The sequence below is a fragment of the Kitasatospora sp. NPDC058478 genome (assembly GCF_042720345.1).
Lineage (GTDB): Bacteria > Actinomycetota > Actinomycetes > Streptomycetales > Streptomycetaceae > Kitasatospora.
Genome location: NZ_JBHXML010000017.1, coordinates 1 through 112,092 on the forward strand (window position 1 = coordinate 1; position 112,092 = coordinate 112,092).

Genomic DNA, 112,092 nt, shown 5'->3' on the forward strand with positions numbered 1-112,092 from the left:
AGCTTCCGCGGCCCCTGAGCCGTCCGGTCCTTGCGGATCTTGAAGTCCATCGCATCCCCTGAACTGGGGTGTTGCGACAACCACTAGAACCTAAGTCCAGGTCACCGGGGCTCCGGCATGCGGTGGCGCTGCGCGTTACGCGGGCACCGAGGCCACGCCGGGGGCGAGGAAGCGCTTGCCGTTCACCCGCTCCGAGACGCCCTCGCGGTCCAGGTACGGGGTGATCCCGCCCAGGTGGAAGGGCCAGCCGGCGCCGGTGATCATGCAGAGGTCGATGTCCTGCGCCTCGGCGACGACACCCTCCTCCAGCATCAGGCCGATCTCCTGGGCCACGGCCTCCAGGGAGCGGTTCAGGACCTGCTCCTCGGTCAGCACGGTATCGCCGAAGGACAGCAGCTCCAGCACCTCGGGGTCGAGGACCTGCTTGCCGTCCACCCAGGTGTAGAAGCCGCGCTTGCCGGCCTTGACCACCTTGCCGAGGTTCTCGGAGACGGCGAACCGCTCCGGGAACGCGCCGTGCAGGGTCTCCGAGACGTGCAGCGCGATGGCCGGGCCGACCAGCTCCAGCAGCACGATCGGGGACATCGGCAGGCCGAGCGGCTCGACGCCCTTCTCGACGGTGGCGATCGGGGTGCCCTCGTCGATGATGGTCTGGATCTCGCCCATGAAGCGGGTCAGGATCCGGTTCACCACGAACGCCGGGGCGTCCTTGACCAGCACCGAGGTCTTCTTCAGCTTCTTCGAGACGCCGAAGGCGGTGGCCAGCGAGGCGTCGTCGGTCTGCTCGCCGCGGACGATCTCCAGCAGCGGCAGGATCGCGACCGGGTTGAAGAAGTGGAAGCCGACGACCCGCTCGGGGTGCTTCAGCTTCGAGGCCATCTCGGTGACCGACAGCGAGGAGGTGTTGGTCGCCAGCACGCAGGTCGGCGAGACCACGTTCTCCAGGTCCGCGAAGACGGTCTGCTTGACGCCCATCTCCTCGAACACGGCCTCGATCACGAAGTCCGCGTCGCCGAAGGCGGCGGCCTTGTCGAGCGAGCCGCTGACCAGGCCCTTGAGACGGTTGGCCTTGTCCTGGCCGATCCGGCCCTTGCCGAGCAGCTTGTCGATCTCGGCGTGGACGTAGCCGACGCCCTTGTCGACGCGCTCCTGGTCGATGTCGGTGAGGACCACCGGCACCTCCAGACGGCGGGCGAACAGCAGCGCCAGCTGCGAGGCCATCAGACCGGCGCCGACGACGCCGACCTTGTTGACCTGGCGGGCCAGCGACTTGTCCGGCGCGCCGACCGGGCGCTTGGCCCGGCGCTGCACCAGGTTGAAGGCGTAGATGCCGCTGCGCAGCTCGCCGCTCATGATGAGGTCGGCCAGGGCCGCGTCCTCGGCGTCGAAGCCGGCCTGGAGGTCGGAGTCCTTGACCTGCTGGATGATGTCCAGCGCCTTGTAGGCGGCCGGCGCGGCGCCGTGCACCTTGGCGTCGGCGACCAGGCGGCCCCAGGCGACGGCGTCGTCCCAGGCCTTGCCGCGGTCGATCTCCTCGCGCTCGACGACGACGTCGCCCTTGAGGACCTTGGCGGCCCACAGCAGCGACTGCTCCAGGAAGTCGGCCGGCTCGAAGATCGCGTCGGCGATCCCCAGCTCGAACACGTCCTTGCCCTTGAGCTGCTTGTTCTGGTTCATCGAGTTCTCGATGATGACCTTGATCGCCTTCGAGGGGCCGATCAGGTTCGGCAGCAGGGTGCAGCCGCCCCAGCCGGGGACGAGGCCCAGGAAGACCTCCGGCAGCGAGAACGCCGGGACGCCCGCGCTGACCGTGCGGTAGGTGGCGTGCAGGCCGACCTCGACGCCGCCGCCCATCGCCGCGCCGTTGTAGAAGGCGAAGGAGGGGACGGGCAGCGCGGCGATCCGCTTGAAGACCTCGTGGCCGCCCTTGCCGATGGCCAGCGCGTCCGCGTGCTCCTTGAGCAGCTCGACGCCCTTGAGGTCGGCGCCGACCGCGAAGATGAACGGCTTGCCGGTGACCGCGACGGCGACGACCTTGCCCTCGGCGGCCTCGGCCTCGACCTGGTCCAGCGCGGCGGACAGCTTCAGCAGCGAGCCCGGGCCGAAGGTGGTCGGCTTGGTGTGGTCGAAGCCGTTGTCCAGGGTGATCAGGGCCAGCTTGCCGGCCTGCAGCGGCAGGTCCAGGTGGCGCACGTGCGCGGTCGTGACGACCTCGCCCGGGAACAGCTCGGCGCCGTGCTGCAGCAGCTCAGTGGTGCTCGTCATGTTCACTTACCACCCTCGAGCTCGGACGACTTTTCCGCTCCGCTCCAGTGCGGGTTCTCCCAGATGACGGTCCCGCCCATGCCGAACCCGATGCACATCGTGGTGAGGCCGTAGCGGACGTCCGGGCGCTGCTCGAAGCGGCGGGCCAGCTGGTTCATCAGGCGCACGCCGGAGGAGGCCAGCGGGTGGCCGAAGGCGATCGCACCGCCGTACGGGTTGACGCGCTCGTCGTCGTCCGCGATGCCGTAGTGGTCGAGGAAGGACAGCACCTGGACGGCGAAGGCCTCGTTGACCTCGAAGGCCTGGATGTCGTCGATGGTCAGACCGGCCTTGGCCAGCGCCTTCTCGGTGGCCGGCACCGGGCCGATGCCCATGACCTCGGGCTCCACGCCCGCGAAGGCGTAGGAGACCAGGCGCATCTTGACCGGGAGGCCGAGCTCCTCGGCGACGTCCTCGGCGGCCAGCAGCGAGGCGGTGGCGCCGTCGTTGAGGCCGGCCGAGTTGCCCGCGGTGATGTTGCCGTGCGGGCGGAAGGGGGTCTTCAGGCCGGCCAGGCTCTCCATCGTGGTGCCCGGGCGCATCGGCTCGTCCACGGTGGCCAGGCCCCAGCCGGTCTCGCCGACCTCGGGGTTGGTGTTGCGGATCGAGATCGGCACCAGGTCGGGCTGGATGTCGCCGTTGGCGTACGCCTTGGCGGCCTTCTCCTGCGAGCGCACGGCGTAGGCGTCGCAGCGCTCCTTGGTCAGGTGCGGGAACCGGTCGTGCAGGTTCTCCGCGGTCATGCCCATGAACAGGGCGGACTCGTCGACCAGCTTCTCGGAGACGAAGCGCGGGTTCGGGTCGACGCCCTCGCCCATCGGGTGGCGGCCCATGTGCTCGACGCCGCCGGCCACGACCACGTCGTACGCGCCGAAGGCGATGCCGCCGGCGGTGGCGGTCACGGCCGTGAGCGCACCGGCGCACATGCGGTCGATCGAGTAGCCGGGGACGGACTTGGGCAGGCCGGACAGCAGGGCGGCGGTGCGCCCGATGGTCAGACCCTGGTCGCCGATCTGCGTGGTGGCCGCGATGGCGACCTCGTCGATGCGCTCGACGGGCAGGTTCGGGTTACGGCGCACGAGCTCCCGGATGCACTTGACGACCAGGTCGTCGGCGCGCGTCTCGTGGTAGATGCCCTTCGGGCCGGCCTTGCCGAACGGGGTGCGGACGCCATCGACGAAGACGACGTCCCTCGCGGTACGAGGCACGGGGGCTCTCCTCCCAGGGACCAACATTTGAGGTGGGCAGGCTGCCGCCGGTGAAGACCCGAGCGGCGCCGCTCCACCGCCATGCTACCGGTCGGTAACCAACCTGCCCAGGCCTCACGGAGGGTTCACCCCGTGTGTCCCGCGACACGTCCGACCGGCGGGGTTCGAAAGACGGACCCCGGATACGCCGAAGGGGGCGCCGTCACAAGGACGGCGCCCCCTTCGGAGGCGCTCCGGGTCAGTCCTGGGCGGCCGCGGCCTCGGCGAACGCGGCGGCCATCACCGGCGCCACCAGGTCGACCTGCCACTGCCGGGCGCCGAGCCGGCGCAGTGCGGCGGCCACGCCCGCGGCGGCCGGATCGGCCGGCGGCTCCCAGGAGACCCGGCGCACCAGGTCCGGGGTGATCAGGTTCTCGGCCGGCAGGTTGTGCCGCTCGGCGAGGTCCGCGACCGCGGCGCGCGCCCCGGACAGCCGGGCGGCGGCCACCGGGTCCTTCTCGGCCCAGGCCCGCGGCGGCGGCGGCCCGTCGTGCGGCGCGGAGGCCGGCGGCAGCTGGTTCTCCGGGACTTCCCGGCCCCGCTGGACGGCCGCCAGCCACTGCTCCAGCTGGCGCCGGTGGACCCGCGGCCCGAAGCCCTGGACGCCCTGCAGCGCGGCGATGTTCAGCGGCATGGCCAGCGCGGCGTTGACGATCGCGGCGTCCGAGAGCACCCGGCCCGGCGAGACGTCGCGCTCCTGCGCCAGCCGGTCCCGGGCCAGCCACAGCTCGCGCACCACGGCCAGCTGGCGGCGCCGGCGGACCTTGTGCAGCTGCGAGGTGCGGCGCCACGGGTCGGTGCGCGGTGCCGGGCGCGGTGCGGCGGCGATCGCCGCGAACTCCTCCAGCGCCCAGCCGAGCTTGCCCTGGGCGTCCAGCTCCTGTTCGAGTGCGTCGCGCAGCTCGACCAGCACCTCGACGTCCAGAGCGGCGTAGCGCAGCCACGGCTCGGGCAGCGGGCGGGTGGACCAGTCGACCGCGGAGTGCTCCTTGGCCAGGCTCAGCCCGAGCACGCTCTCGGTCATCGGCCCGAGGCCGACCCGGGCGAAGCCGGCGATCCGCCCGGCCAGCTCGGTGTCGAACAGCTGCCGGGGTCTCATGCCGACCTCGGCCAGGCAGGGCAGGTCCTGGGTGGCCGCGTGCACCACCCATTCGGTGTCGGCGAGGGCATCGCCCAGGCCGCTGAGGTCGGGGCAGGCGATCGGGTCGATCAGCGCGCTGCCGGCGCCCACGCGGCGCAGCTGGATGAGGTACGCGCGCTGCCCGTAGCGGTAGCCGGAGGCCCGCTCGGCGTCGACGGCGACCGGTCCGGTGCCCCCGGCGAAGGCGGCGACGGTGGCGGCCAGCGCCTGCTCGTCCGCCACGACGGGCGGGATCCCCTCCTTCGGTTCGAGGAGCGGGACCGGGGCTGCTTCTTCTGGGATGGCTGCTACGGCGTCGGTCACCCACCAAGGGTACGACGGTCCTCGCGGCCGGGAGTGTTGTCGGACTGGTCAGACCGGGTCCGTGACTATGCCACGGGGCCCGGGCGGTGGCCGAGGGGCACGGCTACGGCGGCCGAGGAGGAAACGTTCCTCCTCGGCCGCCGTGGCGGGTCCGTCCGAGGACTCAGTGGATGATGCCGGTGCGCAGCGCGACCGCGACCATCCCGGCGCGGTCGCCGGTGCCCAGCTTGCGGGCGATCCGGGCGAGGTGGCTCTTGACGGTGAGTGCCGACAGGCCCATCGCCACCCCGATCGCCTTGTTCGACTGCCCTTCGGCGACCAGCCGCAGCACCTCGACCTCACGGCCCGACAGCTCGCGGTAGGCGGACTGCTGCGTGCCCGGCGCACCGGGCGCACCGGGGGCTCCGTGGGTTCCGTGGGCGCCCGGCGCACCCACGGCGCCCGGCATGCCCGGCATGCCGGGGCGGCGCATCCGCCCGGCCAGCCCGGCGGCGCCGAGCGGCAGGCCCGGGCGGCCGGGCATCGCCACGTTGGTGCGGGTGCCCGTGACGACGTATCCCTTGACGCCGCCGGCCAGCGCGCTGCGCACGGCGCCGATGTCGTCGGCGGCGGACAGGGCCAGGCCGTTGGGCCAGCCCGCGGCGCGTGTCTCGGCCAGGATGGTCAGGCCGGAGCCGTCCGGAAGGTGTACGTCGGCGACGCAGATGTCGCGCGGGGTGGAGACCCGGGGGCGGGCCTCGGCGATCGAGGACACTTCGATCACGTCCCGGACGCCGAGCGCCCACAGATGGCGGGTGACGGTGTTTCGGACACGGGGATCGGCGATGACCACCATGGCGGTGGGCTTGGTCGGCCGGTAGGCGACCACGTTTGCGGGGTGCTCAAGAAGGACCGACACCAGGCCTCCTGCGGGGAGTGGCGGACGGAACCCCGAGGGGGCGGTCGGAGTGTTCCGCGTTCGGAAAGGGTCACAGTCTGCTTCGGCAGCTACCGTGCCCGGCTTTAGCGAAAGATCACGATCTAGTGAGTAACAATACGGACAAATCGCGCATATGAGTGATGCGACCCGTCCTGAATTCGCACAAAATCGATCAGATCTGGTGCTGATCGGTCGGTTTCAACCGGTTAATTGACCCAGAGCGGGATCGAAGTCACACTCCGTCAGCCCTGGGGGTGGCATCGGGGCCGCCGGGGCCGTCCGGCCCGGGGCGCCACTCCTCAGTGCGAACGAGGACGCCGCCGCGCGGGCATCGGGACCACCCCACCGAGTGACGGCACATCGGCCGGCGCCTGCGGGGCCGGCGCGGCCGGCGGCAGGCCGGCGCTGATGCACAGCAGGTCCCCCCAGGCCGCCAGGTGCCGCTCGAACCGGCCGTCGGCCGGCGTCCAGGAGGCCCGGATCTCGATCTCGGTCGAGGACGGGCGGTCCGCCAGCCCGCCGAAGTACTGCGAGGCGCAGTGGCTCACCGTGCCGGACGGCTCCGCGTACCCGGCCCCGTGCGCCTGCAGCGAGTCCAGCAGCCAGGCCCAGCCGACCTCCGAGAGCATCGGGTCGCCGGCCATTTCTGGCTCCAGCTCCGCCCGGGTCATCGTCACCACCCGGAACTCCCCGTTCCAGGCCTCCTGCCCGGCCGGGTCGTACAGCAGCACCAGCCGGCCGTCCGCCAGCTCCTCGCCGTCCACCTCCACCGAGGCGGTCACCGCGAACGCGTACGGGGCCAGCCGGCGCGGGGCCGGCGCGGGGGAGAGCTGGATCTCGGGCCGCAGCCGGGCGCCGTCGAGGGCCTCCACGGCGGCCCGGAACTCGCTCGGAGCCCCCTCCCGACCTGTTCCGCCACCTGCTCCGCCACCCTGCGCGGGGTGCCCGCCGACCGCTGCCATGACCCGAAGACTAGGTCGAAAACCGCGGTTAAGGCCGCAACTTCCGTCCGAGCGGCGTGCCGGAACGGCAAACCCGGCCAGATCTTGGAGGAACCGACGAGACCGGCCGGGAAGAGCGCCCCGAGGCGCATGCGAAGATTTGGACCGTGAGCGAGACTACGGCAGACACCACGGCGGCCACCCCCGACGGCCGGCCCACCCCCGCGCGCCGCGGCGCCGCGCACGACTCCGCGTTCCTGCGCGCCTGCCGGCACGAGCCCGTGCCGCACACCCCGGTGTGGTTCATGCGCCAGGCCGGCCGCTCGCTGCCGGAGTACCTGAAGGTCCGCGAGGGCATCCCCATGCTGGAGTCCTGCATGCGGCCCGAGCTGGTCAAGGAGATCACCCTCCAGCCGGTCCGCCGGCACAAGGTGGACGCGGCGATCTTCTTCAGCGACATCGTGGTGCCGCTCAAGGCCGTCGGCATCGACGTCGAGATCAAGCCCAACGTCGGCCCGGTCATCGCCGACCCGATCCGCACCGCCGAGGACCTCAAGCGGCTGCGCCCGCTGGAGCCCGACGACGTCCCCTACATCACCGAGGCCGTCGGCCTGCTGGTGGACGAACTCGGCGAGACCCCGCTGATCGGCTTCGCCGGCGCCCCCTACACGCTGGCCAGCTACCTGGTCGAGGGCGGCCCGTCCAAGAACCACGAGCACACCAAGGCCATGATGTACGGGCAGCCCGAGCTGTGGGCCGCCCTGGTCGACCGGCTCGCCGACATCACCTCCACCTTCCTGAAGGTGCAGATCGAGGCCGGCGCCTCGGCCGTCCAGCTCTTCGACTCCTGGGTCGGCTCGCTCGCCCCCGACGACTACCGCCGCTCGGTCATGCCGTCCAGCACCAAGGTCTTCGACGCCGTCGCCTCCTACGGCGTGCCGCGGATCCACTTCGGCGTCGGCACCGGCGAGCTCCTCGGCCTGATGGGCCAGGCCGGCGCGGACATCGTCGGCGTCGACTGGCGGGTGCCGCTGAACGTCGCGGCCGAGCGGGTCGGCCCCGGCAAGGGTCTCCAGGGCAACCTCGACCCGGCCGTGCTGTTCGCCCCCACCAAGGTCGTCGAGACCAAGGCCCGCGAGGTGCTGCACGCCGCCCAGGCCCTCGGCACCAGCGGCCACATCTTCAACCTCGGCCACGGCGTCCTGCCGTCCATGGACCCGGACGCCCTCTCCCGTCTCGTCGCCTTCGTCCACGAGGCCAGCGCCCGCTGACCCCGGCGGCGGGCTCCCTCCCGGCCGGGAGGGAGCCCGCCGTGTTCAGTCCTCGCTCAGTCCTCGTTCAGTCCTCCGCGGGCTCTTCCTGCGGGCCGGACTCCGGGGGCGGCGCGGCCGCCGGGCGGCGCCGGCGCCACAGCCGGTACAGCAGCGCCCCCGGGACGCCCAGCACCAGCAGGAACGGCGCCACCGCCGCGAGCCCCACCGCCAGGGCGCGCGCGATCGCCACCAGTACGTGCCAGCCGCCGCCCAGCGCGGAGCCGACCGACGCCCCGAAGCCCTCGCCGCCACCCTTCGGCGGTCCCGGGGTGGGCGTCGGCGAGGCGGCCGCACGGCGCACGTCCAGCGTGACGGTCGAGAGCGAGGTCTTGCCGGCCAGCTCCTTCTGCTGCTTCTGCAGCGACTCCAGATCGGCCTCCCGGCGGCTCAACTCGGCCTCCAGCGTGGTCACCTCGCTCAGCGACTTCGCCTGCCCCATCAGCGCCCGCACCCGCTCCACGCTCGCCTGCTGGGTCTGCACCCGGCTCGCCACGTCCGCGACCTGCTGGGTCAGGTCGTCCGCCTGGCTCCTGCGGGACACCACCTGGCCCAGCGCGGCCAGCTGGTCCAGCGTCTGCTGGTACGCGGCGGAGGGGATCCTCAGCGTCAGCTGGCCGCCCGCCTCGCCCCCCGCCGTGCTCCCCGGCCCGCCCTCCACCGCACCGGAGACCGACTCGGCGGCGACGTAGCCGCCCGCGGCCGCCGTCAACTCCCGGGCCTTCGCCAGCACCTGGGCGACGTCCCCGGTCCGCAGCGTCAACTGCGCGGTGTACGCGATCAGCCGGTTGTCCGCGACCGGCTGGGCACTCGCCCCCGCCGCCGGCGCCGTCCCGGCGGCGCTCGGCGCGGCCGCCGGTGCCGCAGGTGCCGCCGGGGCGACGGCGTCCGCCTTCGCCGCCTCCCCCGCCCGGCCCGCACCGCCTGCGCTACACGCCCCGACCAGCAGCACGCCCGCGGTCGCTACCGCCAGCGCCCCCGCCCCTGCCCGTCTCCCCATTCCGAAGCCCTCCCCAAGTCCGTTGTGAGATCTCCCCATTGGACGAAGGAACGCCCCGGGCGGACCCCGCCGGAAGGTCGCGACTCGATCACAGCTCGGCAGCGGACCGGACAACCTCGATGCCCGCCCGCCGCAGCAGCGCCGCCGTCACCCCGTCCCCGGGGCGCAGCTCCCCGGTGAACGTCCCGTCGTACACCCGCCCGCAGCCACAGGACGGGCTGCGCGCCATCAGCACCGCCCGCCGCGCCCCCGCGGCCTCGGCCGCCGCCAGCGCCGCCCGGGCCCCGGCCACGAACTCCGCCGTACAGTCCGCGCCCGTCGCGTCCACCACCCGGGCCCGCCCGTCCAGCACGTCCGCCCCGTCCCCGCCCAGGATCTCCGCCGGCGGGCGCGGGGTCGGCAGCCCGCCCGCCCCCTCCGGGCACACCACCACCGCCCGCCCCGCCTCGACCAGCCCCACCACGTCCGGCGAGGTCTTCGCCCGCCCGTCGTACCGGCACGGCACCCCGGCCAGACACGCACTCACCACGATCGGTTCCATGGACCGACCTTACGGGGTGTGCCCGATCCGCTACGTTGGGGCCATGGATGAGCTGCCGGAGTGGATGTACGCACCCCGAGTCGAAGGCTGGTTCGCCGAGGACCTCGACCACCTGCCCGATGCGCCCAAGCACACCGAACTCATCGACGGCGCCCTGGTGTTCCGCAGCAGGCCCCAGTCGTTCTGGCACAGCCATGTCGGGTCGCAGCTGACCGCAGCACTGGACGGGCTGGTGCCGGCCGGGCAGCGGGCGACCGGGGGCATGACGATCACGCTGGACCGGCGCAGCCGCCTGGAGTCGGATGTGCTGGTCACCGACGCGGACTTCGACCCCGATCGGACCTGGTTCGCGCCCGGCGAGGTCCCGCTCGTGGTCGAGGTCGTCTCCCCGGAGTCCGCGCACCGCGACCGTACGGTCAAGGTCCGCAAGTACGCCGAGGCCGGGATCCCGCACTACTGGATCGTCGAGGAGGAGGACGGCCTGCCGGTCGCGCACGTCTTCGAGCTGGAGTCGGCGACGTCCTCCTACGTCCCGGCCGGGATCTTCCGCGGCAAACTCGAACGCCGGGTGCCGTTCCCGATCGCGATCGATCTGGACGGGCTGGTGCCGAGCGGGCGGCGTGCAGCGGATTGAGGGCCCGGTGTAAAGACCTGCGAGACTGCGAGGCATGTCGGATGCACAGGTCGTCGTCGTCGGTGGTGGGATCGCGGGGCTGGCTGCGGCCGCTTTTCTGAGCGGGGCCGCCGGGGGGCCGGTGCGGGCGCGGGTGACGCTGCTGGAGGCGTCGGAGCGGGTCGGCGGGAAGCTGCGGGGCGGCGAGGTCGGCGGGGTCCGGGTGGACCTGGGGGCCGAGTCGATGCTCGCGCGGCGGCCGGAGGCGGTGGAGCTGGCCCGGGCGGTCGGGCTGGGCGAGGAGTTGGAGCCGCCGACCACCGCGAAGGCCTCGATCTGGACGCGGGGCGCGCTGCGCCCGCTGCCGGGCGGGCAGGTGATGGGCGTCCCGGGCGATCTGGACGCGCTGGCGGCCTCCGGGGTGCTCACCGCCGAGGGGCTGGAGCGGGCCCGGCACGAGGGCGCCACCGAGGTCGGGGACGACGTGGCGATCGGCCGCTACGTCGCCGACCGGCTGGGCCAGGAGGTGGTGGACCGGCTGGTCGAGCCGCTGCTGGGCGGCGTCTACGCCGGGCGGGCCGAGGAGATCTCGCTGCGCGCCGCCGTGCCGCAGCTGCTGGCGATCGCGCGGGGCGGCGGCTCGCTGGTCGACGGGGTGCACGAGCTGGCCTCGCGGCCGAAGGTGGTCGGCACCCCGGTGTTCCAGGGCCTGCGCGGCGGGCTCGGCACCCTGCCGGAGGCCGTCGCCGCCGCCTGCCGGAAGGCGGGCGTGGACCTGCGCACCGGCACGTCGGTGGACGGGCTGCACCGCACCCCCGGGGGCTGGCGGGTGGTGACCGGGGGCGGCGAGGTGCTGCACGCGGACGCCGTGGTGCTGGCCGTCCCGGCGCCGGCCGCGGCCCGGCTGCTGCGCGCGGACGCGCCGGCGGCGGCCGCCGAGCTGGACGCCGTCGAGTACGCGGGCATGGCGCTGGTGACCCTGGCGTTCCGCCGGGCCGACCTGGCGGAGCCGCCGGCCGGCAGCGGGTTCCTGGTGCCGCCGGTGGACGGGCGGCGGATCAAGGCGTCGACCTTCTCCTCCAACAAGTGGGGCTGGCTGGAGCGTTCCGCCCCGGACGCGTTCCTGCTGCGCACCTCGCTGGGCCGCTACCGGGAGGAGGAGACGCTGGAGCTGCCGGACGAGGAGCTGGTGGCCCGCTCGCTGGCGGACCTCGGGGAGGCGATCGGCCTGACCGCCCGGCCGTACGACACCGCCGTCTCGCGCTTCCGGGCGGGCCTGCCGCAGTACCCGGTGGGCCACCTGGACCGGGTGGCCCGGGTCCGGGCGGCGGCCGCCGGCGTGGGGGGACTGGCGCTGTGCGGCGCCGCGTACGACGGGGTCGGCATTCCGGCGTGCATCGGCTCGGCGGCCGCCGCGGTGGCGGCCCTCGACAAACTGTTGACCCCGGCAACCGGGGAAGGTTCCACGGAGAGGACAATGGGCGCATGACTGAGACCGTTGAGCGGCAGCCGGAGCAGCAGCCCGAGAAGAAGAAGGCGCGCGACCTGAACCAGGTCATCCGCTACACCATGTGGTCGGTGTTCAAGCTCAAGGGCACGCTGCCCGAGGACCGCACGGCGCTGGCCGCCGAGGTGGACGAGCTGTTCGCCCAGCTGGCCGCGAAGGACGTGACGGTGCGCGGCACGTACGACGTGTCCGGTCTGCGCGCGGACGCCGACCTCATGGTCTGGTGGCACGCCGAGGACTCGGACGACTTGCAGGAGGCGTACAACCGCTTCCGCCGCACGGGCCTCGGCCGCCAGCTGGAGCCGGTCTGGTCCAACATGGCGCTGCACCGTCCCGCCGAGTTCAACAAGTCGCACATCCCGGCGTTCCTCGCCGACGAGCGCGCGCGCGACTACGTCTGCGTGTACCCGTTCGTCCGCTCCTACGAGTGGTACCTGCTGCCGGACGCCGAGCGGCGCGCGATGCTCGCCGAACACGGCCAGATGGCCCGCGGCTACCCGGACGTGCGGGCCAACACGGTGGCCTCGTTCGCGCTCGGCGACTACGAGTGGCTGCTCGCCTTCGAGGCGGACGAACTGCACCGCATCGTCGACCTGATGCGCGACCTGCGCCCCTCCCGGGCACGGCTGCACGTCCGCGAGGAGGTGCCGTTCTTCACCGGCCGCCGCAAGCCGGTCAGCGAGCTGCTCAACGGCCTGGCCTGAGTTCCGCGGGATCGGTGAACGGGGTCCGCTTCGGCGGGCCCCGTTTCGCGTGTCACGTCCGGTGGGGGCGGAGGGCGGCGCGCAGGCGGGGGTCGGGGAGGACAGCGGGGCCGTTCATGGCGACGGCGGTGAGCAGTTCGCGCTCCTCGTCGTCGGCGAGGCCGTGCTGGCGGGCCGGGCGGACCTCGCGCAGCACCTCCTGGCCGACCGGGGACGCCCAGCGGGTGTAGGGGTAGACGTCGACCCGGGCCATCAGCAGGGTGCCCGAGGTGAGCACCAGCGGCAGCGAGAACCAGGCGAGCGGGGCGACGGTGTCACCGCCGGTGAAGCCGGTGAGGGCCAGCGCGGCGGCCAGCAGGAGGAGCGTCAGCAGCAGTGCGTGCCGCACCTGCCGGACCACCAGGACGGTGCTGCGCTGGACCAGGGCCGGGGTGGCGAGGCCGGCCAGCGAGAGCCGGGCGCCGATCTCCAGGACGGTCGGGTGCTCGGCCATCGCCTGGCGCAGCCCGTCGGTGCGGCACTGGCCGTCGGGGCCGACGGTGACGATGACCGCGCGTTCCAGGCGGCTGCGGCCCCGGGGGTCGACCACCGTCGTCCAGCCGGTGTGCGCCAGGTGCAGCCGGCCCCGGCCGGCCATCAGGACGAGGGCGAGTTCGACCACCCGGTCCGGGCCGCCGGCCAGGTAGGCCGTCTCGTACAGCCCGATCCCGACGGCCTCGGGCGGGCGCAGGCCGTCCGCCTCGGCCAGGGCGTCGGCGGTGGCGGTCGTCCGGACCAGCCGGAGACACGAGAGGACCGCCGCGACGCACGCCGGTATCAGGAACAGCAACCACATGGGCTTGTTGTATGCCTGGGCCGACGGCGCGGGGAACGGCTTCCCGGACCGCGATACCGAACTGTGACGTCAGGAGCCGCAGCCGCCGCCGCCACCGCAGCTCGACGAGGACGACCCGCAACTGGACGAGGACGACCCGCAGCTCGACGAGGAGGAGCCGCAACTGCTGGAGCCGGAGCCGCAGCTGGAGGACGAGGATCCGCAGCTGCTGCTGCTTCCCCCGCAGCCGGAGGAGCCGGAGTGGGAGGAGCCGCACCAGGCCGTGGAGCCCCCGCAGGAGGACCCGGACGAGCTGCACGAGCTGGGGGGAAAGCTGCTGGAGGAGCCCGTCGAGGAGGAGGCGGCGTAGGAGCTCGCGGCGGCCGACTTCATCGCCTCGTCCTGGGCGGCCGCGGCCAGCATCGCGGACTGCAGCTCGTCGTCCTCCAGCCCGGCGGCGGCCAGCCCGCCGAGCGCGAGGGCGCCCAGCAGCACGCCGCCGGTCGTCTTCGGCGACAGGCCGGCGCTCGGCGTCCACGGCGTGCCGACCTTCATCAGGGAGAGCTGGCGCCGCCCGGCCGGGGTGATCCGGCCCTTGACCGGCCAGGTGACGAGCAGGCTCATCCCGCCGAAGACCAGGAGCACCACCGGGACCCACGGCGCGGGGCGGTCGGAGCCGGCGCCGCCGTCGTCCAGCACGTGGGCGAGGACGGTCGAGACGGCGACGCCGAGCAGCGCGAGCCAGAGCAGCCGCCGGGCGGTGCGGGCCCGCCGCAGCCGCTCGGGGCGGCGCATCAGGCCGCGGTCGGCGAGCCGGTTGCCGATCTCCTGCACGGCGGCGGAGCGCATCACGGCCCGGCGCAGCGGGGCGAGTTCGCGGCTGCCGCCCGGGCCGACGGCGTCCAGGACGGCCTGGTCGACGGCGTCGTACGGCTTGTGCCCGGTGAGGGTGACCAGGCCGGCGCGGCTGATCACGGCCCGCTCGGAGAGGTGCATCCGGATCAGGGCGGTGTCGAAGACCCGGCCGGGGCCGCCGGACAGGAAGGCGGTGTCCATCAGCGGCAGGCCGCGGCCCGGCAGGCCCCGGACGTGTGTGACGTGGCCGACCCGATGCTTGGCCCGGGACGCGTACAGCGAGGCCGCCACCAGCAGGACGGCGGGGATGACGAAGTAGGTGTTGTGCCACATGGGCGGGTTCCCCCCGAAGGTGTGCGGTGAAGACGGGTGCTCAGCGCCTGCTCAGCGCCTGCTCAGTGCCGCAGGGCTCGGCGCAGGCGGGCGAACGCGCCGGGCGGCCGCTCGGCGGCCGGGTGGAGCCACTGCTCCAGGGCCCGGCGGTGGTCGGCGGCGAGCGGGCCGCTGTCGGTGAGTGCCCAGGCGGCGAAGGCCCGGGCGTCGGTGCGGTAGCCGCCGGTCTGCGGGTGCCGGCGGGCGTAGTCGAGGAACAGCGGCCCGTACGGCCGGCCGAGCAGGCGGGGCAGTTCGGGGGCCACCTTGGCGACGGTGTCCCGCCGTTTGGTGGCCAGACCGGTGGACTGGGCGCGGACCTGGTCCGGGTCGAAGCCGGGCGGGACGGGCCCGCCGGCCACCAGGGCGGCGAGCAGGTCCTCCTGGCGCCGCGCCAGCCGGGCGCGGGTGCCGCTCGGGCACGCGCCCGCCGCGGTCTCCCGGGGCTCGGTGCGGGGGGCCGGTGGGGCCGTCCGCGGGGTGCTCCCCTCCAGCACCCGGCGGATGGCGTCCAGTTCGCCGGCCAGCTCGCTGGGCGGCGGGAAGGCGGCGTCCCGTTCCAGCAGGACGCCGGGTGGTGCGACCCGTGCGCAGAGTTCGGCCAGGACCTCCAGCACCCGTTCGGTGACGGGGTGGGCGTGGGTGTCGTGCCAGACGCCGTCGACCAGGGTGCCGCCGGCGACGTGGACGTAGGCGAGCGCCTCCAGCGGCAGGCGGTCCAGTTCGGCGGCCGGGTCGATGCCGAGGTTGACCCGGTTGGTGTGCAGGTTGGCGACGTCGATCAGCAGCCGGACGCCGGTCCGCTCGACCAGTTCGGCGAGGAACTGCCCCTCGGTCAGCTCGTCGTCGGGCCAGGCCAGCTGGGCGGCGATGTTCTCCAGCGCGAGCGGCACCGGGAGTTGGTCCTGGGCGATCCGGACGTTCTCGGCGATCACCCGCAGCGAGTCCCGGGTGCGGGGGACGGGCAGCAGGTGGCCGGCCTCCAGGCCGCCGGCCCGGACGAACGCCAGGTGCTCGGTGACCAGCGGGGAGCCGAGGGCGAGCGCCGCCCCGGCGAGCTTGGCGAGCCGGGCGGGGTCGGGCAGGTCGGCGCCGCCGAGGCCGAGCGCCACGCCGTGCGGGATGACGGTGACGCCGCGGGCGCGCAGGACCGTCAGGGACTCGGGCAGATGTTCTCGGCGACCACCTCGACCCAGTCCAGGCCGGGTTGGCGTTCGACGACGGTGTCGATCTCGCTGCGCCAGCCGAGGCCGACGCCGAGGCGGGGTGCGCCGCCCCGCGCCGGGGTGGCGGAGCCGGGCAGGTCCAGGGCAGGGGAGGTCATCGGTTCGCCCCCTTTCGGAGGGCCGGGTGGGGAGGCCGTCGGGTGGTGCGGGCTTCGTCGCCAGGACCGCGCGGCCGTGTTGCTGAGGATGTCCCCGGGTGGGGCGGCTGCCAAGCCCCGCCCGGTCTTCTCAGAGCATTATTTGAGCTTGCCGCCGCGGGGGTGAGGGACTTTGGTCCCGAGCCGGGGCCGTTGCCGCAGGTGAGGCGCACCGGCGAGGGAAAATTCGCAGGCGCCGGACGGGCGGGCGGGGCTAGCGTGGGAACCCATGACTTCTTTGACGATCCGTGACTTCCGCCCCGACGACGCCGAGGCCGTGGCCGCCGCCCACCGGGCCGGGCGCGAGCACCTGGTGATGACCTCCGAGGCCCTGCTCTGGATGAACGGCCGGCAGAGCCCGGGCGAGCACTTCCGCACCTTCGTCGCCGAGCTGGACGGCCGGGTGGTCGGCGCGGTGCGCTGTGCGGCGGTGCTCGGGACGACGACCGCCGGCGTCGGGTACGCCAACGGCAGCGTGCTGCCGCGGTTCCGGCGGCGCGGCGCGGCCACCGCGCTGCTGGCCGCGGCCGAACGGCACCTGGCCGGGCACGGGGTGAGCGAGCTGCACACCTGGCTGGACGACGAGCCCGCCTCGCTGGCCTTCGCCACCGCCCGGGGCTACGAGCTCGGGCGCGCGGCGCAGTTCGGCGGACGGGACTTGGCGCTGCCGCTGCCGCAGGCGCCCGTACGGCCGGCCGGCGTCGAGCTGCGCCCGGCCGCCGACTGGGCGGCCGACCCGCGCCCGCTGTTCCTGGTCGAGGCGGACGCCGTCCGGGACGAGCCCGGCGAGGTGCCGATGGACGCCCTGGAGTACGAGGACTGGCTGCGGGGCGACTGGGCCCGGCCGGACCTGGACCGGGCACTGACCGTCGTCGCCGTGGTGGACGGCGAACCGGCCGCGTTCAGCATGGCGCAGACCGACGGGGTGGACCGCTACTGGTCCGCGTTCACCGCCTGCCGCCGGGAGTTCCGCGGGCGCGGGCTGAGCAAGCTGGCCAAGCTGGAGTCGCTGCGCCTGGCGGCCGCGGCGGGCTACCGGCGCGCGTACACCTCCAACGACGAGACCAATGCGCCGATGCTCGCGATCAACGCGTGGCTGGGGTACGAGCGGTGCGCCGGGGAGCGCAAGGGGATCAAGCGCTTGAAGTGACGCCGGGTGCGGCAATCCTGACGGTCGGAATTGCCGCGAGGGGGGTATTTCCGGCCACGGAGGGGACTTAACCAGGGCACACAGTTCGTGGTCGAGTCTTTCTCCGTGGGGATGATATGGAGATCCTGCTCCAGGTGTTCATCGCATCGGTTCCGGCCGTGATCGGCTTCCTCGCGGCCCGCTCCCTCGCCCGGACCAGACTGTTCCTGCGCTACGGCTTCCTGCGGGCGCTGCTGGCGCCGTACAGCCGGGTGCAGATCATCACGCCGAGCATCGAGGTCGCGGAGTTCGCCTTCACCACGGACGGCTGCCAACTGACCAGCCGCGGGCCGAAGAACGTGCTGTTCATGCCGATGGCCGAGGCCAGGGCGATAGCGGGGCTCACCGACCTGCTGCGGAAGGTCAACCGGAAGGCGACGATCGAACTGGTGGTGGCCGGCGCGCAGGATCCGCGGATGCCGACGTTCTCGATCGGGGGCCCGAGCGTCAACTCCTATTCCGGCGGCGTGCTGGACGCGGTGTTCCCGGATTTCGCCATCGAGTACCCGGACGAGGCCCGCGCCCGGTGGGGCGCAATGACCTTCGAGGCGCTGTACAACCCGGCCGGGGAGCTGATCCGCGACCACGGTTTCATCTTCGTGACCCGCACGCCCCGGCAGGCGCCCTGCGTTGTGCTCTGCGGGGTGTTCGCCTTCGGTTCCGCGATGGCGGTGGAGGCGTTGACCGCGGCGAGCCGCAACTCCCCGCTGGCGGCGCTCTTCCGCTCGGGGGAGAAAGGATTCGTCGCGGTGGAGGGGCGGGTGATAGGCCTGGACACCGTCGACGTCACGGTCGAGGTCTGTCGTACCCTGCCCGCGCCCCGGTCCGACGTCCCGTCGGGATTCCGGGGCGAGGTGTCCACGGGTCGTCCCGACGGTTGAGACGATTGGTCTCGACCACAGGGGGCGAAACCGGACAGCTCGGGAGAGTCTGGGGCAGTAACTCCTGGCGGCCGTACAGGTTTTGCCCCGCCCCTGACACACTTTGGGCATAATCGCGCACATGACGATCAACCGTGCGAACGTGAGCGCGATTGCCGAGGACCTGTACGTGTGGCTCCCCCCGAAGCGGGGCTGGGGCCTGGCCAACTGCGGACTGCTGGCCTCGGCGAAGACCGCGCTCTGGATCGACACCCCCTACGACCCCACCCTGGCCGGGGAGTTCCTCGCCGCCAGCCGCCGCCTGCTGCCGGCCGGGGTCGAGGTCGACCGGGTGATCGTCACCCACGCCAACGGCGACCACCTGTGGGGCGCCGGAGTCGTCCCGGACGCCGAGGTGATCTCCACCCGCGAGGCGCTGGAGCACATCCACTACGAGCCCACCCCGCAGCAGCAGCACGCCCTCGTCGTCGGCGGCGACCCGGACTCCCCGCTCGGCGGCTACCTCAGAGAGCACTTCGGACGGTTCGACTGGTCCGCCACCGACCCCGTGCACCCGGACACCGTCTTCACCGGCGAGCTGGAACTGCGGGTGGGGGAGTACCCGGTGCAGGTGACCGGCCTGCCCGCCGCCCACACCGGCGGCGACCTGATCGTCCACCTCCCGTACCAGCGCGCCGTCTTCACCGGCGACGTGATCTTCGGCTCGACCCCCGAGTACCCCGGCGACCACCCGGTGCACTGGGCCGGCCCGCTGGAGAACGTGATCACCGCCTGCGAGCGGATCCTGGCCACCGGCGCCGAGATCTTCGTCCCCGGCCACGGCCCCGTGCTCGACCGCGACGGCGTCCGCCACCACATCGCCTACCTGACGTACGTCCGGGAGCGCGCGCACGCCCTGCACACCGCCGGGATCCCCGCGCTGGACGCCGCCCGGCGGGTGATCGCCGAGCAGCGCCACCCCGAACTCGGCCTGCCCGAGCGGCTGGTGCTCACCGTCGCCGCCGAGTACCGGCACCTGGACGGCACCGAGGTGCCGAACGTCCTGGAGGCCATGGGCCAGGTCGCCCAGGTGGCCCGCGAACTCTCCGAGGACGCCGCCCGCAGCCCGCGCCCGCGCGCCGCCGCCCGGGACTGACCGCCCGGGACTGACCGCCCGCCGCGCCCCGGCCGGACCACCACCGGCCCCCGGCCCGGCAGCAGCCGACCAGCCAGGACCCCCAGAGGACTCCCGAGGACTTCGATGACGCAGATCGCGCAGATTGCGCTGATCGCCCTGGCGCTGGTCGCCGCCGCGACGGCGGGCGTGCTCGCCCGCGGCCGGGCCCGGGCCCTCACCCGGGCGGTCGCCGCCGAGACCGCCCGCGGCCACGGCGAGGAACGCGCCCGCGCCGCCGAAGGCCGGCTGGCCCGCGCCGAGCAGCAACTGCGCGAGGCGCAGGAGGCCGCCCGGCGCGCCACCGAGGAGACCCACCACGCCGAGAGCCGCTACCGGGCCGCCGAGGAGCGCACCCGGGAGGCCGAGAGCCGAGCCCGCACCGCCGAGGACACCACCCGGGAGACCGACCAGCGGGCCGCCGCCGCGAGCACCCGGGCCGGGGAGGCCGAACGGCGGCTCACCGTCGCCGAGGAGCGCACCGCCGCCCTGCTCGCCGAGATCGGCCACCTCGCCCAGGAACGGGTGGCCGCCACCGCCGTCCGGCTCAGCCACGCCAACGCCCCGCTGGTCGGCCCGCTGGACCCGCAGGCCGTCGGCCCCGAGGCCGTCCGGGCGCTGCAGTCCGTCCTGGACGCCGCCTCCGCCGCCCTCACCGACGAACGCGAACGCGTCGACGCCGCCGCCCGCGCCGCCATGCGCGGCGCCACCTCCCGGATCCAGACGCTGCTCTACCAGATCCAGAGCCTGGTCCAGCAGCTCCAGCACGACAACGACGACCCCCGGCTGCTGGAGGTCGACTTCCGCAACGAGGTCGCGCTGCGCCGGATCCAGACCGTCGCCGTGCTCTGCGAAGCCTGGCCCGGCCTGGCCCGCACCGACTCGCCGCTCGCCGAAGTGGTGGTCGGCGCGCTCTCTCGGGTGCCCGGCTACGCCCGGATCAAGGTCGCCAACCACCTGCGCGAGCAGCGGCTCGCCGTGGTCGCCCGGGCCGCCGAGCCGCTGGCCATCACCGTCGCCGAACTCCTCGCCAACGCCTCCGCCTACTCGCACCCGGAGACCGACATCCCGGTCACCGTCCAGCAGGGCGGCCGCGGCGCGCTGGTGATCATCGACGACAGCGGCATCGGCATGGACGACGACCAGCTGCGCCGGGCCCGCCGACTGCTGGCCGGCCCGCCCGACGTCCTGCTCACCGAACTCGGCAACCCGCCCAAGACCGGCTTCGCGGTGATCGGCAAACTGGCCCGCCAGTACGGCTTCTCCTGCCACATCGAGCCCTCGCCGTACGGCGGGATGCGCACCATCCTGCGCATCCCGGCCGCGCTGGTGACCGTCGTCGACGACGAGCAGCCGCTGTCGGTGCTCACCCCGCTGCCGCTGCGGGCCGGCGCCGGCCCGGCCCCCGCGCCCACCGTCCAGGCCGTCCCGCCGATGCGCGACGCCGACGAGGGCGACGGGCCGCCCCCGCTCGCCGACCGGCACAACCAGCCGGGCCCGCACCCCGCGCCCGCCATCCACGCGGTGCCCGACGCGCCGGCCGGCCCCGCCGACCCGGTCGACGACGGCACCGGCCTGCCCAGCCGGCGACGCCGCCGACCGGTCACCGCCGACGGCCCCGGCGCCCCCGAGCCCGCCGCCAGGCCGTCCGCCGCACCGGCCGAGCCGCCCGCCCGGGCCCCCGAGCGGACGCCCGAGCGCGCCGCCGCCCACTGGCAGGCGCTCCAGGAGGGCACCGACTCCGGCCGCGCCGCCGTGGCACAGGCCGCCCGCGGGACCAGCACGACCGGCGAGTCCAGCACGACCGCCGGGACCAGCCCGGCCGCCGGGACCAACACGACCGGCGAATCCAGCCCGACCGGCGGGAGCGGCCCGACCGCGGCCGCCCGCGACACCGGTGCCCGCACCACCGTCCGTCCGCCCGCCCCGACCCCCGAAGGAGCCGAGCAGTGACCAGCACGCCCAGCCCGACCACCACCGACGAGATCTCGTGGGTGCTGACCCCGCTGCTGGAGCTGCCGGGGGTGCTGCACGCGGTCATCGCCACCGGTGACGGCCTCGTCGAGGGAGCCTCCGACGGGCTCGACCGCGCCTCCGCCGAGCGGGTCGCCGCGATGACCGCCACCGTGCACGCCGCCGCCCGAGCGTTCACCAGCGCCTTCACCGACACCGAACGGCCCCGGCTGGCCCAGACCGTCGTCGAGTCCGACCTCGGCTACGCCGTCGTCGTCCCGGCCGGGGAGAACACCTCGCTCGCCGTGTTCACCTCCCCGGAGGCCCAACTCGGCAACGTGGCCTACCAGATGCAGGTGCAGGTCGCCGCCCTGGGTCGTGCCCTCGCGAGTCCGAGCCGGCAGCAGGACACCACCGTCCGATCATGACCGCCGTACCCCGCAGGCGGATGGTGCCCGCCTACCTGGCCACCGGCGGCCGCAGCCGCCCCGGCACCGCCGGCTTCGACCGGCTCACCGTGCTGTTCGCGGACCGCACCGAACCGCCCCGCGAGCTGGAACCCGAACACCAGCGGCTCTGGGAACTGCTGCGCCCCGGCGCGCTGACCGTGGTGGAAGCCGCCGCGCACCTGTGCCTGCCGGTCAGCGCCACCGTCTTCCTCGCGGCCGATCTGGTCGAGGCGGGCTGCCTGCGCGCCCGCGCGCCGATCCCGCGCGCCCAGCAGACCGACCGCTCCATCGTCGAGAGGCTCCTCGTTGGACTCCGTGCGCTCCGGTAGCCCGGCCGACCGGCCGAGCCGGGTGGGCTACCTGCCCGACCGGGACCAGACGCTGATGAAGCTGGTGGTGGCCGGCCCGTTCGGGGTCGGCAAGACGACGCTCATCCGCACCCTCTCCGAGATCGCCACCCTGCACACCGAGGAGGCGATGACCGAGACCGGACGGCCGGTGGACGACCTGGCCGGCCTGCCCGAGAAGGCCACCACCACGGTCGCCGTCGACTTCGGCCGGCTGACCCTGCCCGGCAACCTCGTGCTCTACATGTTCGGCACCCCCGGCCAGCGCCGCTTCTTCCCGCTCTGGCAGGACATCGCCCGCGGCGCCCTCGGCGCGCTGGTGCTCGCCGACACCCGCCGGCTCGCCGACTCCTTCGAGATCATGGACATGGTCGAGGAGCAGGGCCTGCCCTACGCCGTCGCCGTCAACTGCTTCCCGGACGCGCCGGTCCACTCGATCGAGGTGCTGCGCGCCCACCTGGACCTGCACCCCACCACCCCGCTGCTGCTCTGCGACGCCCGCGAGCGCGGCGCCAGCCTGGACGCGCTGATCGCGCTGGCCGAGCACGTCCTCGACGGCCTGCCCGCCGCCCCCGCGGACGCCCCCGACCCCGCGGACCAGGTAGCGACCGTCCCTGCCGCCTCCGCCGCCGAGGAGCGCCCGTGACCACCGACACCCGCCCGACCCCGATCTACGGCCCGGTCTTCGCCGCCGACCCGCAGCTGGTCTACGACCGGCTGCGCCGCTACGGGGCCGTCGCCCCGGTGGAGATCGCGCCCGGCGTCGAGGCCCTGCTGGTCACCGACTACCAGGCCGCCCTGGACCTGCTGCGCGACACCGACACCTTCTCCAAGGACTCCCGCGCCTGGCAGCGCACCGTCGCCCCCGACAACCCGCTGCTGCCGGTGCTCGGCTACCGCCCGACCGCCCTGTTCAGCGACGGCGAGGTGCACGCGCGCTACCGCGCGGTGATCACCGACGGCCTCGCCCTGCTCGAACCGCACCGGCTCCAGCGCCGGGTCGCCGAGGTCGCCCACCAACTGGTCGACCGCTTCGAGGCGGCCGGCACCGCCGACCTGATCGCCGAGTACGCCCGCCAGCTGCCGGCCTTCGTCCTCACCACCTGGTTCGGCGTGCCCGAGGAGCACAGCGCCCGGCTGGTCGCCGGGATCGCCGGGATGATCGAGTCCACCGAGAAGGCCGTCGTCGCGTACGGGGACCTCGTCGCGGTGGTCACCGCCATGGTCGCCGAGCGGCGCGAGCGGCCCCGGCACGACCTCACCTCCTGGTTCGTCACCCACCCGGCCGGGCTGGAGGACGACGAGGTGATCCGGCAGATCACCCTCACCATGATCGCCGGGCACGAGCCGACCACCAACCTGATCGGCAACGCCCTGCTGCGCCTGCTCACCGACGCCCGCTACGCCGGCTCCCTCATCGGCGGCGCGATGACCGCCTACCAGGCGATCGACGAGGTGCTCTGGCACGAGCCGCCGCTGGCCAACCTCTCCGCCCACTACCCGCGCTACGACATCACCTTCCACGGCCGGGAGATCCCGGCCGGCACCCTGGTGCTGGTCTCCTACGCGGCCGCCAACTCGCAGGCCGCGCCGCCCACCGACGGCACCGAGCTGCGCAGCGGCGAGAGCGCCCACCTGGCCTGGGCGGCCGGCCCGCACGGCTGCCCGGCCCGCGACCCGGCGCTGCTGATCGCGATCACCGCGATCGAGCAGCTGACCAGCCGGCTCAGCGACCTCGAACTGGCCACCCCGGCCGAGGAGCTGCTCTGGCGCCCCGGCCCGTTCCACCGGGCCCTGGTCCACCTCCCGGTCCGCTTCGCCCCGACGGCCTGAGCCCCGGCGGTCCGAACCCTGCTGGTCCGAGTCCCGGCGGCCCGGGACGGACGAGGGCCCGGGTGTCCGTCCGTACGGAAACCCGGGCCCTCGCGGCGCGACCGGCCGGCGCTACTCGGCCGGCTTCAGCGTCAGCGAGACGCTGTTGATGCAGTACCGCTGGTCGGTCGGCGTGCCGTAGCCCTCGCCCTCGAAGACGTGGCCCAGGTGCCCGCCGCAGCGGGCGCAGCGCACCTCGACCCGGCGCATGCCGAGCGTGGTGTCCTCGATGTACTGGACCCGGTCCCCGGCCAGCGGCGCGTAGTACGACGGCCAGCCGCAGTGGCTGTCGAACTTGGTCTCGGAGCTGAACAGCTCCGCGCCGCAGGCCCGGCAGCCGTAGACGCCGACGGTCTTGGTGTCGGTGTACTCACCGGTGAACGGGCGCTCGGTGCCCGCCTCGCGGAGCACGTGGTACTCCTCGGGGCTCAGCTCGTCCCGCCACTCGGCCTCGGTCTTCTCGATCTCGTAGCTCATCACGGCTCCCGGTCGGGGTACGTCAGACGTTGGAGGCAACGTTCGAGAGGTGCTGCACGCTTCCCCGGATCTCCTCCAGGATGGCGGGGCCCAGGTTGGTGACGTCGCCGGCGCCCATGGTGAGCAGCAGGTCGCCGGGGCGGGCCAGGCCGGCCAGCACGGCGGGGGCGGCGGCGAAGGAGTGCTCGGCGGTGACGTCGGCGCCGGCCCGGTGGGCGGCGTCGATGATCAGCTCGCTGGTCACGCCGGGGATCGGGTCCTCGCGGGCCGGGTAGATGTCCAGCACCACCGAGGCGTCGGCCAGCGCCAGGGCCTGGCCCATCTCCTCGGCGAGCTGCTGGGTGCGGCTGAACAGGTGCGGCTGGAAGACCACCAGCACCCGGCCCTCGCCCTCCAGACCCTCCCGGATCGCCTCCAGGTCGGCGGTCATCTCGGTGGGGTGGTGGGCGTAGGAGTCGATCACCTGGACGCCGCCGGCCTCGCCCTTGAGCTGGAGGCGGCGCCGCACGCCGGTGTAGGCGCCGAGGGCCTTGGCCAGGTCGGCGGCCGGGACGCCCAGCGCGACGCCGGCGGCCAGCGCGGAGACCGCGTTGTGCGCGTAGTGCCGGCCGGGCACCGAGACGGTGAAGGACAGCTCGGCGCCGTCCAGCTCGACGGTGACCTCGCTGGTCATGCCGCGGGCGACCACCGAGCGGACCCGGACGTCGGCGTCCTCGGCGGCGCCGACGGTCACCACGGTGAGGCCCTCGCGGCCGGCCACCCGGGCGGTCAGCTCGCGGGCGCCGTCGTGGTCGGCGGAGACCACCAGGGTGCCGCCGGGGGTGATCCGGCCGACGAAGGTCTCGAAGGACTCGTAGATCTCCTCGATCGAGGCGTAGTTGGCGTGGTGGTCCAGCTCCACGTTGAGCACGATCGCCACCTCGGGCGCGTACTTGTGGAAGCTGCGGTCGCTCTCGTCGGCCTCGGCGACGAAGATCTCGCCGGCGCCGTGGTGGGCGTTGGAGCCGGGCGTGTCGAGGTCGCCGCCGATCGCGTAGGACGGGTCCAGGCCCAGCTCGCCGAGGGCGACGGCGAGCATGCTGGTGGTGGTGGTCTTGCCGTGGGTGCCGGCCACCGCCAGCGCCCGGCGGCCGCCCATCAGGGCGGCCAGCGCGTCGGAGCGGTGCACCACCGGGATGCCGCGCTCGTGGGCGGCGGCCAGCTCCGGGTTGTCGGCGCGGATCGCGCTGGAGACCACCACGCTGCTGGTGCCGTCCGGCACGTGCTCGGCGGCGTGGCCGACGTGCACGGTCGCGCCGAGGGCGCGCAGCGCGAGGACGGTCTCGGACTCCTTGGAGTCGCTGCCGGAGACGCTGGCGCCGCGCACCGCGAGGATCTTCGCCAGGCCGGACATCCCGGCGCCGCCGATGCCGATGAAGTGCGGGGCGTGCAGGTCGTGCGCGGCGTCGTTCAAGGCGGGGCTCCGTAGGGCGGGGGCGGAATGGTCGGGCGGACGGGATGGGGAATCGTCCTCGCGGGCGGACCGCAAGGACGATTCTGCACCACCGGCCGGGATCCCTAGGAGTCGCTGGCGAACAGCCGCAGCACCGGGACCCCCACCTTGTGCCGGGCCTGGGAGGCCCAGTCGCGGTGGAAGAACTCCTCCACGAAGTGCGGTGAGGTGAGCACCACCACCTCGTCCGCGCGGTGCTCCTCGACCGCCGTCCGCAGCCGGTCCAGCGGCTTCTCCTCGACCAGCTCGCCGACCGCCTCGGCCCCGGCCGCGCGCAGGTGGCGCAGGCTGTGTTCGAGCGACTCGGTGGCCACGGTCGGCCCGGACTCGGACTCGTCGTGCTCGTGCACCACCTTGTCGAGGTGGCCGAGCGCCACGTCGTCCAGCGCCCGCAGCAGCTCGTCCTGCTTGCCGCGCGGCTGCATCAGGACGACGAAGGAGACCTTCTCGTCGCTGTGGAGCGTGGTGACGAGTTCCACGTCCGCGTCGGAGAGAGCCTTTTCGATCATCAGTACCGTCTTGAACACGTGAGTCCCTTCCAGTGGCCGGCCCCCGGGCCCCGGCATCGCATTAACGGGATCACGACCCGTCGGTCACGGGGTCGGCGGACGCAGGTAGCGGGTGAAGAGGAATCCTTTCTGCTCGATCAATGAGACCAGCCGCATCCGCTGCACGTCAGGCATTTGCGCATCGCGGATGATGCGCGGCGCGTCGCCGCCCGTGATCAGCGGAGCCAGCGACAGGCACAACTCGTCCAGCAGACCCGCCGCCGCCAGCTGTCCCAGCAGCCGCGGGCCGCCCTCGCTCAGCAACCGCGTCCAGCCCCGCTCCGCCAGCGCCGACACGCCCGCCCGCAGGTCCACCGACCCCTCCCCGGCGAGCACCAGGTCGGCCACCTCGGCGACCGCCCGGCGGCGCTCCTCGGGCGCGTCCGCGGTGGTGATCACCACCGTCCTGACCAGCGGGGCGGTGAACAGCGGCGCGGTCAGGTCCAGGGTCAGCGAGCGGCTCACGATCGCGATCGCCGGAGCCGGGGCCTGCCCGGCCGCCGCCCGCGCCGCCGCGAACTCGGCCCGGGCCCGGGCCGGCCGGTAGCCCTCCGCGCGGACCGTCTCCGCGCCCACCAGCACCACGTCCGACAGCGCGCGCAGCACACCGAAGATCCGCTTGTCGGCGTCCCCGGACAGGCCCTCCGAGAGGCCCTCCAGCCTCGCCCCGCCGTCCAGACCGGCCACCATGTTGGCGCGCAGCCAGGGCCGCCCCCGATTCACCTGGTCGGGGTACGCGTAGACGGCGGCGAGCGACTCCAGCGAGGCCGGGTCGGCGACCGGCTCGCCCAGCGGGCTGATCAACTGTTGCATGCCCTCAGTCTTCCACCGGCCGCCGTCCCGAGGCGCTCTGCACCAGGCGTACCCTCTACTAACGTGCCAGCAGCCCCCCGCCCCGACACCGCGACCGAGTCCATAGCCGCCGCGAGCGCGGCCGGCTCCCCGATCGCGCTCGCCGACCGCCGCCCCGTCGTGCCCGCCGAGCGGCTGGTCGCCGAGATGGTCCCGCCGCCCCGGTTCTCCGACGTGAGCTTCGGGACGTACATTCCGGACCCGAACCAGCCCAGCCAGTACGAGGCCGTCCAGGTCCTGGAGCAGTTCGCCACCACCCTCGGCGGGGGAAACGGTTCCGCGCCCAAGCGCAGCTGGTTCCGCCGCTCCGCCCCGGCGCCCACCGGCCCGGCCGGCGTGTACCTCGACGGCGGCTACGGCGTCGGCAAGACCCACCTGCTCGCCTCGCTCTGGCACGCCGCCCCCGGCCCCAAGGCCTTCGGCACCTTCGTCGAGCTGACCAACCTGGTCGGTGCGCTCGGCTTCCAGCAGGCCGTCCGGACCCTCTCCGAGCACACGCTGCTGTGCATCGACGAGTTCGAGCTCGACGACCCGGGCGACACCGTCCTGGTCTCCACGCTGCTCACCCGCCTCGTCGACAACGGCGTCAAGCTCTGCGCCACCTCGAACACCCTGCCAGAGAAGCTCGGCGAGGGCCGCTTCGCCGCCGCCGACTTCCTGCGCGAGATCCAGGGCCTGTCCGCGCACTTCCGCCCGATGCGGATCGACGGCCAGGACTACCGCCACCGCGGCCTCCCGGACGCCCCGCCGCCCTACCCCGACGCGGCCGTCGACGCCGTCGCCGCCCGCACCCCCGGCGCCTCCCTGGACGACTTCGACACCCTCCTCGCCCACCTCTCCGCCGTCCACCCCAGCCGCTACGGCGCGCTGCTCGACGACGTCACCGCCGTCTGCCTGCGCGGCGTCCGCCAGGTCGACGACCAGTCCACCGCCCTGCGCCTGGTCGTCCTCGCCGACCGCATGTACGACCGCGAGCTTCCCATCACCGCCTCCGGCCTCCCCTTCGACCAGGTCTTCCCCGACGACATGCTCCGCGGCGGCTACCGCAAGAAGTACCTCCGCGCCATCTCCCGCCTGGTCGCCCTCGCCCGCGACAGCGCGAAGACCTGACCCCGTAACCCCCGCCCCGGCCGGGCGTTGCTCCCTAGCGGAGCAGAGGGGGGCGCATGGCCGGTGGCGGGCCCGCAGCGGGCTACTCGATCGAGATCGAACCCGAGGTACGCGAGTGGCTGCGGCAGTGTCCGCTCCCCGAGTACCGTGCGGTCGAGCGCGCGGCGGATCGATTGGCCGAGGACGGTGAACTCCTGCCGTTCCCGCTCTCCAGCCACCTCGGCGGCGGACTGCGGGAACTGCGGGTCGGGCCGATGCGGATCACGTACTGGCTCGCACCCGGGCGGAGGGCTGTGCTGCTGACGGTCTTCCGTAAGACATAGGAACCGCGAAACGGATCAGGTCGAGCGGGCACGGCGGGCTCAGAAGGTGTGTGAGGCCGAGCATCTGCCCGCCGCCGACCACGACGTCTACGACCGGGAGGAGCAGCGGTGAGCAGCGGTTATCACACGCGGTGGGTCGTGCCGCCGGAGCATCGGGAGAGCGAGCAGTACCGGGCGGCCGGGCGGCGGATGGCGCTGGCCGAGGCCGTGTACGCCCGCCGATCCGCTCTCGGCTGGACGCTCGCCGAACTCGCGGAGCGGGCCGGGCTGGACGAGGCGACGGTCGAGAGCATCGAGGAGAGCGGTGTCGATCCGACCCTGCCGCTGATCGAACGCCTCGCCGCCGCGTTCGACTCGGTCGTCCGCATCGACCCGGCCCGCGAGCCCGCCATGAGGTTCGAGGGGCACGCGGCCTGAGGAAGCCGCACCGCTTGTCGGTGGTGGGTCGTACGGTGGACTCGTGCGACCCATCACGAGTATTGAGCGGTCAGTGACGCCCTTCGAGGTCGTCAGTCCCTTCCAGCCGAACGGGGACCAGCCGGCGGCGATCGCCGAGTTGGAGCGGCGGATCAAGGGCGGGGAGAAGGACGTCGTCCTGCTCGGTGCCACCGGTACCGGGAAGTCGGCCACCACGGCCTGGATGATCGAGCGGCTGCAGCGGCCCACCCTGGTGATGGCGCCGAACAAGACGCTGGCCGCCCAGCTGGCGAACGAGTTCCGCGAGCTGCTGCCGAACAACGCGGTCGAGTACTTCGTCTCGTACTACGACTACTACCAGCCCGAGGCGTACGTCCCGCAGACGGACACCTACATCGAGAAGGACTCCTCGATCAACGAGGAGGTCGAGCGGCTGCGGCACTCGGCGACCAACTCGCTGCTGACCAGGCGGGACGTGATCGTGGTCGCCTCCGTCTCCTGCATCTACGGCCTCGGCACCCCGCAGGAGTACGTGGACCGGATGGTCCCGCTCAAGGTCGGCGAGGAGATCGACCGGGACGTCCTGCTGCGCCGCTTCGTGGACATCCAGTACGCCCGCAACGACGTGGCGTTCACCCGTGGCACCTTCCGGGTCCGCGGCGACACCATCGAGATCTTCCCGGTCTACGAGGAGCTGGCCGTCCGGATCGAGATGTTCGGCGACGAGATCGAGGCGCTGTACACCCTGCACCCGCTCACCGGCGAGATCATCAGCCAGGACGAGTCGGTGTACGTCTTCCCCGCCTCGCACTACGTGGCCGGTCCGGAGCGCATGGAGCGGGCGATCACCGGCATCGAGAAGGAGCTGGAGGAGACGCTCGCCCGGCAGGAGAAGCAGGGCAAGCTGCTGGAGGCCCAGCGGCTGCGCATGCGCACCACCTACGACATCGAGATGCTGCGCCAGATCGGCACCTGCTCGGGCGTCGAGAACTACTCGATGCACTTCGACGGCCGCGAGCCCGGCTCCCCGCCGAACACCCTGCTCGACTACTTCCCGGAGGACTTCCTCCTGGTCATCGACGAGTCGCACGTCACCGTCCCGCAGATCGGCGCGATGTACGAGGGTGACGCCTCGCGCAAGCGCACCCTGGTGGAGCACGGCTTCCGGCTGCCCTCCGCGATGGACAACCGCCCGCTGAAGTGGGAGGAGTTCCTGGGGCGGATCGACCAGACGGTGTACCTGTCGGCGACGCCCGGCCCGTACGAGCTGTCCCGCGGCGACGGCCAGGTCGAGCAGATCATCCGCCCGACCGGTCTGATCGACCCGGAGGTGATCGTCAAGCCGACCGAGGGCCAGATCGACGACCTGGTGCACGAGGTCCGCACGCGGGTGGAGCGGGACGAGCGCGTCCTGGTGACCACGCTGACCAAGAAGATGGCCGAGGACCTCACCGACTACATGCTCGGCCTGGACATCCGGGTCCGGTACCTGCACAGCGACGTGGACACCCTGCGCCGGGTGGAGCTGCTGCGCGAGCTGCGCGCGGGCAGGTACGACGTGCTGGTCGGCATCAACCTGCTGCGCGAGGGCCTGGACCTGCCCGAGGTGTCGCTGGTGGCGATCCTGGACGCGGACAAGGAGGGCTTCCTGCGCTCCGGCACCTCGCTGATCCAGACGATCGGGCGGGCCGCCCGAAACGTCTCGGGCCAGGTGCACATGTACGCGGACCGGATCACCCCGTCGATGGAGAAGGCGATCGACGAGACCAACCGCCGCCGGGTCGTGCAGCAGGCGTACAACAAGAAGCACGGGATCGACCCGCAGCCGCTGCGGAAGAAGATCGGCGACATCCTGGACACCCTCGCCCGCGAGGACGTGGACACCGACGAGCTGCTCTCCACCGGCTACCGCGGGGCCGCCGGGAAGGGCAAGGCCCCGGTGCCGGCCCTGGGCATGGAGCGCAAGCAGGGCGAGAGCCTGCCGGCCGCCGAGCTGGCGGAGCTGATCCAGTCGATGACGGACCGGATGCACGCGGCCGCCGCCGACCTCCAGTTCGAGGTCGCGGCCCGGCTGCGCGACGAGGTGAAGGAGCTGAAGCGGGAGCTGCGCCAGATGCGGGAGGCCGGCGTGGCCTGAGCGGGGGCCGAGGGGGGCCGACGGGGGTCTGAGGCGGGTCGAGGCGGCCGCCGGGCCGGGCCGGTGTGACACCGGTCAAGCCCGGCGGTGTCTCAGCCTTGCCACAATGCGGCGACCGCCGGGAGGTGCGGGGTGCCGCAGGCCCTAGGCTGGCCTGCGGCATCGACCTCGGGACGGGGTGGTGCGACAGCAACAGGGGGCCTCAGCCGGGGGACGGCACGGGGTGTTCCACCGTGGCGCCGCGCGGGGAGCGACCGCGTGGCCGGGTAGAGAGGACAACGCCGTGTCGGTGAACCTTGCCAAGGGCCAGCGGGTCAGTCTCCAGAAGGGGCCGGGCGGCGCGTTGACCGTGGTCCGGATGGGCCTCGGCTGGCAGGCCGCGCCGAAGCGGGGCCTGTTCGGCAGCCGCACCAGGACGATCGACCTGGACGCGTCGGCGCTCCTGTACGCCGAGAAGACCCCGTCCGACGTGGTGTTCTTCCAGCACCTGGAGAGCACGGACGGTTCCGTCCGGCACACCGGGGACAACCTGGAGGGCGGCTCCGGCACGGAGGACGACGAGGCGATCCTGGTGGACCTGCTGCACGTGCCGGCGCACATCACCCAGGTGGTGTTCACGGTGAGCTCGTACACCGGGCAGACCTTCGCGGAGGTGCAGGGCGCCCACTGCCGGCTGGTGGACGAGACCACGGGCGAGGAGCTGGCCCGGTACGAGCTGGCCGGGGGAGGGCCGCACACCGGGCAGATCATGGCGAAGGTGTTCCGTGACGGGGCCGGCGGCTGGGAGATGCAGGCGATCGGCGCGCCGGCCAAGGGGCGGACCTTCCAGGACCTGCTGCCGGCGATCGAGCCGTACCTCTGACGGCATCCCGGACGGGCGCCCCGGACGTCATCCCTGACGGTTCTTTACCTTCTTTACCTTTACTTGGGCTTCCTGTTACTCTCGATGGCAGCGGAGGGGAGTATTCCCCCGCAGTTGTCCCCGTCATCACGGGCGCCCACGAGTGGCGCCCCGGGGCGCTGGTCCGTGCGGACGCCCCGAGAGCGGGCCCGACGGGCGGAAGAGACCTCCGGCAGTGACGATGACTGTCTCGCCTACCTGCCGGAGGAGCAGTAGTGGACGTTTCCGTAACCATGTGGATCACCACGATCGGTGTGCTGATCGCACTGATCGTGGCGGACTTCTTCATCGGAGGGCGCAAGCCGCACGAGGTCTCGATCAAGGAGGCCGGGATCTGGACCGCGGTCTGGATCGTGCTGGCGCTGATCTTCGGCGGGTTCCTCTGGTGGCACTCCGGCGCGCAGCCGGCCGGTGAGTTCTTCGCCGGTTACATCACCGAGAAGTCGCTCAGTGTCGACAACCTGTTCGTCTTCATCCTGATCATGGGCAAGTTCGCGGTGCCGAGGATCTACCAGCAGCGCGTGCTGATGTTCGGTGTGATCATCGCGCTGGTGCTGCGGGCGGTCTTCATCGCCGGCGGCGCGGCGCTGGTCACCCAGTTCTCCTGGGTGTTCTTCATCTTCGGCGCCTTCCTGATCTGGACCGCCTGGAAGCTGATCAAGGAGGCCCGGGCCGGCGAGGAGGAGGACGAGTTCGAGGAGAACCGCCTGCTCAAGTCGATCGAGCGGCGATTCCCGTCCACCGACACGTACCACGGCACGAAGTTGTTCATCCGGGAGAACGGCCGCCGGCTGATGACCCCGATGCTGATCGTGATGCTGGCGATCGGCACCACGGACGTGCTGTTCGCGCTGGACTCCATCCCGGCGATCTTCGGCCTGACCCAGGACCCGTACATCGTCTTCACCGCCAACGCCTTCGCCCTGATGGGCCTGCGTCAGCTGTACTTCCTGATCGGCGGCCTGCTGAAGAAGCTGGTCCACCTGTCGTACGGCCTGTCGGTGATCCTCGGCTTCATCGGTGTGAAGCTGGTGCTGCACGCGGCGCACGAGGCGGGCGCGAACGTGCCGGAGATCGGCATCCCGCTCTCGCTGGGCGTCATCGTGGTCGTGCTGGCCGTCACCACGGTGACCAGCCTGATCGCCTCGAAGAAGCAGGAGCGGGCCGAGCGCGAGGCCCAGAAGCTGGACGCCTGACCCCCGCGTGACGGCCGAGGCCCCCGCGACCCGGAAGGGGTCGCGGGGGCCTCGTCGTGCCCGGCGCCAGGTGCCCGGTGCCCGAAGGCCGAGGTCACCAGCCGCGCTCGCGCCACTCGTCGAGGTGCGGGCGCTCGGCGCCGAGGGTGGTGTCGCTGCCGTGGCCGGGGTAGACCCAGGCCTCGTCCGGCAGGACGTCGAAGATCTTCGCGTTGACGTCCCGGAAGAGGCTCGTGAAGGCCTCCGCATCGCCCCAGGTGTTGCCGACGCCGCCGGGGAAGAGGCAGTCGCCGGTGAAGACGTGCGGGTGGCCCTGCGGGTCGTCGTAGATCAGCACGATCGCGCCCGGGGTGTGCCCGACCAGGTGCCGGACGGTGAGTTCCACGTCGCCGACCCGCAGCTTGTCGCCGTCCGCGAGCAGCAGCTCGGTGGGCACGTCGACGCCCTCGGCGTCGTGCGCGCCGGCGGCGGTGCGAGCCCCCGTCACGGCGACCACCTCGGCGAGCGCGGCCCAGTGGTCGTGGTGCCGGTGGGTGGTGACGACGGTGGCGAGCTCGTCACCGACGGTCTCCAGCAGCACCGGGGCGTCGGCGGCCGCGTCGATCAGCAGTTGCTCGTCGGTGGCCCGGCAGCGCAGCAGGTAGGCGTTGTTGTCGTACGGGCCGACGGCCACCTTGGTGATGATCAGGTGCGCCAGCTCCCGCACGTCCGGCGGCCCGCCGACCTTGACCGCTCCGTGGTACGTCATGCGTCCGCTCCTCGTCCGGTGAAGGGGTTCAGGATCATCTTCGCGCCGTCAGCCCAGCGGGGGAAGCTGGGGGAGGGCGGTGTCGGGGGTGGTCCGCAGGCCGGCGCCGTCGGAGCGGCCGGAGAGCCAGGCGAGCAGGGAGCGGAGGGGGCCCTGGACGGTGAGGACGGGCTCGCCGGTGCCGATCAGTCCGATGTCCCCGGTGTCCTCGGCGACCAGCTCGACGCCGGGCAGGGCGGTGCCGTGCAGCTTGTTGGCGATCTTGTGGAACTCGGTGACGGCGAAGACCTCCGGCCAGTGCGCGGGGGTGTGACCGGCGTCCAGGTCGACGTGGTGGTACTCGACCTCGGCGAGGCGCTTCCACGGGAGGTCGTGGGCGGGGAAGACGTAGCCGGTGCGGTGGCGGACCTCGACCGTCCAGGCTTCGGCGGGCAGCAGCGCGGCGGCCGCGGCGAAGCGCTCGCGGGAGTCGCGCAGGTCGGCGAGCTGGACGTCCACCGGGCGGGGCGCACCCTCCTCGATCTGCCGGTCGCGGGCCTCGGTGCTGGCGTACTGCGGGATGTCGGTGCCGGTGCGGGCGCCGTCCAGCAGGTTGACCAGGGAGTCGGCGTTGCGGGCGAGGTGGGCCAGCACGTGACCGCGGGTCCAGCCGGGCAGGGCGGAGGGCTCGGCGACGGCCTCGGGCTTCAGCTCGGCGACGGTGTGCAGCAGGTGCCGGGTGCTCTCCTCGACCAGGGCCAGGTACTGCGCGGCGGCCTCGGCGGCGGTCTGCGGGTCGGTCATCGGATCGGCCTTCTGTGGGAGACGGCGCGTTGCCCGCGGGGGGCTCCGCTCGTTGACCAGCTGACGCTATCGCCGAATCCGACCGCTGAGCAGGGCCTTTTTCGGTCCGGGTACGGAGGGTTCGAGGGGCGCTCTCACTCGTTCGGGTGGACTCCGCTGGACACGGTCGATATTCGAACGTCTGAGCTAGTAGGCTGGCTGCCGCATCCTGGAAGAAGCACACATCTCCCCGCAAGTCCTCTCGCCCCGGAGAAAGGCGCCAGAAGCAGTGGCCGACCGCCTCATCGTCCGCGGTGCTCGCGAGCACAACCTCAAGAACGTCTCGCTCGACCTGCCCCGCGACTCCCTCATCGTCTTCACGGGCCTCTCCGGCTCCGGCAAGTCCTCGCTCGCCTTCGACACGATCTTCGCCGAGGGCCAGCGCCGCTACGTCGAGTCGCTGTCCTCCTACGCCCGCCAGTTCCTCGGGCAGATGGACAAGCCCGACGTGGACTTCATCGAAGGCCTCTCCCCGGCCGTCTCGATCGATCAGAAGTCCACCAACCGCAACCCCCGTTCGACCGTCGGCACGATCACCGAGGTCTACGACTACCTGCGCCTGCTGTTCGCCCGGATCGGCAAGCCGCACTGCCCGCACTGCGGCCGCCCGATCGCCAAGCAGTCGCCGCAGGCGATCGTCGACAAGGTGCTGGAGCTCGCCGAGGGCACCCGGTTCCAGGTGCTCAGCCCGGTGGTGCGCGAGCGCAAGGGCGAGTTCGTCGACCTCTTCGCCGACCTCCAGTCCAAGGGCTACTCGCGCGCCCGGGTGGACGGCGGGACGATCCAGCTCGCCGAGCCGCCGAAGCTCAAGAAGCAGGAGAAGCACACCGTCGAGGTGGTCATCGACCGCCTGACCGTCAAGGAGAGCGCCAAGCGGCGGCTCACCGACTCGGTGGAGACGGCCCTGCGGCTGTCCGGCGGCATGGTCGTGCTCGACTTCGTCGACCTCGCGGAGGACGACCCGGAGCGCGAGCGGATGTACTCCGAGCACCTCTACTGCCCGTACGACGACGTGTCGTTCGAGGAGCTGGAGCCGCGCTCGTTCTCCTTCAACTCGCCGTTCGGCGCCTGCCCGGACTGCTCGGGCCTGGGCAACCGGATGGAGGTCGACCCGGAGCTGGTCATCCCGGACCCGGAGCGCTCGCTGGAGGAGGGCGCGATCCACCCGTGGTCGGCGGGCCACGCCAAGGAGTACTTCCAGCGCCTGATCGACGCGCTCGCCGGGGAGCTGGGCTTCCGCACCGACATCCCGTGGGCCGGGCTGCCGGCCCGCGCCAAGAAGGCGCTGCTGTACGGGCACAAGCACCAGGTGCAGGTCAGCTACCGCAACCGCTTCGGGCGCGAGCGCTCGTACAGCACCGGCTTCGAGGGCGCCGTCCCGTTCATCCAGCGCCGGCACACCGAGGCGGAGAGCGACAGCAGCCGCGAGCGCTTCGAGGGCTACATGCGCGAGGTGCCCTGCCCGACGTGCGAGGGCACCCGGCTCAAGCCGGTGGTGCTCGCGGTCACCGTCGAGGAGAAGTCGATCGCGGACGTCTCGGCGATGTCGATCAGCGACTGCGCCGAGTTCCTGGGCGCGATGAAGCTGAACGACCGGGACAAGCAGATCGCCGAGCGCGTCCTCAAGGAGGTCAACGAGCGGCTGCGCTTCCTGGTCGACGTCGGCCTGGACTACCTCTCGCTGAACCGCGCGGCCGGCACCCTGTCCGGCGGCGAGGCCCAGCGCATCCGGCTGGCCACCCAGATCGGCTCCGGCCTGGTCGGCGTGCTGTACGTGCTGGACGAGCCGTCCATCGGCCTGCACCAGCGGGACAACCACCGGCTGATCGAGACGCTGGTGCGGCTGCGCGACATCGGCAACACGCTGATCGTGGTCGAGCACGACGAGGACACCATCAAGACGGCGGACTGGGTGGTCGACATCGGCCCGGGCGCCGGCGAGCACGGCGGCAAGGTGGTGCACTCCGGCTCGTTGAAGGGGCTGCTGTCCAACAAGGAGTCGCTGACCGGCCAGTACCTCTCCGGCAAGCGGTCCATCCCGATCCCGGCGGGCCGCCGCGACCGGGACAAGAAGCGCCAGCTGACCGTCCACGGCGCCCGCGAGCACAACCTCAAGGACGTCACGGTCGGCTTCCCGCTCGGCACCTTCACCGCGATCACCGGCGTCTCCGGCTCCGGCAAGTCGACGCTGGTCAACGACATCCTCTACACCCACCTCGCCCGGGAGCTGAACGGCGCCCGCAGCGTGCCCGGCCGGCACACCCGGATCACCGGCACCGACCTGGTGGACAAGGTGGTGCACGTCGACCAGTCGCCGATCGGGCGCACCCCGCGCTCCAACCCGGCCACCTACACCGGGGTGTTCGACCACGTGCGCCGGCTCTTCGCGGAGACGCAGGAGGCGAAGGTCCGCGGCTACCTGCCCGGCCGGTTCTCCTTCAACGTCAAGGGCGGCCGCTGCGAGAACTGCTCGGGCGACGGCACCATCAAGATCGAGATGAACTTCCTGCCGGACGTCTACGTGCCGTGCGAGGTCTGCCACGGCGCCCGGTACAACCGGGAGACGCTGGAGGTCCACTACAAGGGCAAGTCCATCTCCGAGGTGCTGGACATGCCGATCGAGGAGGCGCTGGCCTTCTTCGAGGCCGTCCCGGCGATCGCCCGGCACCTCAGGACGCTCAACGACGTCGGCCTCGGCTACGTCCGGCTCGGCCAGTCCGCGCCGACGCTGTCCGGCGGCGAGGCGCAGCGCGTCAAGCTCGCCTCCGAGCTGCAGAAGCGCTCCACCGGGCGGACGGTCTACGTGCTGGACGAGCCCACCACCGGCCTGCACTTCGAGGACATCAGCAAGCTGATCAAGGTGCTCAGCGGGCTGGTGGAGAAGGGCAACACGGTGATCGTCATCGAGCACAACCTCGATGTGATCAAGACCGCCGACTGGGTCGTCGACATGGGCCCCGAGGGCGGTTCCGGCGGCGGCATGGTGGTCGCCGAGGGCACCCCGGAGCAGATCGCCGCCGTCCCGGAGAGCCACACCGGCAAGTTCCTCCGGGACATCCTTCCGGGCGAGTTCGCGGACGCCCCGGTCGCCCCGGTGAAGAGGGCGCCGCGCAAGCGGGCCGCCGCGGCGAAGAAGTAGCGAAGAGGGAGCAGCGGCCCGCTCCGCCGCCCCACCCACGGGGGCGGCGGAGCGGGCGCCGCATAGACTTCCGAGGTCCCTCGTAGGAAGCCGAACCGCAGGAGCGCACCGATGTCAGAGGCCCCCGAGACCAGCCCCGCCACCTCCCGCCGCACCGTGCTCTGCGGCGCCGCCGCCGTACTGGCGGCCGGCGGCACCGTGGCGGTCGCCGGCTGCGGTCCCTCCTCGGGTTCCTCGGGCTCCTCCGGCGCCGGCAGCGCGGCCAAGACCCCGGTGGACCTCGGCCCGGCCTCGGAGGTGCCGGAGGGCGGCGGCAAGGTCTTCCGCAACCAGAAGATCGTCGTGACCCAGCCGACCGTGGGGGAGTACAAGGCCTTCAGCGCCGTCTGCACCCACGCCGGCTGCGTCGTCGACCAGGTGAAGAGCCAGCAGATCCAGTGCCCCTGCCACGGCAGCCGGTTCGCCATCGCCGACGGCGCCGTCCAGGACGGCCCGGCCCCCAGGCCGTTGCCCGCCTACGCCGTCACGGTCGACGGCGGGAACCTCAAGGTGACCCCGAGCTGAAGCAGTTGATCTCCACCCAGTCGATCTCGGCCCAGTCGGTCCCCGCCCGGTTGATCTCCCCTTCGCGGCCCCGGCTCCACTCGGTACGGTGGACCCATGGCTGACCCGAGCACCTACCGCCCGGCGCCGGGCGCGATCCCGACCTCACCGGGCGTCTACAAGTTCCGTGACGCCCACGGGCGGGTCATCTACGTCGGCAAGGCCAAGAGCCTGCGGCCGCGCCTGTCGTCCTACTTCCAGGACCTGGCCGGCCTGCACCCGCGCACCGCGACCATGGTCACCACCGCGGCCTCGGTGGAGTGGACGGTGGTGGCCACCGAGGTCGAGGCGCTCCAGCTGGAGTACTCCTGGATCAAGGAGTTCGACCCGCGGTTCAACGTCAAGTACCGCGACGACAAGAGCTATCCGGAACTCGCCGTCACCCTCAACGAGGAGTACCCGCGGGTCCAGGTGATGCGCGGGGCGCACAAGAAGGGCGTGCGCTACTTCGGCCCGTACGGGCACGCCTGGGCGATCCGCGAGACGGTCGACCTGCTGCTGCGCGTCTTCCCCGTCCGCACCTGCTCCAACGGCGTGTTCAAGCGCGCCCGGCAGGTCGGCCGGCCCTGCCTGCTCGGCTACATCGGCAAGTGCGCCGCGCCCTGCGTCGGCAAGGTCTCGCCGGAGGAACACCGGGCGCTGGCCGAGGACTTCTGCGACTTCATGGCCGGGCGCACCGGCAACTACCTGCGCCGGCTGGAAGAGCAGATGCGGGAGGCCGCCGAGGAGATGGAGTACGAGAAGGCGGCCCGGCTGCGGGACGACATCGGCGCCCTCAAGCGCGCGATGGAGAAGAACGCCATCGTGCTCGCCGACGCCACCGACGCCGACCTGCTGGCCGTCGCCGAGGACGAACTGGAGGCCGCCGTCCAGATCTTCCACGTCCGCGGCGGCCGGGTGCGCGGCCAGCGCGGCTGGGTCACCGACAAGGTCGAGGACGTCGACACCGCCGGCCTGGTCGAGCACGCCCTCCAGCAGCTCTACGGCGGCGCCGGCCCGGACGAGCGCAACGAGACCGTCCCGCGCGAGGTGCTCGTCCCCGCGCTGCCCGAGCCGTCCGGTCCGGTCCGGGACTGGCTGAGCGGCCTGCGCGGCAGCCAGGTCGACCTGCGGATCCCGCAACGCGGCGACAAGAAGGACCTGATGGCCACCGTGCAGCGCAACGCCCAGCAGGCGCTGGCACTGCACAAGACCAAGCGCGCCTCCGACCTCACCACCCGCAGCCGCGCCCTGCAGGAGATCGCCGACGCGCTGGAGCTGGACTCGGTGCCGCTGCGCATCGAGTGCTTCGACATCTCCCACCTCCAGGGCGAGGACGTGGTCGCCTCGATGGTCGTCTTCGAGGACGGCCTGGCCCGCAAGAGCGAGTACCGGCGCTTCCAGATCAAGGGCTTCGAGGGCCAGGACGACGTCCGCTCGATGCACGAGGTGATCGGCCGGCGCTTCCGCCGCTACCTCCAGGAGCGCGAGCAGACCGGCGAGTGGGTCGTCCCCGAGGCCGACGACCCGGGCGCCGCCGCCGACGGCACCGGGGCCCCGGCCGGCCCGATCGACCCGGAGACGGGCCGCCCGCGCCGCTTCGCCTACCCGCCCCAACTGCTGGTCGTGGACGGCGGCCAGCCGCAGGTCGCCGCCGCCAAGCGCGCCCTGGACGAACTCGGCATCGACGACGTCGCGCTGTGCGGCCTGGCCAAGCGGCTGGAGGAGGTCTGGCTGCCCGGCGAGGACGACCCGGTCGTGCTGCCGCGCTCCAGCGAGGGCCTCTACCTGCTCCAGCGGGTCCGCGACGAGGCCCACCGCTTCGCGATCACCTACCAGCGCAGCAAGCGTTCCAAGCGACTCACCGCCGGGGAACTGGACTCCGTCCCGGGCCTCGGCGAGACTCGCCGCCAGGCGCTGCTCAAGCACTTCGGCTCGCTGAAGAGGCTCCGGGCCGCCACCGTCGACGAACTCTGCGCCGTACCCGGCATCGGACGCCGCACGGCGGAGACTGTTGCGGCGGCGTTGTCCTCCCGTACACCCGTCGCACCAGCGGTGAACACCGCTACCGGCGAGATCATCGAGGACGGGGCCGAACCGGCCGCCGAGCCGGTGGCCGCAGCATCCCAGACCGCACCATCCCAGGAGACGCCATGACGGCCGACGCCGACCGTCAGACGACGCGCCCAGCCCCCGCCCGCCTGTCCGGGCAGGGGAAGGGTGGTCGCGCCGTGCGCGTTCTCCCCAGCAGAAAGACCGAGAGCGGGGAACCGAAGTGACCGTGTCAGACGTGGCCGAGAACGCGCCGGAGCTGGTGATCATCTCCGGCATGTCCGGAGCCGGCCGCTCCACCGCCGCGAAGTGCCTGGAGGACCTGGGCTGGTTCGTGGTGGACAACCTGCCACCGGCCCTGATCCCGACCATGGTCGACCTGGGCGCCCGCTCCCAGGGCAACGTCGCCCGGATCGGCGTGGTCGTGGACGTCCGGGGCCGCCAGTTCTTCGACGACCTGCTCACCTCCCTCGACGAGTTGGAGAAGCGCGGCGTCCGGCTCAGCGTGGTCTTCCTGGACTCCTCCGACGACGCGCTGGTCCGCCGCTTCGAGAGCGTGCGCCGCCCGCACCCGCTGCAGGCCGACGGCCGGATCGTCGACGGCATCGCCCAGGAGCGCGACCTGCTGCGCGACCTGCGCGGCGAGGCCGACCTGGTGATCGACACCTCCAACCTCAACGTGCACCAGCTGCGCGCCAAGCTGGACGCCCAGTTCGCCGACCACGACGAGCCCGAGCTGCGCGCCACCGTGATGTCCTTCGGCTTCAAGTACGGCCTGCCGGTCGACGCCGACCTGGTCGTGGACTGCCGCTTCCTGCCCAACCCGCACTGGGTGCCCGAGCTGCGCGCCCGTACCGGCACCGACGCGGACGTCGCCGACTACGTGTTCCAGCAGCCCGGCGCCAACGAGTTCCTGGACGGCTACGCCGATCTCCTGCGCATCATCACCGAGGGGTACCGCCGCGAGGGGAAGCGCTACATGACGCTTGCCGTAGGCTGCACCGGTGGCAAGCACCGCAGCGTCGCGATGTCCGAGCGCCTGACCAAGCGTCTCATCGCCGACGGAGTGGAGACGGTGCTCGTCCACCGTGACATGGGACGGGAGTGACCGCCGCCTCCTAGCCGGGCCGCCGGCGGGGCCGGTGGCCGCGGCGAGGAACGCGAGGTGAGTGTGGCGGGATATGTGCCCGGGCGGCAGCCGCAGAACAGGAGTGCCGACCGGGCGGGTGGCCCGGCCCGGCCGCCGGTCCCGAGCCGGCCGCGCAGCAGCCCCGCCCGGGCCAACCCGGCCCCCCGGATCACCGCGCTCGGCGGCGGCCAGGGCCTGTCCGCCTCGCTCTCCGCGCTGCGCCGGCTCACCAGCGACCTGACCGCCGTGGTCACCGTCGCCGACGACGGCGGCTCCAGCGGCCGGCTCCGCACCGAGCTGGGCGTGCTGCCCCCCGGCGACCTGCGCAAGGCGCTGGCCGCGCTGTGCGGGGACGACGACTGGGGGCGCACCTGGTCCGAGGTGATCCAGCAGCGCTTCACCGGCACCGGTGAGCTGGGCGGCCACGCGGTCGGCAACCTGCTGATCGTCGCGCTCTGGGAGAAGCTCGGCGACCCGGTGGCCGCCCTGGACTGGGTCGGCCGGCTGCTGAACGTCCAGGGTCGGGTGCTGCCGATGTCGGCGGTGCCGCTGGACATCGAGGCGACCGTGCGCGGCCACGACCCGGAGCGCCCCGGCGAGCTGTCGGCCGTCCGCGGCCAGGCCGACGTCGCGGTCACGCCCGGCACCGTGCAGTCGATCCGGCTGCTGCCGGACGGGCCGCCGGCCGTCCCGGAGGCGGTCACCGCCGTCCGGGAGGCGGACTGGGTGGTGCTCGGGCCCGGCTCCTGGTTCACCAGCGTGCTGCCGCACCTGCTGGTGCCGGAGCTGGCCAAGGCGCTCACCGAGACCCGCGCCCGCCGCCTGCTCACCCTGAACCTGGCCCCGCAGCCCGGCGAGACCGAGGGCTTCACCCCGCAGCGCCACCTGGAGGTCATCGCCGACCACGCCCCGGGCCTCGCGGTGGATGCGATCCTGGTGGACGAGCGGGCCGTCACCGGCGGCGCCTTCGGCCAGGCGGACCTGGCCGGTCTGGAGAAGGCCGCCGAGCGGATGGGCGCAGCCCTGGTCCTCGGCAGGGTGGCCCGCACCGACGGCACCCCGCGACACGACCCGGAGCTGTTGGCCGCCGCGTACGACCGGATTTTCCGGACACATGGAAGGATCGGGCCATGGCGATGACTCCAGCGGTGAAGGACGAGATCAGCCGGCTCCCGGTCACCAGGGCCTGCTGCCGCAAGGCGGAGGTGTCGGCGATCCTGCGGTTCGCGGGCGGGCTGCACATCGTGAGCGGCCGGATCGTGATCGAGGCGGAGCTGGACACCGGCGCGGCGGCGCGGCGGCTGCGCAAGGACCTGCTGGAGATCTTCGGACACTCCTCCGACCTCGTGGTGATGGCCCCCGGCGGACTGCGGCGTGGCAGCCGCTTCGTCGTCCGGGTGGTCAAGGACGGCGAACTGCTCGCGCGCCAGACCGGCCTCGTGGACGGCCGGGGCCGGCCGATCCGGGGGCTGCCCCCGGCGGTCGTCTCCGGGGCCACCTGCGACGCCGAGGCGGCCTGGCGCGGGGCCTTCCTGGCGCACGGCTCGCTCACCGAGCCGGGCCGCTCCTCCTCGCTGGAGATCACCTGCCCCGGCTCCGAGGCCGCCCTCGCCCTGGTCGGCGCGGCCCGTCGGCTCGGCATCCCGGCCAAGGCCCGTGAGGTGCGCGGCGTGGACCGGGTGGTGATCCGCGACGGCGACGCGATCGGCGCGCTGCTGACCCGGCTCGGCGCGCACGAGTCGGTGCTCGCCTGGGAGGAGCGCCGGATGCGGCGCGAGGTCCGGGCCACCGCCAACCGCCTGGCCAACTTCGACGACGCCAACCTGCGCCGCTCGGCCCGCGCCGCGGTGGCGGCCGGCGCCCGGGTGGCGCGGGCGCTGGAGATCCTCGGCGAGGAGGTGCCCGAGCACCTGGCCGCGGCCGGCCAGCTGCGGATGCAGCACAAGCAGGCCTCGCTGGAGGAGCTGGGCGCGCTCGCCGACCCGCCGCTGACCAAGGACGCGGTGGCCGGCCGGATCCGCCGCCTGCTGGCGATGGCGGACAAGCGCGCCTCCGAGCTCGGCCTGCCGAGCACCGAGGCCAACCTCACCGACGAGATGGCGATGAACTGACCGCACCAAGTGGCTGTTCCGCGGCCGGTGTCCGGATTCCGGGCACCGGCCGTCGCCGTGTCCGGACGGGATACCCGGACGCGCCCGGTGTGCGCAAATTGGTAGAGACCACTGGCCGGGACCAACTGCCCTGACCGCCAAGGACGGTCGGCCTGATTTCGCGCCACGCCAGGTCGTCGCACGTGGCGCGATGTGCCCTCCCAGGCCTGGGAGGGGTAGGGTCATAGGCGGTCGGGGACTTCCCAAATCTCACCCCCGTCGGCTTAGCTCCGGCGTACCTAACGAGGAGATCGGTTCGTGACGATCCGGGTAGGCATCAACGGATTCGGCCGCATCGGCCGCAACTTCTTCCGCGCGGTCAAGGCGCAGGGCGCGGACATCGAGATCGTCGGTGTCAACGACCTCACTGACACGAAGACCCTGGCTCACCTGCTCAAGTACGACACCACCCTGGGCACCTTCCCGGGCGAGGTCTCGCACACCGAGGACAGCATCACCGTCGACGGCAAGACCTTCCAGGTCAGCGCCGAGCGTGACCCCGCCAACCTGCCGTGGGCCGCCCTGGGCGCCGACATCGTCGTCGAGTCCACCGGCATCTTCACCAAGGCCGAGGCCGCGAAGAAGCACCTCGCCGCCGGCGCGAAGAAGGTCATCATCTCGGCGCCCGCGAGCGACGAGGACGTCACCATCGTCCTGGGCGTCAACGAGGACAAGTACGACGCCGCCAACCACTCGATCATCTCCAACGCCTCCTGCACCACCAACTGCGTGGCGCCGATGGCCAAGGTGCTGCACGAGAACTTCGGCATCGTCAAGGGCCTGATGACGACCGTCCACGCGTTCACCAACGACCAGGTGACCCTGGACTTCCCGCACAAGGACCTGCGCCGCGCCCGTGCCGCGTCGCAGAACATCATCCCGACCTCGACCGGTGCCGCCAAGGCGACCGCCCTGGTCCTGCCGGAGCTGAAGGGCAAGCTGGACGGCACCTCGCTGCGCGTCCCGGTCCCGACCGGCTCCATCACCGACCTGGTCGTCACCCTGGAGCGCGAGGTGACCAAGGACGAGGTCAACGCCGCCTTCCAGAAGGCCTCGCAGGAGGGCCCGCTCAAGGGCATCCTGACCTACACCGAGGACCCGATCGTCTCCTCGGACATCGTCAACGACCCGGCCTCCTGCATCTTCGACTCCCAGCTCACCATGGTCCAGGGCAACCAGGTCAAGGTGCTCGGCTGGTACGACAACGAGTGGGGCTACTCGAACCGCCTCGTCAACCTGACCTCCCTCGTCGGCGGCCAGCTCTGACGCAGCGGGAGCTGACGTGATGTAGGGGCGAGGGCCCGGCTGGCGCACTGTGCCGACCGGGCCCTCGCTCTGCGCACCAGGACTTTCCCAGGCGGCCCCTGCGCCGTGCCGCCTCTGCGCATCAACCATCTCCCCAGGAGAGCCAATCCCCGTGAAGACCATCGAAGACCTCGACGTCGCCGGCAAGCGCGTGTTCGTCCGTGCCGACCTGAACGTCCCGCTGGACGGCACCACGATCACCGACGACGGCCGGATCCGCGCCGTCGCCCCGACCATCGCCAAGCTCGTCGAGCGCGGCGCCCGGGTCGTCGTCGCCTCCCACCTCGGCCGCCCGAAGGGTGCGCCGGACCCGACGTTCTCGCTGGCCCCGGCGGCCGTGCGCCTCGGCGAGATCCTCGGCAAGAACGTCGCCTTCGCCACCGACACCGTGGGCGAGAGCGCCGCGTCCACCGTGGCCGCGCTGGGCGACGGCGAGGTCGCGCTGCTGGAGAACCTGCGCTTCAACGCCGGCGAGACCAGCAAGGACGACGCCGAGCGCAAGGCCTTCGCCGAGCAGCTGGCCGCCCTCGCGGACCTGTACGTCGGCGACGGCTTCGGCGCCGTGCACCGCAAGCACGCCTCGGTCTACGACCTGCCCGGCCTGCTGCCGCACGCGGCCGGCGACCTGATCGCCACCGAGGTCGGTGTGCTCAAGAAGCTCACCGAGGAGGTCGCGCGCCCGTACGTGGTCGTGCTCGGCGGTGCCAAGGTCTCCGACAAGCTCGGCGTGATCGACAACCTGCTGAAGAAGGCCGACCGGATCCTGATCGGCGGCGGCATGGCGTACACCTTCCTCAAGGCCAAGGGCCACGAGGTCGGCATCTCGCTGCTGCAGGAGGACCAGATCCCGGTCGTCCTGGACTACCTGGAGCGCGCCGAGGCGACGGGCGTCGAGTTCGTCCTGCCGGTGGACGTCCTGGTGTCGGCGGAGTTCCCCGACCTCAAGACCAAGGCCCCGGCCAACCCCTCGCTCGTCGCCGCGGACGCGATCCCGGCCGACCAGGAGGGCCTGGACATCGGCCCGAAGACCCGCGAGCTGTACGCGGCGAAGCTGGCCGACGCGGGCACCGTGTTCTGGAACGGCCCGATGGGTGTCTTCGAGCACCCGGACTACGCGAACGGCACCAAGGCCGTGGCCCAGGCGCTGCTCGACAGCGACGCGTTCACCGTGGTCGGTGGCGGCGACTCCGCCGCGGCCGTCCGCATCCTGGGCTTCGACGAGAACGCATTCGGACACATCTCGACCGGCGGTGGCGCCAGCCTCGAGTACCTGGAGGGCAAGACCCTCCCCGGTCTCGCCGCCCTGGAAGGCTGAAAGCAATGACTGAGCGTCTCCCGCTGATGGCGGGCAACTGGAAGATGAACCTCAACCACCTTGAGGCCATCCAGCACACCCAGAAGCTGGCCTTCGCGCTGGCCGACAAGGACTACGCGGCCGTCGAGGTCGCCGTCCTGGTGCCGTTCACCGACCTGCGTTCGGTGCAGACCCTGGTCGACGGCGACAAGCTGAAGATCAAGTACGGCTCGCAGGACATCTCGCAGCACGACTCCGGTGCCTACACCGGCGAGGTCTCCGGCCCGATGCTGGCCAAGCTGAAGTGCACCTTCGCGGTGATCGGCCACTCGGAGCGCCGCCAGTACCACGGTGAGGACGAGGCGATCGTCAACGCCAAGGTCAAGGCCGCCTACCGGGCCGGGATCACCCCGATCCTGTGCATCGGCGAGCCGCTGGACGTCCGCAAGGCCGGCACCCACGTCGAGCACACCCTCGCCCAGCTGGACGGCGCCCTGGCGGACATCCCGGCCCACCAGGCCGAGTCCATCGTGGTCGCCTACGAGCCGGTCTGGGCGATCGGCACCGGCGAGGTGGCCACCCCGGAGGACGCGCAGGAGGTCTGCGCCGCCATCCGCAGGCGGATCGCCGAGCTGTACGACGCCGAGCTGGCCGACAAGGTCCGCGTGCTGTACGGCGGTTCGGTGAAGTCGTCGAGCGCGGCCGGTCTGATGGCCAAGCCCGACATCGACGGCGGCCTGATCGGCGGTGCCTCGCTGGACGCCGACGAGTTCGTCAAGATCGTGCGCTACCGTGAGCAGGCAGTAGGCTAACGCCGCTGCAGCAACGTAGGCTTTGGGGCCGGACCGCCGTCAGCGGTCCGGCCCCGTCGCCGAAGATACGAGAGAGTTGGTCCCGTCGTGGTTCTCGGGTTCTCGATTGCCCTGATCATCTTCAGTCTGCTGATGATCCTGCTGGTGCTGCTGCACAAGGGGAAGGGCGGCGGCCTGTCGGACATGTTCGGTGGCGGCGCGATGTCCACCGGCGGCGGCTCGGCGGTGGCCGAGCGCAACCTGGACCGCATCACGATCGTGGTCGGTCTCGCCTGGTTCGCCTGCATCATCGTGCTGGGCCTGGTGCTGAAGTACAAGAGCTGACGTAACCCTGACGCCCCGTCGCCCGAGCGCCTATCCTGGGACGGTCGGGGGCGGAGGCGATGGCGGTGGACGCTTAACTCCTGCTTACACTAGGACGACTTTCGCCACCGACGCGCACCGCGGAGGGTCGGCGCACCAGCACGCAGGGAGTCAGACCGTGGCAAGTGGCAACGCCATCCGTGGCAGCAGGGTCGGAGCGGGCCCGATGGGCGAGGCGGAGCGCGGCGAGTCCGCCCCGCGCAACCGGATCACCTTCTGGTGTGCCAACAAGCACGAGACCCGGCCGAGCTTCGCCGCCGAGGCCGTCATCCCGGACACCTGGGACTGCCCGCGGTGCGGATTCCCGGCCGGTCAGGACGAGCACAACCCGCCCGCGCCCTCGCGCAACGAGCCGTACAAGACCCACCTCGCCTACGTCCGCGAGCGGCGCACCGACGCCGACGGCGAGGCGATCCTCGCCGAGGCGCTGGCCAAGCTGCGCGGCGAGATCTGACCCGGACGACAGACAGCGAAGGGCGCCACCGTCGAGGACGGTGGCGCCCTTGTGCGTTGCCGGGCCCGTTACGCCGAGGCCGGCGGGTACAGCTGGGGCGGGATCTGCTCCGCCGCGGCCCGGTCCAGCAGCCACAGGGTGCGGCTACGGCCGTACGCGCCGGAGGCGGGCGCCTGGAGCTCGCCGGGGCCGGACAGGGCCATCGCGACCGCGTCCGCCTTGTCCGCGCCGGCCGCCAGCAGCCAGACCTCGCGGGCCGCCCGGATCGCCGGGAGGGTGAGCGAGACCCGGGTCGGCGGGGGCTTGGGGGCCCCGCGCACGCCGATCACGGTCAGCTCGGTCTCCCGCACGCCCGGGTGCTCGGGGAAGAGCGAGGCGACGTGGGTGTCCGGGCCGACGCCGAGCAGCAGCACGTCGAAGGCCGGGACGCCGAGCCGGTCGCCCGGGCCGGACGCCTTCGCCAGCTCCTCCGCGTAGCGGGCGGCGGCGGCCTCCACGTCGGAGCCGTCCGCACCGTCCGAGGCGGGCATCTCGTGCACCCGCGCCGGGTCGAGCGGGACGGAGTCCAGCAGTTCGGCGCGGGCCTGGACGGCGTTGCGGTCCGGGTCCCCGGCGGGGACGAAGCGCTCGTCGCCCCACCAGAGGTCCAGCCGCGCCCAGTCGACCGCGTCGCGCGCCGGGGAGGCGGCGATCGCGGCCAGCAGGGCGTTGCCGTTGCGCCCGCCGGTGAGCACCACCGAGGCGGTGCCGCGGGCGGCCTGGGCGTCCACGATCCGGGTGATCAGCCGGGCCGCGGCCGCCTGGGCCATCAGCTCCTTGTCCCGGTGGACGACCAGCTGCGGGGTCGCGTTGGTCATGCGCTCCCCTTGGCGGCGCGCTTGGCGGGCTTCTTGGCGGGAGCCTTCTCGGCGTCCTCGGGCACGTCCTCGGACGAGGCCTCGGACGCGACCTTGGCGGTCACCCGGGCGGGGTTGGCCACCGCGGCCTCGGCGACCGCCGCGCGGGCGACCCGCTCGGCCGCCGCCGTCTCGGCGGTGTCCGGCTCGCGCAGCCGGTCGACGGGCGTGCGCACGGCCGTCGCGTAGATGTCGTCCGGGTCGAGCCGGCGCAGCTCCTCGGCGATCAGCTCCGAGGTCTCGCGCCGCTTGAGCGCCACCTGGCGGTCCGGGGAGCCGGCCATGGAGAGCGTGCCCATCAGGCCGTCCGGGCGGTCCAGGGTGATGTCGCCGTCCTTGGTGCGCAGGTGCACCGCGGTGATGCCGGGGCCGCCGGTGACGACCCGCTCGACCGGCACGTGCAGCCGGTTGTGCAGCCAGAGGCCGAGCAGTTCGACGCTGGGGTTGTAGGACTCGCCCTCGACCACCGCGGAGGTGATCGTGACCGGCCGCTGGTCCAGCGCGGCGGCCAGCATCGAGCGCCAGCCGGTGATCCGGGTCCAGGCCAGGTCGGTGTCGCCCGGGGTGTAGCTCTGGGCCCGCTGGGCGAGCTGGCCGACCGGGGACTCGGCGGTGACGGCGTCGGTGATCCGGCGCTGGGCGAGCGCGCCCAGCGGGTCCTGCGCCGGGTGCAGCGGCGCGTTGTCGGGCCACCAGACGACGACCGGGGCGTCCGGGAGCAGCAGTGGCAGGACCACCGACTGGGCGTGCGCGGCGAGTTCGCCGTGCATGCGCAGGATGACCGTCTCTCCCGAGCCGGCATCGGTGCCGACCAGGATCTCGGCGTCCAGCCGGGTCTCGGCGCGGGCCCGGGGCGAGCGCCCGGCGCGTTTGATCACCGCGAGGGTGCGCGAGGGGTGCTCGCGGGAGGCGTCGTTGGCGGCCTTGAGGGCGTCGTACGCGCTGCCCTCGTCGGTCACGATCACCAGGGTGAGCACCATGCCGGCGGCGGTGGAGCCACTGGCCCGGCGCGCCTCCATCAGCGCGGCGTTGATCTTGCTGGACGTCGTGTTGGTGAGGTCGATCTTCATGGCCGGCGCCAGCTCCTGCCGTCTCGTGCGAGCATCTCGTCCGCCTCGGCCGGGCCCCAGGTCCCCGCGGAGTACTGGGCGGGCTTGCCGTGGGTGTCCCAGTACTTCTCGATCGGGTCGAGGATCTGCCAGGAGAGCTCGACCTCCTGGTGACGCGGGAACAGGTTGGCGTCGCCGAGCAGCACATCGAGGATGAGCCGCTCGTACGCCTCCGGGCTGGACTCGGTGAAGGACTCGCCGTAGGCGAAGTCCATCGTGACGTCCCGGACCTCGAAGGAGGTGCCCGGCACCTTGGAGCCGAACCGCACCGTCACGCCCTCGTCCGGCTGGACCCGGATGACCAGGGCGTTCTGCCCCAGCTCCTCGGTCGCGTAGGAGTCGAACGGCAGGTACGGGGCGCGCTGGAAGACCACCGCGATCTCGGTGACCCGGCGGCCCAGCCGCTTGCCGGTGCGCAGGTAGAACGGGACGCCTGCCCAGCGGCGGTTGTTGATCTCCAGCTTGATCGCCGCGTAGGTGTCGGTCTTGGAGTCCGGGTCGATGCCGTCCTCGTCCAGGTAGCCGACCACCTCCTCGCCGCCCTGCCAGCCGGCCGCGTACTGGCCGCGCACGGTGTGCCGGCCGAGGTCGGCCGGGAGCTTGACGGCGCTGAGCACCTTGAGCTTCTCGGCGACCAGCGCCTTCGGGTGGAACGACGCCGGCTCCTCGATGGCGGTGAGCGCCATCAGCTGGAGCAGGTGGTTCTGGATGACGTCGCGGGCGGAGCCGATGCCGTCGTAGTAGCCGGCCCGGCCGCCGATGCCGATGTCCTCGGCCATGGTGATCTGCACGTGGTCGACGTACGACCGGTTCCAGATCGGCTCGAACATCTGGTTGGCGAAGCGCAGCGCCAGGATGTTCTGGACCGTCTCCTTGCCCAGGTAGTGGTCGATCCGGAAGACCTCGTCCCGGGGGAAGACCTCGTGGACGATCCGGTTCAGCTCCTGGGCGCTCTCCAGGTCGTGGCCGAAGGGCTTCTCGATGACCGCGCGGCGCCACGAGCCCTGCGGGGGGTCGGCCAGGCCGTGCTTCTTGAGCTGCTGGACGACGGTCGGGAAGAACTTCGGCGGGACGGACAGGTAGAAGGCGAAGTTGCCGCCGGTGCCCTGCGCCTTGTCCAGCTCGACGATGGTCTCGCGGAGCTTGTCGAAGGCGTCGTCGTCGTCGAAGGTGCCGTGGACGAAGCGCATGCCCTTGGCGAGCTGCTGCCAGACCTCCTCCCGGAACGGGGTGCGGGCGTGCTCCTTGACCGCGTCGTGGACCTCCTTGGCGAAGTCCTCGTCGTCCCACTCGCGCCGGGCGAAGCCGACGAGAGAGAAGCCCGGCGGCAGCAGACCGCGGTTGGCCAGGTCGTAGATGGCCGGCATGAGCTTCTTGCGGGACAGGTCGCCGGTGACTCCGAAGATGACCAGACCGGACGGCCCCGCGATGCGCGGGAGCCGTCGGTCGGCCGGGTCACGAAGCGGGTTGACGGGGGCCGGCGGGAGATCGTCCGCGTCCGACTCCGAGGTCAACTCGGGGAAATCAGTGCTCACTTGTTGGGCTCCGCTTTCGTGCGCTGGCTGTGTGAGCGAACGGTCACTTCTCGCCGGCGAAGGAGGCGAGCGAGGCGGTGACGGTGTCGAGCAGCTCGTTCCAGGACTGCTCGAACTTCTCCACGCCCTCGTCCTCCAGCACCTGGACCACGTCGTCGTAGTCCACGCCGGCGGCGGCGATGGCGTCCATCACGGCCTTGGCGTCGGCGTAGTTGGGGACGATGGTGCCGCCGGTGACCACACCGTGGTCGGCGGTGGCCTCCAGGGTGGCCTCGGGCATGGTGTTGACCGTGCCGGGGGCGACCAGCTCGGTGACGTACAGGGTGTCCGGCAGGGCCGGGTCCTTGACACCGGTGGAGGCCCACAGCGGGCGCTGCGGCTTGGCGCCGGCGGCCTCCAGCGAACGCCAGCGGGCGCTGCCGGCGGACTTGCCGTCGACCGAGCCGAAGACCTCCTCGTACGCCTGGTAGGCGAGGCGGGCGTTGGCCAGGGCGGCCTTGGAGCGCAGGTCCCGGGCGTCGCCGCCGATCTTCTCCAGGCGCTTGTCGATCTCGGTGTCCACGCGGGAGACGAAGAAGGAGGCGACCGACTCGATCTGGGAGAGGTCCAGGCCCTTGGCCTTGGCGGCCTCCAGACCGGTCAGGTAGGCGTCGATGACGGCCTTGTAGCGCTCCAGCGAGAAGATCAGCGTGACGTTGACGCTGATGCCCCGGCCGATCACCTCGGCGATCGCGGGCAGGCCGGCCTTGGTGGCGGGGATCTTGATGAAGACGTTCGGGCGGTCGACCAGCCACCACAGCTGCTTGGCCTCGGCCACGGTGGCCGCGGTCTCGTGCGCCAGGCGCGGGTCGACCTCGATGGACACCCGGCCGTCGCGGCCGTTGGAGGCGTCGTAGACCGGGCGCAGCACGTCGGCCGCGTCACGCACGTCCGAGGTGGTGATCATGCGGACGGCCTCGTCGGTGGTGACCTTGCGGACGGCGAGGTCGCGCAGCTGGCCGTCGTAGGAGTCGTCGCCGCCGCCGATGGCCTTCTGGAAGATGGTCGGGTTGGTGGTCACGCCCACCACGTGCTTGTTCTGCACCAGCTCGGCGAGGTTGCCGGTGTTCAGCCGCTTGCGGCTGAGGTCGTCCAGCCAGATCGCCACGCCTTCGTCGCTGAGGCGCTTCAGTGCGTCAGTCATGGTGCTTCAGTCCTTTTTTCTTCTGCTTCGTGGGGTAGTCAGAGGGGGCCGTGCGCCCGCGTGCGGGCGGGCGCACGGCCCAAGGAGGCGTCAGCGGTTGACGGCCTCAAGGGAACGGAGGGCGTTGTGGGCCTCGGCCACCACGCGCTCGGCGGTCAGGCCGAACTCCTCGAAGAGCACCTTGTAGTCGGCGGAGGCGCCGAAGTGCTCCAGCGAGACGATCCGGCCGTGGTCGCCGACCAGCTCGCGCCAGCCCTGGCCGATGCCGGCCTCGACCGACACCCGGGCCTTGACCGACGGTGGCAGCACGCTGTCACGGTAGGCCTGGTCCTGCTCCTGGAACCACTCGAAGGACGGCACCGAGACCACCCGGGTGGCGATGCCCTCGGCCTCCAGCACCTCGCGGGCCTTGACGGCCAGCTGGACCTCGGAGCCGGTGCCCAGCAGGATCACCTGCGGGTCGCCGCTGGAGGCCTCGGCCAGGATGTAGCCGCCCTTCGCGGTGCCCTCGGCGGAGCCGAAGACCTGGCGGTCGAAGGTCGGGACGTTCTGGCGGGTGAGCGCCAGGCCGACCGGGCCCGGGTGGGTGGTCTGGCGCTCGATGACGGTGCGCCAGGCGACGGCCGTCTCGTTGGCGTCGGCCGGGCGGACCATGGACAGGCCCGGGATGGCGCGCAGCGAGGCCATGTGCTCGACCGGCTGGTGGGTCGGGCCGTCCTCGCCGAGGCCGATCGAGTCGTGCGTCCAGACGTAGGTGACCGGCAGCTTCATCAGCGCGGCCAGGCGCACGGCCGGGCGCATGTAGTCGGCGAAGACCAGGAAGGTGCCGCCGTACACGCGGGTCTTGCCGTGCAGCGCGATGCCGTTCATGGTCGAGCCCATGGCGTGCTCGCGGATGCCGAAGTGGATCGTCCGGCCGTACGGGCTGGCGCTCTTCAGCGGGTTGCCCTCGGGGAGGAACGAGCTGTCCTCGTCGATCGTGGTGAGGTTGGACTCGGCGAGGTCGGCCGAGCCGCCCCACAGCTCCGGGATGACCGCGCCGAGCGCCTTGAGGGTCTCGCCGGAGGCCTTGCGGGTGGCGACGTCCTTGCCGGCCGGGAAGACCGGGACGGTCTTCTTCCAGCCCTCGGGCAGCTCGCCGGCCTGGATGCGGTCGAACTCGGCGGCGCGCTGCGGGTCGGCGGCGCGCCAGGCCTCCAGGGACTGCTCCCACTCGGCGTGGGCGGCCTTGCCGCGCTTGATGACCTCGCGGGCGTGCTCGATCACCTTGTCGGAGACCTCGAAGGTCTTCTCCGGGTCGAAGCCCAGGACCTTCTTGGTGGCGGCGATCTCGGCGGCGCCGAGCGCGGAGCCGTGCGCCTTGGCGGTGTTCTGGGCGTCCGGGGCCGGCCAGGCGATGATCGTGCGCATCGCGATGATCGACGGACGGGTGGTCTCGGCCTTGGCCGCGGCCAGCGCGTCGGCCAGGACGGCCACGTCGATGTCGCCGTTGGCCTTCGGGGCGACCCGCTGGACGTGCCAGCCGTACGCCTCGTAGCGCTTGAGGACGTCCTCGGAGAAGGCGGTCTCGGTGTCGCCCTCGATCGAGATGTGGTTGTCGTCGTACAGGGCGACCAGGTTGCCCAGCTTCTGGTGGCCGGCCAGCGAGGAGGCCTCGGCGGAGATGCCCTCCTCCAGGTCGCCGTCCGAGACGATGGCCCAGATGGTGTGGTCGAAGGGGGACTCGCCGGCGGCGGCGTCCGGGTCGAACAGGCCGCGCTCGTAGCGGGCGGCCATCGCCATGCCCACCGCGTTGGCGATGCCCTGGCCGAGCGGGCCGGTGGTGGTCTCCACGCCCGCGGTGTGGCCGTGCTCCGGGTGGCCCGGGGTGCGGCTGCCCGCGACGCGGAAGGCCTTGAGGTCGTCCAGCTCCAGGCCGTAGCCCGACAGGTACAGCTGGGTGTAGAGGGTCAGGCTCGTGTGCCCGGGGGACAGCACGAACCGGTCGCGGCCGACCCACGAGGGGTCGGTCGGGTCGTGGCGCAGGAAACGCTGGAAGATCAGGTACGCCGCGGGGGCCAGCGACATGGCCGTCCCGGGGTGTCCGTTGCCGACCTTCTGGACGGCGTCCATGGCCAGGACCCGCGCTGTGTCAACCGTGCGCTCATCCAGTTCGGACCACTCGAATGCGTTCGTCGGCGTCGTGCTCACCCTGTCTCAGGGCTCCTTCCGTTGTGAAGAGTGACCCCGTGAAAGGGGACCGGGTCGGCCACGGCGCTGTGGTCTCGACGCTGGGTGGTGCCGGTCACGGAGGGTAGATCCCGCTTCTGCGTGCGAGCCTACCGTCCGGCCCGGGGCTCACCCTCCGTGCTGGGACAACCAGGAAATCCGTATGGTGATTCCCACCAGGGCGGTCTGCCTGATTTTGTCCCAGACTCTCCTGTTTTACGGCACCCTGCCGCCCCGGTGGTCAGGACGGGTTGCGGCGGCGCGCCGGAACGGCTTCGTGGCTTCACCCAGTCGGTTCACCCGGGGGTGTGCCATCGGCCTCGCCGGGGGACCCCGGAGCCGGATGGGATATATGGAGCGTCTAAGGTGGCGTGGTACGCGCAGAGCGGACGATTTGGGACCCTTCGTTCCTGTGGACGCCTGCGAGGATTCATCTTCAGTTGGGGTGTTAGTGACCGCCGTCGAAACCCGTCCCGCCGGGGTCACCGGGGCGACTCCTGCGCACCGGCCCATCGGGGCCCGTGTCGGCGCCTTCGTCGCACTGACCAAGCCACGGATCATCGAACTGCTGCTGATGAGCACGGTGCCGGTGATGTTCCTCGCCCAACAGGGCGTCCCGAACATGCTGCTGGTGCTGAAGGTCGTGGTCGGCGGCTACCTCTCGGCGGGCGGCGCCAACGCCCTCAACATGTACATCGACCGCGACATCGACGCGGTGATGACCCGCACCGAGCGCCGGCCGATCGTCACCGGGATGGTGTCGCCGCGCGAGGCGCTGGTGTTCGGCATCGTCCTCGCGATCGTCTCGACCCTGCTGCTGGGCTTCGGCGTCAACTGGCTCTCCTCCGGACTGGCGCTCGGCGCGCTGCTGTTCTACGTGTTCGTCTACACGCTGGGGCTCAAGCGGCGCACCTCGCAGAACATCGTCTGGGGCGGCATCGCCGGCTGCATGCCGGTGCTGATCGGCTGGTCCTCCGTCACCAACTCGCTGTCCTGGGCGGCGGTCGCGCTGTTCCTGGTGGTGTTCTTCTGGACGCCGCCGCACACCTGGGTGCTCTCGATGAAGGTGCGCGAGGACTACGAGCGGGCCGGCGTGCCGATGCTGCCGGTGGTCAAGGGCAACGTCGCCGTCGGCAAGCAGGTCGTCGCCTACTCCTGGGTGATGGTGGCGACCTCGCTGGCGGTGTGGCCGCTGGGGCACATGAGCTGGCTGTACCCCGTCACCGCGGTGCTGCTCGGCGGGTTCTGGCTGCGCGAGGCGCACGCGCTGTACGGCCGGGCCAAGGCCGGGGTGGTGGGCGCGAAGCTGAAGGAGATGCGGCTGTTCCACTGGTCGATCACCTACCTGTCGCTGCTGTTCGTGGTGTGCGCGATCGACCCGTTCGTGAAGTAAGGCCTGTCCGACGTCGAAGAGCCCCGGTCCGGTGGACCGGGGCTCTTCGCGTTCTCACCGCGCCGGCAGCCCGGACGGGCCGACGTGGTCGTCCAGCCAGTCCCGGAGCGGCTGGGAGGCGCGCAGGAAGGCGGTGATCCGGGTGTGGGCGCCGCGGGTGCCGAGCCACTTCTCGGGCGCCCACTCCTGCCAGGCGACCAGGCCCTTGTGGCGCAGCAGCTCGATCCTCGGGTGGTCCTTGGGGAAGCCGCGCGGAGCGGTCTTGAGGGAGTCCCGGCCGTGCACCCGGGGGCCGTCCTGCTCCACCGCGGCAATCACCCGCTCCAGCTCGGCGCCGCTGACGTCCTCGGCGACGGCGGCACGGTAGCGGTCCAACTGGTCGGGGGCGAGCTGGTACATCCCGTTGCCGCAGGCCAGGCCGTCGGCGGAGAGCTGGACGTAGCCGCCGGTCTCCAGGTGGGCGCCGATGTGCGTCTTGTACGGAGACTTGTCGGCGCTGAACCGGACGTCGCGGTTGGGACGGAAGATCTTCCCGGGCCCGAACTCCGGCTCCAGCTCGGCGAGCAGCAGCTCCATCGGGGTCCGCACGTCGTCGTCGTACTGCTCCTTGTGGGCCTGCCAGAAGGTCTTGGAATTGTCGGCTTCGAGGTGCTCGTAGAAGTCGAGCGCCTCGGCCGGCCAGCCGGAGAAGGTCACGCCTCCAGTATGTGGCCCGGTGCACAGGGCGCTCCCGTCGCCAGCACGACTACCGGTGGGTAGCATGCGGGCATGAGCAGCGCAGAGACCGCCACCGCCGCCGCGCCGGACGCCCGTACCGAGCGCCGCGCCAAGCGCATCGCCAAGCACCTCAGCAGCTTCGCCCGCCAACACGGGGGCGGCGCCGACGCGGTCGTCGAGTACGTCGGCGCCGTGGCCACCCGGATCGTGGTGGTCGGCGCGGACGGCGCCTGGGGCGACCAGGTGGCCCCGAGCTACGCCGTCGGCCGCCGCGCCGCCGAACTGGCCGGGCTGACCCTGCACGACGACTTCGAGGGCGAGCTGGCCCTCAAGGTGAAGACCGGCCCGTACGAGTGGAAGCGCATGGCCGGCATCCAGCTCGGCGGCTGATCACTTCGGTGCCCACGGCAACGGCCCGGTTCCCCTTCGAGGGGGCCGGGCCGTTGCCGTCGTTGGCGGCCCGAGTTGATACGGCGATGGCGCGAGACTGCGTTGAGGAACTTCGATCGCTCGGGGTTTCGGCCCGGAAACAGAGGACGGTGTGACGGTGACGGTGGCGGTTCGGCTGTTGGACGGCGAGCAGGCGGTCGAGCTGGAGGGCCGGTTGAAGGAGGTGTTCTCGGAGGCGTTCGCGGAAGCCCCCTACGGCGAGGGGCCGACCGATGTGGGGCGGGCGTTTCGCCGGTTCCGCTCGCAGGCGCGTCGGCGGGGGTTCCGGGCGGCCATCGCCTTCGACGGCGACACCGTTGTCGGGATGGCGTACGGCTACCCGCTGTCGGCGAACACCGGATGGTGGGACACCCTGATCGATCCCGTGCCCGAGGACCTCAGGCATGAGGACGGGCAGCGCACGTTCGGTCTCTTCGAGCTGGCGGTTCGGCCCCGGTGGCGCCGCCAGGGCGTCGCCGCCCGTATGCATCGCGCCCTCATCGAGGGCATCGACAGCGCCCGGGTGATGCTGAACACCCGGCCGGAGGCGACTGCCGCCCAGGCGTCCTACCGAGCGTGGGGCTACAGGCGCGTCGGTTCGGCGATCCCGTGGGACGGTGCGGCTCGGCACGACGTGATGGTCCTCGATCCGATCCACCCGGTGGTGCGAGCGTGACGCCACTCCACTCGGTGTCCGTCGCGGGGGTGGTGGTGCGGGAGGACGGGCGGGTGCTGACGATTCGGCGGGCCGACAACGGGGCTTGGGAGCCGCCGGGGGGCGTGCTGGAGCTGGGCGAGGGCATCGAAGACGGCGTGCGCCGGGAGGTCTACGAGGAGACCGGGATCCACGCCGGCGTGGAGCGGCTGACCGGTGTCTACAAGAACCTGCGCCGAGGGGTTGTCGCGCTGGTCTTCCGGTGTCGGCCCGAGGGCGGACAAGTGCGGCTCTCGGATGAGTCGGTCGAGGTCGACTGGATCACGGCGGACGAGGTCTCCGCGCGCATGGCGGAGGTCTATGCCGTGCGGGTGTTGGACGCGCTTCGGGGGGACACGTCGCCGAGTGTCCGGAGCCATGACGGGCGGCGGTTGTTGTGACACGTCGAAGGCCCCCATCCGAGGATGGGGGCCTTCGCCGATGCTCAGACGGTGGCAACCTGTGGGGTCTGTGCGGGCAGCTGGTCGGGGGCCGCTTCTACCTCGCGTACGCGCAGGGCGAGGGGGATGCGGAGGGCGGCGATCCATGTGAGGGTGGCGCCGAGCATGTGGAGGCCGACCATCAGCTCGGGGGCGTCGGTGAAGTACTGGATGAAGCCGAGGACGCCCTGGAGGAGCAGGACCGCCAGCAGTTCCCTGGTGCGGGCCTTCGCCGCCGGCGGGGCCTTGATGGCGGCGAAGACGAAGATCATCGCGATGGTCAGGCCGACCGACACGAACGCGAGGTCGGCGTGGAACTGGGCCAGCCTGTCGTAGTCGATCGGGATCCGGGGGACGATCTTGTTGTCCTTCGGCGTGCCCGGGTGGTGGCCGGCGCCGGTGACCAGGGTGCCGGCTGCGACCAGCAGGCCGACGGCCAGGACCAGCACGTAGGAGAGCTGGTGGATCGGGCGGGCCACGGCGAGCTTCGGGGCTCCGTCGCCCTCCTTCGACCGCTCCCACATCAGCAGCGCGACCCACACCAGCGCCATCGCGGCGATCATGTGCAGCGCGACGGTGTACGGGTTCAGGCCGGTCAGTACGGTGATGCCGCCGAGCACAGCGTTGCTCATCACCAGCCAGAACTGCGCCCAGCCGAGCTTGGTCATGCTGTGCCGCCAGGGGCGGTGGCAGCGGGCGGCCAGGATGGCCCAGCCGACGGCGGCGCTCAGTACGTAGGTGAGCATCCGGTTGGTGAACTCGACGACGCCGTGGAAGCCCATCTCGGCGGTCGGGGTCAGGCTGTCGGCGGTGCAGCGGGGCCACGTCGTACAGCCGAGGCCGGAGGCGGTGAGGCGGACGGCGCCGCCGGTGACGACGATCACCACGCTCATCACCAGCGCGGCGAACGCGGCGCGCCGGACCATCACGGCGGACGGCTGCCAGCGGTCGGCGAGCAGGGAGAAGGGATTAGGCACGGGGTCAATCGTAGGCGGCCTTACAGGGGATCTTGGGGCGGGGCGCGAGCGTGACCCGGGCGCGGGGGTTACCCGGGGTCGGGTGGGTGCAAACCGGACTCTTCGGTCAAGGCGGTCATTGGTCTTGACCAATCACCTGTGAGGCCGAAAGAGTGCGGATTGGTCCATACCTTTTTTCGGACCTCTCCCACTCCTCCCGCACAAGCGGAGACCTGCACATGCGCATACCCACGTCCGCCGCCGCGCTCGCAGTCGGCGGCTCGCTCGCACTGGCCGGCCTGATCGCCCCCGCCGCCGCCCACGCCGCCGACCCCGGCCAGGAGTGCCGCAGCCTCGGGGTCGCCAACCTCTACGGCGAGTTCATCGAGGGCGACGACACCCACACCCCCGACGCCGAGGGCGCCGTCGCGGTGGGCGGCAACGCCGACTTCACCGGCGGCTTCTCGGTCGGCCAGGAGCTGACCCCCGCCGAGGTCGACGCCCTGCCCGGCAAGAACGCGCTGGTGGTCGCCGGCCGCATCACCGGCCACAACACCCAGGTGATGAAGGGCAGCGGCGTCTACGGCTCCAAGGCCGACGGCGCCGTCGTCCAGGCCCACCAGGGCGCCATCGCCCAGGGCGCCTCCCCGATCGACTTCAAGGCCGAGTTCGCCAAGCTGCGCGCCGCCTCCACCGCGCTGGCCGCCGCGCCGCAGACCGCCGGCGCCACCGTCCAGGCCAAGGGCGCCGAGCTCACGTTCACCGGCGGCGACGCGAAGTACAACAGCTTCACCGTCGACGCCGCGAAGCTCCAGGGCGCCAAGGACGTCTTCCTCAAGGTGCCGGCCGGCTCGGTGACCGTCATCAACGTGACCGGCGGCTCGTACGACATGGCGGCCGCCGGGACCACCGGCTTCCACCTGTGGGACGAGGCCAAGGCGTCCTTCGTCCTGGACGACAAGCTGCAGAGCGCGGCCGGCGGGGCGATCCGCGCCAAGCTGCTGTGGAACTTCCCCACCGCGGCCAAGGTGGTCAAGAGCAGCAAGGCCGCCTGGGCCGGCACCGTGCTGGCGCCCAACGCCGCCTTCGACCTCGGCAGCGGCGGCCCGGTCAACGGTTCGGTCATCGCGGCCTCGCTGACCGGCAAGGGCGGCGCGGAGACGCACCACTACCCGTTCGCCGGCTGCCTGCCCGGTGTCGTCGTCCCGACGCCGTCCACCACGCCCACCACGCCCACCACGCCCACCGTGCCGCCGGTGGTGCCGAGCGGGACGCCGTCGGCCTCCACCACGCCCGGGACACCCGGCACGTCGGCCACCCCCGGGACCTCGGCGAGCCCCTCGGCCACGCCCTCCGCCCCGGTGAGCGGCAAGCCGAGCGCGGGTGCCTCGGCCAGCCCGTCGGCCACCGCCTCGGCGGGTGTGCCGGCCGCCTCGGCCTCGGCCTCGGCGAGCCCGTCCGCCCAGGCGAACGCGGGCGGCAACCTCGCGCACACCGGCTCCGGGCCCGTCGTGCCGCTGGCGATCGCCGGCGCGGTGGTGCTCGCGGCCGGTGGCGCGATCGTGGTCGTCACCCGGCGTCGGGCGGCCAAGAAGGCCTGATGGTTTCGCCGGTCGACCGGTGCTGCGCCCTCGGTGATTGAACCTGATCACCGGGGGCGCACGTATTTCAGTCAGGTGACGAAGTTCATTCAAGTTTGCCGAATCCGCGTTCCGCGAGGTGGCAGCTGTGATGGGCTGGTCATACACATCAGACGACGGACCAACAGACGAAATTCGGTCGTACGGCGGGGTGTGGAGAGGTGCGGGAGTGCCGGTAGAGTCCCCCGGACAGTCGTAGCGGGCCACCGCGAAACCTTCAACACGCCTGCTGCGCAAGACCGTTCTGAGGGGAACAGCGTAAATGGCGCGACAGCAGCGGCACATGCGGATCGGCGCGGCGGCACTCGCCGGGACGGCGGCGGCCGGAATTCTCCTGCCTCTGGCGCTGGCAACCAACGCCTCGGCGCACGTGCCGAGTTGGTCGGTGACCTGCGACAAGATCGTGATCGATCTGATCAACTACAGCCCCAAGCCCGACGTGAAGAACACCGTCAGCCTCACCATCGACGGCGAGAAGGTCCTGGACGCCAAGGCCTTCCCCGCGGAGTTCCACGGCACCTTCCCGGTGAAGGACCACACAGCCCCCGTCAAGGCGAACCTCGTGGTGAACACGACGGAGACCCCCAACGAAAAGGGCTGGAACATCAACGAGACCAAGACGATCGAGCCGTGCCACACGCCGACTCCGACGCCGACTCCCACCCCCACGCCCACCAAGACCCCGACCCCGACACCCACCCCGACGCCGTCGCAGACCACGACTCCGACGCCGACTCCCACGCCGACGCCCACCAAGACCCCGACCCCGTCGGCCTCGCCCACCGCGAGCAAGACCGCGACCCCGACCCCGACTGTGACCCCGGTCCCGACGCCCACCACCAGTGGCCCGGCGCTCGCCCAGACCGGTAGCAACGACGCCACCCCGATGATCGCGGCGGCCGGCGGCGGCGTGCTGCTGGTCGGTGGCGCGCTCGTCCTGCTGGCCCGCAAGCGTCGCGGCAGCCAGAGCTGACGTTCCGTCGGTGACGTGAGACCGCCCCCCGGCCGAAGCGGCCGGGGGGCGGTTCCCGTGTGGGGCGGCCTCACATGCGGTGCGGCCTCATGCACGGAGCGGTTCACGTGCGGAGCGGTTCACGTGCGGGGCCGAGGGTTACTCCCAGCGGAAGAAGCGGGCCGCGGCGGCCAGCCCGAGGACGGCCCAGCCGGCCAGGATGCCGAGGTCGGACCAGGGCACCCCGGCGCCGTGCTGGAGGACCGACCGCAGGCCGTCCGAGAGCGCGGAGATCGGCAGCAGCTCCAGCACCGACTGCACGGCCGAGGGGAACTTGCTCAGCGGCACGATCACCCCGCCGGCCAGCAGCAGCAGGATGAACACCAGGTTGGCGGCGGCCAGTGTGGCCTCCGCCTTGAGCGTGCCGGCCATCAGCAGGCCGAGGCCGGAGAAGGCCGCGGTGCCGAGCACCAGCAGCGCGACGACCGTCAGCGGGTTGCCCTGCGGGGACCAGCCGAGCGCCAGCGCGATCACCGACAGCAGCGCGACCTGCAGCGCCTCGGTGACCAGGACGCAGCCGGTCTTGGCGGTCAGCAGCGCCCAGCGCGGGAGCGGGCTGGCGCCGAGCCGCTTCAGCACGCCGTAGCGGCGCTCGAAGCCGGTGGCGATGGCCTGCCCGGTGAAGGCGGTGGACATCACGGCCAGCGCGAGCAGGCCGGGGGCCAGGAAGTCGACCCGTTTGCCGGGGCCGTCCACCGCGACGATGTCCACGGCCGAGAACAGCACCAGCAGCACGGTCGGGATGACCACGGTGAGCAGCAGCTGTTCGCCGTTGCGCAGCAGCATCCTGGTCTCGAAGGCGGTCTGGGCGAGCAGCATCCGGCCGACCGGGGCCGCGCCGGGCTTGGGGGAGTAGTCGGTGGTGGTACTCACGAGCGCAGGTCCCGTCCGGTCAGGTCGAGGAAGACGTCTTCGAGGCTGCGGCGCTGGACGGACAGCCGCTCGGGCAGGACGCCGGAGGCTGCGCACCAGCCGGTGACGGTGGCCACCAGCTGCGGGTCGACGGGCGCCTCGACGCGGTAGCTGCCGGGGGTGGTCTCGGTGGCGGTGGCGCCCTCGGGCAGTTCCTTGAGCAGTGGGCCGAGGTCGAGTCCGGGCGGGCCGTCGAAGCGCAGGGCGTTCTCGGCGCCGCCGCGGCACAGCTCTTCGGGGCTGCCGGTGGCGATCACCCGGCCGCGGTCGATGACGGCGACCTGGTCGGCGAGCTGTTCGGCCTCGTCCATGTGGTGGGTGGTGACGACCACGGTGACGCCGTCCCGGCGCAGGTCGCGGACCAGCTCCCAGGTGGCGCGCCGGGCCTGCGGGTCGAGGCCGGCGGTGGGCTCGTCCAGGAAGACCAGTTCGGGGCGGCCGACCACGGCCATGGCCAGGGCGAGCCGCTGCTGCTGGCCGCCGGACAGGCGCCGGTAGGCGGTGCGGCCGCAGGAGCCGAGGCCGAGCCGCTCGACCAGTGCGTCGACGTCCAGCGGGTGGGCGTGCAGCGCGGCGGTGTGGCGCAGCATCTCGACGGCGCGCGCGCCCGCGTACACGCCGCCCGATTGGAGCATGACGCCGATCCGGGGGCGCAGCGCGGCGTTCTGGGCGACCGGGTCGAGGCCGAGGACGCGGACGGTGCCGGCGTCGGGGCGGCGGTAGCCCTCGCAGGTCTCGATGGTGGTGGTCTTGCCGGCGCCGTTGGGGCCGAGGACGGCGGTGATCGCGCCGCGTGCGATGGTGAGGTCGAGGCCGTCCACCGCGGGCTTGTCGCCGTAGTGCTTGACCAGCCCGGCGATCTTCACCGCGGGTTCGGAGTGCATACCGGCGAGTGTAAGAGGCCCCGACGCCGGGCCCGGACGGCGCCCTCGATGATCGTTTTCGCAGGTCAGGTAAGGCTTACCTGCGTGACAGATGACACGAGTGAGGCCTGCATCACGGCTTGTCCTGTCGGAAGTAATTACGCAACACTGGTGTTGTGAAAAACATGCGCGAGCACGCCACGCCCCAGGAGGCCGAGTCGGCCCCCGGGTGCGACGTGCCCGTGACGGCGGCCGAGGTGCTGCTGGAGGGCCACCGCGCCACCCGGGACCGGGTCGCCCGGTCGATCCTCGACCACGGCCCCTCCTCCGCCGCCGACCTGGCGAGCCGGCTCGGCCTCACCGCCGCCGCCGTCCGCCGCCACCTGGACGGGCTGGCCGCCGCCGGCCTGGTCGAGTCCCGCGAGCAGCGGGTCTACGGCAGCCGTGGCCGGGGCCGCCCGGCCAAGGTCTTCGCTCTCACCGACGGCGGCCGGGACGCCTTCTACCAGGCGTACGACCAGCTCGCCGCCGACGCGCTGCGCTGGATCTCCGACTCGGTCGGCGGCGGCAAGGCCGGCGAGGAGGCGGTCGCCGCCTTCGCCCGGGCCCGGTTCGGCAAGCAGGGCGAGAAGTACCTGGAGCTCCTGCGGCTGGCCGAGGCGGGGGAGCGCACCGAGGCGCTCGCCCAGGCGCTGAGCGCGGACGGGTACGCTGCCACGGTGCGGCGGGTCCCGCCGGCCGTGGCGAAGGCCCCGGCGGGCGCCCAGCTCTGCCAGCACCACTGCCCGGTCGCGCACATCGCCGAGCAGTTCCCGCAGCTCTGCGAGGCGGAGACCGAGGTCTTCTCGCAGCTGCTGGGCACCCATGTGCAACGGCTGGCCACCATCGCCCACGGCGACGGGGTCTGCACCACCTATGTGCCGGCACCCGGTGCCGCATCGTCGCCTGCCCGGCGTTCCGCGGGCCGCGGCTCCGATGCAGTGCCGACTGCCGGTACGTCCACCGAAGATTCAGCGTCCGCGCGTTAGGAAGCTCGCATGACTGACACCGTTTCGCACCCCGAGCTCGAGGGCCTGGGCACCTACGAGTACGGCTGGGCCGACCCGGACACCGCCGGTGCCGCGGCCAAGCGCGGGCTCAGCGAGGAGGTCGTCCGCGACATCTCCGCGAAGAAGAACGAGTCCGAGTGGATGCTGAACCTGCGTCTCAAGGGCCTGAAGCTGTTCGGCAAGAAGCCCATGCCGACCTGGGGCTCCGACCTCTCCGGCATCGACTTCGACAACATCAAGTACTTCGTCCGCTCCACCGAGAAGCAGGCCGAGTCCTGGGAGGACCTGCCCGCGGACATCAAGGCCACCTACGACAGGCTGGGCATCCCGGAGGCCGAGAAGCAGCGCCTGGTCGCCGGTGTCGCCGCCCAGTACGAGTCCGAGGTCGTCTACCACCAGATCCGTGAGGACCTGGAGGAGCAGGGCGTCCTGTTCCTGGACACCGACACCGCGCTGCGCGAGCACCCGGAGGTCTTCAAGGAGTACTTCGGCACCGTCATCCCGGCCGGCGACAACAAGTTCGCCGCGCTGAACACGGCGGTGTGGTCCGGCGGCTCGTTCATCTACGTGCCCAAGGGCGTCCACGTCGACATCCCGCTCCAGGCCTACTTCCGGATCAACACCGAGAACATGGGCCAGTTCGAGCGGACGCTGATCATCGTCGACGAGGACGCGTACGTCCACTACGTCGAGGGCTGCACCGCGCCGATCTACTCCTCCGACTCGCTGCACTCCGCGGTCGTGGAGATCATCGTCAAGAAGGGCGGCCGCTGCCGCTACACGACCATCCAGAACTGGTCGAACAACGTCTACAACCTGGTCACCAAGCGCGCCGTGGCGTACGAGGGCGCGACCATGGAGTGGGTCGACGGCAACATCGGCTCCAAGGTCACCATGAAGTACCCGGCCGTCTACCTGATGGGCGAGCACGCCAAGGGCGAGACCCTGTCGATCGCCTTCGCGGGCGAGGGCCAGCACCAGGACGCCGGCGCCAAGATGGTGCACATGGCGCCGAACACCTCCTCCAACATCGTCTCCAAGTCGGTGGCGCGCGGCGGCGGCCGGACCTCCTACCGCGGTCTGATCGAGATCGGCGAGGGTTCCAAGGGCGCCAAGTCCAACGTGCTGTGCGACGCGCTGCTGGTGGACACCATCTCCCGCTCGGACACCTACCCGTACGTGGACGTCCGCGAGGACGACGTGTCCATGGGCCACGAGGCGACGGTCTCCAAGGTCAGCGAGGACCAGCTGTTCTACCTGATGAGCCGGGGCATGACCGAGTTCGAGGCGATGGCGATGATCGTCCGCGGCTTCGTCGAGCCGATCGCGCGCGAGCTGCCGATGGAGTACGCGCTGGAGCTCAACCGGCTGATCGAGCTGCAGATGGAGGGCGCGGTCGGCTGACGTCCAGCCGCTGACCGCCCACCGACTTTTCGAGCTTTTCGAGGAAGAGAGCACTACGACAGCCATGGCTGACGTCAACACCACCACCGGCTCCACCACCGCCGGGTCGATCGAGGTCGGCACCGCCGGCGCCGGCGCCCAGCTCGCCGGCCCCGGCACCGGCCGCGCCACCGTCCAGCAGCCGATCGACGCCCGGGTCGCCGTCAAGCCCTCGTTCGAGGTCGGCGACTTCCCGGTGCCCACCGGCCGCGAGGAGGACTGGCGGTTCACCCCGATGCACCGCCTGGGCGGCCTGCACGACGGCACCGCCGCCGAGGCGGCCAAGGGCGAGGACAAGGTCGAGCTGAGCCTGCCGGACGGCGTCACCGCCGAGACCGTCGGCCGCGACGACGCCCGCCTGGGCAAGGCCGGCAAGCCCGTCGACCGGGTCGCCGCGCAGGCGTTCAGCGCCTTCGAGCAGGCGCTCGTCGTCACCGTCCCCCAGGACGCGGTGCTCACCGAGCCGGTCAAGATCGACGTGCACGGCGAGGGCGGCACCCGCTTCGCCCACGTGGTGGTCGACGTCAAGCCGTTCGCCGAGGCCGTCGTGGTGATCAACCACACCGGTACCGGCACCCGGGCCGCCAACGTCGAGCTGCTCGTCGGCGACGGCGCCAAGCTCACCTTCGTCTCCGTCCAGGACTGGGACCGCAACGCCGTCCACGTCGCCCAGCAGACCGCGCTGGTCGGCCGGGACGCCTCGCTGAAGTCCGTGGTCGTCACCTTCGGCGGCGACGTCGTCCGGATCCACCCGCGGGTCAACTACGCCGCGCCCGGCGGCGAGGCCGAGCTGTTCGGCCTCTACTTCGCCGACGCCGGCCAGCACCTGGAGCACCGTCTGGTCATCGACCACGACACCCCGCACTGCCGCTCCAACGTGGTCTACAAGGGCGCGCTGCAGGGCCAGGACGCCCACGCCGTCTGGGTCGGCGACGTGCTGATCCGCGCCGCCGCCGAGGGCACCGACACCTACGAACTCAACCGCAACCTGGTGCTCACCGACGGCGCCCGGGTCGACTCGATCCCCAACCTGGAGATCGAGACCGGCGAGATCGTCGGCGCCGGCCACGCCTCCGCGACCGGCCGCTTCGACGACGAGCAGCTGTTCTACCTGCGGTCCCGTGGCATCCCGGCCGACGAGGCCCGCCGCCTGGTGGTCCGCGGCTTCTTCGCCGAACTCGTCCAGCAGATCGGCGTCGCCGAGATCCAGGACCAGCTGATGGAGAAGATCGAGGCCGAGCTGGAAGCGGCGGTCTGATCCAGATGACCTTCCTCCGTGCCTGCGCGCTGAGCGACCTCCAGGAGGACGTGCCCAAGCGCGTGGACCTCAACGGCGTGCCGGTCTCCGTCGTCCGCACCGACGAGGGGGTGTTCGCGATCAACGACACCTGCTCGCACGCGAACGTCTCGCTCTCCGAGGGCGAGGTCGAGGACTGCATGATCGAGTGCTGGCTGCACGGCTCCAGCTTCGACCTGCGCACCGGCAAGCCCTCCGGCCTGCCCGCCACCAAGCCGGTCGCTGTCTACCCCGTAAAGATCGAAGGGGACGATGTGCTCGTCTCCGTCAACCAGGAGTCCTGAGTACCCATGGCAACGCTTGAAATCCGCGACCTGCACGTCTCCGTCGAGGCCGAGAACGGCCCGCGCGAGATCCTCAAGGGCGTCGACCTGACCGTGAAGCAGGGCGAGACCCACGCGATCATGGGTCCGAACGGCTCCGGCAAGTCCACCCTGGCCTACTCGCTCGCCGGCCACCCCAAGTACACCGTCACCGGCGGCTCGGTGCTGCTGGACGGCGAGGACGTCCTGGAGATGTCCGTCGACGAGCGCGCCAAGGCCGGCGTCTTCCTGGCCATGCAGTACCCGGTCGAGGTCCCGGGCGTCTCGGTGAGCAACTTCCTGCGCACCGCCGCCACCGCCGTCCGCGGCGAGGCCCCCAAGCTGCGTCTGTGGGTGAAGGAGGTCAAGGAGGCGATGGCCGCCCTCCAGATGGACCCGGCCTTCGCCGAGCGCAACGTCAACGAGGGTTTCTCCGGCGGCGAGAAGAAGCGCCACGAGATCCTCCAGCTGGAGCTCCTCAAGCCGAAGATCGCGATCCTCGACGAGACCGACTCCGGCCTGGACGTCGACGCGCTGCGGATCGTCTCCGAGGGCATCAACCGGGTCCGCTCGACCGGCGAGGTCGGCACCCTGCTGGTGACCCACTACACCCGCATCCTGCGGTACATCAAGCCCGACTACGTCCACGTCTTCGCGGGCGGCCGCATCGTCGAGTCCGGCGGTGCCGAGCTGGCCGACAAGCTGGAGAACGAGGGCTACGAGGCGTATGTGAAGGGGGGCGCGTCCGCGTGACGCATCCGTTCACGGGTCTGCTCGACACCGACGCGATCCGCAAGGACTTCCCCATCCTGCAGCGCGTGCTGCACGAGGAGAAGCCGCTCGTCTACCTGGACAACGCGGCCACCTCGCAGAAGCCGCGCCAGGTGCTGGAAGCCCTGACCGCCTACTACGAGCGGCACAACGCCAACGTCCACCGCGGCGTGCACGTGCTCGCCGAAGAGGCCACGGCGCTCTACGAGGGCGCGCGGGACAAGGTCGCGGCCTTCGTCAACGCGCCCAGCCGCAACGAGGTGATCTTCACCAAGAACGCCTCCGAGTCGCTCAACCTCGTTGCCAACATGCTCGGTTGGGCCGACGAGCCGTACCGGGTGGACGCCGACTCCGAGATCGTCATCACGGAGATGGAGCACCACTCCAACATCGTTCCGTGGCAGCTGCTGTCGCAGCGCACCGGCGCGAAGCTGAAGTGGTTCGGGCTCACCGACGAGGGCCGGCTCGACCTCTCCGACATCGACGAGCTGATCACCGAGAAGACCAAGGTGGTCTCCTTCACCCTGGTCTCCAACCTGCTCGGCACCGTCAACCCGGTCGAGACGATCGTCCGCAAGGCCCAGTCGGTCGGCGCGCTGGTCGTCATCGATGCCTCGCAGGCCGCCCCGCACATGGTGCTGGACGTCCAGGCGCTGGAAGCCGACTTCGTCGCCTTCACCGGTCACAAGATGCTCGCCCCGACCGGCATCGGCGTGCTCTGGGGCCGCCAGGAGCTGCTGGAGGACCTCCCGCCGTTCCTCGGCGGCGGCGAGATGATCGAGACCGTCACCATGGGCTCGTCCACCTACGCCCCGGCGCCGCACAAGTTCGAGGCCGGCACCCCGCCGATCGCCCAGGCGGTCGGGCTCGGTGCGGCCATCGACTACCTGTCGGACATCGGCATGGAGAAGATCGCCGCGCACGAGCACGCGATCACCGCGTACGCGGTCGAGCGCCTGCTGGAGGTCCCGGACCTGCGGATCATCGGCCCGCGCACGGCCGTCGACCGCGGCGCCGCGATCTCCTTCACCCTCGGCGACATCCACCCGCACGACGTGGGCCAGGTGCTGGACGAGCAGGGCATCGCCGTGCGCGTCGGCCACCACTGCGCGCGGCCGGTCTGCCTGCGGTACGGAATTCCGGCGACCACGCGGGCGTCGTTCTACCTGTACTCGACGCCGGGCGAGGTCGACGCGCTGATCGACGGCCTGCACCACGTCCGGAACTTCTTCGGCTGACGGGACTGGGCAGGACATGAAGCTCGACTCGATGTACCAGGACATCATCCTGGACCACTACCGCAACCCCCACGGCAAGGGGCTGCGGGACGGCGACGCCGAGGTGCACCACGTCAACCCGACCTGCGGTGACGAGATCACCCTGCGGGTGCGGCTCGACGGCTCGACCGTCGCCGACGTCTCGTACGAGTCCCAGGGCTGCTCGATCAGCCAGGCCAGCGCCTCGGTGCTGAACGACCTGGTCGTGGGCAAGACCGTCGGCGAGGCGCAGACCGTCCAGGAGGCCTTCCTGGAGCTGATGCAGAGCAAGGGCCAGGGCGAGGGCGACGAGGAGGTGCTGGAGGACGCGGTCGCGTTCGCCGGCGTCTCCAAGTACCCCGCCCGGGTCAAGTGCGCCCTGCTCAGCTGGATGGCCTGGAAGGACGCCACCGCCCAGGCGCTCGCCCAGCACCCCGCCGTGAACGACTGACCCGCAGAGGAGGACAGAACAATGAGTGACGAAACCCCCTCCGCTGCGGAGGAGCAGCCGAACGGCGTCGTCATCGTCGGCACCACCGCCGGCACCGTGTCCGTGGAGGACCTGACCGAGGCCCTGATGGACGTCGTCGACCCCGAACTGGGCATCGACGTCGTCAACCTGGGCCTGATCTACGGCATCCACATCGACGAGTCCGACGTGGCCACCATCGACATGACGCTCACCTCGGCGGCCTGCCCGCTGACCGACGTCATCGAGGACCAGGCCAAGACCGCCACCGACGGCCTGGTCCAGGACCTGCGCATCAACTGGGTCTGGATGCCGCCGTGGGGCCCCGACAAGATCACCGACGACGGCCGCGACCAGCTCCGCGCCCTGGGCTTCAACGTCTGACGGACGGCCCTTTCGTCAACTCGCTGCCGCGCGACTCCTTCCTTCCGGGGGATTCGTGCGGCAGTGGTGTATCTGCGCCTCAGTGGGTGATGGCCTCGCTGTGACCGGAACCGGGGAAGGGTGTTCCGGCCGAGAGGAGGACGCCGCGCTCGACGGCCCCGCGTAGGACGGTGGCGATCTCCTGGGGCAGGAGGCTGATCGCGTCGAGCGCCTCGGTGGTGAGGGGGACCTCCTCCAGGAGGTACTCGCCTCGGCCTTCCTGGGTGAACTCGGGGCCGGTGCGGTCCTCGAAGCTCCACTTCTCGATGGTGGCGAGGTAGAAGACCTGGCGTTCGTCGTCGGTCTCGATGGTGTGGAGGAGGCTGACGATCTGGGCCTCGCCGGCGATCTCCTCGCGGACCTCGCGCAGCAGGGCCTCCTCGGGGCTGGCGTCGGTCGGTTCGATCTTGCCGCCGACGATCACCCAGTACGGGTCGATGCCGGGGCGGATGCGCTTGATCAGCAGCATGGTGTCGTTCGGGGTGAGGAGGACGGCGCGGACGCGGTGCTGCATGGTGCTCTGCTTCCTGTTCGATGGGACGGGCCGGTCAGTGGAGGAGCCAGCCGCCGTCGACGTGCAACGACTGGCCGGTGATGAAGGACGCGCTGGGGCCGGCGAGGAAGGCGACCGCGGCGGCGACGTCCTCGGGGCGGCCCCGGCGCTGGACGCACTGGCGGCGGATCTGGTCCTCGGGTCGGGCGCGGTGGTGGGCGGGCAGGTCGTTCTCCGCCTCGACCTGGATGGCCCCGGGTACGACAGTGTTCACGCAGATGCCAGCCGGTCCAAGTTCCCTGGCCAGCGACCTGGTGAGGCCGAGGAGTCCGGCCTTGGCGGTACTGTAGGCGGTGAGTCCGGGGCGGCCGGCACGCGCGTTGACGCTGCCGATGTTGATGACCCGGCCCCATCGGCGCTCGGCCATGCCCGGCGTGATGGCACGGCAAGTGCGGTAGTGGATAGTCAGGTTGGACTCGATGGCGCGCGCCCACTCATCCTCACCGAGTTCGTCCCACGGGATGCGGGGGTAGGCGCCCGCGTTGTTGACGAGGATGTCGATCGGGCCGAGTTCGGACTCGACCTGACTGGCCAGGGCGGCAACGGCGTTGGGGTCGGTGAGGTCGGCACTGACCTCGATGCCGTGCAGGCCCTCGCGCCGCACGTCGGCGAGCACGGTGCGGGCCCGGCGGATCTGCGCGAGGTGGTTGACGGCGACGGAGGCACCGGCGGCGGCGAGCGCTCGGCTGGTTGCAGCGCCGATCCCGGTGGCTCCGCCGGTGACCAGGGCCACCCGGCCCTGGAGCGGCAGGGCGGCGATGGGCAGTTCAAGCGGCGTGGGTGTGGTCATGGTCGGTCCGATCGTCGGGGCCGGTGGCCGGCGCGGGATGGGTGCAGGTGAAGGTCTCGCAGACGGTCTCGGGGTTCTGGGTCTCGGTGAGCTTGGCCAGGAGCAGGAGGAGGTCGTGGCCGGTGAAGCGGCCGGGCGGGATGACGCCGAGGATTCGCAGGGTGAGGAAGTGGCGGATCTGGGCGAGGAAGCGGTCCGGGGCCAGTCCGGCGGCGGGCGCGAGGTCGGCGCGAACGCGCTTCAGCAGGCGGTCGATTGCGGCCTGACGCCCGACTCCGACCGCCCAGGTGTAGCGGACTTCCAGGCGGCGGTGCCGCTCGTCGTGGTCGACGTGTTCGAGGTGCGGGGTGGTGACCGGCGGCAGGTGCAGCGGGAGGGTGCGGGCGTACACCTCGGGCTGGTAGGTCGGTACGAGCCAGCCGCCCATGCCGAGCAAGTACCAGAGGAGGATGGCGATTTCCCCGGCGAGCGTGTTACGGCCGGCGTACTGGAAGTCGAGCCAGCACAGCGGGTCGGCGATGTTCGGCTCGGTCGGGTCGCCCTGGGTGAGCGCGGTGACCCAGGTACGGGCGGAGCAGAGCGTTTCGCGGGCTTCCCAGACGATGGCGGGCAGGTCGAGCCGCATCGGGACGCCGTTGACGACGAAGATGTGGCCGGTGAGGGCGTGTACGGGCAGCGGCTGGCCGGTGCGCGAGGCGGGGACGGCGAGGCGGCCGGACAGGTACCAGGTGTCAATCCGCCCGCCGGGGCGGATGCGGTCCAGGTAGAGGCCGGGCACGCAGTCCGAGAGCGGCGCGGCGCTTCCGCTGTCGGCGACGGCGGCGAGCAGGCTGTCGCAGACGGCGTCGATCAGCGTGGTGACCCGTGGCAGGGCGCTCGGGTGCCGGTCGGCGGTGGCGATGACGTCGCCGAGGAGCATGGTGCACCGGCCGGTGGCGAACACGTCCTCGTAGGCCACGACGTGCTTGCCGCCTGCCCGGCTGTGGCCCAGTAGTTGGGGCACCGGCAGGGTGCGGGCGGTGGCCTGCCAGCCCTGGACCTCGGCCTGCGCTGCGGCGGGGGCGAGGATCTTGCGGAAGGCCGGGACAGAAGTGGCGGGGCCGTTCATGCGCGGCTCGTCGGCAGGGCGATGGTGGCCAGCCAGTGGCCCAGGACGATGTTGGCCAGCTCCACCGCCTTCTCGCGGTCCTCGCGGGCCTGGCGGCGCAGGTCGGCGTCGGTGGCGGGCTCGCGGTCGAGGAAGATTCCGAGCGCGTCGTCGTCGGAGGCGCGTTCGGTGCCCTCGAAGCGGAGCATCACCTTGGCCAGCAGGGCGGTGATCTTGAACAGGGCGCGGAGGTCGGGGGCTCTCTTGAGGATCTGGCGGCGGATCTCGATGGCGGCCTGTACGCCGGCCTCGACGCTGACCGCCACGTCGCCGGCCGCGTCCGGGGCGGGGAGGGCCAGGCCGGGGCGGCACCACAGCGGCACGAGGGAGCCGGAGCCGATCAGCATGAGGACGTGCAGCAGGCGGGAGGTGACCGCCCCGGTGCGGCACTCGTCCTGGGTCAGCACGGTCAGGCCGAGCTTGACGCCACCGAGTTCGGCTTCGAGTTCGGCGATGGCCTGCCGGAGCCCGGGGAGGCTGTCCTGCTCGGCGACGACGAAGACGTCCAGGTCGGACCACCCGTGCTGGTACTTGCCACGCGCTCCGCTGCCGGTCACAGCGAGGAGGTCGATCACGGGCGGCACCTGGACGGTGGTGCGGTCGAGCAGCCCGGAGAGGTAGGACTCCACGTGAACAGGCAGGCCCAGCGTGTTCACCGGCGTGGTGGCCGGCCTGCGCAGCGGCCACCGGCGGGCCAGGGCGATCCCGTCGAGTCGGCGCTCCAGGTGCAGACGGCTGTGGTTGTTGTCGATGACCTCCTGCGCGAGAGAGGCGATCCCGGCCGCACCACGACGGGCCTTCACGGCGTCACGCTCGACCACGTCCTCGGGCCCGGCGGTGCCGCGTTCGGCGCGGACCTGCGGCGTCGCGTCGACGTACACCACGGTCAGTTGCTCGCCGAGCATCCGCCGCAGCTCGGCGGTCGCGTCCTGGTCGTGCAGGGACTCGACGGTGACGTGGCCGAGGAAGTGGTGGGCCGCGCAGTAGCGGTCGAGGCCGTCGACCAGCAGCTCGGCCCGCACCACGGCCGGGAGCTCGTACGGGTCAGCGATGCCGGCGCGCTGGGCGGCGTCCTCGATCAGGTAGCCGATCTTGAGGCGCGCGTACCCGTGCCTGACCCGCAGGTACTCGCCCGCCGTGCTCTTGCCGCTCTCCGACATGCCGCCGAGCGCGACCACCCGCACGCCGGGAAGGGCGCGGGACGGCACGAGCGGGGCGATCGGGTGCAGGCGCTGGCGGATCTCGTCCTGGACGGCCACGACCCGGCGCTCGCCGACCACGATGGTCTCCGCCCACCCGCCTTCGGCGACGAGCCGGTGCACCTGAAGGTGGAGGTGCCGCTGGTAGTCCGCGTAGGCCGGGGTGACGTGCCGCTCGTAGGAGAGGCTGCGGGAAGTGCCGATCACCGGGTCGTCGTCGTGCAGGAGCACGATGCCGTACTCGGCCGCCTCGGCGGCCCGCACGTCGGCGGCGTACGGATCGAGGAGCTTGCGCGCCCGGTCGGCGGCCTCGTCGGGGCTGAGACGCTCGCGCACCGCGACGGTGGCTGCCAGTGACGCCTCCAGCATCGGGATGCCCCGGTCCATCAGACGCACGGGCGCGGCGGCGGGCCTGCGGGAACGTTCCAGGTAGGAGCTGGCGAGGACGTCGGCGACCTCCTCGACCGGGCCGCACTCGAACCACCAGGCGCCCATTCCCAGGGCCTTGATGGCGCCCCAGCGCGGGTCGTAGTCGTCCAGCGGTCCAGTGGCATGTGCGGCGGGACCGAGACGGCGGGTCAGGATGCCGATCTGCTTGGTCTTGCCGACGTTGTCGGGACCGCTGACCGCGATCGTGACGGGTCGGGAAGGCGTGGGGTCGTGCTCAGGGGAGATGGACACGATTTCCTCCGGGTGGTGCACAACATCTGTGGGGCGGTGGGCGGCCCTCGGCCGGACGCCGCGAGGGCGCCCGGCCGAGGGCCGGATCGGGCTAGCGGCCCGGGTACGGCGGCTGCGGGATCGGCGGGGCCGGGGGCGGAGGCGGCGGGGGCGGGGGAGGCTGGGGGGCCTCCAAGATCGGGACGGCGGTTTGCGGCACGGCGAATCTCCCTTCGGCGTGACGGGTTTCCGACCTGGCGGGGTGCCGAGGCCGGCGAAGAGGGACGGCTACGACTGCGGGGGTTCACCCGGAGCCGCCTGGACCCGTCCCGGGCCGGTGTGCCGTCGATGCCGGGGAAGGAGTGCAGGGGGCAGGCAGCCGACGGACAGCACCACATCGGCGGGTGCTGGCCGTTGACCAGATATGCCTGCCGATCGGGGCGGCCGCGCCCTCGGCCTGCGATGTCGTGTTCGAGGGTGTCGTCAGGCGCCGGTGGAAGCGGCGAGGGTGGCGTGCACGAGCTTGCCACGCGGCCACGCGGTCACGCCCCACCGCTGGTGAGTGAGCTGATCGACCAAGGCGAGCCCTCGGCCGGATTCGGCGTCCGGTCCGGCGTCGATCAGGACTGGCAGGGATGCTGACCCGTCCGAGACCAGTAGCCGCACCGTGTCGCTGGTCGCACGCCGAATGCCGACCATCATGGACGTCTGGCAGCCGGTCTTCGCCGCGTTGCCCACCAGCTCGGACATGATCAGCTCGGCGTCGTCGATCAGGTGGGGCAGGTTCCACTCGGTGAGCTTGGCGCGGACCATCCGGCGGGCGGCGAGGGCCGATGCCGTGGTGTAAGGCAGCCGGAGGGTGGCGGGGCTCGGCGGAACGGGAGCGAGCGCGGGGCGCTGGTGATGGAACGTCAGCATGCGCTCAATGTCGCCGAGTTGTTGCCGTCAGTGAACGGATGGCGTGTATCACTTCCCGAAGTAGTACCGGCGCCGAGTGATACGTTTCGTATCACTCCTCAGTTGATGATCACGGATGTTCCGAGGATCGATGAGAGCTTGCGCAGCTTGGCCGTGGTCGCGCTGCCCGCGCTCGCCTTCTGTGCGATCACCCCGGGCAGCCCCTGATGGCGAGCCCAACCAGGGGCGGCCGAGCACACCTCGAGCAGGGTGTCCAGGGCGGTGTCGGACTGCCGGGTCTCGGCCTGTGCGAGCGCCACGTCCAGCATCATCCGGTTGCGCGCCGACGGGGTGAGCGAGCTCATGTCGGCGATCGACTCGAACAGGCAGAGCGCCCTCCCTGGCCGACTGGTCGAGACGGAGATGCCGATCGCCTGTGCGGCGACCGTCGCGGGCCCGAACGCCGTGCCGTTCACCATGACGTCCCGGCCCATCCGGGCCGCGACCGCACGCCCCTGTGACAGCAGATTGTCGGCTCCGTCCACGTCTCCTCGGCGGGCGGCGACGACGGCCGCGAAGGTCACGTGCCATCCGTAGGTGGCGAGCATTCCGAGATCTCGATCCCCGTACCTGGGCTCGATGGACTCGTACGACGTGCGGGCGGTCTCCTCCGCCTGGTCGAGCCGGGCATCCCGCAGGTAGATCCATGACCGACCGGACGCGACCATGGCCGAGCGGACGGTGTCCCCGGCGCGGTCGGCCTGGTGCTGTGCGTGCCCGATCCCGGCGTACGCGAGATCCCGGGCGCCGAACTGGTTCGCCACGTAGGCGGCTAGCCGGTAGGCGTCCGCGAGGACGCCCGCCGCCGTACTCCCCAGGTCGACCGGTGCGGCCTTCAGTGCAGCGGCGGCTTCGCGCAGGACTGGGGCGACGCGCACTCCGGCGCCCATGAAGTCGCCGGAGCGATAGGCCTTCCACGCGGCGGTGAGCCCGGCCGCGAGTTCGGCCGGGGACGGGGGCTGCACGTCGACGCCGACCCCGGCGGCGGTGTCGTGAACGGCACGGGACAACTCGCGCATCATCGCCCGGTCGGCGCCGTGCATCGCGCGGCGGGGGGCCTGTTGGCCGAGGACCACCGAGACGTCGGCGTGCAGCGCGGCCGAGATGCGCAGCAGCGTCTGGAGGCTGCCGCCGAGGTTGCGTTCCGCCTTGCGGATCGTCGCCACCGACAGGCCCGATGCCTCCGCAAGCTGTTCCTGCGTCATGTCCGGTCCGCGCAGAAGCTTGATGCGCTCGCCAGTGGTGTAGTCGGTCCACTGCGTCATCCTGGTCCCCTTCCGGGTACACGGCCGTACTCGGAAGGTACCCGCTCCCATGGGCGGGCGGACAAGCTTCGGCTCCGCCAGGCCTTCGTCAACCCGCTGCCGCGCAAGCCTCTCCTTCGGGGGAAAGGTTTGTGTGGCAGAGGTGTATCTGCCGGCGGGCGGCCAGGCTGGGGGCATGTCATCGGTCGTTGCTTCCGGGCAGTGGGTCTTGCCCGAATCGCCGTATGCGTTGTGGGCCCGTGGCGAGCTCGACGAGCACTTGCGGCTGCCTGAAGTCCTTCGCGTTGAGGTGATCGGCGGGGAGTTCGTGGTGGCGCCGGTGCCGAGCGTCGCCCATGCCGTGATCATCTCGGACATTCAAGAGGCGGTGTTCCGCGCCGAGTTTGCGAAGCCGTGTTGTCGATGGCGGGCGGTACAGACGGTCGGCCTCGATCTTGCGGAGATCGGGGACGGCTACATTCCGGACCTCGTCGTAGTGACCTCGGAGGTGGACTCGGCGGCCATGTCAGGGGAGGACCGCTATCTCCGCGCGGGCGAGGTCAGTCTGGTGGCCGAGGTCACCGCGCCTTTCAGCGCGTACAACGACCGTCGTGCCAAACGGCGGGGGTATGCGCGCGCCGGTGTGCCGTACTACCTATTGGTGGACCGCGACCCACGGCAGCCGGGTGTCACGCTGTTCGGTGAGCCGGACAGTAGTGCGGGCGGTTACCGGGTGCTCGGTCGGTGGGAGTTCGGTGCCTCTGTGGAGTGGCCCGAGGAGTTCGGGTTCGAACTCGACACCGCGAGATGGACTCCCTGGGCTGAGTAGCCCTGTACGAACGCCGCCCGGGACGAATGGTCGTCCCGGGCGGCGGTGTTCTTGGGGTGGTCAGGACTGCTTGGGTTTGCGGGCGACGGCGATGGCCAGGGCCGTGCAGAGGGCGGCGGCGACGGCGGCGAAGCCGCTGACGGCGGGGAGGAGGCCGTAGTGCTGGACCAGGGCGCCGACGGCGACGATGGGGAGGGAGCTGCCGAGGTAGACGATGATCCACAGGGAGCTCAGTTCGGAGCCCCGGCGTTCCGGGTTCATCGCGGCGACGGCGGTGGTGAAGAGGGAGCGGAAGGCCACACCCTGGCAGATGCCGCCGAGGACGCTGCCGATGAACAGCAGCGCCGGGGTCTCGGTGTACTGGGCGGCGACGACCAGGGCGAGGCCGGCGGCGAGGCCGCCCATGCCGAGGGCGATGACCAGGCGGTCGGAGGTGGGCGGGACGAGGAGCTGGGCCAGTGCGGACGAGCCGAGCAGCAGGGCGGCCACGATCGCGCCGGTCAGGTGCGAGGAGGTGTGCAGCAGCTTGGCGGAGAAGGCCGGGGCGAGCGCCAGGTAGACGCCGAACACCGCGTACGAGATGAAGCCGGCCGAGGCGGCGAGCAGGAACTCGCGGCGGCCGGTGCGGGGCAGGGCGAGCCGGCGCGGGCGCAGGTGGGCCGGGGTGGTGATGCGGGGCGGGGTGGCCGGCGGGCGGTTGCGGCCGGGCATCCGCGGGTGGACGAGGGCCAGCGGCACGCAGAGTGCCAGCAGGGCGATGGCGTGCAGCAGGAAGGGCGTCAGCAGCGGGTCCGTGCCGTTGGCGAGCAGGGCGCCGACCACCGGGCCGAGCGCGACGCCGCCGGCGGAGCAGGCCAGGGTGAGCTTGGCGGCGAGCGTCGGGTGGTCGGGCAGCAGGTCGCCGAGGGCGGCCCCGGCGGCGCCGGTGGACAGGCCGACGGCGATGCCCTGGACGGCCCGGCCGGCGGCGAGCTGCCAGAAGCTGCCCGAGGTGGCGAACACGACGTCGCCGGCGGCGGCCAGGGCGACGGCGGGCAGGATCAGGGCGCGGCGGCCGAGGTGGTCGGACCAGTGGCCGACCACGGCGAGCACGGGGACCAGCGCGAACACGTAGATCGTGAAGAGGATCGTGGTGTCGAGCGGGCCGAGGCCGAGGCGCTGCTGGAGGAGCGGGTAGATCGGCGTCGCCAGGTTGGCACCGATCAGCATCAGCAGCAGGGCGGCGGCGACCAGGCCGACGCGGACACCGCGCAGCGCGTTCCAGCGGCTGACCGCGGCGAGCTGGAGCTGGGCGCGGGGCGCGAGCTCCAGGGGAAGCAGGGCCTCCGAGAGTCGGCGTCCGTCGAGCTGCGCGGTGCGCAGGCCGGAGCCGGCGGGGGAGAGGTCCGCCATGTAAGGGATCTCCTGTGGCAGGGCACCACCGGGTCGGCGGGGTGTGCCGGCGCGCCCGTCCTGAGGCGCTGTGGTGGTGGCCGAGGTGCGGGGCTCCCTGGTGGAGCGGGTGAGCTGAGTGGGCCCCTCCTGCCCGGTGTCGGGCGGGGAGGGCGAAGGGCTTCATTGCCCGGTGGCCCGCGCGGGGTGTGCACGGTGCCAATGCGAAGGATAAAGGGTGGGCGCACGGTTGCGGCGCGCGCCCCTTGAGGCCGGGCATCGGGGGTGCCCGGCCTATACGCTGAGGTGGTGGATCGGGACGCTGAGCTGATAGGCGGACCGCTGGCTGAGGGAGAACGCACAACGATGGCCGGACGACGTCGGAAGAACGCCGGGGCTTCGCCGGGAGAGAGTGCGGTCGAGCCGGTTCTGCCCGCCGACCTGGAGCTTCAGGACCTCTACGGGGCGTTCGCCGCGCACGGGCTGGACGACGAGGACCTGGACGACGCGGCGGTCCTGGTACCGCCGGTGAAGCTGCCCGCCGAGGAGGAGCTGGCCGCCCTGGCGAAGGCCGTGCCGATGTTCGGGTACGCGCTGGCGCTGGCCCGCTGGGCCGCCCCGCACCGGGTGGTGGACGAGTTCGGCGACCTGGTGGAGGAGGACCGGGCGCCGGCGGCGCAGCTGCTGGGCCTGACCCCCGCCGAGGGGGAGGTGCCGGAGGAGGCGGAGGTCGAGGCGATGCGGGCCTGGTCGCTGGCCTGCGACCTGGACCTGGTGGAGATCGGGACGACGGCGGCCGGTGAGCACGTCGCCGTGCCGGGCCCGGATCTGGAGCCCGCCGAGGAGGGTGACCCGGAGACCGTCCTGGAGCTGTGGCTGACCGCTGCCGGGATCGTCCGGGAGCTGGCCGTGGAGGCCGACTCGCTGCCGGAGGAGGAGGCCGTGCGGGCCGCCGAGGGCGGGGAGGCCGGGGAGGCCGTGGAGGGCGGTGAGGAGGACGAGGACGCCCTGAGCGAGGTCGAGGAGGCCCGGGACGCCGCCGCCGAGCTGTTGGACGAGGCGTTGCAGGTGCTGTACGAGACCACCGCCTTCGCCGATCCGGGCAACGAGACCGTGCCGCTGGGCGTGCTGGCCGCGCTGCTGGTGGTGCCGGAGGGCGAGGAGCCGAGCGAGGAGCTGCTGGGCGACATCACCGATGTGATGGTCGCACTGGACCCGATGCTGGGCGACCTGGCCGAGCTGGGCCTGCTGGAGTACCGGCCGATCGACCCGGAGCTGTTCGACGAGGAGGAGGGCCCGGAGGGCGAGGAGCCCGCCCTCGTCGGCGAGGCGCCGCTGGACGATGAGGAGTCGGCGCGCTTCGGGCTCGTCCGGCTCACCCCGCTCGGCCAGTACGGCATCCGGCAGTGGCTGCTGGAGGACGGCTACGACGCGCCGCTGGTCGGCGAGCTGGCCCAGGGCGACGCGGCCGAGCTGCTGCGCGCGGTGTGCGAGGCCGCCAACGTGCTGCCGGACGAGGAGCTGCGGGTCTGGATCACCGGCCGGGAGCCGGTGGCGGCGGCGCGCGAGCTGCTGGCGGCGGCGCGCGGCGACGACGCGTACGCCCCGATGCGGCGGATGCTCGGCGTCTCGGCGCTGAACATGCTGGGCGCGGCCGCCGAGCCTGCCGTGCGGGACGTGCTGGACGACCCCGAGCTGGGCGGCGCCGCCCGGGCCTGGCTGACCTCGAAGGGAGCGACGGACGTGCCGGTACCGGAGCGGACGATGGCGCTGTGGACGGTGGTCGACACCTTCGCCGCCCAGCTGCTGGACAGCGGCGGCGACGCCGAACTGCTGCGCGAGCTGATCGCGGACCTGCCGGTGACCGGCAACCCTGCGTCCTACTTCGGCGAGCTCTGGCGGGTCGACCACCCGTACACGGCGGACGTCCTGGAGGCCGTCGGGGAGCTGCACCTGGACCGGGCGGTGGCCAAGGAGGCACGCAAGGCGGCCTTCAAGGCGCGGTCCAAGGGCTGACGGGCCGACGGGGGGGGGGGGGCTTCGGCGGGCCGACGGGGGGCTTCGACGGGCTGATGGGCCGGCGGGTCAGGGGAGATCGAGGGAGCCGTCCTCGGCGAAGGGGAAGAACGGGTTGTGGGCCAGCTCCCAGAGGTGGCCGTCCGGGTCCTCGAAGTAGCCGGAGTAGCCGCCCCAGCTGGTCGGGACCGGCGGCTTGACCACCACGGCGCCGGCCTCGACCGCCGTCTTCAACGCGGCGTCCACCAGCGCGGGGGACTCCAGGTTCACCGCGAGGGTGACGCCGCGGAAGGCGGGCTCACCGGTGGCGGGCACGCCCGCGTCGGCGGCCAGCTCCTCGGTGGGGAAGAGGCCGAGCGCCGAGTCGGCGGTGCGGAACCAGACGATCTCCGGACTGGAGGCGGAGGACCGCCGCCAGCCCAGGTCCTCGTAGAAGCGGGCGCTGCGGTCGAGGTCGGAGACCCCGAGGGTGACGATGCTGATCCGGGGCGGGAAGCTGCTGTCTGCTGTCATGCCGCCAGGGTAGGGAGGGCGGCTGACAACCGCGCGTCCTGACACGGCCCGTGCCGGCCGGCAACCAGCAGTCCTGACACGGCCCGGGCCCGTCGGCGGCCGGGCGTCCCGACGCGGCCTGCGCCGGTGCCCGGCACCCGAGCTGATGACCCGGCAGGTCCCGGGCACTAAGGTGGCGTCGGCGGTGCGGGCGCGAGGACTCGGGGGTGCGGCACAGGATGATGCGGGAGAGTGGCGGCAGGCCCCCGGAATGGAACGTCGGGCGGACGGACCCTGCGCGCGTCCCGGACCCGAGGAGCAAGGAGGAGCGTCTCGCCGCGGTGGAGGACTTCTCCCGCCGGACGGTGGCCGCGGCCGACTTCCCGGTGTACGGCGTGGTCGCGGGGCTGTCGCGCGGGGGCGGCGGGACGGGCGGCTGGGGCGAGGCGCTGGCCGCCTTCGAGACCTCCGGCGGCGAACTCGCCTGGGTCGAGGTGCAGTCCGGCGACTGGAGCTCGGTGGCCGGCCCGTACGTCAGCGTGCGCACCTACCGGCCGGACGCGGAGCGCGGCGAGGACCTGCCCGAGCTGGAGGACGTGGTCGAGGACGAACGGGACCGGGTCTATGACCACCTGGGGGTCGACGAGGGCGACGGGCCGGGCCGGGTGCGGGCGTTGCGCGAGTGGATCACCGTGGACGGCGAGCCGTACCCGGTGGAGGTGCACGAGGACCGTCCGGTGCTCTGGCCCGGTGCGTCGGCCGCCGACGGGGCCGCACCGGTCTGGGCCGGGCGGCTGCGGATCGGCGGGCTGACCGTGACGGTGTGCGGGCGCGGGGTGCCGCCCGGCGGCGTGGAGCTCGGCGGGATCGCGGACTTCGAGCCGTACCTGCGCGGCCGGGCCGAGCTGCTGGGCGAGCTGGCCGCCCGGCGGGCCCGGCAGGTCCCGGTGCAGGAGCGTGAACTGCCGCCCGCCGTCGGGCTGGAGGCGCACCGGGAGCTGATCGCGCAGAGCGTCGCCGCGTCTGCCGCCGTCGAGGCGCAGGTCCGGGCCGGGCGGACGCCGCGGCGCCCGCGCGGGGACGCCTACGAGGTGCGCTGGGAGGTGGCGGTGCGCCAGCAGATGCGGCTCGCCACCGAGAACCGGGAGGAGGCGGTGACGGCGCTGACCGCGATGGTCAACCACCTCAACCGGCTTGCCCGGCACACGCATTGGCTGATCGGCACGCCGGAGGGCGGGGCGGCCGTCGAGGAGGTCGTCCGGTACACGGTGTTCGCCAGTGAGGTGGCGAGCCTGCCGGCGCAGCGGGCCTGGGAGCAGCTCTGGCGGGAGCGGCGGGGCGGCGGGCCGGAGGTCTGGGAGGAGCACCGGCTCGCCGAGCAGCTGTGGCTGTCGGCCTGGGAGCAGTGGCGGACGACGCGGTCGGGGTGACCCTCGGCGGGGCGTCGTGGGTCGGGGTGGCCCTCGGCAGGGCGCCGTGGGTCGGGGTGGCCCTCGGCGGGGCGTCTCAGGCAAAGCGGAGGTCATGTGTCGGTCATCGGTTGGCAAATGGCCGCCTGGGCGTGAGGTGGGCGTCATGCCTGGTTCATCCCCGCGGCGGAGTCTGCTGGGCGTCGACACCCCGTCTCGACGCCCCGCCCGCCGGGCACCGGGCCCGCCCCCGGTCCGGCGGCCGATTCCTCAGGAGTTGCTGCCATGCCGCTGTCCCGCCGGGACTTCGTCAACCGTTCCACCCTCGTCGGGGCCGGCGTGCTGATCGCCGGCAGCGCGGAGGCGCTGGCCAGCGCCCCGGGCGCGATCGCCGCCCCGGCCGGCGGCGAGCTGCCGGCCGCGTCCGCGGCGGGTGACACCGGTGCGGTGCGCGCCGCCATCGGCTACGGCCCGCTGGTGCAGGACCCGGCCGGGCTGCTGTCGCTGCCCAAGGGCTTCGCGTACAAGGTCGTCAACCGAGCCGGCGTCACCCGGCTGCGCACCGGCGAGTTCACCCCGAGCAACCACGACGGCACCTCCGCCTTCGAGGACGAGCGCGGCGGCAACCTGATGGTCGTCAACCACGAGCTGTCCGGTGCCCGCGCCAACTGGCCGTACCCGGTGCCGCTGACCGAGGGCCACGTCTACGACCCGGGCGCGGCCGGCGGCTGCACCATCGTGCACGCCAAGCGGAACGGCTCGGTCGAGCAGTGGGTCGGCATCGCCGGCACCTCCACCAACTGCGCGGGCGGCGTGACCCCGTGGGGCACCTGGCTGTCCGGCGAGGAGACCGAGGACAAGGCCGGCAAGAACGGCTTCACCAAGGACCACGGGTACATCTTCGAGGTCGACCCGTTCGACGACGACTACAACCGCGACCCGCAGCCGGTGAAGGCCTTCGGCCGGTACGCGCACGAGGCCGTCGTGGTGGACCCGAAGCGCGGCCACGTCTACCTGACCGAGGACGCCTCGAACCCCAACGGCCTGCTGTTCCGCTGGACCCCGCCGGCCGGCTTCAAGCACGGCCGCTACCAGCTGCGCAAGCTGGCCGCCGACGCGGGCGTGCTGGAGGCCTTCAAGGTCTTCGACGCCCAGGGCAAGTTCGTCGACGACCTCTCCCGCGCCACCAAGGTCGGCACCACCTACGGCGCGGACTGGGTCAAGGTCCAGGACCGCGACGCCAGGACCGTCTCGATCCGCAAGCAGTTCAAGGACGGCGAGGTCACCCGCGCCCGCAAGCTGGAGGGCATGTGGTGGGGTGACGGCGGCTTCTACTTCGTCTCCAGCTTCGCCCGCTCGGAGAGCCCGGTGCAGCACGACGGCCAGGTCTGGTTCTACAACCCGACCCGCCGCACCATCACCCTGAAGGTGCTGCTCGGCGTCAACACCGACGTCTGGGGCGACCACGACAACTTCGACGGCCCGGACAACATCACCGTCTCGCCGTACGGCGGCATCGTGATCGCCGAGGACGGCGAGGGCGTGTCGCACCTGTTCGGCGCCACCGAGGACGGGCTGACCTACTCCATCGCCCGCAACGAGCTGAACATCGGCACCGCCGAGAAGCCGGAGTTCAGCGAGTTCACCGGGGTGACCTTCTCGGACGACGGCAAGACCCTCTTCGCCAACATCCAGACCCCGGGCATCCAGCTGGCCATCACCGGCCCGTGGCACCGGCTGAACGAGCACAAGCGCGGCCAGGGCTACGGCGAGTGACGTAGCGGGTGTCGAAGGGGCTGCCCGCGGTCATTCGTCCGCGGGCAGCCTCAGTTGCAGCATCGCCAGCAGGCGCTGCTGCGGCTGGGCGAGGTCGATGCCGGTCAACTGCTCGGCGCGGCGCACCCGGTAGCGCAGGGTGTTGGGGTGGATGTGCAGGGCGTCCGCGGCGACCCGGACCTCGCCGAGCGCGTCCAGCCAGGCCAGCACCGACTCGGCGAGCCGGGTGCCGTGCCGGCGGTCGTACGCGGCGAGCGCGGTGAGCCGGGGGTCGCGCAGGCCGGAGCGCTCCTGGAGCAGCGCGAGCATCTCGCTGACCAGCACTTCGGCCTGGACGTCGATCAGCGCCGCCACGTCGAGGTCCACCCCGCCGCGGCTCATCGCGTCCAGGATGCGGTCCGCCTGCGCGCGGGAGTCCGGCACCTGGGCCAGGCCGTCCACGGTCGAGCCGATCGCGGCGCGCAGCGGGACGCCGAGGTGCTCCCGGGCGGCCGCCACCACCTCGTCCGCCCAGCCGCGCACGGTGGCCATCGGCAGGCCGGGCGGGAGCTCGGGCAGCAGCACGTACACCCGGGACTCGATCGGGGCGAGCAGGGCGGTGCGGTGCCGGGCGGCGGTGTGCACCGAGATCAGGCCGGTGACGTCGGAGCGGTGCAGCGCCTCGGTGGTGTGCGCGCCGTAGGCGAGCACGGTGGCCGGGCGGCGCAGGTCCAGACCCAGGTGGGTGGCGAGCGACTGCGGGCCGGTGGAGCCCTCCAGCAGGCCGGTGAGCAGCGTCCGGGTGAGCCGCATGTCGGCGGACAACTCGCGTCGGCGGCGCACCAGTTGGGCGGCGGCCACCCGGGCGGCGCCGACCAGGGCCTGATCGGCGAGCGGCGCCAGCGGCTGCGCCCCCTCCTGCACCCAGATGGTGCCGAGCGGCTGCGCCCCGGCCCGGATGCCGATCGCCAGGCGGCGGCGCAGGCCGAGTTCGGGGTGCGGTTCGACCGCGATCGGGGCGTCCGAGGTGCGCAGGTGCTGGAAGATGCCCCACTCGCGGAGCTTGGACAGGTACGGCTCGGGGCCCTGCCAGCCGAGGATGGAGAGCCGGCGCAGGTCGTCGACCTCGTCCGAGTCGGAGGAGCGGGAGTACGCCAGCACCCGGCTGGAGGTGTCCTCGATCGAGACGATGCCGTTGGTGAGCACGGCGACGGTCTGGGCGAGGGAGAAGAGGTCGCCCGCGTTGGGTTCGGGGGCGCCGGGGGTGTCCGGGGCGTCCGGGCCGGCGATGATCGCGCGGGCCAGCGAGTCGAGGTGCTCCCAGCGGGTCTCGCGGCGCACCGAGAGCAGGGCGACGCCCGCCTCGGTGGCGGCCTCGCGCAGTGCGTCCGCCTGGCCGGGGCCGTCCAGCTTGACCGCGACCGCGGCGGCGCCGGCCCGTCCGGCGGCGCGCAGGGCGGGGAGGGCGGCGCGGCCGCGGGCGCCGATCGCGAGGACGAGTTCGCCGGGGGAGGCGGTCGGCGGGTCCTCCGGGTCGAGGATCGCGACGTCGCGGACCGGGACGTCCAGGCCCTGCGGGGCGGCCTGGAGTTCGACCAGGGGTTCGCCGAGGGACATCAGCAGCCGGCGGAGCGGGAGGCCGGAGGTGGGCGGGAGTCCGGGGGAGCCTGGGAGGCCGGGGGTCGTCATCGGGCCTCCTTCATCCGCTCGGACAATGCCGTGTGGTTGATTTTAGCCGGGCGGACAGAGTCGCGGCCCGGCTTTCGTAAATAGTTGACTCTGACTATTCAGGAGTGGATAGTCAGTACTGACCAAGAGATGAGGACGTCTCGTGGCGAAGCGACGCAAGGTGTCGAACCCGCTGGCCCTCGCGGTCCTGGCCGAACTCGTGGCCGGGCCGATGCACCCGTACGAGATGGGGCGCCGGCTCAAGGAGCACGGCAAGGACCGCAACATCAAGTACAACCGCAGCTCGCTGTACATGGTCGTGGAGCAACTGCGGAAGGCCGGGTTCGTCGCCGAACAGGAGACCGTCCGCGACACCCAGCGACCGGAGCGCACCGTCTACGCCGTCACCCCCGAGGGCCGGGCGGAGCTCACCGACTGGATGCGCGAACTCGTCGCCGAACCGCAGCACGAGTACCCCGCGTTCGGGGTCGCGCTGTCGCTGCTCATGGTGGTCCCGCCGGCCGAGGCCGTGGAACTGCTGGAACAGCGGCGGGCCGCGCTGGCCGCCGAGGTGGCGGGCATCCGGGCGGCCCTGCGGAAGGCCTCGGACGACGGCGTGGCCTGGATCTTCCTGATCGAGGAGGAACACCGGGTCGGCGCGCTGGAGGCCGAGGGCCGCTTCGTCGAGCACCTCGTCGGTCGACTCAAGGAGCCGGAGTTCATCCGGACCTGGCACGAGATCTTCGGGAGTCTGGAATGAGTACGAGCAACGGGGAGAAGAGGGCCCTCGTCATCGGCGGCGGCATCGCCGGGCCGGTGACGGCACTGGCCCTGCGCAAGGCCGGCGTCGAAGCCGTCGTCTTCGAGGCCTACGAGTCCTCCGCCGAGGGCATCGGCGGCACCTTCATGATCGCCCCCAACGGGCTCGACGCCCTGGCGACCGTCGGGCTCGGGGCGGAGGTCGGCGCGGTCGGACAGCCGATCGGCCCGATGCTGATCGAGGACGGCCGGGGCGGCGTGCTGGCCGAGTTCGCCGGCCTCCCCGACCTGCCGCCCGGCCGGGTCATGCGCCGCGCCGAACTGTACGAGGTGCTCCAGCGGCGGCTGCGCGAGAGCGGCATCGAAGTCCGCTACGGCAAACGGCTGGTCGGCGCCGAGGAGGGCGCCGACGGCATCACCGCCCGCTTCGCCGACGGCGACACCGCCACCGGCGACCTGCTGATCGGCACCGACGGCACCCGCTCCACCGTCCGCACCCTGATCGACCCGGCCGCACCCGGCGCGCGGTACACCGGCCTGCTCGGCGTCGGCGGCTACAGCCCGCACCGGCTGCCCGGCCGGGCCGGACGCGGCGAGACCATGCACTTCGCCAACGGCGCCCGCGCCTTCTTCGGCTACTGGGGGCTGCCGGACGGCGCCGGGACGGCCTGGTTCAGCAACATCCCGCAGCCCGAACAGCTGACCGCCGAGCAGGTCCGCGCCGTCAGCCCGGAGGAGTGGCTGCGCCGGGTCCGCGACCTGCACGCCGACGACCTGCCCGCCCGGGACGTGCTGCGCGAGGCCGCCGCCGACACCGTCGAGGTCTTCCCGCGGCTGGAGATCATGCCGTCCGTCCCGCACTGGTACCGCGGCCGGATGGTGCTGGTCGGCGACAGCGCGCACGCCCCCTCCAACAGCTCCGGCCAGGGCGTCTCGCTGGCCGTCGAGAGCGCCGTCGAACTCGCCCGCTGCCTGCGGGACCTGCCCGACCACACCGCCGCCTTCGCCGCCTACGAGGCGCTGCGCCGGCCCCGGGTCGAGAAGATCGCCGCCAACGCGGCGCGCACCAACAACCAGAAGTCCTCCGGGCCGGTCGGCCGGGCGCTGTTCCGGCTGCTCGCGCCGATCGCGATGCGGACCTTCCTGAGCCCGGAGAAGATGCTCCGCCCGGTGCACGGCCACCGGATCGACTGGGACCGGCCGGTGCTCCCGGTGGCCTCCGGCGCGACGGGCCGTCAACGGCGCGCCGTGACCGCGCCGTGACTGCGCCGTGACCCCTTCGTCGGGCCGGACAACGCCGTACGGGGGAATTTAGCCGCCCGGCCAATCAAGTGGCCCCAGGGGCAGGAATAGCGTTCGTGCTGTGGCCGACGTGCGACCCACGTCGGCATCCCCCCGCATCAACGAAGGAGAGCGTGCGCTCTATGGACGCTGTGACCCAGGTCCCCGCGCCGGTGAACGAGCCGGTCCACAGCTACGCCCCGGGCAGCCCGGAACGGGCCCGCCTGGAGGCCAAGCTGAAGGAGCTGGGCGGCCAGGAGCCGGTCCAGCTGACCATGACGATCAACGGTGAGCACCGCATGGGCGGCGGCGCCGAGATCCACGTCGTCCAGCCGCACAACCACGCGGCGAGGCTCGGCACCCTGCGCAACGCCACCCAGGCCGACGCGCAGGAGGCCATCGACACTGCCCTGGCCGCGGCCCCGGCCTGGCAGGCGCTCTCCTTCGACTCCCGCGCCGCGATCTTCCTCAAGGCCGCCGACCTGCTGGCCGGCCCCTGGCGCGAGACCCTGGCCGCCGCCACCATGCTCGGCCAGTCCAAGACCGCCCAGCAGGCCGAGATCGACACGCCCTGCGAGCTGGTCGACTTCCTGCGCTTCAACGTGCACTTCGCCCGCCAGATCATGGCCGAGCAGCCGATCTCCTCGGACGGCGTGTGGAACCGCAGCGACCACCGCCCGCTGGAGGGCTTCGTCTACGCGATCACCCCGTTCAACTTCACCGCGATCGCCGGCAACCTGCCGACCGCGCCCGCGCTGATGGGCAACGTGGTGCTCTGGAAGCCGTCCCCGACCCAGCAGTACTCCGCGCACCTGCTGATGCAGCTGCTGGAGGAGGCCGGCCTGCCCAAGGGCGTCATCAACATGGTGACCGGCGACGGCCTGGACGTCTCCGCCGTGGCGCTCAAGCACCCGGCGCTGGCCGGCATCCACTTCACCGGCTCCACCGCCACCTTCCAGCACCTGTGGCGCTCCGTCGGCGAGAACATCGCCGGCTACCGCACCTACCCGCGGATCGTCGGCGAGACCGGTGGCAAGGACTTCCTGGTCGCCCACCCGTCCGCCGACCCGGCCGTGCTGAAGACCGCGATGACCCGCGGCGCCTTCGAGTTCCAGGGCCAGAAGTGCTCGGCGCTCTCCCGCGCCTACGTCCCGGCCTCGATCTGGGCCGGCCTCAAGGACGAGTTCGCCGCCGAGGTCGAGGGCCTCACCATGGGCGACGTCACCGACCTGGCGAACTTCATGTCCGCCGTCATCGACGACCGCGCCTTCGCCAAGAACAAGGCCGCCATCGACCGCGCCCAGGCCGACCCCGCGGTCGAGGTCCTGGCCGGCGGCACCTACGACGACTCGGTCGGCTACTTCGTCCGCCCGACCGTCCTGGTCTGCGAGGACCCGGCGTCCGAGTACTTCCGCGAGGAGTACTTCGGCCCGATCCTCGCCGTGCACGTCTACCAGGACGACAAGTACGACGAGATGCTGGCCCAGATGGAGTCGGCCTCCGCCTACGGCCTGACCGGCGCGATCATCGCCCAGGACCGCGCGGCCGCCCAGGACGCCATGCACAAGCTGCGCTTCGCGGCCGGCAACTTCTACATCAACGACAAGCCGACCGGCGCCGTCGTCGGCCAGCAGCCCTTCGGCGGCGGCCGGGCCTCCGGCACCAACGACAAGGCCGGTGCCAAGCAGAACCTGGCGCGGTGGACCTCGACCCGCTCGGTCAAGGAGACCTTCGTCCCGCCGACGGACTACCGCTACCCGCACATGGGCTGAGTGCCCCTCCCGACCGCTCCGGTCGCCTGACCGTCTCGGTCGCTTGACCACTGCGGTCACCTGACCGCTCCGGTCGCCTGACCACTCCGGTCACCCGCGACGCCCGGCCCCGCAGCCGGGCGTCGCCCGCCGGGGCGGCGGTGCCACGTACCCGCCGCCCGCCGCCCCGGCCCCCCTTCTGCCACCCTTAGAAGCACCAGCTCCAGGAGTCACGATGCTCCGTTCCGCCCTTCTCGCGGCCTCCCGGTCGCCGCAGGTCCGCACCGTGGTCGAGAAGTTCCCGCCGACCCACGCGATAGTCGAGCGCTTCGTCGCCGGTGACGTCCTCGACGACGCCGTCACCGCCACCGACGACCTGATCGCCACCGGCCGCAAGGTCACCCTCGACCACCTCGGCGAGGACACCCAGGACGCCGCCCAGGCCGCCGGCACCGCCGAGGCCTACGAGCACCTGCTCACGGCGCTCAAGGAGACCGGCCTCGCGGCCGGCGCCGAGGTGTCGGTCAAGCTGTCGGCCGTCGGCCAGTTCCTCCCGGTGGACGGCGAGAAGATCGCGCTGGAGAACGCCCGCCGCATCTGCGAGGCCGCCGCCGACGCCGGCACCACGGTGACCCTCGACATGGAGGACCACACCACCACCGACTCCACCCTCGCCATCGCGCGCGAGCTGCGGGCCGACTTCCCCTGGCTGGGCGTCGTGCTCCAGGCCTACCTGCGCCGCACCGAGGCCGACTGCCGCGAGTTCTCCGGCCCCGGCTCGCGCGTGCGCCTGTGCAAGGGCGCCTACAAGGAGCCCGAGTCGGTCGCCTTCCAGGGCAAGCACGACGTCGACCTCGCGTACGTCCGCGCGCTCAAGGTCCTGATGGCCGGCGAGGGCTACCCGATGATCGCCTCGCACGACCCCAACATGATCAAGATCGCCGGCCAGCTCGCCCAGTGGAACGGCCGCAAGCGCGACTCCTTCGAGTACCAGATGCTGTTCGGCATCCGCCCCGAGGAGCAGCTGCGCCTCGCCGGCGAGGGCAACACCATGCGCGTGTACCTGCCCTACGGCCAGGAGTGGTACGGCTACTTCATGCGCCGCCTCGCCGAGCGCCCGGCCAACCTCACCTTCTTCCTGCGCGCCATGGCCACCCGCGGCTGACCCGCGCGCACCCGCACGACGACGGCCCGCACCCCCGGTGGAAGGGGGGTGCGGGCCGTTTGTCGCGTTTCCGGAGGCGGCGCCCCGGATTAGGATCGAGGGGGTGTGAACTGGGGTGTTGGCGGGAGGAGTTGGGGATGCTGAAGGAGTTCGCGGGGTTGTCGACGCCGTTGGTGGCGGATGCGTGTGTGCGGTTGGGGGTGGGGCTCAGGGCGGCGCCGGTGGGGGTGGCGGCGGTGGTGGCCGGGGGGCGGGTCGCGGGGCGGGTGCTGCCGGTGCGGCACTACGGGAGCGTGGACGTGTTCCTGGAGGCGTACGGGGCGGCCCGGGACGGTGACGTGCTGGTGATCGACAACGGCGGGCGGACCGACGAGGCCTGCATCGGGGACCTCGCGGTGCTGGAGGCGCGGGCCGCAGGGGTCGCCGGGATCGTGGTGTGGGGGCTGCACCGGGACACCCCCGAACTGGTGGAGATCGGGCTGCCGGTGTTCAGTTACGGCGCGCTGCCGCTGGGGCCGGTTCGGCTGGACGGGCGGGAGCCGGAGGCGCTGGTGACGGCGCGGGTCGGGCCGCACCTGGTGGGCGCCGGGGACGTGGTGTTCGGCGACGCGGACGGGGTGCTGTTCGTCCCGGCCGACCGGGTCGGGGAGGTGCTGGAGGCGGCCGCCGCGATCGCCGGGACCGAGCGCGCGCAGGCCGGGCGGATCGCCTCCGGTGACACGCTGCGCCGGCAGACCGCCTTCGACGAGTACCTGGAGCGCCGCGCCGCCGATCCGTCGTACAGCTTCCGGCAGCACCTGCGGCGGGTCGGCGGGGCGATCGAGGAGTAGCGAACTCCCTTACAGCGACCGGTGCATGACGTGCAGGCCGACGTAGCCGTCGACGGGGTGGTGGAAGGCTTCGGGGACGGTGCCGACGATGTCGAAGCCGAGGGATTGGTAGAGCTTCACGGCGTGGTGGTTGTTGGCGACCACGGCGTTGAACTGCATGGCGCGGTAGCCGTTGGTGCGGGCCCAGCCGAGGGTGTACTCGACCAGGGCCCGCCCGATGCCGCGGCCGTGGTGCGCCGGGTCGACCAGGTAGCTGGCGCTGGCCACGTGCGCGCCGTTGCCGGGGCGGTTGCGGGTCATGTTGGCGGTGCCGACGACCGTGCCGGCCTCGTCCACCGCGACCACCGTGCGATGGGGCGCGGCGAGCATCCACCACTCCCGGCCGAGGTCGGAGGAGAGGTCGAGGGGGTAGGGGAACGTCTCGCCGGCGGCGATGACGGTGTGGAAGAAGGGCCAGACGGCAGGCCAGTCCTCGGGGGTGGCTTCGCGGATGAGCATCCGCTCAGCATGATCCGCGGCGGGAGGGGCCTGCCACTGGTTTTCGACTGGTTCTCGGTGCGCGACCGTTTGCGGTGCGGCCGCTTCCGGTGCGGCTGGTCAGCTCAGGACGGCGTCCTCGACCAGGGCGGCCGCGTGGGCCTGGCCCTTGGCGTTGGGGTGCACCAGGGCGTAGCGCAGCGGGATGATGCTGGTCAGCACGCCGTCCAGCCAGTGGTCCTGGTCGCACACGCTGTGGCCGGTGGTGGAGGGGTAGAGGTCGACGAAGGCGTCGCCGCGGGCGGCGGTCCGCTGGGCGATGATCGCGTTGAGCGGTTCCAGGATGGCCGTCCGCGCCCAGGCGAGGTCGCCGGTGGTGAAGGTGGCGAACTGCTCCAGGTTGCCGTAGGTGCAGCGGGTGGCGTCCTCGGGGACGAGGTGGGGGTAGCCGACGGCCAGCAGTCGCGCGGACGGGGCCTTGGCGTGCAGGGCGCCGAGCATCTGGTCGAAGTCGCCGCGCAGTTGGTTGAAGCGGTCGGGCAGGCTCGCGTCGAACTTGTCCTTGCAGGGCGTGCCCTGGCCGAGGACCGCGGCGCCGAGTTCGATGCAGCCCTTGAGGATCTCGGCGAAGCCGAGGGTGTTGCCGCCGATCTCGACGGTGATCACGTCGGCGCCCGGGGAGACGGCGTCGATCTGCGACGGGACCGGTGGGAAGGGGGCGCCGGGGTTGGTCCCGAGCGGCGGGAGCGGGCGGCCGGGCGGGGCTTCCTTGGTCTGGTAGACGTCCTTGACGGTGGCGCCGGCACAGCTGACGTTGCGCAGCTCGACCAGGGGGCCGAGGCCGCGGCGGATCAGCTCGGGGTAGGAGCCGGTGGTGCGGGCGCAGCCGTCGCGGGGTTCGGTCTCGGCGCCGGCGGCCTCGACGAAGCCGGCCGTGTAGGAGTCGCCCAGTGCGGCCCAGGCGAGCGTCCGGACGCGGCCGGCCGGTTCGGCGGCGGCCTGGGCGGCGGACGGGGTGATCAGGCCGGCGGTGAGCGCGACGGCGGTGCCGGCGACGGCGAGGCGGGACAGGAAGCGTGGCACGGTCTCTCCCTCAACGAGTGCGCGGGAGAGCGCGATTCACCCCCCTAGAGGTAGATCGAGTCGGCGGGTGGACGACTTGATCCCTCAGGAGGGTGAATTCGCGTGTGCGGCCGTGACGTTGGGCCGATCGGCCCTGGGCGTCGGGGCGGGTCGGCGAGGGGTGTGGCGAGACGGTTCAGAGCAGGGCGGCGGACGGATCGACCATCGCCCGGGCGGTCTTGGCGTCGACGTACTCGCCGATCGCGGTCATCACCCACTCGCCGGACGACTGTCGGACCAGCTTGCACATCACCACGCCGGTGTGCGGCTCGGAGTGGGTGAGGTCGAAGCGGACCAGCTCCTCCTCCGTCCGGGCGTCCAGCAGGCGGCAGTAGGCGTTCTTGACCTCGGTGAACCGCTGGCCGGAGAAGGAGTTGACGACGAAGACCAGGCCGGTGACCTCGGCCGGCAGGCCGTCCAGGTGGACGGTGATCGACTCGTCGTCGCCGGCTCCGCCGCCGGTGAGGTTGTCGCCGGAGTGGGCGATCGCGCCCTTGAAGACGGTCAGCTTCATGAACCAGGCCGTCTCCAGCTTCTTGCGCTGGGCGTCGAAGGCGAGGCAGGAGGCGTCCAGGTCGACGCTGCGGCCGCGGCCGGCGGGCTCCCAGCCGAGCGCCATCCGGACCGAGGAGAGGAACGGACGGCCGTTCTTCACCAGGGAGACCGAACTGCCCTTGACCAGGTTGACCCGGCCCTTGTCCAGGGTGACCTTGGCGGGGGCGGACGGGGCTGGCGGGGCGACCGGGGGCGCGGGCGGGGTGGCGGCGAGGGCGATCCGCGGGTCGACGGGGGGAGCCGGGGGAGCGACCGGAGGGGCCGCGGGGGGAGTGGCGGGGGCGGGGGCCTGGGCGGCCGGGGCCGGGGTCGCGGCCGGGGAGTCGTCGACGGAGACGCCGAAGTCGGTGGCGATGCCCGCCAGGCCGTTGGCGTAGCCCTGGCCGACCGCTCGCACCTTCCAGGCGCCGCCGCGCTGGTAGACCTCGACCACGATGAGCGCGGTCTCCTGGCCCAGCTGCGGCGGGGTGAAGGTGACCAGGGCCTGCCCGGTGTCGGCGTCGCGGACGGTGGCGGTCGGCTCCATCCCGGCGAAGGTGGAGGACTGGTCGGCGGGGCTGGCGGTCACCACGATCTTGGTGATGCCGGCCGGGACGGCCAGGGTGTCGACGGTGATCGCGTCCGGCGCTCCGGCGGCGGCCGGGCGGTGGCTGACGCCGGGGCCGTGCGGGGCGTTGAAGAAGACGAAGTCGTCGTCCGATCGCACCTTTCCGGCGTCGGTCAGCAGCAGACCGGAGACGTCCAGCGCCTTGGGCGCGGTGACCTCGACAGTCACCCGCGCGGCGGTCAGCGGGGCGTTGCCGCCTTGGGTCAGGACGGTGGACACGGACTCCTCCTCGGGTGCGGAACGGCGGCCGGCCGGGGCCGCTGGGACCGCCGGGCCGGGTGCTGCCCACAGTAACGAACGGGCGCGTCGGGATGAGCCCGGCCGGTGCGGTGACCTGTCGGATCGTCGGACGGTACGGCCGGGCGGCGGGGTTGGGTGGCGGGGTTGAGTGGCAGGCCCCGGCAAGGCCGCACGGTGGCAAGGCGGCGGGTCAGTGCGGCCGGAGGTCAGCGGGGCGCGAAGGCCGTCGGCGTGCCGGGGCGCGGCGGGAGCCCGGGTGCCTCGGGCATGACCGGCAGCGGCGCGACCGGCGGCGGCGCGACGGGCTGCGGTGCGACCGGGCCGAAGGCGCCGAGGGCGGCGACCGCCCGGGGCCGGTCGATGCCGAAGGCGGCGGCGCTCCAGCTCTCCGCCGCGGCGGCCTTGCGGACCGGGCCGGACGAAGCGGGCCGACCGGACGGGAGCGAGGGGCCCGACGGGCCGGTGGGCCCCGAGGGTTCGGCGGCGGGGCGGGTGCCGCGCACGCCGAAGGCGTAGTGGCCGGGCGGGACGTCGGTGCCGGCCGGGGTGGTGAAGCGGTAGACCAGGGTGCCGCGCTCCTGTTGGGCGGTGACGACCGCGCCGGGCAGGTCGGTCCAGGCGGTGCCGCTGCCGGGGGCCAACTCACCTGGGGCAAGCCGGAATTCGGTCTGGAGTGCGGTGAGCGGCTCGGTGACGGAGAGGTCGAGCTGGTGCCGGAGGCCGTCCCGGCCGAGCGGTGTGACCGTGGCGACGCCGGTCAGGGCCTGGTCGGTGTCCGGCTCGGTGTCCGGGCCAGGGGCGCCGGCGGTTGGGCCGTCGGTGCCCGGGGCGATTGCGCCGGGCGGCGGCGGTGCGGGCTGGGCCGGGGCGGCCGGGCGGGGTCCGGGTGCGTGCGGCGTGGTCGGCGAGGGGGAGGGCGAAGAGGGGTCGGCCGGCTGCTCGGCGACGGGCGCGACGGGCTGGGTCGACGGCGAGGGCGCGGCGGCGTCGGCCGGCGTGGCGGGCTCGCCGGTGCCGGCCGGCCGGGCGCCGGGGCCGTGGTCGGCCATGGGTTCGGCCGCGGCCTGTCCGCCGGTGGGCTCCGGGAGCGCCGACCGGGTGCCGGGCGCGTGGGGAGAGGCGCTGGGCGAGGCGGCTGCGGCGGCCGGGCCCTCCGCCGCCCCCGGGTGGTGCGCCGAAGGGCTCGGTACGGGCGGCCGGCCGGTGGCCGGGAGGTCGGCGGGGTTCGGCGCGGTGGGGTTGGGCGCGGTCGGGTTCGGCGCGGTCGGGGCCCGGTCGGCGGCGGCCTCGGCCTGGTCGCCCGCGGCGGGGGTGGGCGGCGGGGTGGTGCCGACGCGTGCGACCCCGGCCCGCCGGCCCACGCCCTGCTGCTCATTGAGCAGGAGGGTGGTGGCGATGCTGATGCCGACGACGGTGGACATCGCCATCGCGGCACCGGAGAAGCGCAGGGTGGGCAGCCGGAACCGGCCGCCGAACGGGCGTGGCCGCCCGTGCCGGCCGTGCCGTTCGGGCTCGTGCCGAACGTCCCGCGCAGTGTCCTCGCGCGCAGCCACCGGACCCCTCCCTCCCCGAAGTCGCCGTCGCGGTCGCGGTATTCTCCCATGCGCTGCCACCGGGCCGGCATCGGCCGCCCGGGGTCGGTCGGCCGGGGTCCGGGTGGGGCCCGCGCCGGGAGGGGGAGAGCGTACCAGCGGCTCGTCGTGGCCTGGACGGTTTTGATCCATTTCGTGGACACCCGTTCGACGGAAGGAAGTTGACGATCCGTCTGATAAGTCGGCGATGGCGGCCGGGCTGCCCGGACAGGGATTAATGCAACCTCCTTGCAACCCTTGCCCGCCCGGACGGAAGTGGCCCAGGCTGAGGTCATCCCACGCCGTCCCGGAGAGACCGTCATGCCGCCCGACCCGCTGTCCGCAGCCTCCAGTGCACCCCTCGCCGCCACCCCCACGGGCGGCGATGGGGACGGCTCCACCGCCGCTCCGGCGGCGGTGGAGGAGGTGCTGATGCTGCGGATCTCGTTGGGCGAGGAGGTGGTCGGCGAGGTGCGCACCCGGTTCCGGTTCGAGGCCGCGCGCCCGTACGAGGTGCTGCTGACCTTCCATCTGGGGCGGCCGGACGAGGCCGACTGGGTGTTCTCGCGCGAGCTGCTGCGCGACGGCCTGCAGGCGCTGAGCGGCCAGGGCGACGTCAAACTGTGGCCGGCGTACTGCCCGTGCCACGGCTCGACGCTGCACCTGGCGCTCGAATCACCGCACGGCAGCGCCCTGCTGGAGGTCTCCAAGCCCCGGGTACAGGCGTGGCTGGACCGTACCTACGCGCTGGTCTCCGCCGAGGCGGAGCGCGTCTGCGGCCCGACCGACGCCCAGCTGGCCGCGCTGCTCGCCGGCGGCTGAGGCCCGGTCGGGGTACCGGCGGGCCCGCGCGGCGGCGGGACGGGCGCCGCGCTCGGCAGCCGGACCGTCCCCGCGGCCAGCCCGGCCCGCAGCCGCCGGACGGCCGGGGCCGAGGAGGCCGGCAGCAGGTCGTACGGGTCGTCCGGCCCGTCCACCGTGACCAGCACCGACTCGGCGATGCGGTACGGCCGGTGGGCCAGCAGGCCGCCCAGGTAGCGGCGCAGCCGGGACAGCTCGGCGCGGACCGTCACCGTCCGGCCCGGGTCGCCGAACAGCGCCTCCGCGAGCTGCGCGGCCGTGCTGCCCTCGCGTCCGGTGGCGAGCAGGAGCAGCAGTTCGGCGTGGCGCGGGCTGAGCGGGTGCGACCAGCTGCCGGCCGCGCCCCGGACGGTCAGCTCCGGGCGGTCCTGGCGGCGCAGGTCGAGCCGGAGCCGGGCGCCCTCGGCCTGCTCGGCCTGTTCGGCCGTCACCGTGCCGGAGCCGTCCGCCTCGGGCGGCCGGACCGGTCGCACCAGCCAGCCGTCCGCGAGCGGCTCCAGGGCGCACTCGCCGAGGCCCGGCACCCAGTGCACGGCGGCGGTCCCCCAGCCGCCGACCGGCACCCGCAGCCGGCCGGGCGGTGGCAGCCCGGCCGCGGCGGCGGTCCACCCGGCGGAGTCCACCACCAGGGCCGGGCCGGCCACCCGGGCGAGCATCGGGGCGGCCAGGGTGCGCAGTTGGTGCAGCGCCTCCAGCCGGTGGGCGCGCAGCTCGGTCTCGGCGAGCCGGGCAGCGGTGGCGGTGAGCTGCAGCAGGTACGGGCGGACGTTGCGGGCCGGGCCGCTGAGGTTGATCGCGCCGACCAGCCGCCCGGTGCCCGGGTCGTGCACGGGGGCGGCGACGCAGGTCCAGGAGTGGTGGCTGCGCAGGTAGTGCTCGGCGGAGTGGACGTGCATCGGACGCTGGGCGCGCAGTGCGACGGCGATGCCGTTGGTGCCGACGCTCTCCTCGATCCAGCGGGCGCCGGTGAGGAAGCCGATCCGGTCGGCGCTGCGGCGCAGGGCGCGCTCGCCCTCCTGCCACAGCACGTGGCCCTCGGCGTCGGCGATGGCGAGGATCAGCGGACTCTGGCCGACCGGCTGGAGCAGGGTGTCGCGCAGCACCGACAGGACCGCGTCCAGGCCGCTGGTGCGGCGGCGCTGCTCGATCTCGGCGGGGCCGAGGTGGACGGCGGCGGCGCCGGCGTCGGGGTCGAGCCCGAGGCGGCGCAGCCGGGCCCAGGAGTCGCCGATCTCGGGGCGGGGTTCGAGCCGGCCGGGGGAGCCGGGGTCGGGGTAGGGGGGCTGGACGAGTTCGCGGGCGGCGGCTTCGGCGAGGGTGCGGTCGTGGACCCTGGCCAGCTCGGCCGCGCTCGGCGCGGTGCGGCGTTCTGGTCGTCGGGACTGCCGTCCGGTCTGCCGCACTCGCGTTGCTCCTCGCCGCCGTTCGAGGCCGCGCCGGGGTCGACGCGCTGACGAAAGCGTACGGGGGCGGTGAGGGTCTGGGGACGGGGTCTGCCAACTCGGCATACCGGACGGTATGACCGTGGACATGCCGAGGTGTGATGACTAGCGGGGGTCCTGGTGTGGGCCTGGTGTGGGCCCGACGCGGGCCTGGTGCGAGGCCTGGTGCGGGACCTGATGCGGGCCTTGCGTGGGCCTGGTGCGGTGCTGGTGCGAGGCCTGATGTGGGCCTGGTGCAGGCTCGGCGGTCAGCGTTCCGCGCCGGTGCCGCGCTGGGCCGCCTCGACGGTGTGGTGCAGGTCGGCGGTGGCCTCCAGGGAGGCGGCGGTGCTCAGCGCCAGGCAGGCGGCCAGCGCGATCGCGACCGCGCGCAGGCGGGTGCCGGTGGCGGTGGCCGCCGGGCGGGGCTGGAGCAGGGCGGCGACCCGGCGCGGGACCGGCCCGGAGTGGGCGGCGGGGACGAGTCGGGGCCGGGCCGGCCACGGGGAGCGGCTGGCGGCCAGGGCGGCCCGGCCGACCGCGCGGGCGGTCACGGTGCGGTCGCCGACCCGGGCGGCCGCCACCTCGTCGGCCCAGCGCTCCAGGTGGTACCCGAGGGGCGCGCGCAGCGGCCGCAGCGCCGGGTGGAGGTCGGCGGCGTGCTCGGCGAGGGCGAGGAAGACGTGGTGGCGGGCGGTCAGGTGGGCGCGCTCGTGGGCGAGCAGGGCGGCCCGCTCGGGCCCGGTGAGGATGCGCAGCATGCCGGAGGTGACCACGATCCGGCCGGGCTCGCCGGGCCGGCCGGGGAGGGGCAGGCGCCCCGGCAGGGCGAAGGCGTCGGCGCGCTCGTCGTCGAGGACGGCGAGCGGGTGCTCGCCCGGCTGGAGCAGGGTGCGGGCGCCGGCCAGGACGGCCTGCGGGGTGCGTGCCCGGCGCATGGTGGCGTGCCCGGGGCGCGCGTCCGGATGCCGACCCTCGGCCGGCGCGGGGCAGGCCGTCGCGGCGCAGGCCGGGAGGGCGGCCCGGGCCTCGCGCAGTTCCAGCCGGTGGCGGCGGGCGGTGCGGACGGCCTGGGCGGTCAGCGCGGCGAGCACCAGACCGGCCGCGGCCGCCGCCACCGGTGCGTCGGGTGCGGCGGCGGTGAGCCAGGGCAGCGACAGGTGGCCGATCGCGGCGACCGGCGGCAGCTGGAGCAGCCCGGCGGCGGCGAGCAGGCCGAGCGAGCAGAGGGTGCCGCCGGCCAGCACGGCGGACGTCCCGGCGAGCATCCAGGCGGCGGCCCGGGGCGGCAGCGCGTCGGCGAGGCGGCGGGCCAGCGGGGCGGCCAGGAACGGCAGCAGCAGCGGGGCCCAGACGGCGATCATCACGATCCGGCCGCCCCGGGGGTGCGGTGGCCGGGGGCGGGGGCGGTGCCCGGGAGGGGGCCGAGACCGGGGGTGCCGCCGTCGGTGCCCGGGGCGGAGCCGAGGCCCGGGGCGCCGTCGCCGAGCAGGTCGCGCAGCAGCTGCTCGTCCTCGGCGGAGAGGTCGGAGACGAAGCGGGCGAGCACGGTGGAGCGGTCGGCCTCGCGGCCGAGCTCGGTGTGCATCCGGCGGGCGGCGAGGCCCGCGGTGTCCTGGACGGTCGGGATGTAGGCGTAGGCGCGGCCGGCCCGGGTGCGCTCCACGGTGCCCTTGTCGTGCAGGCGGGCGAGGATCGTGGCGATGGTGGTGCGGGCGAGGTCCCCGCCGAGTGCCGACTGGACGTCCTGCGGGGTCATCGGCTGCCGGGCCGACCAGAGCGCGGCCAGCACCTCGGCCTCCAGCTCCCCGGCAGGCCGGCGGGCGGACGGTACGTCGGACATGGCGGCGCTTCCTCCAGGTTTCGTCTACAGTCATGTAGACCGTCTACGTCACTGTAGACGGTCGGGGCGGGTTCCGCTGTGAACCGCCCCCCAACGTACGGGAGGTCCGCCAGCCTTGCTTCAGTTCCTCGCCGATCCGGCCGCTCACCTCGCGGTGAACCCGCTGGACGCGTCCTCGCTGCTCGCCGCCTTCGGCGCACTCGGCATCGCCGTCGTGCTCTTCGCCGAGACCGGCCTGCTGGTGGGCTTCTTCCTGCCCGGAGACTCGCTGCTGTTCACCGCCGGCCTGCTGTGCGTGCCCGGCGCCACCAAGGGCCCGCAGCTGGAGCTCTACCAGGTGCTGCCCGCCGCCCTGGTCGGCGCGCTGGCCGGCGCCCAGGTCGGCTATCTGATCGGCAAGCGCGGCGGCCGCGCGCTGCTGCGCCGCACCGAGCGCAAGAGCCTGCTGCAGGGCGTCGAGCGGGCCGAGGAACTGCTGGGCAAGTACGGCCACGGCAAGGCGATCGTGCTCGCCCGCTTCATCCCCGTGGTCCGAACGGTGCTGAACCCGCTCTGCGGCGTGCTCGAAGTGCCGGCCCGCTCGTTCACCTTCTGGCAGGTGACCGGCGGCGCCCTCTGGACGGTCGGCGTCGTGCTCGCCGGGTACGGGCTCGGATCGTCGATCCCCAGCATCGACAGATATCTGCTCCCGATCATCGGTCTGGTAGTAGTTGTCTCCGTGCTCCCCATTGTTCTCGAACTGTTCCGCGCCCGTAAGGCGCACCGTCACGGAGGTGACAAGTGACGTCCTCCCGGGCTCTCGCCGTCTACGACGGCAGCGGCATCGACGGCAGCCTCTACACCCGGGTGAACGGGTGGGCGCAAGCCGCCCCGCACTGGCTGGACGAGCTGATCAAGGTCTGGTCGGCGCTCGGCCTCGGCCTGTTCGCGGTCTTCATGCTCTACGCCTGGTGGCGGGCGCGCGGCGCCGACTCGGCCGTGATGGCCAAGGTGCTCGCCTCGCCGGTGATCGTGGTCGTCGCGTACGGCGTCAACTCGGTGCTCAAGGGCATGGTCGAAGAAGTCCGGCCGTGCGCCCAGATCCCCGGCAGCATCTCGCTGGAGACCTGCCCCGGCGCCGGTGACTGGTCCTTCCCCAGCAACCACACCGTGATCGCCTTCGCCGCCGCCACCGCACTCTGGTTCGCCGACCGGCGGCTCGGCTGGATCGCCGGGATCTTCGCGGTGCTGATGGGCGCCTCCCGGGTCTGGGTCGGCGTGCACTACCCGCACGACGTGGCCGTCGGCGCGCTGGTCGGCCTCCTGGTCGCGGTGGTGCTGGCGCCGCTCGCCGGCCGCTGCGGGCCGCTGGTGGACCGGATGCGGGCGGGTGCGCTGCGCCCGCTGCTCGGTCCGGGCGCGGTGCCGGCGATGGCGGGCCGCCACGCGGCGTACGGGACGCGGCAGCACTGACGGCGACGGCCGACAGTACTGACGGCGAGTGTCGGCAGCGCTGAACGGCGGGTGCCGGCAGTACTGGCGGCGAGACCCGACAGCGCTGATTCCGTAGCCTCCCCGTAGCCCGTCCGACCCTTGTCTGGCCGGGGTGGCGGGTAGAGCATGTGAGCCGGGCGTGGGGCCCCTTCGCGGGGAACCCGCCCGGCTCAGTCGTGCCGGGGCGCGGGAGCGCCGGGCGTGCCAGCGGAGGGAGTGCCAATGCCGTACCGACTCGACATCACGCAGGGGGACTGGCCGGGCGAGTCGCCGCACAAGGGCGTCGAGGGCCTGCTCGCCGAGGCCATGGTGCTCACCCTCGCCACCGCCGGCCACGAGCACGGCCCGCACGCCAACCTGGCCTTCTTCGCGTACGACGACGACCTCGTCCTGTACTTCGTCAGCGAGCGCTCCACCCGGCACAGCCACCACCTCGCCGAGGAGGCCCGGGCCGCCGCCACCGTCTTCCTGCCGCCGCCGGTCTTCGGCGAGCAGCTGCGCGGCCTGCAACTGACCGGCGGCGCGAGCGAGGCCTGGGGGCGGCAGGCCGAGGCGGCGCTGGCCGCCTACCAGGGGCGGTACCCGTCCTTCGCGCAGGACGAGCAGGTGCGGCGGCAGTTCCTCACCGGGGGCGGGGCGGCGGCGCTGTACCGGTTCCAGGTGGAGGAGCTGACGGCGGTGGACGAGCCGAACTTCGGGCGGCGCAACTACCTGCGGGCGCGGGTGCTGCGGCCGTAGGCCCTACCCGGTCCCCAGGGTTGTCTGTACAACTTTTCGGGTGATTCATCTGCGGGACGCTACCGGGACGCCCCCAGGACACCTGGGCGCACCAGCCTGGCCGCATGAGAGTCATCGTCGTAGGAGCAGGCGTGCTCGGCACCATGCACGCCTGGCAGGCCGTCGAACGCGGCCACGAGGTCGTCCACCTGGAGCGCGAGACCGAGGCGCGCGGCGCCTCCGTGCGCAACTTCGGCCTGGTCTGGGTCAGCGGCCGCGCGCAGGGCGAGGAACTGGACACCGCGCTGCGCGCCCGCGAACTGTGGGAAGGCATCGGCGCCCGCGTCCCCGACCTCGGCTTCCGAGCCAACGGATCGCTCACCGCGATCCGCACCCAGGCCGAACTCGCCGTCGCCGAACAGGCACTCACCCTGCCCGACGCCGCAGCCCGCGGCTACCGGCTGCTCGACGCCGACCAGACCAGGGCCGCCAACCCCGCCCTGCGCGGCGAACTCCTCGGCGCCCTGTGGTGCGAGCGCGACGCCGCCGTCGAACCCCGCACCGCCCAGCCCGCGCTGCGCGCCGCCCTCCAGGCCACCGGCCGCTACACCTTCCTGCCCGGCCGCGAGGTCCGCGACGTGATCGGCGAGAACGCCGTCCGCGACGACCACGGCGACATCCACACCGGCGACCTCGTCATCCTCTGCACCGGCGCCTGGCTCGGCGGCCTCGTCCGCGAACTCGCCCCCTCGCTGCCCGTGCGCAAGGTCCGGCTGCAGATGATGCAGACCGACCCGCTCGGCGAGACCCTCACCACCTCCGTCGCCGACGGCGACAGCTTCCGCTACTACCCGGCCTTCGCCGGCACCGCCCTGAACTGCCTCCGCGACACCCAGCCGCAGCCCGACGTCGCCGCCGAACACAAGATGCAGCTGCTCATGGTCCAGCGGCGCGACGGCGGCCTCACCATCGGCGACACCCACGAGTACGACCAGCCGTTCGGCTTCGACGTCGTCGAGGACCCGTACGACCACCTGGTCGGCGTGGCCGAGGACCTGCTCGGCCGCCCCCTGCCGCGCGTCCGCCGCCGCTGGGCCGGGGTGTACGCGCAGTGCGTCGACACCACCCGGGTCGTCCACCGCGAACAACTCCGCGACGGCGTCTGGCTCGTCACCGGCCCCGGCGGCCGCGGCATGACCTGCTCCCCGGCCATCGCCGAAACCACCGCCGAACTCGCAAACCTGTAAGGGTAGTTGACATGTCCTTTGATATCCGCCTGGTCGTCCTCGACATGGCCGGCACCACCGTGGCCGACGACGGCCTCGTCGAACAGGCCTTCACCGCCGCCGCCCGGACGCTCGGCGTCGAGGCCGGCAGCCCGGGCTTCGGCCCCATGCTGGACCACGTCCGCGCCACCATGGGCGAATCCAAGATCTCCGTCTTCCGGCACCTCTTCGGGGACGAGGACAAGGCCCAGCGGGCCAACACCGCCTTCGAGGCCGCCTACCACGACCTCGTCGACGCCGGGCACTGCGCCGCCCTGCCCGGCGCCGCCGACGCCATCGCCGAACTGCGCGGCCAGGGCCGGAAGGTCGCCCTCACCACCGGCTTCTCCCGGGCCACCCAGGACCGCATCCTCACCGCTCTCGGCTGGCAGTCCGTCGCCGACCTCACCCTCAGCCCCGCCGAGGCCGGCCGCGGCCGCCCCTACCCGGACCTCGCGCTCACCGCGCTGCTGCGGACCGGAGTCGAGTCGGTGCGGCAGATCGCCGTCGCCGGCGACACCGGCTACGACATGCTGACCGGCGTACGGGCCGGAGCGTCCGTCGTCGCCGGCGTGCTCACCGGCGCCCACGACGAGGCCCGGCTGCGGGCCGACGGGGCGACGCACGTCCTCGGCTCGGTCGCGGAACTGCCCGGACTGCTGGGCTGAACGATCCCCCCGGAGCAGGAAGTCGGCCCGGCCGACTTCCTGCTCACCGGGGTCAGGTCAGGACACCGGCCCGGCCGCTCCGCCGCCTCGCCGCCGGGCCGACTCGCGGCCCAGCCAGGCGACGGCGAGCATCAGGGCGGCCGTCAGCCCGACGGCGAGCCCGAGATCCCGGGGAAGACTGATGTCCCCCGGGCGCTGCGGGTCGGCGCGGCCGGCCGGATCGAAACGGACCGTCACCCGGTCGCCGACCGCGAGCGCGCGCAGCCCCGTCGACAACTCGCCGCCGGGCAACGCAGTGCCGTCCTCGGCCGCGAGGTCGTACATCGAGGACGGGTGCTTCCCGGCGAGACGGTCCGTCTCCCCGGTGACCCGGGCCGTCACCGTCTCGCCGGACAGCCGCAGGATCACGTCGTCCCGCGCCATGGCCACGGCCCCCGTCGCCAGGCTCGCGAGGAGAACGGCGAACAGCGCCACCCAACAGCCCACCCACCGCCCCAGCATCCGCACCAGACCCACCACCCAGGCCACCACCAGCACCAGCCCGAGCAGCGACGCGGCGCCCCCGCCGAGGTAGGTGCCCGCGAGCACCAGCCCGAACGTCCCCACGGGGACGCCCAGGACCAGGACAGCGCTCAGCACGGTGGCCCGGCTACGGTCCCTGGTCGTACCCATGACTCTCCCCGCGTTCGTCCGATCGGGCTGGAAGAGTACGACGCGTCCCCTCGCCCCCGGCCACGGGGGCTGGTCGGGCGGGAGGGGGACTTCTTCGGGGCCGAGGAAGAAGCAGGCGTGGGCCTTCTACAGGCATGGCGCAGGGCAGCGAGCATCGAGCCAGAGCGCGGCCCGTCGGAAGTACTCCTTCATGAGCGCCGCGCGAGAAAAGGCCCTCCGCTCCCCCTCCCGATAGGCCGTCCACTGGATGGCTTTGAGGCGGTCGACCATCAACTGAACATTTTCCGTGCTCACTTGAGATCACTTTCGCGCGGAGTGGGGATTCAGTGGCATCGAGCCCGTAGCGCTTTCAGTGGTCGAGTGATCCGTCCGCTGACGGCGGCGACGTTCTTCAGGGCGCTGTGTGCACCACGGGGTCGGAGGGATCGTGTGGCGGTTTGGGTCTGCGTGCGGACCAGAGCAGGGTGCCGCCGATCAGGGCGTTGCAGGCGAGGAATGTCAACAGGTAGGCGGTGGAGTCGACTTCGCCGGGGAGTTTGGGGGCGACCTGGCCGGCCGGGTCGATGCGGACGCTGATGACGTCGCCGGGTTTGAACCGGGTGGAGCTCTCTTCGAGGTCGCCGCCGGGGATCTCGCCGGCCGGGTCGGTCGAGGCGAGGGCGTAGGCCCGGCCGGAGCCGTGGAGTGAGTCGGTCGTCTTCTCGTTGAGGATCACGGCCTGCACCGTCCGGCCCGAGTCCAGGATCAGGTTGGTCCAGGCGACGGAGCCCGACAGGTAGGCGACGAAGGCGACGGCGGCGATGCCTGCGCCCCAGGCGAACGCCTTGCGCTGGAACGCGGGGTTGCTGTCGGCGTCGCGTCGTAGGGCGAGGGCGAGCAGCATGACCACGGGGTAGGCGAAGCCCACGATGGTGGCGACGAACGAGTTGACGTACACGTTCAGTGCCGTGACGCCGATGAGGATGGCGGTGGAGAGGGCGATGAGGGCCAGTGTGCCGCGGAGGCGGCGGAGCCCGTCGGGCGGGGCCGAGTCGGTGGTGGTCGTCATCCGAAGGCCTTTCGGATGTTGTCCCACTGGTCGGGCGGGAGCGCGTCGGCGCTCTCGTCCCGGGGTGGGTGGAAGGAGATGCCGCGGAACGCGGTGGCCAGGAGCGGCAGCCACTCGTCCCAGTGGTCGAGGTCCTCGGTGGTGAAGACGGCGGCGACCACGTGCGGGCTCCACGGGTGCGGGATCAGCAGTTCGAGCTGGCGCACCGTGTTGACGGTGGACTCGGGCACGCCGAACACCGCGCCGGGCACCGGGACGGCCAGGTCGCGGGCGGCGAGCGCGGCGCGGCCGGTCGGCAGGTCCACCACGCCGACGTCGGCGTCCGGCCAGGCCTCGGCCAGCTGTTCGGCGATTCGGGCGGGGTAGCTGCCGGGCGCGCCGAGGTCCTGCGGGCGGACGAAGACGGTGAGCATGCCGTGGATGGGCTCGCCGTCCTCGGCCCGGACCAGGCAGCTGGAGATGTGGACCGCGCCCTCGCGCAGTTGGGTCTGCAGCGCGGTCTCGGCGGCGATCACGGTGCCGAGCTTCTGTTCGGGCCGGGCGTCGGGGAAGGCCGCGTCCAGGCCCTCCGCCGTGCGGGCCATCCGGTCGCCGAGGTCCTCGTCGAGGTCGAGGGGGGTGAAGCCCGCAGGCAGGGTGAGCCAGAGCGGCGGAATCCCGGTGGTCTCAACGGCCATAGCCGGCCGCCCATCCGCCCATGCCGAGCAGGTTGCCGACGGCGGACACGGTGCCGATGACGGCGGAGCCCTTGCCGCCGGCGGTGCCGACGCCGACGGACCCGATGACGTTGTTGCCGCCGGTGGTGTAGTTGACGGCGTCGGTGAGGCCGCCGCTCGGATTGTCCTGGCTGAGGGCGTACGCCGTCGGGACGTTGAGCCCGAAGGTGGTGGCGGCCTGGACGCCGTCGGAGACGTTCATCGCGGTGGCCTTGGAGACCCCGAGCTTGATGGCGGGCTTCTCGATCGCGGTGGTGAAGATCGGGTTGGCCGGGTCGACGGCGCGGGCGGCGGCCCGGACCTCGGTCGTACCGGCGCTCATGGCGCCGCGTACGCTCCCACCGGCGGCGCGCGCCCCCCGGGTGGCGTTCAGGCCCTTGGCCGCGACGCCCACCCCTGGGATCGCGCCGATCACGTCGCCGCCCAGCGTCAGCCAGTTGCCGATGTTCTTCTGCGGCGGCCACAGCTTGCCCTCAAGGGCGTACTTGGTCGCGTGCGTGCCTGCGGCGGCGGCGCTCAGCAGGAGGGCCGGCAGCGCGAAGGCGGGGAAGAAGATCGCCGCGACGCCGCAGAGGCCGGCGGCGACGGTGAGCATGTCGGCGCCGTGGTTCTTGAGCCAGTTGCCGACCTTGCTGAGCCAGCCGGGCTCCGGCGGCGCCTTGCTGTCGGCGGCCTTGCGGATGGCGGCCGCGGTCTTGTGGGCGTCGGACTTGTGGCCCCCGGCGAGTTCGTGGGCCTGCTTCTGGAGCTCGGTGAGGTCGTTGGCGGCGCTGCCGACGAGTGCGGCGGCCGCGTCCAGGTGGTCCTTCGCCTTGGCGTAGCGCTGTTCGGCGGCGGCGAGGCCGGCGTCGTCGGGGAAGGTCTGGCCGGCGAGTTTGAGGTCGGGGGCGGCGGCCGCGGCGGTGTGCGCCTGTTCGGCCTGCTCCTTCTGCTGCTTGGCGGCGACCGCGGCGCGGGCCAACTCGGCGGCCTTGGGCTGGTGTTCGGTCAGTGCCGTGTACCAGACGTCGAGGGCCTGGTAGGCGGCGGTGATCGAGTCGGCGGCGTCCTGGAGGTACTTGGGGAGCTTGCCGAACTGGCCGGCGAAGGCCTTGGCGGCCTCGCCGGTCCACTGGCCCTGGTTGGCGGAGAGCTGCGAGAGCGTGGTGTGGACGTCGGTCAGGTGCTGGCCCACTCGGCGCAGGCTGCCGCTGAGGCCGGTGACCGCGGCGGTGTCGCCGGGGGTCGGGTTGAAGCCGAGGCCGGACCAGTCCGGCGTGGGGGCGGTCACGACCGCCCCTGGGGTGTGAGGGCCTTGATGGTGTCCTGTTCGGTGCTGTCGTAGCCCTGTTGCACCTGCTCCAGGCCGTCGTCAAGGATCTTGACGCACTCGCGGACCTTCTTCAGCCCGTACTCCCACGTGCCCTGGAAGTGTCCGCAGGCCTCGTCGAGGAAGTCGTAGCCCAGTCCGCTGCGACTCGCTTCCTTGAGCGCCTTGAGTCCTTGGTCGAGTTCGTCGCCGCAGCCTTTGAGGTCCTTGGCCAGCTTGGCGAGGAACTCGGTGCTGACCGTGAAGTCGGCCACTGCTCCCCCGATGTGTCGATGGCGTGACCGGCCGAGCATAGCCGCAGTCGGTGCGCGGGCGATCTGTTGTGACGGGTGCTTCACGTTGCGGTGACGGGATCTTGACGATGCGCCAGCACGCGGCGGCGTCGGCGGCGGCCGGGAGGCGGCCGGGCGCCGTCGGGGTCAGCGGCGCCAGAAGCCGCGCTTCTTCGGGGCGACGAGCTTCGCCACCGCGGCGACGAACAGTTCGGCGACGGGGGAGGGGCCCTCGCCGTGGTTGAGGTGGCCTTCGGACGACCACTCGCCGAGGACGGTGCCGGGGCTGCCGTCGAAGGGGTTGAGCGCGTGCTCCAGGGTCACGTAGCGGACGGTCTTGGCGCCCTGGGGGTGGACGGCGGCGACGAAGTGGGCCTCGGTGGCGCCGGTCGGGGTGGGGAGGGTGACGAGCAGCAGAGGGTGGCCGTCGGCCCGCAGGTGCCGGCAGTCCAGGCCGTGGCTGGGCAGCCGGTCCTCGGGCGGGAGGGTCTGGCCGAGGTCGTCCCAGATGCCGGTGAGGACGGGCAGGAGGCTGCCGCCGGCGTCCGGGACGGTCAGCCGAGGGCCGAATTCGAGGACCTGGCGGGCGAGCTCGCGGTGGACGAAGCGGTAGTGGTGGGGCCGTGGGTCGCTCATGGGGCCCACGGTAGCGAACCGCTCGGAGCGGGCGGTCGGCACATCCGACTTCCCGCTCCGAAGGGGCAGTTGACCAGCGCCGTGGGCCGGGGTGGCGGCCCGTCAGTGACTGTTCTTGAGGTTGAGCACGACCACTCCGACGATCACCAGGGCGATCCCCAGCCACTGGAGGCGTCCCAGTGATTCGCCGAAGGCGACCACGCCTATTCCGGCGACCGCCGCCGTCCCGGCCCCCGACCAGACGGCGTAGGCGACCGAGACCGGGATGTGCTTGAGCGCGCGCCCGAGCAGCACGAAGGACAGCACGTAGCCGACCGCCACCCCCAGGCTCGGCCAGAGGCGGGTGAACCCCTCGGTGAGCTTGAGGCAGCTGGTCGCGCAGACCTCGCTCAGGATGGCGAGGGAGAGCAGGAGATAGGGCATGCCGGTCAAACGGCCCGGGCGGCGCCGAGCTTCCCCAGCAGGGCGAGGTCGGCCTGTTCCAGGCTGGCGAGCAGGGTGATCCGGCCGCCGTCGGGCATCGGCGTCGCGGTGGACGGCACGGCGAGCACGGCGCAGCCGGCCGCAGCGGCGGAGGCGACTCCGGTCGGGGTGTCCTCGACGGCGACGCAGGTGGCCGGGTCCAGGCCGAGCCGTTCGGCGGCGGCGAGGTACGGGTCCGGTGCGGGCTTGGTGCGCGGGGTGTCCTCGGCGGCCAGGGTGACGGCGAACCAGTCCCGGCCGATGGCGGCGAGGACCAGGTCGACCACCTGGCGCGGGGAGGCGGAGACCAGGGCGGTGGGCACCTGCGCGTCCCGCAGGGAGGCCAGCAGGGCGAGCGCGCCGGGGCGCGGGACGGTCTCGGCGGCGACCTTGGCGGCGAAGGACTCGCCGAGCCGGGCGGCGAGTTCGGCCTCGGTGAGGTTGGTGCCGCTGACCTTGTGCAGGTGGGCGGCGGTGTGCTCGACGGCCTGGCCGAGCACTTCGGGGGCGTCCTGGTCGGTGAGCGCGTGGTGGAGCTCGTCGGCGAGTTCGGCGGCGGCCTGCCACCAGAGCTGCTCGGTGTCGACCAGGGTGCCGTCCATGTCGAACAGGACGGCGGCGGGGCGGGGGGCCTCGGGCGCCGGGGCGCCGGGGGCCAGGGGGTCGGGCGTCACGGAGGATTCGGGCGTCAGGGCGGAGTCGGGCGTCAGGGCTTCAGGCATGGCGGTACCTTCGGTGGTTCATCAGATGGTGCTACGCAGATGGGGTTCGAGGCTCTCAGACGGTGCGGCGGTCCACCAGCACCGGACGCTCCGGCAGCAGGAGCTCGGCGCGCGAGCCGGCCGGCAGCGCGGCGGCGGCCTCGGTCGGCAGGTCGGCCTTGACCTCGGTGCCGTCGTCGAGGCGGACGGTGAGCCGGGTGACGGCGCCCAGGAAGGACGCGGTGATCACCAGGGCCGGGCCGGTCTCGGACGGGGTCAGGGTGACGTTCTCCGGGCGGACCAGCACCTGGAGCTCGCCGTCGGCGGGCAGGTCGCCGTCCACCGCGTGCCGGCGGCCGAGCACCTCGACGCCGTCGGACGTGCGGGTGCACGGGATGCGGCTCATGGTGCCGACGAACTCGGCGACGAACGCGGTGGCCGGGCGGCCGTACAGCTCGGACGGGGTGGCGCACTGCTCCAGCCGGCCCGCGCGCAGCACCGC

Annotated in this window: 107 protein-coding genes and 1 pseudogene (1 of these 108 only partly in view); 58 read left to right on the top strand and 50 right to left on the bottom strand. The window is 72.6% G+C overall.

Features of this window, described 5'->3' with window-relative positions:
* Positions 1-135: 135 nt before the first annotated feature.
* From ACFWPT_RS11765 to ACFWPT_RS11785, 5 genes are all read right to left on the bottom strand, one after another.
* Positions 136-2,265 carry a 3-hydroxyacyl-CoA dehydrogenase NAD-binding domain-containing protein gene (locus ACFWPT_RS11765; RefSeq protein WP_063349469.1) on the bottom strand — a complete coding sequence of 710 codons (2,130 nt, stop codon included), beginning with the start codon at positions 2,263-2,265 and terminating at the stop codon, positions 136-138.
* Positions 2,266-2,267: 2 nt separating this feature from the next.
* Positions 2,268-3,512 (bottom strand): acetyl-CoA C-acyltransferase, encoded by a 1,245-nt coding sequence (locus tag ACFWPT_RS11770; protein ID WP_063349470.1) that lies wholly within the window; start codon positions 3,510-3,512, stop codon positions 2,268-2,270.
* Positions 3,513-3,750: 238 nt separating this feature from the next.
* Positions 3,751-4,995, bottom strand: coding sequence for an HRDC domain-containing protein (locus ACFWPT_RS11775; RefSeq protein ID WP_380481422.1), 1,245 nt, complete (start codon positions 4,993-4,995; stop codon positions 3,751-3,753).
* Between the two features lie 163 nt (positions 4,996-5,158).
* A complete protein-coding gene (locus ACFWPT_RS11780) occupies positions 5,159-5,893 on the bottom strand; it encodes a response regulator transcription factor (protein ID WP_063349472.1) in 735 nt (244 codons plus the stop codon).
* Between the two features lie 320 nt (positions 5,894-6,213).
* Positions 6,214-6,876 (bottom strand): DUF3000 domain-containing protein, encoded by a 663-nt coding sequence (locus tag ACFWPT_RS11785; RefSeq protein WP_363368843.1) that lies wholly within the window; start codon positions 6,874-6,876, stop codon positions 6,214-6,216.
* A 146-nt stretch (positions 6,877-7,022) separates the two neighbouring features.
* Between ACFWPT_RS11785 and hemE the strand changes: the two genes are divergently transcribed.
* Positions 7,023-8,126 carry a uroporphyrinogen decarboxylase gene (hemE, locus tag ACFWPT_RS11790; RefSeq protein ID WP_063349474.1) on the top strand — a complete coding sequence of 368 codons (1,104 nt, stop codon included), beginning with the start codon at positions 7,023-7,025 and terminating at the stop codon, positions 8,124-8,126.
* A 67-nt stretch (positions 8,127-8,193) separates the two neighbouring features.
* Here hemE and ACFWPT_RS11795 read toward each other — a convergent pair whose 3' ends face one another.
* Positions 8,194-9,165 (bottom strand): DUF4349 domain-containing protein, encoded by a 972-nt coding sequence (locus tag ACFWPT_RS11795; RefSeq protein WP_380481424.1) that lies wholly within the window; start codon positions 9,163-9,165, stop codon positions 8,194-8,196.
* A gap of 88 nt (positions 9,166-9,253) precedes the next feature.
* Positions 9,254-9,706 carry a DUF523 domain-containing protein gene (locus ACFWPT_RS11800; RefSeq protein WP_380343878.1) on the bottom strand — a complete coding sequence of 151 codons (453 nt, stop codon included), beginning with the start codon at positions 9,704-9,706 and terminating at the stop codon, positions 9,254-9,256.
* Between the two features lie 43 nt (positions 9,707-9,749).
* Between ACFWPT_RS11800 and ACFWPT_RS11805 the strand changes: the two genes are divergently transcribed.
* The 3 genes from ACFWPT_RS11805 to hemQ are packed head-to-tail and all read left to right on the top strand — an operon-like array spanning position 9,750 to position 12,530.
* On the top strand, positions 9,750-10,340 hold the full coding sequence (locus ACFWPT_RS11805; protein WP_380481426.1) for a Uma2 family endonuclease: 591 nt from the start codon (positions 9,750-9,752) through the stop codon (positions 10,338-10,340).
* 34 nt (positions 10,341-10,374) lie between these two features.
* Positions 10,375-11,808, top strand: a complete 1,434-nt coding sequence (hemG, locus tag ACFWPT_RS11810) for a protoporphyrinogen oxidase (RefSeq protein WP_380481428.1) — start codon at positions 10,375-10,377, stop codon at positions 11,806-11,808.
* Positions 11,805-12,530, top strand: a complete 726-nt coding sequence (gene hemQ, locus ACFWPT_RS11815; RefSeq protein ID WP_363580394.1) for a hydrogen peroxide-dependent heme synthase — start codon at positions 11,805-11,807, stop codon at positions 12,528-12,530. The genes hemG and hemQ overlap by 4 nt, the downstream gene beginning before the upstream one ends.
* A gap of 52 nt (positions 12,531-12,582) precedes the next feature.
* Here the strand turns inward: hemQ and ACFWPT_RS11820 are convergent, their stop codons facing one another.
* The 3 genes and pseudogenes from ACFWPT_RS11820 to ACFWPT_RS11830 all read right to left on the bottom strand — a co-directional run bounded on the left by ACFWPT_RS11820 (position 12,583) and on the right by ACFWPT_RS11830 (position 15,895).
* Positions 12,583-13,365, bottom strand: a complete 783-nt coding sequence (locus ACFWPT_RS11820) for a TIGR04222 domain-containing membrane protein (RefSeq protein WP_380376780.1) — start codon at positions 13,363-13,365, stop codon at positions 12,583-12,585.
* 69 nt (positions 13,366-13,434) lie between these two features.
* Positions 13,435-14,532 (bottom strand): TIGR04222 domain-containing membrane protein, encoded by a 1,098-nt coding sequence (locus ACFWPT_RS11825; RefSeq protein ID WP_380481431.1) that lies wholly within the window; start codon positions 14,530-14,532, stop codon positions 13,435-13,437.
* Positions 14,533-14,594: 62 nt separating this feature from the next.
* A pseudogene (locus ACFWPT_RS11830) lies at positions 14,595-15,895 on the bottom strand (DUF692 domain-containing protein).
* A gap of 268 nt (positions 15,896-16,163) precedes the next feature.
* On the opposite strand from ACFWPT_RS11830, the gene ACFWPT_RS11835 reads away from it, so the two are divergent.
* From ACFWPT_RS11835 to ACFWPT_RS11870, 8 genes are all read left to right on the top strand, one after another.
* Positions 16,164-17,084, top strand: a complete 921-nt coding sequence (locus ACFWPT_RS11835; protein WP_380481433.1) for a GNAT family N-acetyltransferase — start codon at positions 16,164-16,166, stop codon at positions 17,082-17,084.
* Positions 17,085-17,200: 116 nt separating this feature from the next.
* On the top strand, positions 17,201-18,004 hold the full coding sequence (locus tag ACFWPT_RS11840; protein WP_063349484.1) for a hypothetical protein: 804 nt from the start codon (positions 17,201-17,203) through the stop codon (positions 18,002-18,004).
* Positions 18,005-18,125: 121 nt separating this feature from the next.
* Complete coding sequence (locus tag ACFWPT_RS11845) at positions 18,126-19,139, top strand: MBL fold metallo-hydrolase (protein ID WP_380481435.1); 1,014 nt, start codon at positions 18,126-18,128, stop codon at positions 19,137-19,139.
* A 105-nt stretch (positions 19,140-19,244) separates the two neighbouring features.
* Positions 19,245-21,110: an ATP-binding protein gene (locus tag ACFWPT_RS11850; RefSeq protein ID WP_380481437.1), complete on the top strand. Its 1,866-nt coding sequence runs from the start codon at positions 19,245-19,247 to the stop codon at positions 21,108-21,110.
* Positions 21,107-21,538 carry a roadblock/LC7 domain-containing protein gene (locus tag ACFWPT_RS11855; RefSeq protein WP_363368868.1) on the top strand — a complete coding sequence of 144 codons (432 nt, stop codon included), beginning with the start codon at positions 21,107-21,109 and terminating at the stop codon, positions 21,536-21,538. The genes ACFWPT_RS11850 and ACFWPT_RS11855 overlap by 4 nt, the downstream gene beginning before the upstream one ends.
* Positions 21,535-21,888 carry a DUF742 domain-containing protein gene (locus ACFWPT_RS11860; protein ID WP_063349488.1) on the top strand — a complete coding sequence of 118 codons (354 nt, stop codon included), beginning with the start codon at positions 21,535-21,537 and terminating at the stop codon, positions 21,886-21,888. The genes ACFWPT_RS11855 and ACFWPT_RS11860 overlap by 4 nt, the downstream gene beginning before the upstream one ends.
* Before the next feature lie 55 nt (positions 21,889-21,943).
* Positions 21,944-22,552 (top strand): ATP/GTP-binding protein, encoded by a 609-nt coding sequence (locus ACFWPT_RS11865; protein ID WP_380343892.1) that lies wholly within the window; start codon positions 21,944-21,946, stop codon positions 22,550-22,552.
* Positions 22,549-23,739, top strand: a complete 1,191-nt coding sequence (locus tag ACFWPT_RS11870) for a cytochrome P450 (RefSeq protein ID WP_380427221.1) — start codon at positions 22,549-22,551, stop codon at positions 23,737-23,739. Before ACFWPT_RS11865 ends, ACFWPT_RS11870 begins: the two co-directional genes overlap by 4 nt.
* Positions 23,740-23,850: 111 nt before the next feature.
* On the opposite strand, the gene msrB is transcribed toward ACFWPT_RS11870, so the two are convergent.
* The 4 genes from msrB to ACFWPT_RS11890 form a co-directional block, all read right to left on the bottom strand.
* Entirely contained in the window at positions 23,851-24,255 is a 405-nt protein-coding gene (gene msrB, locus ACFWPT_RS11875) for a peptide-methionine (R)-S-oxide reductase MsrB (protein WP_063349491.1), read from the bottom strand.
* 22 nt (positions 24,256-24,277) lie between these two features.
* Positions 24,278-25,708 (bottom strand): UDP-N-acetylmuramate--L-alanine ligase, encoded by a 1,431-nt coding sequence (murC, locus tag ACFWPT_RS11880; RefSeq protein ID WP_063349492.1) that lies wholly within the window; start codon positions 25,706-25,708, stop codon positions 24,278-24,280.
* Positions 25,709-25,812: 104 nt separating this feature from the next.
* Positions 25,813-26,274 carry an indole-3-glycerol phosphate synthase gene (locus ACFWPT_RS11885; RefSeq protein WP_107452931.1) on the bottom strand — a complete coding sequence of 154 codons (462 nt, stop codon included), beginning with the start codon at positions 26,272-26,274 and terminating at the stop codon, positions 25,813-25,815.
* A gap of 66 nt (positions 26,275-26,340) precedes the next feature.
* Positions 26,341-27,108, bottom strand: a complete 768-nt coding sequence (locus tag ACFWPT_RS11890; RefSeq protein WP_380427841.1) for a pyrimidine reductase family protein — start codon at positions 27,106-27,108, stop codon at positions 26,341-26,343.
* Positions 27,109-27,210: 102 nt separating this feature from the next.
* Between ACFWPT_RS11890 and zapE the strand changes: the two genes are divergently transcribed.
* From zapE to ACFWPT_RS11920, 6 genes are all read left to right on the top strand, one after another.
* Positions 27,211-28,257: a cell division protein ZapE gene (gene zapE / locus ACFWPT_RS11895; protein ID WP_063351439.1), complete on the top strand. Its 1,047-nt coding sequence runs from the start codon at positions 27,211-27,213 to the stop codon at positions 28,255-28,257.
* 56 nt (positions 28,258-28,313) lie between these two features.
* A complete protein-coding gene (locus tag ACFWPT_RS11900) occupies positions 28,314-28,580 on the top strand; it encodes a type II toxin-antitoxin system RelE/ParE family toxin (protein ID WP_380376804.1) in 267 nt (88 codons plus the stop codon).
* 138 nt (positions 28,581-28,718) lie between these two features.
* Complete coding sequence (locus ACFWPT_RS11905; protein ID WP_380481440.1) at positions 28,719-28,997, top strand: helix-turn-helix domain-containing protein; 279 nt, start codon at positions 28,719-28,721, stop codon at positions 28,995-28,997.
* Positions 28,998-29,040: 43 nt separating this feature from the next.
* A complete protein-coding gene (uvrB, locus tag ACFWPT_RS11910) occupies positions 29,041-31,134 on the top strand; it encodes an excinuclease ABC subunit UvrB (protein WP_063349496.1) in 2,094 nt (697 codons plus the stop codon).
* Between the two features lie 283 nt (positions 31,135-31,417).
* A complete protein-coding gene (locus tag ACFWPT_RS11915; RefSeq protein ID WP_063349497.1) occupies positions 31,418-31,996 on the top strand; it encodes a TerD family protein in 579 nt (192 codons plus the stop codon).
* A 254-nt stretch (positions 31,997-32,250) separates the two neighbouring features.
* Positions 32,251-33,231: a TerC family protein gene (locus tag ACFWPT_RS11920; protein ID WP_363368878.1), complete on the top strand. Its 981-nt coding sequence runs from the start codon at positions 32,251-32,253 to the stop codon at positions 33,229-33,231.
* Positions 33,232-33,325: 94 nt separating this feature from the next.
* On the opposite strand, the gene ACFWPT_RS11925 is transcribed toward ACFWPT_RS11920, so the two are convergent.
* Both ACFWPT_RS11925 and ACFWPT_RS11930 read right to left on the bottom strand, forming a co-directional pair.
* Positions 33,326-33,979, bottom strand: coding sequence for an MBL fold metallo-hydrolase (locus ACFWPT_RS11925; RefSeq protein WP_063349499.1), 654 nt, complete (start codon positions 33,977-33,979; stop codon positions 33,326-33,328).
* A 48-nt stretch (positions 33,980-34,027) separates the two neighbouring features.
* Positions 34,028-34,762, bottom strand: a complete 735-nt coding sequence (locus ACFWPT_RS11930) for a maleylpyruvate isomerase family mycothiol-dependent enzyme (protein ID WP_063349500.1) — start codon at positions 34,760-34,762, stop codon at positions 34,028-34,030.
* Positions 34,763-35,030: 268 nt separating this feature from the next.
* On the opposite strand from ACFWPT_RS11930, the gene uvrA reads away from it, so the two are divergent.
* The 11 genes from uvrA (at position 35,031) to ACFWPT_RS11985 (ending at position 48,081) form a co-directional block, all read left to right on the top strand.
* Complete coding sequence (gene uvrA / locus ACFWPT_RS11935; protein ID WP_380375186.1) at positions 35,031-37,940, top strand: excinuclease ABC subunit UvrA; 2,910 nt, start codon at positions 35,031-35,033, stop codon at positions 37,938-37,940.
* A gap of 111 nt (positions 37,941-38,051) precedes the next feature.
* Positions 38,052-38,504, top strand: coding sequence for a Rieske (2Fe-2S) protein (locus tag ACFWPT_RS11940; RefSeq protein ID WP_380481443.1), 453 nt, complete (start codon positions 38,052-38,054; stop codon positions 38,502-38,504).
* A 96-nt stretch (positions 38,505-38,600) separates the two neighbouring features.
* Positions 38,601-40,679, top strand: a complete 2,079-nt coding sequence (uvrC, locus tag ACFWPT_RS11945; RefSeq protein WP_380375183.1) for an excinuclease ABC subunit UvrC — start codon at positions 38,601-38,603, stop codon at positions 40,677-40,679.
* A 118-nt stretch (positions 40,680-40,797) separates the two neighbouring features.
* Positions 40,798-41,682: an RNase adapter RapZ gene (gene rapZ, locus ACFWPT_RS11950; RefSeq protein ID WP_380343832.1), complete on the top strand. Its 885-nt coding sequence runs from the start codon at positions 40,798-40,800 to the stop codon at positions 41,680-41,682.
* A gap of 63 nt (positions 41,683-41,745) precedes the next feature.
* On the top strand, positions 41,746-42,843 hold the full coding sequence (gene yvcK / locus ACFWPT_RS11955) for a uridine diphosphate-N-acetylglucosamine-binding protein YvcK (RefSeq protein ID WP_079136331.1): 1,098 nt from the start codon (positions 41,746-41,748) through the stop codon (positions 42,841-42,843).
* The gene (gene whiA / locus ACFWPT_RS11960; protein WP_063349505.1) at positions 42,834-43,814 is read left to right on the top strand and encodes a DNA-binding protein WhiA; all 981 of its coding nucleotides are present in this window, start codon (positions 42,834-42,836) and stop codon (positions 43,812-43,814) included. The genes yvcK and whiA overlap by 10 nt, the downstream gene beginning before the upstream one ends.
* Before the next feature lie 297 nt (positions 43,815-44,111).
* Positions 44,112-45,119 carry a type I glyceraldehyde-3-phosphate dehydrogenase gene (gene gap / locus ACFWPT_RS11965; RefSeq protein ID WP_063349506.1) on the top strand — a complete coding sequence of 336 codons (1,008 nt, stop codon included), beginning with the start codon at positions 44,112-44,114 and terminating at the stop codon, positions 45,117-45,119.
* A gap of 151 nt (positions 45,120-45,270) precedes the next feature.
* Positions 45,271-46,473, top strand: a complete 1,203-nt coding sequence (locus ACFWPT_RS11970) for a phosphoglycerate kinase (RefSeq protein WP_380481445.1) — start codon at positions 45,271-45,273, stop codon at positions 46,471-46,473.
* A gap of 5 nt (positions 46,474-46,478) precedes the next feature.
* Entirely contained in the window at positions 46,479-47,264 is a 786-nt protein-coding gene (gene tpiA, locus ACFWPT_RS11975; protein WP_363368892.1) for a triose-phosphate isomerase, read from the top strand.
* Positions 47,265-47,351: 87 nt separating this feature from the next.
* Positions 47,352-47,588: a preprotein translocase subunit SecG gene (secG, locus tag ACFWPT_RS11980; protein WP_063349509.1), complete on the top strand. Its 237-nt coding sequence runs from the start codon at positions 47,352-47,354 to the stop codon at positions 47,586-47,588.
* Between the two features lie 205 nt (positions 47,589-47,793).
* Complete coding sequence (locus tag ACFWPT_RS11985) at positions 47,794-48,081, top strand: RNA polymerase-binding protein RbpA (RefSeq protein WP_063349510.1); 288 nt, start codon at positions 47,794-47,796, stop codon at positions 48,079-48,081.
* Positions 48,082-48,149: 68 nt separating this feature from the next.
* Here ACFWPT_RS11985 and pgl read toward each other — a convergent pair whose 3' ends face one another.
* The 5 genes from pgl to tkt all read right to left on the bottom strand — a co-directional run bounded on the left by pgl (position 48,150) and on the right by tkt (position 54,994).
* The gene (gene pgl, locus ACFWPT_RS11990; RefSeq protein ID WP_363368896.1) at positions 48,150-48,938 is read right to left on the bottom strand and encodes a 6-phosphogluconolactonase; all 789 of its coding nucleotides are present in this window, start codon (positions 48,936-48,938) and stop codon (positions 48,150-48,152) included.
* On the bottom strand, positions 48,935-50,047 hold the full coding sequence (opcA, locus tag ACFWPT_RS11995; protein ID WP_363368898.1) for a glucose-6-phosphate dehydrogenase assembly protein OpcA: 1,113 nt from the start codon (positions 50,045-50,047) through the stop codon (positions 48,935-48,937). The genes pgl and opcA overlap by 4 nt, the downstream gene beginning before the upstream one ends.
* On the bottom strand, positions 50,044-51,600 hold the full coding sequence (gene zwf, locus ACFWPT_RS12000) for a glucose-6-phosphate dehydrogenase (RefSeq protein ID WP_363369122.1): 1,557 nt from the start codon (positions 51,598-51,600) through the stop codon (positions 50,044-50,046). The genes opcA and zwf overlap by 4 nt, the downstream gene beginning before the upstream one ends.
* A 64-nt stretch (positions 51,601-51,664) precedes the next feature.
* Positions 51,665-52,804, bottom strand: coding sequence for a transaldolase (tal, locus tag ACFWPT_RS12005; RefSeq protein ID WP_063349514.1), 1,140 nt, complete (start codon positions 52,802-52,804; stop codon positions 51,665-51,667).
* A 90-nt stretch (positions 52,805-52,894) separates the two neighbouring features.
* Positions 52,895-54,994, bottom strand: coding sequence for a transketolase (gene tkt, locus ACFWPT_RS12010; protein ID WP_380481448.1), 2,100 nt, complete (start codon positions 54,992-54,994; stop codon positions 52,895-52,897).
* Positions 54,995-55,457: 463 nt separating this feature from the next.
* On the opposite strand from tkt, the gene ACFWPT_RS12015 reads away from it, so the two are divergent.
* Positions 55,458-56,405 carry a heme o synthase gene (locus ACFWPT_RS12015; RefSeq protein WP_063349516.1) on the top strand — a complete coding sequence of 316 codons (948 nt, stop codon included), beginning with the start codon at positions 55,458-55,460 and terminating at the stop codon, positions 56,403-56,405.
* Between the two features lie 54 nt (positions 56,406-56,459).
* Here ACFWPT_RS12015 and ACFWPT_RS12020 read toward each other — a convergent pair whose 3' ends face one another.
* Entirely contained in the window at positions 56,460-57,101 is a 642-nt protein-coding gene (locus tag ACFWPT_RS12020; protein ID WP_380481450.1) for a DUF2461 domain-containing protein, read from the bottom strand.
* Positions 57,102-57,173: 72 nt separating this feature from the next.
* Between ACFWPT_RS12020 and ACFWPT_RS12025 the strand changes: the two genes are divergently transcribed.
* The 3 genes from ACFWPT_RS12025 (at position 57,174) to ACFWPT_RS12035 (ending at position 58,646) form a co-directional block, all read left to right on the top strand.
* A complete protein-coding gene (locus ACFWPT_RS12025; RefSeq protein WP_063349518.1) occupies positions 57,174-57,512 on the top strand; it encodes a hypothetical protein in 339 nt (112 codons plus the stop codon).
* A 151-nt stretch (positions 57,513-57,663) separates the two neighbouring features.
* A complete protein-coding gene (locus ACFWPT_RS12030; RefSeq protein ID WP_380481452.1) occupies positions 57,664-58,227 on the top strand; it encodes a GNAT family N-acetyltransferase in 564 nt (187 codons plus the stop codon).
* 14 nt (positions 58,228-58,241) lie between these two features.
* Entirely contained in the window at positions 58,242-58,646 is a 405-nt protein-coding gene (locus tag ACFWPT_RS12035) for an NUDIX hydrolase (RefSeq protein WP_380481454.1), read from the top strand.
* 44 nt (positions 58,647-58,690) lie between these two features.
* On the opposite strand, the gene ACFWPT_RS12040 is transcribed toward ACFWPT_RS12035, so the two are convergent.
* On the bottom strand, positions 58,691-59,662 hold the full coding sequence (locus ACFWPT_RS12040; protein WP_380481456.1) for a heme A synthase: 972 nt from the start codon (positions 59,660-59,662) through the stop codon (positions 58,691-58,693).
* Positions 59,663-59,880: 218 nt separating this feature from the next.
* On the opposite strand from ACFWPT_RS12040, the gene ACFWPT_RS12045 reads away from it, so the two are divergent.
* Entirely contained in the window at positions 59,881-61,242 is a 1,362-nt protein-coding gene (locus tag ACFWPT_RS12045) for a choice-of-anchor A family protein (RefSeq protein ID WP_380481458.1), read from the top strand.
* A 301-nt stretch (positions 61,243-61,543) separates the two neighbouring features.
* Positions 61,544-62,254: an LAETG motif-containing sortase-dependent surface protein gene (locus ACFWPT_RS12050; protein WP_380427291.1), complete on the top strand. Its 711-nt coding sequence runs from the start codon at positions 61,544-61,546 to the stop codon at positions 62,252-62,254.
* Positions 62,255-62,392: 138 nt separating this feature from the next.
* Here the strand turns inward: ACFWPT_RS12050 and ACFWPT_RS12055 are convergent, their stop codons facing one another.
* A complete protein-coding gene (locus ACFWPT_RS12055) occupies positions 62,393-63,112 on the bottom strand; it encodes an ABC transporter permease (RefSeq protein WP_063351445.1) in 720 nt (239 codons plus the stop codon).
* 50 nt (positions 63,113-63,162) lie between these two features.
* Positions 63,163-64,089, bottom strand: a complete 927-nt coding sequence (locus ACFWPT_RS12060; protein WP_380481460.1) for an ABC transporter ATP-binding protein — start codon at positions 64,087-64,089, stop codon at positions 63,163-63,165.
* 164 nt (positions 64,090-64,253) lie between these two features.
* On the opposite strand from ACFWPT_RS12060, the gene ACFWPT_RS12065 reads away from it, so the two are divergent.
* From ACFWPT_RS12065 to ACFWPT_RS12100, 8 genes are all read left to right on the top strand, one after another.
* Entirely contained in the window at positions 64,254-65,096 is an 843-nt protein-coding gene (locus ACFWPT_RS12065; RefSeq protein WP_107452933.1) for a metalloregulator ArsR/SmtB family transcription factor, read from the top strand.
* A gap of 9 nt (positions 65,097-65,105) precedes the next feature.
* Entirely contained in the window at positions 65,106-66,521 is a 1,416-nt protein-coding gene (sufB, locus tag ACFWPT_RS12070) for a Fe-S cluster assembly protein SufB (RefSeq protein WP_363368925.1), read from the top strand.
* A gap of 64 nt (positions 66,522-66,585) precedes the next feature.
* Positions 66,586-67,818, top strand: coding sequence for a Fe-S cluster assembly protein SufD (gene sufD / locus ACFWPT_RS12075; protein WP_363368927.1), 1,233 nt, complete (start codon positions 66,586-66,588; stop codon positions 67,816-67,818).
* 5 nt (positions 67,819-67,823) lie between these two features.
* Positions 67,824-68,141 (top strand): bifunctional 3-phenylpropionate/cinnamic acid dioxygenase ferredoxin subunit, encoded by a 318-nt coding sequence (locus ACFWPT_RS12080; protein ID WP_063349526.1) that lies wholly within the window; start codon positions 67,824-67,826, stop codon positions 68,139-68,141.
* Positions 68,142-68,147: 6 nt separating this feature from the next.
* Positions 68,148-68,912 (top strand): Fe-S cluster assembly ATPase SufC, encoded by a 765-nt coding sequence (gene sufC, locus ACFWPT_RS12085; protein WP_063349527.1) that lies wholly within the window; start codon positions 68,148-68,150, stop codon positions 68,910-68,912.
* Positions 68,909-70,168: a cysteine desulfurase gene (locus ACFWPT_RS12090; RefSeq protein WP_350880453.1), complete on the top strand. Its 1,260-nt coding sequence runs from the start codon at positions 68,909-68,911 to the stop codon at positions 70,166-70,168. Before sufC ends, ACFWPT_RS12090 begins: the two co-directional genes overlap by 4 nt.
* Before the next feature lie 16 nt (positions 70,169-70,184).
* Positions 70,185-70,637, top strand: a complete 453-nt coding sequence (sufU, locus tag ACFWPT_RS12095; RefSeq protein WP_063349529.1) for a Fe-S cluster assembly sulfur transfer protein SufU — start codon at positions 70,185-70,187, stop codon at positions 70,635-70,637.
* Positions 70,638-70,658: 21 nt separating this feature from the next.
* Positions 70,659-71,039 carry a metal-sulfur cluster assembly factor gene (locus tag ACFWPT_RS12100; RefSeq protein ID WP_279634938.1) on the top strand — a complete coding sequence of 127 codons (381 nt, stop codon included), beginning with the start codon at positions 70,659-70,661 and terminating at the stop codon, positions 71,037-71,039.
* A 79-nt stretch (positions 71,040-71,118) separates the two neighbouring features.
* Here ACFWPT_RS12100 and ACFWPT_RS12105 read toward each other — a convergent pair whose 3' ends face one another.
* The 6 genes from ACFWPT_RS12105 to ACFWPT_RS12130 form a co-directional block, all read right to left on the bottom strand.
* A complete protein-coding gene (locus ACFWPT_RS12105; RefSeq protein WP_380375161.1) occupies positions 71,119-71,592 on the bottom strand; it encodes an NUDIX domain-containing protein in 474 nt (157 codons plus the stop codon).
* Between the two features lie 34 nt (positions 71,593-71,626).
* On the bottom strand, positions 71,627-72,421 hold the full coding sequence (locus tag ACFWPT_RS12110) for an SDR family NAD(P)-dependent oxidoreductase (protein WP_380375159.1): 795 nt from the start codon (positions 72,419-72,421) through the stop codon (positions 71,627-71,629).
* Positions 72,399-73,529 (bottom strand): hypothetical protein, encoded by a 1,131-nt coding sequence (locus ACFWPT_RS12115; protein WP_380375158.1) that lies wholly within the window; start codon positions 73,527-73,529, stop codon positions 72,399-72,401. Before ACFWPT_RS12115 ends, ACFWPT_RS12110 begins: the two co-directional genes overlap by 23 nt.
* A complete protein-coding gene (locus ACFWPT_RS12120; RefSeq protein WP_380375156.1) occupies positions 73,526-75,448 on the bottom strand; it encodes a nucleotidyltransferase domain-containing protein in 1,923 nt (640 codons plus the stop codon). The genes ACFWPT_RS12115 and ACFWPT_RS12120 overlap by 4 nt, the downstream gene beginning before the upstream one ends.
* 462 nt (positions 75,449-75,910) lie before the next feature.
* The gene (locus tag ACFWPT_RS12125; RefSeq protein WP_380375154.1) at positions 75,911-76,345 is read right to left on the bottom strand and encodes an ATP-binding protein; all 435 of its coding nucleotides are present in this window, start codon (positions 76,343-76,345) and stop codon (positions 75,911-75,913) included.
* 98 nt (positions 76,346-76,443) lie between these two features.
* On the bottom strand, positions 76,444-77,649 hold the full coding sequence (locus ACFWPT_RS12130; protein ID WP_380481463.1) for a helix-turn-helix domain-containing protein: 1,206 nt from the start codon (positions 77,647-77,649) through the stop codon (positions 76,444-76,446).
* A 175-nt stretch (positions 77,650-77,824) separates the two neighbouring features.
* Between ACFWPT_RS12130 and ACFWPT_RS12135 the strand changes: the two genes are divergently transcribed.
* A complete protein-coding gene (locus ACFWPT_RS12135) occupies positions 77,825-78,457 on the top strand; it encodes a Uma2 family endonuclease (protein WP_380481465.1) in 633 nt (210 codons plus the stop codon).
* Between the two features lie 60 nt (positions 78,458-78,517).
* Here ACFWPT_RS12135 and ACFWPT_RS12140 read toward each other — a convergent pair whose 3' ends face one another.
* Positions 78,518-79,849, bottom strand: a complete 1,332-nt coding sequence (locus ACFWPT_RS12140) for an MFS transporter (protein WP_380481467.1) — start codon at positions 79,847-79,849, stop codon at positions 78,518-78,520.
* Between the two features lie 345 nt (positions 79,850-80,194).
* Here ACFWPT_RS12140 and ACFWPT_RS12145 point away from each other — a divergent pair, with 345 nt between their 5' ends.
* On the top strand, positions 80,195-81,844 hold the full coding sequence (locus ACFWPT_RS12145; protein ID WP_380375147.1) for a hypothetical protein: 1,650 nt from the start codon (positions 80,195-80,197) through the stop codon (positions 81,842-81,844).
* Between the two features lie 69 nt (positions 81,845-81,913).
* Here ACFWPT_RS12145 and ACFWPT_RS12150 read toward each other — a convergent pair whose 3' ends face one another.
* Positions 81,914-82,357: a VOC family protein gene (locus tag ACFWPT_RS12150; protein WP_380375146.1), complete on the bottom strand. Its 444-nt coding sequence runs from the start codon at positions 82,355-82,357 to the stop codon at positions 81,914-81,916.
* Positions 82,358-82,677: 320 nt separating this feature from the next.
* Here ACFWPT_RS12150 and ACFWPT_RS12155 point away from each other — a divergent pair, with 320 nt between their 5' ends.
* Positions 82,678-83,766 (top strand): hypothetical protein, encoded by a 1,089-nt coding sequence (locus tag ACFWPT_RS12155; protein ID WP_380375144.1) that lies wholly within the window; start codon positions 82,678-82,680, stop codon positions 83,764-83,766.
* Positions 83,767-84,030: 264 nt separating this feature from the next.
* Positions 84,031-85,521: an alkaline phosphatase PhoX gene (locus tag ACFWPT_RS12160; RefSeq protein ID WP_363368945.1), complete on the top strand. Its 1,491-nt coding sequence runs from the start codon at positions 84,031-84,033 to the stop codon at positions 85,519-85,521.
* A gap of 30 nt (positions 85,522-85,551) precedes the next feature.
* On the opposite strand, the gene ACFWPT_RS12165 is transcribed toward ACFWPT_RS12160, so the two are convergent.
* On the bottom strand, positions 85,552-87,189 hold the full coding sequence (locus ACFWPT_RS12165; RefSeq protein WP_380481469.1) for a PucR family transcriptional regulator: 1,638 nt from the start codon (positions 87,187-87,189) through the stop codon (positions 85,552-85,554).
* 142 nt (positions 87,190-87,331) lie between these two features.
* Here ACFWPT_RS12165 and ACFWPT_RS12170 point away from each other — a divergent pair, with 142 nt between their 5' ends.
* The 5 genes from ACFWPT_RS12170 to ACFWPT_RS12190 all read left to right on the top strand — a co-directional run bounded on the left by ACFWPT_RS12170 (position 87,332) and on the right by ACFWPT_RS12190 (position 92,954).
* The gene (locus ACFWPT_RS12170; RefSeq protein WP_063349534.1) at positions 87,332-87,928 is read left to right on the top strand and encodes a PadR family transcriptional regulator; all 597 of its coding nucleotides are present in this window, start codon (positions 87,332-87,334) and stop codon (positions 87,926-87,928) included.
* Positions 87,925-89,190, top strand: a complete 1,266-nt coding sequence (locus ACFWPT_RS12175; RefSeq protein ID WP_380481471.1) for an FAD-dependent oxidoreductase — start codon at positions 87,925-87,927, stop codon at positions 89,188-89,190. The genes ACFWPT_RS12170 and ACFWPT_RS12175 overlap by 4 nt, the downstream gene beginning before the upstream one ends.
* Positions 89,191-89,351: 161 nt before the next feature.
* Positions 89,352-90,980, top strand: coding sequence for an L-glutamate gamma-semialdehyde dehydrogenase (gene pruA / locus ACFWPT_RS12180; protein ID WP_063349536.1), 1,629 nt, complete (start codon positions 89,352-89,354; stop codon positions 90,978-90,980).
* Between the two features lie 214 nt (positions 90,981-91,194).
* Positions 91,195-92,124 carry a proline dehydrogenase family protein gene (locus ACFWPT_RS12185; protein WP_063349537.1) on the top strand — a complete coding sequence of 310 codons (930 nt, stop codon included), beginning with the start codon at positions 91,195-91,197 and terminating at the stop codon, positions 92,122-92,124.
* 137 nt (positions 92,125-92,261) lie between these two features.
* A complete protein-coding gene (locus ACFWPT_RS12190) occupies positions 92,262-92,954 on the top strand; it encodes an RraA family protein (protein ID WP_380481473.1) in 693 nt (230 codons plus the stop codon).
* A gap of 9 nt (positions 92,955-92,963) precedes the next feature.
* Here the strand turns inward: ACFWPT_RS12190 and ACFWPT_RS12195 are convergent, their stop codons facing one another.
* The 4 genes from ACFWPT_RS12195 to ACFWPT_RS12210 form a co-directional block, all read right to left on the bottom strand.
* Positions 92,964-93,452, bottom strand: a complete 489-nt coding sequence (locus tag ACFWPT_RS12195; RefSeq protein WP_380481476.1) for a GNAT family N-acetyltransferase — start codon at positions 93,450-93,452, stop codon at positions 92,964-92,966.
* 99 nt (positions 93,453-93,551) lie between these two features.
* Positions 93,552-94,514, bottom strand: coding sequence for an SGNH/GDSL hydrolase family protein (locus tag ACFWPT_RS12200; protein ID WP_380378078.1), 963 nt, complete (start codon positions 94,512-94,514; stop codon positions 93,552-93,554).
* Between the two features lie 175 nt (positions 94,515-94,689).
* The gene (locus ACFWPT_RS12205; RefSeq protein WP_380481511.1) at positions 94,690-95,922 is read right to left on the bottom strand and encodes a TerD family protein; all 1,233 of its coding nucleotides are present in this window, start codon (positions 95,920-95,922) and stop codon (positions 94,690-94,692) included.
* 239 nt (positions 95,923-96,161) lie between these two features.
* On the bottom strand, positions 96,162-97,508 hold the full coding sequence (locus tag ACFWPT_RS12210) for a hypothetical protein (protein ID WP_380481478.1): 1,347 nt from the start codon (positions 97,506-97,508) through the stop codon (positions 96,162-96,164).
* A gap of 339 nt (positions 97,509-97,847) precedes the next feature.
* On the opposite strand from ACFWPT_RS12210, the gene ACFWPT_RS12215 reads away from it, so the two are divergent.
* On the top strand, positions 97,848-98,348 hold the full coding sequence (locus ACFWPT_RS12215; protein WP_063349543.1) for an SsgA family sporulation/cell division regulator: 501 nt from the start codon (positions 97,848-97,850) through the stop codon (positions 98,346-98,348).
* Here the strand turns inward: ACFWPT_RS12215 and ACFWPT_RS12220 are convergent.
* From ACFWPT_RS12220 to ACFWPT_RS12230, 3 genes are all read right to left on the bottom strand, one after another.
* The gene (locus ACFWPT_RS12220; RefSeq protein ID WP_380336127.1) at positions 98,267-99,790 is read right to left on the bottom strand and encodes a GAF domain-containing protein; all 1,524 of its coding nucleotides are present in this window, start codon (positions 99,788-99,790) and stop codon (positions 98,267-98,269) included. The two genes, ACFWPT_RS12215 and ACFWPT_RS12220, sit on opposite strands and share 82 nt — an antisense overlap.
* Positions 99,791-100,077: 287 nt before the next feature.
* Positions 100,078-101,172, bottom strand: a complete 1,095-nt coding sequence (locus tag ACFWPT_RS12225) for a M56 family metallopeptidase (protein ID WP_063349545.1) — start codon at positions 101,170-101,172, stop codon at positions 100,078-100,080.
* Positions 101,172-101,651: a BlaI/MecI/CopY family transcriptional regulator gene (locus ACFWPT_RS12230; protein WP_063349546.1), complete on the bottom strand. Its 480-nt coding sequence runs from the start codon at positions 101,649-101,651 to the stop codon at positions 101,172-101,174. Before ACFWPT_RS12230 ends, ACFWPT_RS12225 begins: the two co-directional genes overlap by 1 nt.
* A 115-nt stretch (positions 101,652-101,766) precedes the next feature.
* On the opposite strand from ACFWPT_RS12230, the gene ACFWPT_RS12235 reads away from it, so the two are divergent.
* The 5 genes from ACFWPT_RS12235 (at position 101,767) to ACFWPT_RS12255 (ending at position 105,774) form a co-directional block, all read left to right on the top strand.
* Positions 101,767-102,435: a DedA family protein gene (locus ACFWPT_RS12235; RefSeq protein ID WP_380481481.1), complete on the top strand. Its 669-nt coding sequence runs from the start codon at positions 101,767-101,769 to the stop codon at positions 102,433-102,435.
* The gene (locus ACFWPT_RS12240) at positions 102,432-103,103 is read left to right on the top strand and encodes a phosphatase PAP2 family protein (protein ID WP_380481483.1); all 672 of its coding nucleotides are present in this window, start codon (positions 102,432-102,434) and stop codon (positions 103,101-103,103) included. The genes ACFWPT_RS12235 and ACFWPT_RS12240 overlap by 4 nt, the downstream gene beginning before the upstream one ends.
* A gap of 243 nt (positions 103,104-103,346) precedes the next feature.
* Positions 103,347-103,862, top strand: a complete 516-nt coding sequence (locus tag ACFWPT_RS12245) for a pyridoxamine 5'-phosphate oxidase family protein (protein WP_063349549.1) — start codon at positions 103,347-103,349, stop codon at positions 103,860-103,862.
* A gap of 104 nt (positions 103,863-103,966) precedes the next feature.
* Positions 103,967-105,088: a TIGR03364 family FAD-dependent oxidoreductase gene (locus ACFWPT_RS12250; RefSeq protein ID WP_380481485.1), complete on the top strand. Its 1,122-nt coding sequence runs from the start codon at positions 103,967-103,969 to the stop codon at positions 105,086-105,088.
* An 11-nt stretch (positions 105,089-105,099) separates the two neighbouring features.
* Positions 105,100-105,774 carry a phosphonatase-like hydrolase gene (locus ACFWPT_RS12255; RefSeq protein ID WP_063349551.1) on the top strand — a complete coding sequence of 225 codons (675 nt, stop codon included), beginning with the start codon at positions 105,100-105,102 and terminating at the stop codon, positions 105,772-105,774.
* Between the two features lie 57 nt (positions 105,775-105,831).
* On the opposite strand, the gene ACFWPT_RS12260 is transcribed toward ACFWPT_RS12255, so the two are convergent.
* The 9 genes from ACFWPT_RS12260 to ACFWPT_RS12300 form a co-directional block, all read right to left on the bottom strand.
* Positions 105,832-106,446, bottom strand: a complete 615-nt coding sequence (locus ACFWPT_RS12260; RefSeq protein WP_380481488.1) for a hypothetical protein — start codon at positions 106,444-106,446, stop codon at positions 105,832-105,834.
* Positions 106,447-106,837: 391 nt separating this feature from the next.
* Complete coding sequence (locus tag ACFWPT_RS12265) at positions 106,838-107,494, bottom strand: hypothetical protein (RefSeq protein WP_380481490.1); 657 nt, start codon at positions 107,492-107,494, stop codon at positions 106,838-106,840.
* Positions 107,491-108,171 carry a hypothetical protein gene (locus tag ACFWPT_RS12270; protein ID WP_380481492.1) on the bottom strand — a complete coding sequence of 227 codons (681 nt, stop codon included), beginning with the start codon at positions 108,169-108,171 and terminating at the stop codon, positions 107,491-107,493. Before ACFWPT_RS12270 ends, ACFWPT_RS12265 begins: the two co-directional genes overlap by 4 nt.
* A complete protein-coding gene (locus ACFWPT_RS12275) occupies positions 108,161-109,480 on the bottom strand; it encodes a putative T7SS-secreted protein (protein WP_380481494.1) in 1,320 nt (439 codons plus the stop codon). The genes ACFWPT_RS12270 and ACFWPT_RS12275 overlap by 11 nt, the downstream gene beginning before the upstream one ends.
* A complete protein-coding gene (locus tag ACFWPT_RS12280) occupies positions 109,477-109,773 on the bottom strand; it encodes a hypothetical protein (protein WP_380481496.1) in 297 nt (98 codons plus the stop codon). The genes ACFWPT_RS12275 and ACFWPT_RS12280 overlap by 4 nt, the downstream gene beginning before the upstream one ends.
* Positions 109,774-109,938: 165 nt before the next feature.
* Complete coding sequence (locus tag ACFWPT_RS12285; RefSeq protein WP_380378109.1) at positions 109,939-110,427, bottom strand: hypothetical protein; 489 nt, start codon at positions 110,425-110,427, stop codon at positions 109,939-109,941.
* 102 nt (positions 110,428-110,529) lie between these two features.
* Entirely contained in the window at positions 110,530-110,850 is a 321-nt protein-coding gene (locus ACFWPT_RS12290) for a multidrug efflux SMR transporter (RefSeq protein WP_063349558.1), read from the bottom strand.
* 5 nt (positions 110,851-110,855) lie between these two features.
* Positions 110,856-111,611: an HAD family hydrolase gene (locus tag ACFWPT_RS12295; RefSeq protein ID WP_380481498.1), complete on the bottom strand. Its 756-nt coding sequence runs from the start codon at positions 111,609-111,611 to the stop codon at positions 110,856-110,858.
* Positions 111,612-111,666: 55 nt separating this feature from the next.
* Positions 111,667-112,092, bottom strand: partial view of an ABC transporter ATP-binding protein gene (locus ACFWPT_RS12300; RefSeq protein WP_380378114.1) — the end only. The gene runs 660 nt beyond the window's last position; 426 of the gene's 1,086 nt are visible here — the last part of the coding sequence; its start codon lies beyond the right edge, outside the window; it ends in the stop codon at positions 111,667-111,669.

Excerpts from the sequence above, each read along its gene's own strand:
- ACFWPT_RS11765 (WP_063349469.1), bottom strand. The coding sequence starts at position 2,265 with ATGACGAGCACCACTGAGCTGCTGCAGCACGGCGCCGAGCTGTTCCCG.
- ACFWPT_RS11785 (WP_363368843.1), bottom strand. The coding sequence starts at position 6,876 with ATGGCAGCGGTCGGCGGGCACCCCGCGCAGGGTGGCGGAGCAGGTGGC.
- ACFWPT_RS11795 (WP_380481424.1), bottom strand. The coding sequence starts at position 9,165 with ATGGGGAGACGGGCAGGGGCGGGGGCGCTGGCGGTAGCGACCGCGGGC.
- ACFWPT_RS11800 (WP_380343878.1), bottom strand. The coding sequence starts at position 9,706 with ATGGAACCGATCGTGGTGAGTGCGTGTCTGGCCGGGGTGCCGTGCCGG.
- ACFWPT_RS11805 (WP_380481426.1), top strand. The coding sequence starts at position 9,750 with ATGGATGAGCTGCCGGAGTGGATGTACGCACCCCGAGTCGAAGGCTGG.
- hemG (WP_380481428.1), top strand. The coding sequence starts at position 10,375 with ATGTCGGATGCACAGGTCGTCGTCGTCGGTGGTGGGATCGCGGGGCTG.
- hemQ (WP_363580394.1), top strand. The coding sequence starts at position 11,805 with ATGACTGAGACCGTTGAGCGGCAGCCGGAGCAGCAGCCCGAGAAGAAG.
- ACFWPT_RS11820 (WP_380376780.1), bottom strand. The coding sequence starts at position 13,365 with ATGTGGTTGCTGTTCCTGATACCGGCGTGCGTCGCGGCGGTCCTCTCG.
- ACFWPT_RS11825 (WP_380481431.1), bottom strand. The coding sequence starts at position 14,532 with ATGTGGCACAACACCTACTTCGTCATCCCCGCCGTCCTGCTGGTGGCG.
- ACFWPT_RS11835 (WP_380481433.1), top strand. The coding sequence starts at position 16,164 with ATGACTTCTTTGACGATCCGTGACTTCCGCCCCGACGACGCCGAGGCC.
- ACFWPT_RS11840 (WP_063349484.1), top strand. The coding sequence starts at position 17,201 with ATGGAGATCCTGCTCCAGGTGTTCATCGCATCGGTTCCGGCCGTGATC.
- ACFWPT_RS11845 (WP_380481435.1), top strand. The coding sequence starts at position 18,126 with ATGACGATCAACCGTGCGAACGTGAGCGCGATTGCCGAGGACCTGTAC.
- ACFWPT_RS11850 (WP_380481437.1), top strand. The coding sequence starts at position 19,245 with ATGACGCAGATCGCGCAGATTGCGCTGATCGCCCTGGCGCTGGTCGCC.
- ACFWPT_RS11860 (WP_063349488.1), top strand. The coding sequence starts at position 21,535 with ATGACCGCCGTACCCCGCAGGCGGATGGTGCCCGCCTACCTGGCCACC.
- ACFWPT_RS11865 (WP_380343892.1), top strand. The coding sequence starts at position 21,944 with ATGAAGCTGGTGGTGGCCGGCCCGTTCGGGGTCGGCAAGACGACGCTC.
- msrB (WP_063349491.1), bottom strand. The coding sequence starts at position 24,255 with ATGAGCTACGAGATCGAGAAGACCGAGGCCGAGTGGCGGGACGAGCTG.
- ACFWPT_RS11890 (WP_380427841.1), bottom strand. The coding sequence starts at position 27,108 with ATGCAACAGTTGATCAGCCCGCTGGGCGAGCCGGTCGCCGACCCGGCC.
- ACFWPT_RS11900 (WP_380376804.1), top strand. The coding sequence starts at position 28,314 with ATGGCCGGTGGCGGGCCCGCAGCGGGCTACTCGATCGAGATCGAACCC.
- ACFWPT_RS11925 (WP_063349499.1), bottom strand. The coding sequence starts at position 33,979 with ATGACGTACCACGGAGCGGTCAAGGTCGGCGGGCCGCCGGACGTGCGG.
- ACFWPT_RS11930 (WP_063349500.1), bottom strand. The coding sequence starts at position 34,762 with ATGACCGACCCGCAGACCGCCGCCGAGGCCGCCGCGCAGTACCTGGCC.
- ACFWPT_RS11940 (WP_380481443.1), top strand. The coding sequence starts at position 38,052 with ATGTCAGAGGCCCCCGAGACCAGCCCCGCCACCTCCCGCCGCACCGTG.
- uvrC (WP_380375183.1), top strand. The coding sequence starts at position 38,601 with ATGGCTGACCCGAGCACCTACCGCCCGGCGCCGGGCGCGATCCCGACC.
- whiA (WP_063349505.1), top strand. The coding sequence starts at position 42,834 with ATGGCGATGACTCCAGCGGTGAAGGACGAGATCAGCCGGCTCCCGGTC.
- tpiA (WP_363368892.1), top strand. The coding sequence starts at position 46,479 with ATGACTGAGCGTCTCCCGCTGATGGCGGGCAACTGGAAGATGAACCTC.
- ACFWPT_RS11985 (WP_063349510.1), top strand. The coding sequence starts at position 47,794 with ATGGGCGAGGCGGAGCGCGGCGAGTCCGCCCCGCGCAACCGGATCACC.
- pgl (WP_363368896.1), bottom strand. The coding sequence starts at position 48,938 with ATGACCAACGCGACCCCGCAGCTGGTCGTCCACCGGGACAAGGAGCTG.
- opcA (WP_363368898.1), bottom strand. The coding sequence starts at position 50,047 with ATGAAGATCGACCTCACCAACACGACGTCCAGCAAGATCAACGCCGCG.
- tal (WP_063349514.1), bottom strand. The coding sequence starts at position 52,804 with ATGACTGACGCACTGAAGCGCCTCAGCGACGAAGGCGTGGCGATCTGG.
- ACFWPT_RS12025 (WP_063349518.1), top strand. The coding sequence starts at position 57,174 with ATGAGCAGCGCAGAGACCGCCACCGCCGCCGCGCCGGACGCCCGTACC.
- ACFWPT_RS12045 (WP_380481458.1), top strand. The coding sequence starts at position 59,881 with ATGCGCATACCCACGTCCGCCGCCGCGCTCGCAGTCGGCGGCTCGCTC.
- ACFWPT_RS12050 (WP_380427291.1), top strand. The coding sequence starts at position 61,544 with ATGGCGCGACAGCAGCGGCACATGCGGATCGGCGCGGCGGCACTCGCC.
- ACFWPT_RS12055 (WP_063351445.1), bottom strand. The coding sequence starts at position 63,112 with ATGCTGCTCGCCCAGACCGCCTTCGAGACCAGGATGCTGCTGCGCAAC.
- ACFWPT_RS12060 (WP_380481460.1), bottom strand. The coding sequence starts at position 64,089 with ATGCACTCCGAACCCGCGGTGAAGATCGCCGGGCTGGTCAAGCACTAC.
- ACFWPT_RS12065 (WP_107452933.1), top strand. The coding sequence starts at position 64,254 with ATGCGCGAGCACGCCACGCCCCAGGAGGCCGAGTCGGCCCCCGGGTGC.
- sufB (WP_363368925.1), top strand. The coding sequence starts at position 65,106 with ATGACTGACACCGTTTCGCACCCCGAGCTCGAGGGCCTGGGCACCTAC.
- sufD (WP_363368927.1), top strand. The coding sequence starts at position 66,586 with ATGGCTGACGTCAACACCACCACCGGCTCCACCACCGCCGGGTCGATC.
- ACFWPT_RS12080 (WP_063349526.1), top strand. The coding sequence starts at position 67,824 with ATGACCTTCCTCCGTGCCTGCGCGCTGAGCGACCTCCAGGAGGACGTG.
- sufC (WP_063349527.1), top strand. The coding sequence starts at position 68,148 with ATGGCAACGCTTGAAATCCGCGACCTGCACGTCTCCGTCGAGGCCGAG.
- sufU (WP_063349529.1), top strand. The coding sequence starts at position 70,185 with ATGAAGCTCGACTCGATGTACCAGGACATCATCCTGGACCACTACCGC.
- ACFWPT_RS12100 (WP_279634938.1), top strand. The coding sequence starts at position 70,659 with ATGAGTGACGAAACCCCCTCCGCTGCGGAGGAGCAGCCGAACGGCGTC.
- ACFWPT_RS12105 (WP_380375161.1), bottom strand. The coding sequence starts at position 71,592 with ATGCAGCACCGCGTCCGCGCCGTCCTCCTCACCCCGAACGACACCATG.
- ACFWPT_RS12110 (WP_380375159.1), bottom strand. The coding sequence starts at position 72,421 with ATGACCACACCCACGCCGCTTGAACTGCCCATCGCCGCCCTGCCGCTC.
- ACFWPT_RS12115 (WP_380375158.1), bottom strand. The coding sequence starts at position 73,529 with ATGAACGGCCCCGCCACTTCTGTCCCGGCCTTCCGCAAGATCCTCGCC.
- ACFWPT_RS12125 (WP_380375154.1), bottom strand. The coding sequence starts at position 76,345 with ATGCTGACGTTCCATCACCAGCGCCCCGCGCTCGCTCCCGTTCCGCCG.
- ACFWPT_RS12130 (WP_380481463.1), bottom strand. The coding sequence starts at position 77,649 with ATGACGCAGTGGACCGACTACACCACTGGCGAGCGCATCAAGCTTCTG.
- ACFWPT_RS12135 (WP_380481465.1), top strand. The coding sequence starts at position 77,825 with ATGTCATCGGTCGTTGCTTCCGGGCAGTGGGTCTTGCCCGAATCGCCG.
- ACFWPT_RS12140 (WP_380481467.1), bottom strand. The coding sequence starts at position 79,849 with ATGGCGGACCTCTCCCCCGCCGGCTCCGGCCTGCGCACCGCGCAGCTC.
- ACFWPT_RS12145 (WP_380375147.1), top strand. The coding sequence starts at position 80,195 with ATGGCCGGACGACGTCGGAAGAACGCCGGGGCTTCGCCGGGAGAGAGT.
- ACFWPT_RS12150 (WP_380375146.1), bottom strand. The coding sequence starts at position 82,357 with ATGACAGCAGACAGCAGCTTCCCGCCCCGGATCAGCATCGTCACCCTC.
- ACFWPT_RS12160 (WP_363368945.1), top strand. The coding sequence starts at position 84,031 with ATGCCGCTGTCCCGCCGGGACTTCGTCAACCGTTCCACCCTCGTCGGG.
- ACFWPT_RS12165 (WP_380481469.1), bottom strand. The coding sequence starts at position 87,189 with ATGACGACCCCCGGCCTCCCAGGCTCCCCCGGACTCCCGCCCACCTCC.
- ACFWPT_RS12175 (WP_380481471.1), top strand. The coding sequence starts at position 87,925 with ATGAGTACGAGCAACGGGGAGAAGAGGGCCCTCGTCATCGGCGGCGGC.
- pruA (WP_063349536.1), top strand. The coding sequence starts at position 89,352 with ATGGACGCTGTGACCCAGGTCCCCGCGCCGGTGAACGAGCCGGTCCAC.
- ACFWPT_RS12185 (WP_063349537.1), top strand. The coding sequence starts at position 91,195 with ATGCTCCGTTCCGCCCTTCTCGCGGCCTCCCGGTCGCCGCAGGTCCGC.
- ACFWPT_RS12190 (WP_380481473.1), top strand. The coding sequence starts at position 92,262 with ATGCTGAAGGAGTTCGCGGGGTTGTCGACGCCGTTGGTGGCGGATGCG.
- ACFWPT_RS12195 (WP_380481476.1), bottom strand. The coding sequence starts at position 93,452 with ATGCTCATCCGCGAAGCCACCCCCGAGGACTGGCCTGCCGTCTGGCCC.
- ACFWPT_RS12215 (WP_063349543.1), top strand. The coding sequence starts at position 97,848 with ATGCCGCCCGACCCGCTGTCCGCAGCCTCCAGTGCACCCCTCGCCGCC.
- ACFWPT_RS12225 (WP_063349545.1), bottom strand. The coding sequence starts at position 101,172 with ATGATCGCCGTCTGGGCCCCGCTGCTGCTGCCGTTCCTGGCCGCCCCG.
- ACFWPT_RS12230 (WP_063349546.1), bottom strand. The coding sequence starts at position 101,651 with ATGTCCGACGTACCGTCCGCCCGCCGGCCTGCCGGGGAGCTGGAGGCC.
- ACFWPT_RS12245 (WP_063349549.1), top strand. The coding sequence starts at position 103,347 with ATGCCGTACCGACTCGACATCACGCAGGGGGACTGGCCGGGCGAGTCG.
- ACFWPT_RS12250 (WP_380481485.1), top strand. The coding sequence starts at position 103,967 with ATGAGAGTCATCGTCGTAGGAGCAGGCGTGCTCGGCACCATGCACGCC.
- ACFWPT_RS12255 (WP_063349551.1), top strand. The coding sequence starts at position 105,100 with ATGTCCTTTGATATCCGCCTGGTCGTCCTCGACATGGCCGGCACCACC.
- ACFWPT_RS12260 (WP_380481488.1), bottom strand. The coding sequence starts at position 106,446 with ATGGGTACGACCAGGGACCGTAGCCGGGCCACCGTGCTGAGCGCTGTC.
- ACFWPT_RS12265 (WP_380481490.1), bottom strand. The coding sequence starts at position 107,494 with ATGACGACCACCACCGACTCGGCCCCGCCCGACGGGCTCCGCCGCCTC.
- ACFWPT_RS12270 (WP_380481492.1), bottom strand. The coding sequence starts at position 108,171 with ATGGCCGTTGAGACCACCGGGATTCCGCCGCTCTGGCTCACCCTGCCT.
- ACFWPT_RS12285 (WP_380378109.1), bottom strand. The coding sequence starts at position 110,427 with ATGAGCGACCCACGGCCCCACCACTACCGCTTCGTCCACCGCGAGCTC.
- ACFWPT_RS12290 (WP_063349558.1), bottom strand. The coding sequence starts at position 110,850 with ATGCCCTATCTCCTGCTCTCCCTCGCCATCCTGAGCGAGGTCTGCGCG.
- ACFWPT_RS12295 (WP_380481498.1), bottom strand. The coding sequence starts at position 111,611 with ATGCCTGAAGCCCTGACGCCCGACTCCGCCCTGACGCCCGAATCCTCC.